This is a genomic window from Peribacillus sp. RS7, assembly GCF_041956845.1.
In the GTDB taxonomy this organism is placed as follows: domain Bacteria; phylum Bacillota; class Bacilli; order Bacillales; family DSM-1321; genus Peribacillus.
Genome location: NZ_CP168135.1, coordinates 4900750 through 5016092 on the forward strand (window position 1 = coordinate 4900750; position 115343 = coordinate 5016092).

Sequence of the window (115343 nt, forward strand, 5' to 3'; positions counted from 1 at the left end):
ACGTTTTGCTTGCCAATCTATAGTCAATGTTTCTGTGACCTGTACATCTTGACAAGCTTCAACACAACGGCCGCAAAGGATGCATTGGTCCGGATCATATCGATAGAATGGATTCGACCCATCCACTTCATACGGTTTTTGATCAAAAGGGACACTTTGATGATTTACCTTCATTTCCTTAACGGTATTGTGTATTTCACAAGTGCCATTATTATAATCGCAAACCGTACAATAAAGCTCATGGTTATACAATATCTTGTCCATTGCCATGACCTGTGCTTCTTTTACATCTGGTCCAACTGTATCAATTACATCCCCATCATCGATTTTGGTAGAACACGACCTTACAAGTTCTCCATTTACGCTCACTAGACATGTATCACATGTTTCGATAGGACCTAGGCTGGGATGGTAACAAATATTCGGGACTTCAATGGAGCTATCCATCAGCGTTTGTAAAATTGTTTGATTACCTTCCAGGGTGGCTTCAGCACCATTGATTTTTATATGTACTTTCTCTGGCAAAATATTCGCTCCCCTCAAAATAAACGATAAATTTCAATCGTTATTATTTCTACCCCGACAATTTTTTCACCAAACGTCCGGGAGTAAATTATGGAAGATTTCATTTGTCCAATAATTTCAACAGATAATGAACTAAAGTCGAAGTGAGACATAGTTGCTCACTTCGACTTTAGTTCATGCATTACAAGCTTATTTTCAATACAAGCGAACTTAAAGGGGGAACGGTTATCTGACTACCTTTGATTCTTGCTATTTCTTCCAGTCCTGCCCGCTGACCATCCACTAAAACGGACCAATCTCCTTCATGGGGAAGTGTAATGTTTATCGCGTCCCAATTTGCATTATGAATCACTGCAATTTTTGAATCCTTTGTTATAAGGGTGAATGCAACCGCATTTGGTGGAGCATCAATGAATTGTAAATGCTCCTCAATTTCTTCTGGCGTGCTTAATCTAAAAACAGAATGATTTTTCCTGAGCGAAATCAGCCCTTTCATATATTCCACTTCGTGATCTAACTCCGCTCTCCTTTTCCAATCCAATCGGTTAATCCAATCAGAAGATTGATAGCTATTTTCATCCCCATCCTTTGTTCGCATGAATTCTTGTCCAGCATGTATCATTGGTATTCCCTGTGATAACAGGACAATTGCGGAAGCTAGTTTATGCATCTGTTTTCGTTCTTGTTCTGTCGCATCTGGATTAGTGATGAGAAGCTTATCCCATAAAGTATAATTATCATGTGCTTCAACATAATTGATCACTTGATCTGGTTTTTGGTATGTGGCGATATGATCACCATATTTCAAGCCACCAGCGATTCCTTTTTTTATGATATCTTCCATACCTGGTTTGCCATTCACAAAACCTTTATCGTGTTCATTCATTACAAATCCTTTTAAACCATCTCGGATTGCATCATTAAAATGAGCGATTCCAGGCATTTTAAAAGCATTCTTTTGATTTGCTTTCAGCTCTTGGGCCAAGGGGGTATCCATATCCCATCCTTCGCCCAAAACAATGAGGGTCGGATCAATTTCTGCCAGTGTTTTTTTCACTTCATTCATCGTTTCCACATCATGGATCCCCATTAAATCGAAACGGAAACCATCAAGGTTAAATTCCTTCGCCCAATAGGTTACGGATTCAACAATGAATTTTCGCATCATTTTATTTTCAGATGCGGTATCATTTCCTACACCAGTTCCATTAGATAAGGTACCGTCGCCGTTATAGCGAAAAAAGTAGGTCGGAACGAGTTTATGGAAGTTTGAATCTTCCACTGAATAAACGTGATTGTATACAACATCCATGATTACTCGTAAACCGTGATCATGTAAGCCTTGAATCATTTCCTTTAACTCCCGAATCCTGACTTTTGGTTGATACGGATCAATGGAATAAGAGCCTTCGGGAGCGTTATAATTCTGTGGATCATAGCCCCAGTTATATTGTGGTTCATTCAATTTCATTTCATTAACTGTAGCAAAATCGAATATTGGAATAAACTGCACATGGGTTACACCCAGATCCTTAATATGATCAAGACCCGTCTTCGCTCCTTCTGGACCTTTTGTTCCCGTTTCAATTACTCCTAAGAATTTACCTTTATGATGGATTCCACTTTCAGGATGAATCGACAAATCCCGTGTATGCAATTCATAAATGATTATGTCCTCAGCCTTATCGAGAGGTGGTTTATCCCGTGTCCACTTTTCAGGGTTCGTGTCTGTTAAATCTACCACGACCCCTTTATTTCCATTTACCGTAACTGCACGAACATAGGGATCCACGGCTTCACTCCAAATTTCGCCAATTTTCACTTTGTATGTATAAATCAACCCATCCTGATCACCGGCCAGTTCAATGGTCCAGGTTCCCTTTTCCGAACGATCCATCTGAACCTCCATTCCATCTGAATCCTCGCAACGTTTATAAGTAACTAGCTTAGCTTCAGATGCAAGAGGTGCCCATAACCTGAATGCCGTTTTATCTTTAAGGTAGGAATTTCCTAAATCTTTTCCTTCATAGAAATACTGTGCATCCAATTCTGCCGGATTTACTGGATTAATACTCGGAATTGGCAGGGATTCGGCCTGGTTTTCCGTTTCTTTATCCTCCGGTTTGCGATTATTTGTATTTTCCTCTTCAAAATAAGAAAGTGAATCTTTAATAGGTCATTCCTCCATTGAAATTCCCATTTTATAACAGGATTTTTTTATATTTATAATCAAGGGTGAATCTTCCCTTATGCTATGATTCCACAGATATTACCCTTCAAAACATCTGATTATGTTGAAAATTCAGAAATCTATTATTGGATTTATTTAGTTTAAATAACCAAATGCAACATAATCATTCACGTTACTGACTGGACCTTTTTTGTCCTTTTGAATCCCCATACCTAAAAAAGAAAAAAATGCCTCCATAACAGTTTTACGGTCTTGGAGGCATTTCTAGTACTCTTTATGGTGTTTTAATAATTTTCACAGAAGTATCTTCAACTATTGCAGTGAAGTTTTTAACGTCAGGTTGCTCAAAGATAAAGTCAGTGATCCCGTCTTCGAGTTGTTCTTGAAGTACCCGGCGGAGCGGTCTCGCCCCGAAAGTTGGATGATACCCGAGTTCAATCAGTTTTTGTTTTGCTTCAGGAGTTACACTTAAAGTTAAACCATTTGCAGCAAGTGTTTCGTCAAGCTCTTCAATCATGATATCAACGATTTGCAGAAGATCTTCTTTCTTCAATGCCGAAAATTCAATGATGCTATCGAATCTGTTCAAGAATTCCGGTTTGAAGAAATTGCCCAATGATTGGAGGATTGAAGCCTCTTCTACAGCAGTACTTGTACCGAATCCCATTACTTTTTGTTTTTCTCCGACTCCAGCGTTACTCGTCATGATGATCACGGTATCTTTAAAAGCTACGGTCCGGCCTTGACTGTCCGTTAACCGGCCATCTTCCATGATTTGCAGGAACATATGCATTACATCTGGATGAGCTTTTTCTATTTCATCCAATAAGATAATACTGTAAGGTTTGCGGCGAACTTTTTCAGTCAATTGCCCTGCTTCCTCATGGCCTACGTATCCAGGCGGAGAACCGATTAATTTAGAAACACTATGTTTCTCCATGAATTCACTCATGTCAAGACGAATCATCGCTTCCTTGTCCCCGAACAATTCCTCAGCAAGAGTTTTCGCCAATTCGGTTTTACCGACACCTGTTGGACCTACGAAAAGGAAAGAACCGGTTGGACGGTTTTTGGATTTTAATCCGGCACGGCTCCTTCGGACGGCTTTAGAAACCTTTTTGACAGCCTCTTCCTGCCCGATGACTTTTTTCATTAGTTCGTCTTGTAGATGAACCATTCTTCCCTGCTCATCTTCTTGCAGCTTGCCTACAGGTATACCAGTCTTTTGTTCGATGATTTTTTGAATGTCCTCAACGGAAACGGTTGGCTTAATAGTATTTTCTCCAGCCTGCAAAGATTTTTCCAGTCTTTCTTCTTCATCACGAAGGACGGCAGCCTTTTCGTAGGCTTCTTCTTTTAAGGCCATTTCTTTTTCTTTATAGATTTGCGCCAAGCGCTCTTTCATATTTTCTACCTGGCCGTCTTCTATGGTCAAGTTCAATTTGGAACCCGCTTCATCCATCAAGTCTATTGCCTTGTCCGGCAAGAAACGATCTTGAATGTAACGGTTCGAGAGTTCAACAGCCGCTTTTAGCGCTTCTTCACTATATGTGACTCCATGATAGGATTCATAACTATCTTTTAAACCCTGTAAGATGACCAATGCCTCAGCTGTTGTCGGCTCATTAACCTGTACAGGCTGGAAGCGTCTTTCAAGAGCACCATCTTTTTCAATTTTCCTATATTCGGATAAAGTGGTGGCTCCGACAAGCTGAAGTTCGCCACGTGCAAGTGCTGGTTTCAAGATATTTCCTGCATCCATTGATCCTTCGGCTGAACCCGCCCCAACCAGTTGATGAATTTCATCGATGAATAAAATGACATTTTTTCTTTCCTGTAATTCACTGATCAATTGCTTCATTCGTTCTTCGAATTGACCTCTAATTCCAGTATTCGAAACAAGGGACGCGACATCAAGCATATATACCAGCTTATTACGTAATTTACCAGGCACTGAACCCTCAGCAATGGCTAAAGCCAGACCTTCAGCTATGGCTGTTTTACCGACTCCAGGTTCACCAATTAAAACTGGATTATTTTTATTGCGTCTATTAAGGACTTCGATGACACGTTTGATTTCTTCATCTCTTCCGATTACCGGATCAATAAGTCCTGCTTTAGCTACATCAGTCAGATTACGGCCATACTCTTCAAGCAAACCTTCACCCTCGTCTTGTTCGAAGGAATCCGGTTTAGGAACTTCATTATAATTAAATGGATTGAATGAGTTTAGGGATCCGTTATACGGGAATTTCCCTGAATCCATTCCCCCCATTGCTGCACCCAGTTTATTTCGCTCTTCTTTATAACAAGTGGAGCACAGTTTCACATCATGCTCCTGACCATTCATATTTAGATGAACTTGAATATTAGCTTGGTTTACATGGCATTTTTCACAAAACATGTAGTACTCCTCCTTTAAAAATATTAAACTCAATTAAATCTTTGACCTTCTTTGACTTTCTGACTTTATTATACATTGACCTTCTTTGACTTTCAATAATTTTGTCTGTGAATTTTTTTGGAAACAAATTATAAATTCCCTCCAATTAGTTTGCTAATCATATTAAACTATCCATTTATAGTCAAATAAAAAGATTCTATGCATCTAGCATTTTCAATTATTATTGATTACCCATTTCAGCACGCACATAACCAATAAACCACCACTCACTTACTCTTTTTGAAAGAAAAAACTTACGTTAAACAATCATCTGTCTCATCAATTCTTATTTTTTAAAACAAAAAAAGAGACTTCATTAAGTCTCTTAGTATTTTATATTAAGTTGATTTTCTTCTATTATATACGTTTGGCACCAATATACTTTGGCTTCCAATAACTATTATTTGTTTTGGCGTATGACACTCCTTTGGATGATGAAGAGTGTATGAATTCATTGTTCCCTATGTAAATAGCCACGTGTGTAGGTTTTTTCGCTTTGTTTGGCGCAAAAAACATTAAGTCACCTTTTTGTAAAGTCTTAACTTTCTTTCCTTTTTTATATATATCGGCAGCCGTCCTAGGTAAATTCTTACCAGCCTTTTGATATGAATATTTCACTAAGCCGGAGCAATCAAAACCTGAAGTAGAAATGCCACCCGTTTTATATTTTGTACCTAATTCACTTTTTGCCACTTTAATCGCTTTAGTATGATATGAAGCAGCTTCAACTTGTTCCCCTGTAAAAGATACGGTTCCAAGCATAATAGCCAATGACAATCCGACGACAATTTTCTTAAACAAATTATTTACCCCCTGATGTGATTTGCTAAACCTAATATACTAGAAAAGGCATATCATTCGCATCACAGGATCTTTACAATTATGTTACATTTAGTAGATATAGGAAGAATGACCATATAAAAGATAAAAATAAGTCGAAACAGGCATCCTTCATTCACCTTATTGTCAAAGCAATTTTACTTTTCCTCATAGAAAAAACAGTAGTAAGAAAACCACTGTCCAGTTTAACGACAAAAGGAGTTTCGGAATGCTCTCACCCCGAACCATGATTTAAATGAAAATTTTATTATCCTTCATGTTTTTTTACTTGATTATACGTATGGAACCCTCTCTAGATTGAAGAAATTTGCGACACTCCTGCCGAATAACTGGCTAGCCGAGACCCCACAGGCGCTTGCGGCGAGGAGGCTCGGCAGACAGTCGGCGGAAAGGGAGCGGATTTCTGAAATCAACTGAAACTTTATTTAAAAGAAAACAATGAAAGTAAACTGGTTCTTCTCCAATTTGTCTATAGTCTGAACAGCGGTAAGAAAGCCACTGTCAAAATTCTTTTGAGAAAAATGGAAGAAATAACTTTACCCCACGTTTATTAAAAGGTAAAAACTTCATATCTGCAATTAAATGACTTATGTATCCTAAAACACAAGTAGTTAAAATCCCATCAATCCCCATGAATTCTTCGAATTGAAAGGCAATGATGCCAAAGAAGACGATTCCGGCAATCGAATGGGTGTAACTTCTATGCGGTGTAAAGGATGCTAGGATAATATAGACGCCCAACAGCCATAACCAGTTTTCCTGCCAAGATAATCCCCCGCCTAATACAGCTAACCCAGTCAGGGTCAGCATATGCCTTTGTGTAATGAAAGATGAAATAATGATGATTCCGATTCCTGCCCCTACTCCAATCCACTTTTCAGTTTCAGAACCTTCCAAAACACAATAAAGGATCATTAAAACCCCAATCGTTTGTGCTAACGTTCGGATAAACTTATGTGAAAAGGTAATCCTATTACTTAACTTTCCATCAATATCCATATCGGGCATAAGGCCTGAAACGCCCCCAATCCCAACCAAGAATAAAGTGGTGGTTGGATCTGTTTGAAGTGTGTTAGCCGTCAAGAATCCAACCGATGCCCCTAATGCCATGTGTGCTGTACCGTTCACTGTCTCTCTCCTGTCCCTCTAAGAAGTAATCTCGCTCCTAAGAAACGAATGTTTGTTCGAATCCCTGCATTCTAACTATACAATATTTTTGAAGGAATTTCTTTAATTCTTTTAAAAAACCCTATTAATCATTATTACAGCACAAATAGAACCTAATGATTTTAGGTTCTTAGGACTCGATTGTTTTTGAAACAGTGATCTCCTCCGTAACGGGACATTGGATATTTAATATATAGACGGATGCTGGGTAAGCGTATTTAGCCTTTGATTGCTTAATTGTAAAGTAAATCTCAAAATAAGCGTGTAAAGATCTGTTCTCAAGATCTTTACGCGCTTTTATTGTACTACCTTTTTATATAACCTCTTTTAACTTTTCTCCAGCTTCACCTTACTCCACTTCGCTATGTTTAATATATAAATGTGAAAATTTGAATGACCGAGCACCTTTTGCCCTTACACCTAGTCCCACTTCTGCATACCATAATCATATAGTTTCATTAATTGTATTGTCTTCTAGAATAAGATGGTTAAACCCAAATAGACGAGATGACTTAAATGGGAATTTATCAAAGCTGATTAAGTTTGAAGTTATGTTGAATCAAAAATAGCTGTTAACAATTTTTGATTATGGAGGAATAATTAAATGTTACAAAAAATCCAAGTCAGGTTAGGTTTAAAAGAGGATTTACCAAAGCTAAATCTTGGTGAATTTGGCTACTGTTTGGACACAAAGGAGTTATACATTGGTTCGTCAGAAAAAGAAAAGAAATTAATTATTATCGTTAGTAGTCAAAACCCTTCTCCAAATGATACATCAAACGGCGAAAACATAAAGATCGATAAAAATAGTATTTTAATATTTGAAGATACTGATTTAAGAAAATTATTAGCCAAAATAGGGAACACCGGTACAACAAATGAATTGTTAACTGTATCAGGATTAATTAATATACTATCTGGGAAACACAATACTGGAAATTTGGACGAACTGTTAAATATAACAGAATTTAAAAATTCTAAGGAATCAAAGATCTTTGAAGATCACAAACTTGGGACTTATCACAATGCCAGTAAAGACTCAAACAATAAATCAGATGGCAAATCTTTTAAGGCCGGAGTTCCTTTACCTGGATTGGAAGATGTTGATGTTTCCACATCAACACCGTCAGAAGATAATTTTTTGAAGTTTCAAGATGCAAATTTGACGCCTGTTGTAGGTTCAATGATTAGCAACAATCAAGCAATTTACACAGTTGAGCTGCAAAGGTGGGGAATAACCCAAGGATCTTTTGGAAAACCTCCCTACACAGAAGAACAATGGCAAATCGCATACAATAACATACTAGGATTTAATAATGCACTTAAGTTTGCAAATGAAAATGGATTAACAAGAATTGTTGTTCCTTTTGGCACATATAGTTTCTGTTATACCAACCTTAGTGGCGCAGCTGAAATATACGCTATGGTAAACACTCCAATTAAATTATATAGTAACCAAACACTGGATTTAAACGGATCTATCTTTGAGGTGATGTATGACTCCATTAATAAAAACCCCTATGATAAGTCTCCATTATCTACCCCGGCATGGAAGTTAAGTGGGGAATTAATTCGGATCGATAATGTTTCAAATGTACAAGTGATAAACGGAACAATATTGGGTGATATCCCTAATAGGAGCTTTTCTGACGGGGGTAATGGTTTTAATTCAGAAAAAGGAATGGAGCAAACCTACGGCATAAAAATAGAGTCTGGTGCAAATTTCATAACTATTGAAAATATAGATGTCTCTATGTTTATGGGAGATGGAATAACGATAGGGTCCTATCCAACCAAAACAGGTAAATGGAATCTTAATCCATCAGACACAAAAGCCTATCCCGGATATGTTGATACTACAGGTAAAGTTGTTCAAACTCTCGCAGGAGCTTATCTAACTAATAAATTTCCGGTCATACAAGGGGAACATAAACAACTGCAAATGAGAACAAGTGGCGGATATACAAGAATACCCCTTATTGAAAACAAAACATTTGAATACATCTTTTATAATTCAAAAGATATGGTAATAGCTAGAAAGAAAGCAGTTTACCTACAAATTGTTACAGTACCTCTTGACACTTCTTATATAAGATTACAATTTATTAATGAAAAAACTGGTCTTCCTAGCATTCAAATTTCGTATTCTATAACAAAGCCTCAGGCACATCATGTTAAAATTTTTGGATGTACCATACACAATAATCATAGAGGCGGCATTAGTGGCGGAGCGGACTTTACCTATATATCCTATAATAAGATTTTCCACAACGGTATGGATTCAGGGTTGAACATCCCTCTGTTCCCTGATTCAACCAGGTACGCGATAAACTTTGAAGACAGCTACAGTAACTATGTAATAATAGAGAACAACCATATATTTTCAGGGTTTAATGGAATACTGATGGGTGTTTATCACGGCAGAATTGTAGGTAACATATTAAGTGAAATTGGTGGTGTTGTTGTTTACAATAACGCAAATATGATTATAGATAGTAATGTGTTTTATGAGAGTAGTGGGTTACAAATAACCAACTCTGTAGCTACTCAAGAAAGAAATGTTCTTTTCACTAATAATACAATCAACTCATCTGCTATGACAGTCATAGCAACAGGAGTTAAAACAAGGGTTAGACTTATTAATAATGTTATAAATATAGACTCATTGATTTCATCAGGTAACATAGAGTTAGTTGGAAATAACATAAAAAGCTACACAGGGTCCTCTTATACTGGATACTCGAATATAACGATTGATAATATAAAAAAATGTACGGGTAATACGTTTGAAGATTTCAATTATGGTTCACATTACAGGGTATCTGTGATGAAACCAAAAGATTCTACAAGTTATGTAAGCGATAATGTGTTTAAGTCCGTTTCTTTTAATTCAAACAATCTAGCTAATGATATTGAATTCCATAATTCTAAGTTTTATAATTGTTCAGTTACTAGCCAGATCGTAGATGCAACTCTTTCACACAGCATTTTATTCAATAATTGCCTTTTTCAAGATAGTAACGTAATATCAGGCGGTCAATATGTCAATAACACATCAATTGGAGGAATAACTGGAAAAACAATTTTCAACAACTGTAAAATAAACTTTACTTCAAACTATGCTAGTACTTATTTAATGGGAATTAGCGACAATGTAAAAATTACTAGTTATCCGGAAGGCATCATTCCTAGAAATTATGAATTAATCATCATTAACTCCGAGTTAATACACAAATCAACTACTGTTACTACTTTAATGAAATATTACAACTTAGATACCAACTTCGATATTAATAATTACAAAAAGGTTAAAATAGAAAACTCTAAAATACGAGTCTCGGACATTACAAAACTCAGGTTATTTTTAAGTACAAATCCTAACATCTATACGAACTCTGCAACAATTAAGAATACCACTTATGAAGGTTTTAATGGATTCCCTCCCCCAGCAAATGGAAGCTTGGAAATCTATAATCCACTATACGTATCCAGTAGTTCAGCAATACCCACATCAGGGTTATTTGTTGTAGGTCAAAAAGTAGAAAACACTAACCCGGTTGCTGGGGGATTTCTAGGTTGGGTTTGTATTATAGCTGGATATGCCAATGCAAACCCATGGACGGCTAATAAAGCATACAAGATTAACGCTTTTGTTCATTCAAATAACAAAGTCTATAAAGCTACAGTAGCAGGAACATCAGGAACTGTTGCACCTACGCATACAACAGGAAAATCTATAGACGGAGGAGTAACTTGGGAGTATGTAGGGGCCTTAGCTGAGTTTAAGACATATGGTGTAATTTCAAATTAAAAAACTATCACATTTCCCTTCTATTACGAGGCTTTTTGAAAGAATGTGTCCGACTTGGAATGAAAAATACAGGTAATAAAAAGAATTATGAATTCAAGAAGACCATTGTAGATCTTGATTACTCGAGTTTTTCAGAAGAGAGTATTTAGTATACCTTATCTGAAGTAACGATTTAAAGAATTCACCCCTATTATTGCTTAAAGGGAAGAATTTGTTTAGTTAGATCTTTGTTTGCAATTTGATACGACAAGTAAAAATGACTGACAATGGCTTCTTCTTGGAAATTTCTAATTTTCCTCTTTTTCGGTAAACAATGTAAGGTTTGTCTCTTCTGCTTAATTCAAAGTTTCGTTCTGTATAACGACTATTTTTAAACAAAAGGGTTTCGACTAAGTCTAATCATGTTCAACGCTTAATGAACAAAATGACTACATCATTCACTGAAGGATAAATACCGTCCTTATCCATCTAATTATTTTCCGTATTTTGACAGAAGGGTGATGTTGGTAGTTTTCAAATTGTAAACAACTTCAAATAATTCATCAAGTGTTGTATTTTCAGTAAACTAAATATTTTATAAATACTATTTGGATTGTTATATAAAATATTTTCATTATCAACGGTGAGCTTTAATAAATAACTCCTAAATTAATAATTTCCAAGACTTGATTAGTGCCCCTCTTACTCTTAGCCTCCATATAACCATCTACATTAATATTGTAAGGAGTGAACTCAATACAATGATCGTTTGAGTTCTGATCCTCGAAAATAGACATCACCAAGATAGATCTACATTTTGATTTTTAATACTGTCCAATACTGCTTTTAACGCTTCAACATTTCATTCGGTATGTACTTTAATGCCAGTCTAATTTTTAATCCAGGTTGATATGTTTCGGAAAATTTTTATTATTTTTATCTAGGTAACTTGATTCTTAAGCCTTAACCTAAACTTTTGATAAATACTTTTAGCTGGTACAATAAATAGATTTTTTTCGTATTTATTCATTGCAGTAAACCACATAGATAAAAAATATAGGATAGAAAATCCTAAAATTTTCACAAATAAAACTAACCATATATTTGTTAGAAGTACTTTATTAATAGTGGCCCCATAAATTATACTTAAAATAAGTGGGAAACTCATAAAAAGTATATTAATCCAAAACTTTGGTATATTTAATTTGATTTTTTTCCAATAATAATAATTTATTATTATTATATTTCCTAAAGTGAATGAGATTCCTGTGGCAATTGCACAACCGATAACTCCCCAAACTTGAACAAAGATGATACTAATAATCACATTTGAGATTGCAATAAAAATGTTAACTATTGATTTAAAACCTTGCATATTTTTGGCTTGAAGTATGACCCCTCCCATTCCCTGAATAAGAGAGACTATCATGGGTACCAAAATAACAAGAGCAACTATATATGATACCTGATACTCTTTTCCAACCCATAAATTTATAAACTCTTGCCCAAATACAATAAATCCACTTAAAGCAAAAGATATGATTATATATTGAACTCTACCTATTCTTATAAAAAGATTGGACAATTCATTATTAGAAGCTCCCTTAATTACCATTCCAGATACACGAGATAAAAAAACATTTGATATTGCTGAAGAAAAGCCTGAGAAGTAACCAGTAAAAGAAGCCCCAATAGCATAAACGGATACAGCTACTGTTCCGCTATATATCCCAAGAATTACTTGGTCGGTTGAAGTATATAGTTGACTGATGATTAAATTCAAAAAAATATAAGACGAAAAAACAATAATTTCTTTAAATAATTTGGAATCGAATTTCCCGAAAGATATTTTAATTTTCAGAGTTTTAAAACAATAATACATATTAAGTGCAATAAACAATAAATTTAACAATGTCGTTACAATTGCCATAGCTATGGAGCCATAACCCATTAATAGCAGGGGTAATATGAGGAGTGGGCTTATAATGGATGAAACGATCACAATTAGTTTTTGAAAGATAAACTTTTCATGAGCCAATACTATTACACTAAAAACACCTAGCCCAATTCCTGTAGAAATGTTAAATACCATTATGCTCATTAATAATTTAAGTTTGTGTATCTCTTCTATATTTAATGAGCTAGAAAAAAACAAATCTGTATTTAATATCAATAAAATCCCTAAAATTAAGGCTATTAAACCTAAAGTTAAATAAATTTTTAAAAACAAGCCATATAAATTAAAGCATCCTTCTTCATCATTTAATGCTTTATATTTAGCGGTATATCTAATTACTGCATTACCTAAACCAAAGTTTAAAATACCAACATATCCTGCTGCTGAACTAGCTAAACTATATAAGCCATATTCTGATTGACCAAGCAAATTTAACATTACTGGTGTATAAATTATTGAAATAATAATATTTATGAAGAGTGCAAAATAAGATAAACTTGCACCTGCCTTTAGCTGATTTATCATGGTATTACCTTCCATCCTAATAAAAAAATTTGAGTCTTTATTTTATAATTAAATTTTGATTATTTGCTCTATTTCATTTTTCGTATCAATAGATTCTGTAGCCAAATTATTAGTGAAATATTCACCTATAGTTAAATTGTTTATTAATTTAACTATAGCTTGATAGATTTCGTCTTCATCACATTTAACTATTAGACCTGTCACTCCATCTTTTATTTGTTCCTTTGCGCCGGTGAAATTTGTTGTAATGATTGGTTTATTTAAGCATCTTGCTTCAGCAAGTGTAATGCAATAACCTTCATGTCTAGATGGTTGGACGTAAATATCGCAATTTTTTATATATGGATAGGGATTTGGTTTGGAACCTAAAAGAATAAAATGATCCAATACGTTATTTTTTTGTATTTGCTTTTCATAGTTTACTCTTAAATTACCTTCTCCAACACAATACCACCTTACTTTAAAACCGTTTTGTATTAACTTAGTTAAAGACTTAATAGCTATATCTTGCCCTTTTTCTAGAGTAAGCCTTCCTACTGTTAAGATTTTTATCCCATCAAATTCGTCATTAAACCCTCTTCCGATTTCAGCTTGAGATTTAATCAAATCAGATGAAATAATATTTAAGAAAACCTCGATTTTTTCTTCTAAGAAAGGAAGTATATTTATTAAATGCCTTTTTCCTTCTTTAGATACAACAAAAATTTTATCGAATTTATTATAGAATTTATATGCGAAGAACCTATTAAAACCTATATGATTTATATCAAAATGAATCCATTGTATTTTTTTATTAGCTTTTATGTTATTTAACACATAATAGCTTATGAACTCCATAGGACCTGCATAGGCTACCGCTATATCATATTCCTTTTTTGCAATTGGGAAATCTTTTAAAATATATTTATAAAAAAGACTTCTTTCTTTGTTAACCTTCGATATAAAGTAAAAAATTATTATTATTAACGATTTAATGAAACGTCTCTTTTTAACAAAATCTAATGCAACTATATGAAGAGGTAAATTCAGTAAATTTTTAATATCTTTATATCCTTTTAAATATTCCACTTGAACTCCATCAGGAATAGAATTTATAAAATCACCATATTTCTCCAACATCAGGACAGTTACATCATAATTTTTCTTTGAAAGCTCTGAAATCATATTTAATAAAGCTTTTTCAGTTCCTCCTACATTCATATTAATTAACATAAATATTATCTTTGTTTTCATTGGATTTACTCCCTTTGTTATATGAGTGTTATCCTATTAATTTATAAATTTTTTCTATTTCTTCAATATTTCCTTTTTTTTCAGTCTTGAGATAATTTACAATACTTTCTTTTAAAGTTAAGTCTCTAATTAATGTTGCTATTCCTTCACAAACAGCTTCTGCGTTCATATCCACTACTAAACCATTTTTCTTGTTTACCATTTGATTGTAAACGGCGTCAAAACTTGTTGTAACTACTGGAATATTTAACATTCTTGCTTCTGCAATCGCTAACCCGAACCCTTCATGCCTAGAAGTTTGAACATATATATCAGAATCTTTAATGAAAGGATATGGATTTGCTTCAACTCCTAATAAGATAAAATCTTTAGTTAACCCAGCTCTTCTAATTTGTTCTTCAATTTTTTCTTTTAAAATACCTTTTCCTAGAGCATACCACCTGAAATTTATACCACTTTCTTTCAGCATTTTACATGCTGCTAGAGCAATATCATATCCCTTATTTTGATCAAGTCTTCCTATGGTAAGTATCCGGATTCCCTCAAAATTATCGTTATAACTTTTTCCAATACCGGCCATTTTTATTATTGAATCTGCATTATTAATATCATAAATAACTTCAGTTTTTGCTGTGTATTTATTAAATGTTTCAACGAATATTACTTTCGTCGATTCAGATACAGCGACTATTTTATCAAATTGGTCATAAAATCTTTGTTGAAAGTCCTTTTCAACTTCATCCAACCGATTACTGACATTTACCCATGCTAATTTTTTGTTTGCTTTTACTTTCTCTGCAACATAAAAGGTAGGAATACCTTGCGCATAACTTATTGCTATATCGTAGATAGTTGAATCTTCTTCAATAACTTTTGAAATGTTCTCCCAAAAAACCCTAGCCTTTTGAGAATGATTGTATTTCCTCAACCTGATTTTAAGCGAATATGTTAGTCTAGATATTAAAGAATTCAGATTGAATTTCCTAATTGAATTAATGCACGCTTCCTTAAAACTCATTTTAGAAAATTCGGTATATTCCAAGGGTTTTAAAATATTCACTTCTTTTGGAACCAATTCTTCTAATATATGACCATATGCAAAAAGTCTTAAATCTACTGAGTATTTCTCATAATCGAATGCGGACAACAATGAAATTAAACTCTTTTCAGCACCTGCACAATCTAATGAATCAATTACAAATAATACTCTTTTTTTTTCCATATTTTCACTCACTTTGATAAAAATTAGAATCGGGATTTAAGTAGCAATTTATGACTTGACAAGGGTGGTTAACTTTTCAAAATGACGTTCGGATTCGCTTGAAATAATACTTAAATCAATTGTTTTATCTATAACATTTGTTATGGTATTTTCATCATATTGTAAATGAAGTTCATCCATGCTTACTAAAAAATTTTCAAATTTAATATCTCGCAACATATTTTCTGTTTTTTGGCTGTATATTATAGGTACTAATCCAGTCTGAGATAATAAGCCTAGTATATTTGCATGAAACCGTGCAGCAATAAATAAATTAAAGGTACTTATTAATTTGAGAGCTTCTTCAATATTCCCCTCATAACTATAAACAGAAATGTTTTTTCTGAATTCTGAAGAAAGATTTGATTTTATTGTCTTAATTACTTTTAAATCACCTTCATGTTCACAAAAGGACATTAGAGTACATTCATATCCTTTTTCCATCAACATTTCTATCGATTTTACGGTACTATTTATATATTCATTATAATAATTCGATAATCCATGCTTATGCCTAACGTCAATTATTGAAAAACCCACTCTTTTTTTACTAATTTTACTTAAGAACGGTGTTAAATCCATTTGAAAAACAATATCTGGGGCATATCTAATATTAGGGAAACTCTTAAACAAATTATAGGAAAACAGATCTCTAAAACAAACGTCATCACATAGTTTAAAAAAAGCTATATAATCATTTAAAAATTTATCAGTATTATATGGTCCAAAATTTGAACCAATTACAAATACAGATTTTTGTTTTTGTTTAAATTCAAGGACCATTTCCATCCTGTCTTTATAAAGAGTATCGTGATATTCTTCTTCTCTAAATATTGATCCACCTATAAATATTAGTGCATCATACTCTTCTGCTAGTTTTTTATAGTTGTTTATATAATCTACAAGTTTCAAATGCTGTCCAATTTTGTTATATAAATTGTACTGTCTTCTTTTTATATTTGGATACTTATTAATAAATTTGTCGTAGTTTTTTCCAAGATAGTTAATTGTAAATTCTGTCTCAGGATATTTTTTAGCCAGTATGTCTAAAAATAAATCATCTCCTAAATTGAATTGTAAATAAATATCAACAAAGACTTTTTTCACTTGAACCTCCACCAATAAATTCATATTTAAAATATTTCATTTTATTCAATAATGCTCCATAAATAAAAAAACACATCAATAAATCTTTTTTCAGAAAGAAAATATAGGGCTTATATATAACTTTTTTAGTTGAAAATTGATATTTGCATTTTTTAATATAGGGAATATCTAAAACTTCTCTCAAAATAGGTACCTTTCTTTTTTCTCTTGACATTAGATAATCAGCTGTATTTAATACGGCATTTTGAATTCTTTCAGTTATTATTTTGTTTATTTTTTTTTTATCATAATTAACATAATTAAGTACTTTTTCAATATTCCCACAAACAGAGATGCTGTTTTCAAGGTGCTCTATTGAAATATTTGCACTTATGCTATTTTCATTCAGTCTATTATAATGATATAAATATTTTTTTATTGATTTAAATGACCTAGAGTGTGTTACATATTCCAAAGTAAATATAAGATCTTCAGACATATAAATGTTGTTATTAAACCTTAAGTTATTTTTACTTATTATTTCTTTTTTAAATATCTTGCTCCAAAGTACACCGCCGGTTCCTGCACAAATCATATCTAATAAATTATTAATTGGAATATTACCTTCCATATTAAAATCCGTGTGATCGATTATTCCATATTTAGAATAATCTTTATATCCACAACATACTAAGTCGACTTTAGAATTAATCATGGTATTTAATAAAAATTCAATATAATATTTATCAACGGTATCATCCGAATCAATAAAAACTAAATATTCACCTGTAGAATTTACTATCCCTTTATTACGAGCCTCAGAAGGTCCGCTGTTAATTTGTGACAAATAAAGAATTCGCTCATCTTTTTGTCTATACTCTTTAATAACATTCTCACTTTTATCGGTTGACCCATCGTTCACAATTACTACTTCTATATTCCTATAACTTTGTGAGAGAATACTTTCTAGACATTTTGATATATATTTTTCATTATTAAAAACAGGCACTATAACACTGACCTTTGGAATCATTACTACCTCCACTTAATAACTATCTTTATAAGTTGTATTGTAAAAAGTTTATTCTTTTTGATATAAGCCTCTAAGTTTAGCTATATTATCACCACCTATGATATGCGATAACATTTTTTTTATATGACTCTTGAATTGTACGTTTGCAGGAAGCCAACTTTTATAAAAATGATGCATTGCATATGTTTCATCAGTGAAGAATTTCCTACAATTAATATAGTCATAGGGTGAGAAATAGTTTTGTGGATAAAAGACTCCTATATTTTTAAGTTCTTGGTATTCTCCATTTCTTTTTAAACCTAGAAGTTCTATTAATTCGGTTACAATCGCAACATTTGTTAATTGGTCTAAACTCCCGTCTTCTTTTATGAAATTCTTTTTCTCGTATGAATCAAGAAATTTTTTTATTAGTTTATTTCCTTTTGCTGCACCTATTGTACTAGTGGCAATGTAATTTTCCTGTTCAAAGCCCCAAAATGATTCATGATGAAGCAAATCATCAAATGGTTTAAAGACTTCTACATCGGTATCCAAATAAATGCCACCAAAATGATATAAGGCATGCACACGTGCATAATCGCTGACAAAAGCATATTTCTCTGCAGTATATGCCTCCTGTACATACGCATTTATCTGAAGATTAAAGTTATCTTCATTCCATTCAATAATTTCATAATCTGAAAGATGTTTTCTCCAACTGTCCATGCATTTTTCTACAATATCTGGCTTATCTTTTCCACCGAACCAACAATAGTGGATTACTCTGGGAATCTCATTGTTTATATTCATGATTTACCCACCCTTATTTTGCCATTTTATAAAATCAATTAATGGTTGGTACTGTGGAATCTCTTCTTTTTTAATACCGTTCCTTTTCAGTTCCTGAACAAATTCAATCCATTCTTTTTCTAAATAGTTTGGTGCCACCTTTGTAGTGTCTTGTTTTAGAAGTGAAACAAGATCCACATTCAATACGTGTGCTATTTTTTCCATAATATGAAGTGAGGGATTGCGATTAAGATTGCGCTCTATGTTACTTAAATAAGATTTCGATATATTTGCCTGTTCAGCAAGTTCTGATAAGGTATATCCTCTTTTCTTTCTTAATTCTGCAATGTTTTTTCCAATCATTTGGTTACCTCTTCATTATTTTTTTCAATTTGCTTTCATCATGGCTGATCGCGACGATTAATAGTTTTTTTTATTGTATTAATGACTCTCATTTGTTCGTCATGAGTCATATTTGATCCGGATGGTAAACATATTCCTGAATAAAATAATTGTTCAGAAACATTTGTCTGTCTAGTATGAGGATAGTAACGACAGCCAGCAAATAGTGGCTGCAAATGGAGAGGTTTCCAGACATGCCTTGCTTCAATATTTTCATCTTCCAATGCATTAAGTAATTCGGTTGTAGAAATCCGAATTTCTTCGTCGTTTATTGTCAATGCAGTCAACCAGCGGTTTGAATGAGTATTTGCTAATTCAGGCATGAATTTAAAACCGGGCAGGGAAGCCAATTCCTGATGGTATAGATCGTATACAGCCCTTCTGGCACTTACTCTTTCTTCTAATACCTCTAATTGACCTCTTCCAATTCCTGCAAGTATATTACTCATTCGGTAGTTATAGCCCATCTCACTATGTTGATAATATGGAGCCGCATCTCTTGCTTGAGTGGCTAAAAATCTAGCTCGAACTATCGCTTGTGTATCATTTGAAATCACCATGCCCCCACCAGAGGTTGTTATGATTTTATTTCCATTGAATGAATAGATACCGAATTCCCCAAAAGTTCCACTTGCTTTTCCTTTATAAGTGGAACCTAATGACTCCGCTGCATCTTCGATGACTGGTACTTTATACTGATTACAAATCGATAAAAGCTCATCCATTTTTGCAGGTTGTCCATATAAATTCACAATGATAATGGCTTTAGGGAGCTTCCCAATTTTAACAGCTTCTTTAAACGCTGTTTCTAAAGCATGTGGTGACATATTCCAAGTTTCAGGTTCAGAATCAATGAAAACGGGTTCCGCTTCTAGATAAAGAATGGGGTTGGCCGTTGCTACGAATGTTAGACTTGAACAAAAGACCGAATCTCCTTTTTTCACATTTAATATAGAAAGAGCCAAATGAATCGCTGCAGTACCGGAACTGACTGCAACAGCTTCTTTGACTCCTGCATATACTGCTAATTCTTTTTCGAAAGCGTCGAGATTTGGTCCCAATGGAGCAATCCAATTTGTCTCAAAAGCTTCTTTAACATACTTCTCTTCATTACCGCTCATGTGGGGCGGTGATAGTAGAATTCGCTTTTTTGTTGTTACGTTTAACACTCTACACACCTTCTATACCTATTTTATTTTTCAAAATTGCAGGAGTTCCTACCGCTAGACTATTAGGTGGAATCTCATTTATTACCGTCGCTCCTGCACCAATAACCGTCCATGGGCCAATTTTCACATTGGGGATCAGTATTGCACCGGCACCAATATGAGCTCCTTCATCTACTTTTACAGAACCAGTTAATGTCGCATGAGGTGATATATGTACAAAATCACCTATTTCGCTATCATGTTCTATCACGGAGCCTGTATTGATGATTGAATGGCGGCCAATTTTAGCATCAGCATTAATGACTGTTAATGGCATGACTACTGTACCTACTCCTATCTTTGCACTGGGACTAATAATTGAAGAAGGATGAATCAGCGTTACATAAAAGGAATCGGGTATATTCAATTCATCAACAATTTTTTTACGATTATGGTTATTACCTATTGCAACAATGAATTTTATATCCATGAATCGTTCCATTAAATGGAATGCTGTTGAAAACGGTGCATAAAACAATTGATTTTTCACGATTGTTGTATCATATTTGTCGTCTAGATATCCAATTAATTCAAAACCATCGGCTATATCAATCATGTCTTTGATAACTTTACTATGACCTCCTTCTCCAATTAATACTATTTTCATCCCTGCCCCTCTCTTTCTTGATTATCTGATCCTCTAAAAGGTAGCATGGTTTCATTTGTCCCGGAATTTACTCCTTCAGATCTAACCACTTTTACTATCGTTAATAATAAGATTTTGACATCGAGAAAAAATGATTGATGATTTACATACCAGACATCCAATTTGAATTTTTCTTCCCATGAAATCGCATTTCTCCCATTTACTTGTGCCCAACCAGTTATGCCAGGACGAACATCATGACGTTTAGCCTGATCGTCGTTATATAATGGAAGGTATTCCATTAATAAAGGACGTGGCCCGACCAAACTAAGGTCCCCTTTAACAACATTAACGAGCTGTGGCAATTCATCTAGACTTAATTTTCTAAGTGCATTTCCAAATCTGGTTAATCTCAGATGATCAGGAAGAGGTCTACCATGTTCAGCGTTTTGATTATTCATTGAACGAAATTTATAAAGGGTAAAAGGCCTTCCATCTAAACCTGGCCTCGTTTGTTTAAAAAGTATAGGCGAACCAAGGTTATACTTGATTAAAATCCCTATAATCACCAGTACTGGGCTAATGATAACCAGTAAAATAAATGAAATTAATAAATCAAATATTCTTTTCATATCTTCACTTCCGGGATTTTTTATTTACCATTTATCATGACTATTTTTTGTTTGATTTCTTCTATTAGAATAGAAACATTCATATTTTCTGATTCATTACCCAATTTGTAGGCAAATAATAAAATATCTTTGAGGTTTTCTTTCTTTGTTTCTTTCCTCATCCTTTACACCATTTTTCTAATTATTTGGTATTAAAAAATCCTCGCTATATATTAAGCGAGGGTTTTCCGATTCTTCATTTATTTTAAATCCATCAGGATTCCTAGATTGCCACCGCCAAGAATCTTCACACATTTCAATAATGCCTTTTTTTGCTTTCCAATTTAATTCTTTTTCCGCTTTCTTGGGATCCGCATAACAAATGGCCGCATCTCCTGGCCTAGGATGTGTAATCTTAATAGGTATTTTTACTCCTGTTGCTGATTCAAAAGCTGACACTACTTCTAACACGCTGTATCCTTTTCCAGTTCCAAGATTATAAATTTTAACACCGGTGGATTTTAGAGTTTTATCTAGTGCAAGTACATGTCCAATTGCAAGATCAACTACATGGATATAGTCCCTTACACCTGTACCATCAATCGTTGGATAATCATTTCCGAAAATATTAAGTACATTTAATTGACCTACGGCTACCTTAGTGATGTATGGCATTAGGTTATTAGGTGTTCCGCTTGGATCTTCACCTATCATGCCGCTTTCATGTGCACCTATTGGATTGAAATATCTAAGGATCGTAATGCTCCATTCATTGTCTGAAATATATAAGTCCTGAAGCATTTCTTCTATCATTAATTTTGTTCTACCATATGGGTTTATAGCCTTTAAGGGGAACCCTTCTGATATTGGAACTGTATCCGGCAGTCCATATACAGTGGCAGATGAGCTAAATACCAGATTTTTCACACTATATTTTTGCATAAGTTCACAAATTATGATTGTAGTTGCGATATTGTTTTTATAATATTTCAGGGAATCTTGAACCGATTCACCCACCGCTTTTAGTCCGGCAAAGTGGATAACTGCTTCAATTTGATTTACTAAAAATACTTCTTCTAATGATTCCAAATCTAAAAGATCTAAGTAATAAATCTTGATGGATTTTCCGGTTATTCCACAAACGCGATTTAAGGATTCCGGATTACTGTTAGAAAAATTATCTACCACAATAATCTCATTACCATCATTCAAGAGTTCTACACATGTATGGCTGCCAATGAATCCTGCTCCGCCCGTTACTAATATTCCCAATTTAACTGTCCCTCCCTTTTTAAAAATTTAATCGTTAATTATTAATTAAACTATAGATTTTATTAATTTCATTTTCATTACCATAATCTCGAGAAAGTACATTATTTACCAATTTCTTTCTAAACTCATCATTATTAATCATTTTCCTAAGCCCATTTGCAATTCCCTCGTGGCCACGCTCTGTAATTAAAGCATCAAAACCATTATCGGCCTGACTTTTAGCTGTGGGGAAATTTGTTAATAAGACCGGTTTACCTAACACTTGTGCCTCACGGATGGTTACTGCTTTACCTTCATAACGTGAAGGTTGAACATAAATATCACAAGCGGCTATATATGGATATGGATTGGTTTTCTTCCCTAATAAAATAAATTGTCTTTCCACTCCTAATTTCATTATCAAGTTTCTTAATTCATTCTCTAGAGGCCCATAACCAACCACATACCATTCAATTTCAAATCCCTCGTCCACGAGTTGTTTACAAGCCCTTATTGCCTCATCTAAACCTTTTGCATACGTTAAACGGCCTACAGTTACTAAAATAGTTTTTCCTGGTTGTTTACTGATTTCTTTTTGAACCTCTACCTTTGCTTGGTCTCTAACAAAATCGGGAGATAAAATATTTTCAATTACTGTTATTTTTTCTTTGAAGTCAGGAAAAATATCTAAAAATGTTTGGGAACATTCCTCTGAAACCACCACGATATCATCCATTTTTGCCCACATTTTTTTCTCTATATTCTTATTCACATAAATATTTGAATAATCGGTATGAATCCATCCAATTTTCTTCTTTGCTTTTACCTTATCTCCTATAAAATGATGAGGCCAAAGAAAACCTATGGCCACATCGTAATCATTATTTAGATCTGGCAGATACCGATTCGTAAATTCCCACCCATACTGAATCGTTAAATACCCTGGTTCTTCTACCTTTTTTACTTTTCCATGAAAAAGTCCAGAATACTTTGCGATGAGCCTTGAAATAGCGATTGGATAATAACCATCTTTCACTATTTGATAAATTGACTTTCTGAAAGTGGAATAATGTGGTTCTTCAGGTAATAAATTTGGTCCGTTAGGTATAAAAGAGAAAAATTCACCCTCATGTTTAAATAATAATAAATCGACATCGTATTTAGAATAATCGAATTGATTTAACAAGCCTATCAAGCTTCTTTCTACCCCCCCTATTGCCAAATCAAAGGAAGTAATCAAAATCTTTTTCTTCATTTTTATAACCTCTTTTTCAAGATACTTCATACAAGTTTAACCGTTCAATGTTGCCCGAAATATGTTTAGTAATAGCACATCAACTACTAAGAACCTAAAAGCTATACTACTTTATCTCCCTCTATCAAAATAGCCCTTCTAAAACATCACTCTTATATAAAATATTCAAACTAATAACATTTTCGTAAAAATAAAAAACAAAAAATAAAACGAGTATTGAATAATATAAAAGCTTTTGATCTTTTTCACTAAATAATTCAATTAGCCATGAAATCAGAATTAGTTGATATAAATTAAAATAAATCGATATCCTTGCGAATATCCATTGTTGTGTCGAGATAATCATAAACACCAATCCCAATAAAGCCATATTCACTATATAATCACTTTTAGGAAATAATTTTCGTAGCTTATCTTTGCCCAGGTAGGCAATGAATAGTGGCGCTGCACTTACCGCCACTCTAATTACACTAGCCCCACCTTCATTAAAATTAGAATAGTCACTATACTGGGTATCTTGTAAAGCAGAAAATAAAAACGATGTAAATTGCCCGAAACCAAGGACGACAATGACCGAAAAAGATAACCAGGCAAGAGTTGATTTCGTCCATGCCTTTGTTCTAACTAAAAAATAAATGGGTAAAAGGATAAGAGCACTTTGGTGAAAAGTAGATGCAATTAGAACAATCAAAGAGTATTTAACAAAATTTCCGTTTAATAAATACTTGGTTGCTGTAAAAATAATTGCAGCTGCAAGTACTTGACGTATTCCATTCATTGATACTAAGTGCAACCCACCTGTAATATACACAAAGGTGCTTAGTTCAAAAAGCCGTGAATATTTATATAAAACCATGACAATTAATACATTTGTAACCATAGCTGTTGTAAAAATCAGTATCTGAGGGTCATTCGAGATTTTCTTTAATAGCATCTGCAAGATGCCGAAGCCCATATCCTTTTGAGATTTTATATACTCCCAAGAAAAGTCATTTTCGTTGTATATATTTATATAATTGAATGTATCTCCAATGTTTGTTCTTAGACCCGAAACACATACTAAACATACAACAGCTAAAAAAACCAAAATCTTATTTGGCTTAAAAACATACAAACCGGTCACCGGGATAAGTGAATATGTAGAAAAGTACCTACCTAAATATGAAAAAATAAATACGATGGCGAGATTGATCCAAAGTATGGTCATGTAACAATAATTCCCTTCAATTAACCTCAGTCCTAGTTTTTTTGATGATAAATACATATAAAAGGAAGCCTAATGGAAATGCTAAAACTGTGAGTGCTTTCTTAGGAGTTTCAATGAACAGTTTCGGATTTTTCATGAGAAGATTGCTAGATACATAATGTATTGCTTGCTTATATTTAAAAACTTTACCACCGAAGGGTAACTTCATAAGTTCCTTACGATAAAATGAAAAGCCCTTAGGGTTTTTGAGATATTGGTTATACATATTTAGAGAGGATCCATCAGGAAGATATTCAACATGACAAAGCACTTCATTCATCAGCAGCATTTCATATTGCTTATCCAGCATATAGTATTTATATGCCAGTCCTACATATTTCTCGTCTTGAAAGATGGGATATGGATATAGTTTGGTCAACTCAGTGCGATAAACCAACTTCTTGTCTCCGGTTACACCATATTTGTTGTAAAGATCAAACAATGTAGCACGATTTAGTTTTTCAGGAAACTTTGAACCAATGATTTGGTGTTCAATTGTTGCGTCTAATGCCGCTATTCCACTTACATTTTCGTTACCGTACTTTTTCCAATACGAAAGGATCCTTTCGACTGCCCCATCTGCCATATAGTCATCGGAATCAATACAAACATTCAATTCCGTCTCGATTAGTTTATAGGCTGTATTATGTGCACCATGCATTCCTTGATTTTCTTGCCAATGATATTTAATATCAATTTTCTTTTCCTGTTTCCACTGATTTACCAATTCTTTTGTATTATCCGTTGATCCATCATCAATTATTAACCATATAAAATCTTCATTATCTTGACGGACTAAACTGTGATAACATTTTTCGAGACAATAAGCCCTATTATAGGTTGGTGTAAACACTGTTAAAGTTTTCATTTGCTCACCCTGTCATTGATATATAGAAATTTTTAAGTTCATCGGCTGTTTCATTTATGGAGTATCCTTGTTTGGAAAGTGAATCCGGTTGTATACTTCTGTTCGTATTGCTAGAAGTTATTTTCATTAAATGGGAGGTCCATAGTGAACTATTGGTAATAGGCAGAAAGTGAATAAGATTGATACCCAAATCTACCTCTTTGGATATTTGGTCCGAGATTAAACACGGCAGACCTGCTGCCTGTGCTTCAATAAGGGAAACTGGCAATCCCTCATGTAAAGAAGGAAAGACAAAAACATCGAAGGCTTGAAGGATTCGGTTAATATCACTCCGTACCCCAAGAAATTTAACTTTGTTCTCTAACTTATGAGCTTTAACTTTTGTTAAGATTTCTGGTTTTAAAGGTCCTTCTCCCACTAAAATCAAATAGGAATTTTCCTTTTCTCTAATAAAATCGGCAAAGATATCAATCAAAAGGGAGTGGTTTTTTTGTTGAGCAAATCTTCCCACATGCCCTAAAACACATGCATCACTTTCGATATTCAATTCTTTTCTAACTTTACCTCTTGTTTCAGATGAGAAAGAAAATAATTTACATTCAATGCCGTTCTTTAAAATATTCACATTTTTTGTTTTATCTTTAAATAGCCATTGTGCTGCCTGTCTGGAACAAGCTAACAAATTTGTAGCATTGGACATGATCAATGTCCCTGCATACCATTTATAGATTCTAGAAGCTAGGCCTCCTTCACTTTGTGTATTATGACTATGTGAGATTCTTTTTGGGATTCCTGCTTTTTTAGCTGATTGAAGAACGAGTCCACTCATTTTATCCATATGGGCATGAACGACTTTGTAGGTAGCATTCTCCCTAAAGAATCCGTCTAGATGTTTTTTATAAGCAAAGTGACCGACATCGGAAATATAAGGAATTCTATGGATTTGACCACCAAGTTTTAGGATTTCATTATCGAATACGCCTTCTTTGGATGTAAGAAAATCAAATTGGATCTTCGAGCGGTCCATATTGCGATATAAGTTCATGATTAAGGTTTCCGCTCCGCCCCTATTCATATTGACGACAACATGCAGGATTCTTAGTGGATTCCCCATACTCTTTCCTCCGTATCTACCATGTATGTTCTATAAATTTCACTTTTTGCTTCCAGGATTTTTTTAGTGCTATATTTCCTTTCAATCATTTTATGGCTGCATTCACCGAGCGTTTTTCTCATAGCAACATTTCCGGCAAGTTTTATGACCTTTTCAGCCAATGACTTTTCATCATTTCCCTTTATTAACCACCCATTTTGACCATTGGAGACCAACTCCCTATGCCCCCTATTGTCATTAGCTATAATAGGCAGCCCACAAGCCATTGCTTCCATGATATTAACGGGAAGCCCTTCTCTCAAACTTGACGCTACAGCAAGATCGCTGATTTTTAATAATTCGTCTATATCTTTTCGAAATCCAAGAAAATCCACCTTGTTTCCAATTCCTAAAGAATCCGAAAGCTTCTTACATTCGTCTAATAAGGGTCCATCTCCAGCCAATAGTAACCTGGCGTTTTTAACTTCATCTTTAATTAAGGAAAAAGCCCGAAGTAATAGTTGCTGGTTTTTATTCTTATTGAACTCGGCTGCATAAAACATAATGAAATCATCATCACAATAGTCTTTTTCTATCCTTAGTTCAGTTTTCTTAATTATGGAGACAGGGTGATATTGATTTGTATCAACCCCAACACCATGGATATGGGTAATCTCCTGTGCCCTGAAGTTTCTTTGTATGGCAAGTTGAAAGTCTTCAGTATTGATCGTAATCAAACAATCTGTCATTCTCGCTAATGATTTTTCAATTGGATAGTAGACCAGCCAGTTTAGCAGAGGTGCACCTTTACAGAAATGGAAGCCGTGTGCCGTATAAAGCATTTTCGTATCGCGTGCTCTCGCCTTACGACCAGCAAGTCTGCCTAGCACTCCCCCCATTGGCGTATGACAATGAATGATTTGAAAATTGTTGTTATCGATGATGTACTTTAATTCTTTGTATGCCATTATGTTTTCTTTTTTAAATGGAGATCTCTGAATGGGAATAACGTGCTTTTTATCAACGAATGGGAGATTCAAATCACCATGCGCTGCTGTATGAACTTTATATCCTTGTTCTTTAAACCATTTAAAATATGGCAAGTGAAACGCTTCAAAATGATAATCCTTTGTTGCACAAAATAGGACTTTCTTCTCCATGATTCACTATCCTTCCGGTATCTAGGTCCGTGCTTTCATCTAATTCATTCTCTAATCAATAGTGTAGGAAAGTGAACAGCATATTTTCTTTCTTTTTCTCCCTTTGTTGTTTTAAACTAACAGCCGTTGCAATTAACTAGCTCTATTCATGTAGCCAGTATTACCGAATTTCTGAAATTCATAGTGAATCCATTTTAATTTGAAACGGGTACAAGAGAAGGGGGAGTGACACGTTCATTAGCCAGGTCTACAAGTTTTTTCCTTAGTGAATCTTTATCCATATCAGGATAATTGTTTATAATATCCTCAATTTCCTTTGAATATAATTTCCCTGTCTTACCTATGTAAATATTTGGATATATCTGTTTTTCATGAATTTCATCTTTATTCAGTAGTTCTTCAAATAGCTTTTCGCCTGGTCTTGTTCCCGTAAATTCTATTGATATATCATCTTCTGAATGACCGGAGAGCTTAATCAAGTTTTTAGCCAGATCAACAATCTTCACTGGATTGCCCATATCAAGTACAAAAATTTCGCCGCCTTGCGCTAACGCCCCCGCTTGAATGACAAGTCTTGAAGCTTCAGGGATAGTCATGAAATATCGAATCATATCAGGGTGTGTCACTGTGACTGGCCCGCCTTTTTCAATTTGCTTTGTGAATAGCGGGATGACACTTCCTCTACTCCCCAACACATTCCCAAAACGAACTGCTACAAACTTCGTTTTGCTCTCTCTATTTATTTGTTGAATCGTCATTTCCGCTAGTCTTTTTGTAGAACCCATTACACTGGTAGGATTGACTGCCTTATCACTGGATATCATCACAAAAGTCTTTACCCCGCTCCAACTTGCCGCATTGGCGGCATTCATCGTACCTATTAAATTATTTTTAACTGCTTCTTCAGGATTTCGTTCCATTAGTGGTACGTGTTTATGTGCTGCAGCATGATAAACGACATCTGGTTGATATTCTGCCATAACGGACAACATTTTTTTTTGATCTTGAAGATCAGCAATTTCTGTTAAAAACTCGATATTTTTGTTTTTATATGTTTCTTTTAACTCCATTTCTATCGTATAAATACTGTTCTCACCATGTCCGAGTAAAATTAACCTTGCTGGATTAAATTTAGTAATTTGGCGGCAAATCTCTGATCCAATCGAACCTCCCGCACCAGTGACTAAGATAACTTTTTCAGTTACATATTCTGAAATTACGTCAATATCTAATTCTACAGGTTCTCTTCCAAGAAGATCTTGAACCTGTACATCTCTAAATTTATTGACCGAAAGCTTTCCTGTTAATAAATCTTCTAACATTGGAAGGATTTGTGTCTTTGCATTTGTTTTCGCACATTCTTGAAATATTCGATTCAATTCTTGTTTATTCAACGAAGGAATGGCAATGATGATATGTTCGATATTCAATACTTCAACTTTTTTTGCAATTTTGCCCACTCCTCCAACTACAGGTATTCCCAAAATATCAAGATTCTGTTTTCGTGCGTTATCATCAATAAACGCTACTGGTAATAAATCAACATCATTATTTTTTAATAATTGCCGGGCAACCATCGTACCTGCTGATCCTGCCCCGATTATTAAGGTTCTTTTTTTATTTTCATATTTGATTAAGTATTGGTCTCTATACATTCTCCAGCAAAATCTTGATCCGCCTATCAACAGCATATGAAGCAGCCAAGTTACCGCTAATAAGCGATAATAAACATCATGAAAAAGGAGTGCCTGTACGATTGATGTAGTAAAAATGGATGCCGTTACTGTTTTGAATATAATGGCTAATTCACCAATGCTCGCATACTCCCACGCTTTTTTATAAAGATGAAAAGTAATGGCAAAAATATGATGGCTGAGGAGAATCGTAACAGAGCTGAGGACAATGGGAATGGTAAAAACATAAATACTGGCATCCACTAAAAATCGTCCCAAAAAAATGGCTGATAAGACAATACATGAATCTATTAATATAAAAAGTGATAGTCTTTGCTGATATGTCAATACTTTCCCCCCATATAGGATCAATTTATTTGTTACATTTAAGCGGAATTCAATGATAAAGTGCTAATGAATGCTGTCCTATTAAGACAGCATTCATTAGCACTTTAATAGAAATATAGGGCATTTAACCCTCCCTCACCCCACACTCTTGACGACTGGCGTCTAAGGTCTTTTCAACCCACAGCATGATCGAGTGCCTCCGTTTATAATGGCAAGGAGACATCACCAAATACTTTTATTACCGTTCGTAATAAAGAACGACATTCGAAAAATTTTTTTCTTTATAGGATTCTCTTCAGTAAATTGGTAAAACGGGTTTCTGGATTTTCGTTTAAAATGACTCCTACAATCTTTTCTTCAACAAATTGAAGGATTCTTTTTGTTGCTAAAGCCTTTTTCAACTCCGTTTTTCCATTATTGAAAACGAGTATGATACCATTGCAATAATTGGCTAAAATTTTCGTATCTGTAACTTCCAATATTGAAGGAGAGTCGATTAACACAATATCGTAATTCCTTTCGCACTGAACAAGGAATTCCTTCATGATTGGAACTCCCATGATTTCGCCTGGATTGAAAGGTATAGGACCACTGGTCAAAACATCTAAGTCACCCATTCCCGTTCTGTATACTGTATTATCAAGAGATGAGGCAGTATACTCAGATAAAATATTCGTCAACCCTGTTTTATTTGGAATCTTAAAAATTGAGTGAATCGTGGGGTTTCTTAGATTGGCATCTATTAGTAAAACCTTTTCTTTGTTTTGGGCCATTGAAACAGCAAGATTGGCAGCCGTGGTTGATTTACCTTCTCCGGATGTCGGGGAGGTTATCATAATGATATTCCTTTTCTTTGATACTGATGAGAACTTAATATTTGTTCGGATCGCCCTATACTGTTCGGAGATTAATGAATCTGGACTTGAATAAGCTACCAGGTTCCTTTTCTTTAGTGTATCTCCGAACTTTTGTTTACCAACCGCCATTCATTTCGCCTCACAATTCTGCTCTAGTTTCGTTCAAATGTTTAGCTTCTTTGATTTGTTGTATATTTCTTTTACTGACATTCGAATTCTTTTTATTCATTTTAGATACATGCCCTATAACTGGAAAACCAATGATATCTTCCACTTCTTGCTCACTACGAATAGTATAATCCAGTGAATTCAATAAAAATGTCAGCCCTATGCCCAAAAATAAACCTATTATTCCGCTCTTAATAATCGTTCCACTATTGTCTCCGTTAATGGGTACTAGGTCTACCTTTGCCGAGGACAAATTCCGTATGTTTTTAAAGTCCACTATATTAGGAGCTTCATTTTTAAATACTCTAGCCGTCGTATTGGCTATGTTGGCAGCCATATAAGGCTCAGATGCTGTGACACTGATACTGACAACTTCTGAATCCTCTACGCTAGTTACGTCTATTGCCCCAGCCAATGCTTCTGGAGACATCGATAATTCCATTTCATTGATAACTTTCTGTAAAACCGTTGTATCTTTTATTATGACTTGAAGGGTTTTCATTTTATCCTGATTGGCCTCTATGATAATTCTCGTAGACGCTTGGTATAGAGGGGTTGTGGTTAACGTTTTCAGATAACCTGCCAATATGAATAATAAAGTGACAATAATCACAATCCAGTAACGTCTACTAATGATTCCAATCAGTTCTTTTAAATTTATCTCTTTTGCAGGTTGATGATTTTCAAAGTTCCGTTTCGAGTAATTTGTCATTGAACCACCTTTTTCAATTTAACTTTTCTTTATTAAGAACAATGATAGCTTGACATAGTGTTAAATTACTATAATCAAGGACATTTTCTTCTGTGTTAAAATTCCTATGATTATATCCTTATTTTAGTTCTTTATAAAGAACGCGTCAACAGGTTATACCAATTTTTCGGGAATTTTTTCATGAATTAATCGATCATATAATATCCACTTCTCTCGTTAATAATTGCTTGAATAAACCTCTTTCTCTAGCCAGCGCATTATATTCACCTTTTTGTAATATCTTACCTTTTTCTAACACTAAGACTTGATCAGCATTCCTTATTGTGCTTAAACGGTGTGCTATGACAATGATGGTCATACTTCCTTGTAAATTTTCGATAGCTCTCTGAATTTTAGATTCGGTATCGTTATCAAGGGCGCTTGTAGCTTCATCCAAAACTAAAATGGATGGCCTTCTCAAAATAGCTCTTGCTAGAACTAGTCTTTGCCGTTCTCCTCCAGATAACCTAACCCCTCTGTCACCAATTACCGTATCCAGGTTTTGAGGCAATTTACGTACAAATTCATCAGCTGCTGAAAATTCCAGTGATTTCCATATCTTTTTGTCACTTGCATCGGGATCGACTATAAGCATGTTCTCTTTAATGCTTCCATTAAATAAAAATGGATCTTGGGAAACATAACTAATGGATTTCCTCAATCCGATTATTTCTTTTCTGGAGAGCTTTATTCCATCCACTAGAATTTGGCCCTGATCAGGAAGCAAGAGCCCCATGATTAAATCAATCAATGTGCTTTTACCTGCACCGGATGGACCAACAATGGCAGTCAACTTGTTAGCTGGTATAGCTATATTGATATTTTCCAGGGTAAAGTCTGTTTCAGTTTTGTTATAACGAAAAAAAAGATCCTGACATTCTAGTTTTTGTTCGATAACGATTGGCTTGATACTCTCAAGAATAAAAGCCTCATTGTGGCCTTTCGCTTCATCTTCAATTTTTAGAATGGATTTAAAAGCTGGAATAGTTGAAGATATATTTTCCAAATTACCTTGTATGGCTGTGAATCTGGGCCATAACCTTGAAAAAATAAGGAGAATGAGTAAAAGTTCTTCCTGTTGAGCAGCAAAAAGGGTAATCGATAAAAAAACGAATGCTGCTATCAATAGTGCAGACGATACTTTATAAGATAATTGGGAACTTGTGTTTAACTTAATGTATTCAATTTGTTCCTCGTTCATTTCTTTAGTTAAAGAACTAATCCAATTTACATGCGTTTTTTCTAAATGATAGCTTTTTATATCCTTTATCCCATTTAACTGATCGGTAACACTGGCTAAATAACTTAGAGCTAACTGAGAGGTCTTACTACCCAATGACTTAGCTTTTCTAATGAACCTTCTTGAAAATATGGCAAGAATCAAACCGGAAATCAATACAAATAAGGTTATTCTTGGGGCTAACCAAAATGCGACTCCAATTTGAAATAACGTAAAGATTGCTGAGGCTAATAATTGTAAAATTAGATTAATGCCCGCACTTACTCGTGCTAAATCGTTAGTCAACACGTTAATCAAATCCGATTTCCGGGACTTAATAAAGAACTCCCAGTTGGCATGTAATAATGACTTATATATTTCAATCCTTAAATGTCTAATATATGATTGTTGTATTCTTACATCACGTATTGATAGATTACGTTGTAGAACATTCTGGAAGATCACTAAAATAATATAAAAACCTAATATAATGGATAAGCTTATCATTTTAGGTAACTCGACCATCCAGGAGAGCATGGAAGGAAGATTATTTGATAAATCTATATCTATTACTCCACTGACACTAATCATCGGGACCAATAAAAGTATACCTATACTATCCATTAAGCTGACAATTACCATTCCAAGCATATTGATAAAGAGTATTTTCCCAGTGAAAGTGTACAACCTTTTGAAAAAGAATAACAGCTGTTTCATCTTATCCTCCTATGACATTTCTTGTATTCTCGTTTTTCTCCAAAACCATAAAAAAGGCCTCAAGGGAAAATACAAAAAATGGAACTTTCGAGGCAAAGGCAAGGTTATTGTATCCTCAAAATAAGGATGCAGAAAACTGAGAATGAATAACATTTTATTCTGAAATGACATAAGTGAAAATAGATGCTTTTTATGATAACTTGCAATCTCTTCAGATAGTGGTTCATCATGAAGGTTTATGAAACGTTGAATATAAAATAGAGCTTCTTGTGCCAATTGGTTGGAACGGCTGCCTGTTGTAAGTTGTTTCGCTTTTTTGTTTATCGGTGTATTTAAAAGTTGGGAAGCAAGGACTAATGTTTGACCAGCAACATGACTATATTGATATTTCTTAAGAAGGCTCATTATTTTGTCCCAATCCAAGTTTGTTTTGCAAAGGCGGTCGATATCCACTAACCAACGAAGGCGTGACCACCCATGACGTGCACCATGTGAAGTAAGAAATAAAAAAAGATCCTCATTCCCTAAACAATATATGGGATATGATGTTGGCAGTGAGCTAACCTTCTTTCTTTGCCATAATTCATTAAAAGTGGGCTCCTTGGCGGGACCTGGGTTTAAACGCCAATGAATTTCAAGTTTAATCTCTTTCTCTGCATGAAAATAGACAAAATGATGATGGCGCCATTTCCAATCATTTAATACAGTTTGTATATATTCATCTTTTACATATCCCATTTGGATTAAAAGGGACTCGACCTTATCAAGATCATCGATATTTACCAAAATATCAATATCACTTGATGTCCTTTGGGAGATATCTCCATATAAATCTGCTGCCAGTATGGGGCCTTTCAAAAATAGCGTCGAAATTTCATTTTCAAAAACCAGTCGGGAAATTTTTCCGATTTCACCACTTAGCTTTAACATTTTAAAGGTGTTTTTTTGATAATCGTAGAACATCGATTGAATAATGGTTGCAGGAATATATTTTGCGGATTTAAGTTTCGTATATATAAGTGGGTAAACCCGATGATGCCTGACTAGTTTCAAGAACAAATTCCAATCAAGGTTTGGTTCAACACTAATTGGAACCTGCTTGTTTTTTTCATTACCCAGACAATCCAATAAAAACTTTAATTCATTAGAGATGCTTGAAGAATCGAAATTGATTTTGCCATTCATTTAATTCCCTCTTTTAAGCTCTTTTTTTGTTTTAGCGAATTTCCCGACAACTATGAATTTACCCATTTCTTCTTTGCCCGTTACAAAATACGAACCACACCGTAACCAAGCATGAGCAATCAAATCACCTTTTTCATTTCTTGCCGTTCCTAAATAAAGTGTACTTTCCATCCCTCTTCTTTCTAGCATTTTCATACCCGCTATCGCTTTAACTAAGCATTGGCTCTCCCAGAATGTATAACTGCTCATGATATGTATGGCATCTGATATGTTCTTTAAAGTCTCTTTATCAAAATCCCTTATGGAATAAGTGGTTTCTTCCATGTAATTTCCTAGGAATCTTGCACTCTTTATAAATGGAATTAACTTATAAATACGGCCAATTGCTAAAAAAAATAAGGCTTCTATCAGTAAACTCTTCATACTCCAATTGAAAGATACGAAAGTGTTGATTTTTTTATAAAGATTCATCTTTTGCCCCTATATAAATTTAGATGATAATTGCTCAAGTTTCAGATAAAATAATTAACTCCTCATCATATAAATCGCTTAAAAAAGATAACACTTCTTCTTCGCATTCTTGGTGACTGACTTCATACTGTGACATCAACTTACCTATTAAATCACTAATTTTAATCGGTTCTTCCAATAAACTCCAAATTTCCCCACCAAGGACACCCAAATTATAATAATTCCCTTTTTCTATGCTTAGCATGACTGTTTCCCCATCCATATCACTAACTATATTCCCCGGATTTTGTGTAATTGTTTTATTTTTTGATAGTACTGATGCGTTAATCATTTATTTTCCCTCCTTTTATTATACTTAGTACCGTAGCAACAAGATCGTGGGCTGTGAATGTTGAGGTTGGACGACTTAATCGATATATTGGCACAGAATTAATACACTTTGCACAAATTTTGAAATGCCAATCCATCATATGCATCCTTTCAATAAGAGATCGTCTATAGGTATGCATGTGCAATACTTGAAATCGATGAAGATTTTCAATGGCTTGTAGGTCAATAGCTTCTATATCTGCCCCAGTTAACTCGAATATGCCTCCAAGGGGCAATGGTAGGTTATAAAAGTCTACCTGCACTGGTACCGAAAACTTTGTCATTCTATCGAATAAAGGTTGATAATCAGTCGAATTCATACCAAATGCATTTAAACTCTCCTGCCATAACTTTTGTTGAGGGTATGAGGGGATAACACATGGTTGGTTTTCCTCCATAAGAGATATAGCCACTACATCATCACTTAAAAGTTTGTACCCCTTATTTACGAAAGAGGAAGCTAAGGTGGATTTGCCAGCTCCTGATTCTCCAATAAAAGCATAAGCTTTTCCATCAATGGCTATTGCACTTCCATGAAGAGGCAACACCTTTCTTTGCATCAATAAAATCCCCAAACAGCTTCCTAAAATATAAAGCCGAACCTTATCTTCGTTGTAACTTTCACAAGATGAAAAAGTAATGGTTTTCCCTTCCTCTATAGAAAAAACAGCTAAACTTGGCACTTCAAACATAACGCGATTTCCTTCAACGACAAAACCTGTTCGATTTAAGGGATTTATTTTAGACCAATCAATTGATAAATCTTTCTTTGTAATCGTTAAGTCTACTACCCTTTCGTTATCTTTTGCTTTCTCTAATTCAGGAAGGGGAAGTTCACTTTCTACCATTAGCCCAAATGTGGTATACGTATATGTTTTTTCCGTGCCTAACATTCTCTTCACTCCAAACATATCATCACTGTTTTCATAAGAAACCCTTACACTTACAAGGTGTAAGGGCATAAATCATTTTAAATGAAACTTAGCTGAATTTTACCGGATCATCCGGATCTGGTTGAATCGCATCAGGAGTTCTCCTTCCTGGTCCAGCCATTGTTAAATTAACATTAAGTATTTCTAATTTTGGTTTTTTCCATTCTTTTTTCATCGTTTCACCTCCCTTCAAAAATGTTTCCTTATAAATCGTGACACTATTAAGGTTCGCATTAAAATTCTGAAATCATCATCAAAAACTTTTTCTGGAAGAGGGTTTTGTTCGACACTACTAAGTGCCTTCCTAACTTCCTCCATATTTAAAAATTCAGACATGACTTCATCTTTACTTAGACTCTGCATTTCTTCTATAAATGAACTCCATGATGATGCCATCCTATGAATTCCATCTGAACCTTGTATTCCGCGCGTTTTATTATTCAGCCTAACATTATCAGGCAGATAGCCCTTAGTGGCCCTTCTTATTAAGGAGCGATCCTGACCATTTAATACATATTGTGATTCTGGAACTGAATTACAAAATTGGATGATACGCAGATCGTTGGTTGGATCACGTTCAGCTATAGAATGTCTTAAGGATAGCTTGGTGGAAATATTCCCATTGATATTCCAATAGTACAATTGTTCAAATTGAGTTTTTTTCATAGTAAAAACATTTGTATTAATGGCACCTTTAACATCAATGTTATGTTCATCCAATTTGGTGAATACTTTCGTTCTTCTTGCGAATTCAGGGTTTATTAGCATCGGATATGGTTCTTCTGCTGATGATAATGATGGGAAGGCTTTTTTTCTTACCGCTGTCATAACTCTCGATTTGTTCACTCCATGATTTTCACTGAATGAATGTAATTCTTTGTAAAAGTGAATCATTTTAAACTGCTTTAATAAACTAGCTTGATAGTCTAAAGCATGTCCCCATGATATGGTCCAATTACCTCTTTGACCATTTAGTAGCACTCTGATATTTTCTTGTGCGGCTTTTTCATAAATTCCTTTTAACCAAAAACTATTTTCATAATATTTATAAGGCATTTCTAGCACTTCAAGCCAATCATCTATCTCGGATAACGGGCTTTTATCCTTAAAATCTAAATAGTTATCCTTGATATTTCCTACGTACTCTACAGTAGAAGAAATGAAAGGTCTCTCATTAGCAACTCTACTTTTAGGAGTCCAATCGACAAAATCCTCAACTGGTACATAGCTGTATGTATGTAATTGTTTTTTTTGCTCATCTAAAGCCTTGGCTGCAAAACTAACGACAGATCCTGAGTCCAGTCCCCCACTTAAATGTGAGCCAATATTGTAAGTGGTTCTTAATTTGGATCTCACTACCTTGTCAAAAACGTCCCGAAAAGCTTCCACATATTCTTCATTGGTCTTGAACTTTAGCTGCACTTCTTTTTTAATAAAGGAATACCTTGAAAAGGTTACCTCCCCATCAATAATGCTTATTGAATGTGAAGGTGGTATCTGTTTAATGTTCCGATAAACAGTTGAAGAAGGGTCTACTGATTCAACATTAATTGGAATAGCCAAAAACTCCGATAACCACTCCTCATTCAACCTTTTTTCTACATAAGGCAGTGTTAGCAGTGGCTCAATCGTCGTACAAAATGCTAATTTATCTTGATTTTTGAAGTAATAAAGAGTCCGACTGCCTGAAAAATCACGAGCTCCGAACAATTTACGTTGTTTTTGATCCCAAATCATAAACGCAAAGTCACCAACCAAATACTTTGGGGTTTCCTCTTCCCATTTATAATAGGCAAGAAGGATTAATTGACTATCCGTCATATACGGTCGATCAGAATTCTTAACCTGTAAACGATCAAATAATTCTTCTCGATTATCAATGATTGCATCGGCTGTAATCGCAAGTTGCCTGGCATAATCATAAAATGGCAGCGTTTCGTCTAGCGATTCAGGAGTTATCCACTGATTCTGGCACCCAAAAAAGATTCTTTCATCTGTCCATACTTGAATGCTGTCGGCCGGAAATTTATGTAATGATTTCATTAAAATCTCTCCATGATGGAGATTGATCGGTTCTTGGTTTAAATGTAAGAGGCCAGCGATTGCGCTCATTTTTTTCCTCCTGCCGGTTGAACATTCTTTATTATAAAATAATTCAATCAAATAATTTCGTTCTTAGAAAAGAATTTTATAAGCGATAATTAATCGAAATTCCCAATAATGTTCACTATAAAGAACATCCCTATGTATAAAGTACCACCTTCATTAATCTTCTGTCAATATACAACAAATGAATTTCACAAATATTTTAATTTCTTTATTATTTTACATTTATTTTAAATTTTGGAGGATTATTTTAATTAGTATATTGAATGCTTAACATGTTAATTGAATCTCATTACTCCTAAAACCGCAAAAATATTTTTCTGTAAATGGAGGTTTTTCATGAAATTTTATCCATAATATGAATATACTAATCTATAAGGGGAGTGATTCAGATAGCTTTTTTAAACGCCTTCAATAATTTTAAAAAAGGGAAAAAGTCCAAGAAAATAAAGAACATGGATTTTCGGGAACAGGACGTAAAGAAATCGTCTGAGCTCATTGGTAATAATGTAATTGTCCAAAATATAATTAACAATCACCTTTCAAAAAAAAATAACCACTTATAGGGTGGTTTTTTTAATTATCATGGGTAATCGTTTCAATCTTTTTCTATCTTCTCGCTTACTTCATAAATATAGTTATACTGTAAATAGTAATCGTATATGACATTTTGCAGGATCTTGAGTAGTGATTTATCGAATGTATCGAATTCAGTTTGATAACTATTTAAGACAGTGACAAATTTCCCGTCTGTGTTTTCAAAATAATGGAGAAGAAAATTCTTGTAATATTCACTATCACTATTGCTTTTATTCGAAATGCACGGATCTCCGGTTTCGATCGACTTATCAATCATGGCTTTGATGGATTTAGGCAGCTTAGCTTTCTTGAACTGGTTCAAGGTATAGATATCATAGGTAAAGGATAGTCCTAATTGATTGGAGTAAAAGTCCATGGCACATTCCAATGTATAGATTAAGGGTGTTTTAAAGTCTTTGCTGTTAGCAATTTCCTCTGATATCTCCAATTGATATTCCTCGGATGTTAAATATGCTGCAAATTTCATTTTCGAACTGCTGACGCTGAATACCTCATAAACGGCTGCGTCTTGTTTTTCAATTTCAATTTCGATATTAAAAAACTTAAAGTGCTTTAAACGGTAAAAAGCAATCGGTGCCAATAGGAAAAGCAGTATCCATACAAGGTATAGAAATAACGTGTTAAAGATGATTTGATAAAATTCTGATGTTACTATCGGTTCGATGATTAACGTTATCAATGTATGTTCAAAGCCTTGAGAAATAGGAGGATTTTGTGTAATTGTTGAATCAACGGCTTCCTCTGGCTTATTCCAAGTTTGGATACCTAATTGAGCCATCGCAACAAGGGTATAAATAAAAATTAAAATAGTTCCTATCACATAAAATTTTGGCATGAACCCTATAATTCTGTCGAAAACAGAAATCCGCTTATCTTTCTGCTCCTCTATAGCCAATGTGGTTGCTCCTTTTAAGATTGATAAATGCAGGAAAAGTCCTACAGGGACTCAGAAGTTCCTGGAGGCTTCCTATTTAATTTATATGTTTGAAATTATGTTAAAATACGTAAATATTGTTTATTGATTGACATATTCCAAAATACTTTCGACGTTTTCATTAACATAATAAATATTTCGTCATACAAAAAATGCCCATCCTCTTCAAAATTGAAAGGATGAGCTTAAAGTTTAAGTGATTTATTTAGGCTGGCTCTTTATCGCAAATTCCTCGACCTTCCTTAAAAACAACTCCATCGCTTTTGACGCTTCGAAATCTAACTTTCTCACGATTGAAAAAGGTCTTATAATGGGTTCATTTTTTAAATGAAAGGTTTTCAATTCATTGGATTTCAATTCTTTTTGTACAGTCAATCGGGATAACAAGGCAATGCCCAGCCCAGACATCACCGCTTCTTTCACTCCTTGGATACTGGTGAAAATAAAACTTTTCTTTATGTTCAGTTCCAGGCTGCTCAGAAGTTTATCCGAATATGCACGGGTTCCTGATCCTTGCTCCCTTAGTACCCATGTTTGGTTTTGGAGCAAGCTACCCTCGATAATATCCATCTGTGAAAGTGGATGAACAGGGGGGACGACGACAATCATCTCATCGTTCATGAATGGGCTGACATCTATATCTTTATAATCCGTTTCCCCCTCAATCAAACCTATATCAAGTTTATTCGAACGTATTCCTTGAATGACTTCATTAGAATTCGAGATGATGATTTGTATGTCCACCAGCGGATATTGAGCAGCATATTCCGCTAAAACTTTTGGAAGGTAGTATTCCCCGATCGTGAAACTTGCACCTATTTTCATCGTTCCGCTAACCACGTTATTAAAGTCATTTATTTCCCTTATTGCTGTCTCATAATGATTAAGCATTTGCTTTGCATGTCTATACAAAATTTTTCCCGGCTCTGTTATTTGAACTTGTTTGGGAGAACGGTAAATTAATTTCGTACCTAACTCATTTTCAAGATTCCTTATGTGAAGACTGACTCCTGGCTGCGACAGGTTCAGAATATCGCCTGCTCTAGAAAAGTTTTTCTGTTCGATTACGGTTACGAATACCTTTAAAGGATCCATGGTTACCTCCCTATATACTTATGCATTTTATTTTATCATAAGTATAAGTAATCATTGAAATAGCAAAAATATATTTCACTTATTTTTACTTAAGCTTTAAAGTAAAGGCATCAACACAGATGGAGTGATCACACTGGAACAAACAGAGGTTCAAACGAGAAAATTCGGATTTACAAAAGGAATAGCTTTGACTTTGCTAATTGCAATGGCAGCAAAATACTTAGCAGAGCTTCCATTCCTGCATATAATGGGACAGCTAGTCATTGCAATACTGATTGGTGTTGTTTGGAAATCGGTCATTGGCGTTCCTGCTTACGCTGTTGCAGGTACAAATTATTCAAGTAAAGTCCTTTTGAGAATGGGCATTATCCTATTGGGGATGCGCTTGAACTTGAAGGATATTTTTAATGCCGGCCCGAAAACATTTGCAGTTGGGGCCATTAGTCTTATATTTGCCATATTAGTAGTTTATGGGCTGACCCGTCTATTTAAAGTTGAGAAAAAACTAGGCATATTGACAGCTTGCGGAACAGGAATTTGTGGAGCTGCAGCCATCCTGGCAATTTCCACTCAAATTAAAGCAAAAGAAAAAGATACAGCAATCGCTGTAGCGACGGTTGCTGTTTTAGGTACAACCTTCACTTTCGGTTACACGATCCTTTACCCATTACTGGAGTTATCCGGGCCAGGATACGGTATATTTTCGGGTGCGACACTGCATGAAATTGCTCACGTCATCGCTGCGGCAGCACCAGGAGGAAATGAGGCAGTCGACTTGGCAGTCATGGTCAAATTGACTAGGGTTGCCCTACTCATTCCCGTTGCCATTTTAATTGGATTCATCATGAACTGGAAAGAGCGAGAAACAGACGGAAAGAAATTTTCCTGGAAGTCCGTTCAGGTACCATGGTTTATTTTTGGATTTTTATTAATGAGCGCCCTCTATTCAACTGGTGCAGTTCCCGAATCTATAGCTGATAAGCTTGTTATGCTTTCCTATATCCTCATGGCAATGTCAATGGCAGGACTAGGATTGAATATAGACCTCATAACTTTTAAAAAATATGGCGGTAAACCTTTTATTGCTGGAATGATCGGTTCTGTTTTATTAACGTGTCTCGGCTATGTATTGGTTCATGTTTTCCAGTTAAATTAACATTTCACTAAGAACAAGCATCCCTTAATCGGCATGCTTGTTCTTTACTGAGGGATGCGGGACATTGGCACCATAAAAAATTTCATCCATCTCCGTTTGTAGCCTTTCAATTATTTCCTCCCTTTCTTCTGTATTTAGCTTTTCCTCTGTATAACCGAATAAGTAATTATTGATATCGAATCTTTTTAGCTTACATTTTGTATGGAATATATTTTCCTGGTATACATTTACATCAATCATGTCATATAAACCCTTTACTTCTTCAGGAATATAGTTTTGAATGGAATTAATATCGTGATCAATGAACAATTTCCGGCCATCTTTATCTCTCGTAAATCCTCTAACACGGTAATCTATCGTGATAATGTCGGTATCGAAGGAATGTATGAGATAATTAAGGGCTTTAAGCGGAGATATTTCCCCACAAGTAGAGACATCGATATCGGCCCTGAATGTGCTAATGCCTTCATTTGGATGGAATTCAGGGTATGTATGTACGGTAATGTGGCTTTTATCAAGTTGCATGACCACATTATCAGGTAAAGGTCCTGGTGATTCCTCATAAGTCCCAGTGGGTACTTCAACGACAGGACCTTCTGAAACAAGAATGGTTACACTCGCGCCTTGAGGGACATAATCCTGTTTGGCTGTATTTAAAACGTGTGCTCCTATTAAATCAGAAACGTTATGCAAAATCTTCGAAAGCCTTTCTGCATTATATTGTTCATCGATATAATCCAGATATGCCTCTCTCTCTTCCCTGGTTTTTGTATAACAGACATCATACATATTAAAGCTTAAAGATTTCGTAAGATTATTAAAGCCATGAAGTTCAATACGTTGCTCTGGTGTAAGTTTCATGATTGATTCCCCTTTATTTTTTTACAACTACCCTTATAGTTACCCTTTTTCTGAAATAAAAAACTAAGCAGGCAAGGCTCAACTTCCATCTTCTAATAGGCAATAGTAATTTTCTGGTAAAGAAACCCAATAAAAAGAGCCATTGCATCAGCATTGGCTCTCAGACACAACTGATGAAAATGAGCCTATAGTTTTTTTATGGCTTGTACAATTTGAACGTTGATTTCCGCTCCAGGCACTCGCTTTCCGCGGGCGGTCCGGGAGCCTCCTCGGCTTGTGCCTGCGGGGTCTCCCCTAGACGCGCTTTTCCCGCAGGAGTCTCGCACCTTCCACTCCAATCAACTTTGTTATAAAATTTAGATTAAAAACATACCTGAGAGTTTAAGGTGTTACTTCGAATCAGTTGGTTTTGGAACATCACTTGAACCTATACAAGTCCTCGCACAAAAGAAGGATTATTTCGGGAAAAATGACTATTTTTACAATGACCACTTTGATTGTTACCTTTGCCCTTCGGACGAAATTTAAAAGTACTCAACAACTAAAGAAGGTTATCGTGAGTACAAATCGCCAAAACAAATTAGTGCAACATGCTTATCTTTATCACGATGTACAGAAAGCAAATATCATCAAAAGGGAGTGACACAGCGTCTGGCAAGCTTGTGTGGAAGAGGCAGATCATCTGCGTAATCATCAAGCTAAAACCTATATATGCGAAATGAAAGAAACGAAAGGGGTTCGGAATTTTTTATTCCGAACCCCTTTCGCCTAGAAACTAAGAGCCATTGCATCAACATTGGCTCTTTTATTGTCTTGACTTTGTTTTAGGCAGTATGAATTTTTTTCTTTTTAATCGGTGAAAGCAATCGTTCCAGCCATCCGAGTAAAAGATCTGACAGAATGGCCATCAATGCCGTCGGGATAGCTCCTGCAAGTATGATCGCGGTTCCATTTGAAGCATTCGTTCCCCTCACAATGATATCCCCCAGGCCACCTGCGCCCACGAATGTACCGACAGCAGTTACTCCTATTGCAACGACAAGTGCTGTACGTAAGCCAGCCATTATGACAGACATGGATAATGGCAGTTCAACCATTCTTAGTAACTGGAGCTTCGTCATCCCCATTGCCTTGCCAGATTCTAAATAAGCATGATCGATACTTGTAATTCCGACATATGTGTTCCTCAGGATTGGCAGTAAAGAGTATAGAAACAATGATAAGATTACCGTATTTGTTCCTAAGCCCATTACTAGCATTAGGAGAGCAAGCATAGCCAATGCTGGTGTGGTTTGTATGACATTCGTTATCGAAAATATCCAATTACTCAATTTCTTATGTTTCGCGATGAAAATGCCTATCGGGATGGCTACGATTGCAGCAAATAAAACTCCATAAGCGGACATTAAAAAGTGGCGATAAAACTCAGTAAGTACATACATCCAATTTTGGGAATAATAAGTTCCCAGCTGTTGCAAGGTTTCCATTGGTTTGCACCTCCCATTTATTCAAAATATTTATGTGCTTTAAGGAATTCAGTCGCTACGACCGATGGTTCTTTTAATTTCCCATCCACTTCATAGTTCAGTTCCTGCATGGTTTCAGTATTGATTTCGCCAATCAACTTGTTAAGTTCATCTTCAATCTCAGGATATTGTTCCAATAATTCTTCGGTAACGACCGGTGAACAGTCATACGGAGGGAAATATTGTTTATCATCTTCCAAAAGCTTCAAATCATTAACCTTAATCCGACCATCGGAAGAGTATGCAAGGACAATATCCATCTGACCGTTTTTGACTGCATCGTATACTAGGCCAATCTGCATCGGATAAGTTTCCCCAAATTCCAACCCATATGTATCGACGAACCCTTGATAGCCATCACCTTTTCTTTTCAGCCAAGCACTATCGACACCTAACCTTAAAATATCTGCATCCTTTTCCAGATCAGATATTTTCTTATATCCTTTTTCTTCTGCCAATTCATTTGAAATCGTAAAGGCATAGGTGTTATCGAATCCATAAGAATTAAAAAATTTGAATCCATATTGTTCTTTGAATTCCCTTTGTACAATTTCCATCGCCTTTTCTGGATCCTTTTCGATTTCCTGTCCCAGGACACTCGTTAAATCCGTCCCTGTATATCGAGTTGCGGCTATATCTATATCACCGCTCTCCATCGCTTTTTGCTGAACGAAATTCGAACCTAGATTTTTGACGATTTTCGTATCGAATTCCGTATTCCTTTCAAGGAGTTGAGCGATCATGTTCGCCAGGATTTCGGATTCGGTCATACTTTGGGCACCGATCTTTACAGTAGTTTCAGAAGATGAACCTAATCCTGGCAAAGAGCATCCGCTGATGATTAATGAACATACTATAAGGGCTATGAAAATTGAACTTCTCATTTTTTTATACATGGTATTCCTCCTCAAGCAACTTCCTTCATACCTTTTAATCCTTTTGGTACGACTTTTCGTTCAATGATCGAGAATACATAATCCACCAGGATAGCCATGATGATCACTGGAACTGCACCTGCGATGATATATTCTGTTTGGTATAAATTCAAACCGATAAATATGTAATCACCAAGACCTCCGCCTCCAATAAAGGAAGCCAAGGTTGCCCATCCAATTAGGTAGACGGAAGCCGTACGAATTCCAGCCATAATGACGGAAAGTGCAAGGGGGAATTCAACCAGACGAATCCTCTCCCAACTTGTCATTCCGATGCCCCGGCCGGATTCCAGCAGATTTTCATTTACGCCTTTAATGCCTGTGTATGTATTCCTGAGTATAGGTAAAACGGAATAGAAAAATAGCGCTATGATTGCAGGGGTTTTCCCAACACCGAGGAAAGGAATGAAAAAGGCAAGGACTGCTAAGCTCGGCAGTGTTTGCATAATGTTTGCAATTCCGATTATAATGGATGCGCTCCTTTTCATTCGGGTCAACATAATGCCTAGCGGTACGGCGATTATTATTCCAAGGAAAACAGCGATCATGGATATATATAAGTGCTCCCATGCCTTATAAATCAACTCTTGCCAGTTCGTCTGTAAAAAATCGAGCAATGTTTCCATCTCTTGCACCTCCTAAAACATTTCTGCCATTTCTGCCACTTGATTTTCTTCCTCTCCCCATAAACTGTCATAGACGATATCGACCAAGGTTGCCCTAGTAACTATTCCGACCAAAAGTTTATTCTGGTCAACTACCGGCACGTATTTGAATCCCCGTTTTAATATCTTCTGGACGGAATCACGGATTAAAGAATCCTGTTTCACTGAATAAACTTCAGTATTGATGACTTCACTGATAAATTTAGCTTTTTTTCGATATTCACTGATCGTTTCAATATCTACGTATCCTTTCAAAACATTTTGCTCATCGACCACAAGTAAAGAATCAACCCGTTTCTCGCGCATTATCGTAATAGCATCGGTAAGGGATTTTTCCTCTGTAATGGATATGGGATTACGACTCATGATTTGTTCAACCAACTCAACATTAGGTCTTGTTTGAAGCAAACGATCTTTACCGATGAATTCTTCCACAAACTCATTGGCTGGGTTTCTGAGGATTTCATCCGGTGTTCCAACTTGGACGATTTCACCAGCCTTTAAGATGACGATCCTGTCGGCTAGCTTAATGGCCTCATCCATATCATGGGTAACAAAAACGATTGTTTTATCAAGTGTGCGCTGCAGATTCTTAAATTCCTCCTGAAGGGCATCTCGGGTGATGGGATCCAGTGCGCCAAAAGGTTCATCCATTAAAATGAGCGGAGGATTGGAAGCAAGAGCTCTAAGTACGCCTATCCTTTGTTGCTGCCCTCCGCTCAATTCGTAGGGATACCTTTCCAGATACTCCGGTCCCATATCAACAAGCTGAAGCAATTCCAGTGCACGTTCTTTTTTCTTCTGATCATTCCATTTAAGAAGTTTTGGAACGAGGGTGATATTTTCAAGAATTGTCATATGGGGGAAAAGTCCGATTTGCTGGATAACGTACCCAATCTGCCTTCTTAGCTCGACTGGATCTTTATCCATTATATTTTCCCCATTAATAAGTATCTTGCCTTCAGATGGTTCAATAAGCCGGTTAATCATTTTCATAGTCGTTGTCTTACCACATCCACTCGGACCAATGAAGCAAATGAACTCCCCTTTTTTAATATCCAATGATATATTCTTTACAGCTTTCTTTCCTCCCTTATAGATTTTTGATACATTTTCGATTTTTAACACAACAAGCACCTCCATCTTTCGCATACAATTACAAATTTTACAAAAATATTAATTTTTCATATGCACAGTCTCTTTTACCCATAAGATAAATGGGATAAACCTTTTAATTAAAAAAACTAGTTCATTGTAATTATATTGAAGAAATGGAATAAAAAAACTACCTCATTTTAATTGAGGCAGTCAATAGATTTAAGTGATTAATAATGAATTAAAACCCGATATTTTCAGCAATCAGGGTTTTTATGTTTTCATCTGACCCTGTATAGAGTGTTGTCAAAGGAATGTCCCGATGACGCCTGGCAATTTTATCGTCGCCCATATTTCCGTATCGATCATGTAACTGCATGCATTTTTCGGATATTCGCTTGGACATCTCCGTGATCCAGTATTTAGCCATCGATACTTCAGTTATGATATTCTCGCCATTTATATGTTTACAGATCAAACCATCAACAAACGTTCTTCCCAACTGAATATCGGTCGTTATTTCAGCAATGGTAAACTGTGCCTTTTTAAATTCACTTATTTTCTTACCAAATACTTTTCGTCCTTTTATATAATTCACTGTTAAGTGGAGCATGTCTTTAGCTGCCATCAAAGACCCAATCGCACACATAAGTCTTTCCTGCTGCAGTTTTTGTATTATATATGAAAGGCCCCTCCCTTCCTCCCCAAGGAGGTTCCCAACTGGAACTGGAGCATCATCGAAAAATAGTTCGGATGTGTCTGAGCTATCCTGGCCTGCTTTTTCAAGCTTTCTGCCTCGGGTAAACCCTGGAGTATCTTTATCTACTAGCAACAAACTGATTCCATCATGGGAAGGAACAGGATCATGATCAGTTTTGCATGCTACTATCATGAAGTCGGCTTTAAAGCCATTTGTGATAAACGTTTTAGCTCCATTTACAATATAATACCCATCTTTCTTGATGGCAGTTGTTTGGATGTTCGCTAATTCTGAACCCATTCCTGTCTCTGCCAATGCAAAGGCGGTAATCATTTCTCCTGTAATGAACTTAGGTAAATATCTTTGTTTTTGATCCATTGTTCCGAATGAAGCAATATAAGGGGCTACAACATCAGAATGAATTGATATTCCTCTTAAGGCTGATCCAACCATTTCGAATTCTTCTGCCAATACAACTGAATATCCGAAATCTGCTCCTACCCCACCGAATTCCACATCAAGCCAAGGACATAAAAGTCCGTTATCCCCAACTTTTTTCCAAAAGGAGCGAGGGATCCCCCCCTCTTTTTCCCACTGATCATAAAAGGGGACAGCCTCCTTGTCGAGAAATTCACGAATTGACTGTTTAAATAATAAGTGTTTTTCCGTGAGGAAAGAACGTGAATCATTCATATTGATCGCCATCGTGCCAATCATGGGTTAACCTCCATTCGCTAATGATATAATCCACTACCATGATCAAGATAAATATGATAAATGTCTCGATGTAATCGCTTACACAAAATCACGAAACTGTTAAAATGGCCCACAATATTCATGTTCAACAAAAGATTTGAATTCCCTTTTCAAAATCTATTTTTTACCATTTTGAATTTATTTTTGATTATATTAATTGAAAAGAAATCCGATTTAAGAAAAAGATGGTTAATACTTAACTGCTTAAATATGGTTTAACCATATATTCTAGCGAGGTTATTTTTGAAATATTATATATCATTATTTTAAGATTTATTGAAATATCGAGTTCGTACAAAAGGAAATTTCATCACTAGATGGCACTTGGGGAAGCAAGTCTGGTTATCAAATGAAGGCGATCGTATAAAAGTGTTATAACTCCTTAATCCAATCGAAAGTTAAAGTAATGGATAGTTAAGTAAAATAGTAAAAAGACTTCCATACTGAAGGAAATCCTTTTTACCTGTAAATGATTAGAGTATGAGTACGGTTGTCTAAGTCCTATTTAAAATTGGCAAGCATTTGTTTAATGGCTTCCAGTATTGAATTTGTGGATTCCCTATTCAATCCAAGACTTGATCGTTACTAAAGCATGAATCACCAGGATTTATGTAACATCCGAAGGAATTAAAAGTTTATTTATTTTTATGTTATTTTTTTGTATTTCTCCTTTTCGCTGCTAAGCTTTGCGACATCCTCATCTTATCAATTGGACTTTTCACGCTCAAACTCTATTTCATTCATTACATGAATACTTTCCCCCATAGTTACATAATAAAATGATGTTTTAACAACCTTCATTAAAGATAAAGCACGTGTAAGCAGAATAAGAAACAGTTATATAACAACGTTCATGATATAATTATCATAGAAACCGTTTACAGAAATAAAACAAAATGATCAGTCAGAAAATTCATTCTTTTAGGAGTCGATGAAAGTTGACAGTGGACAATAAAATAAGTAAAGAACAAACTATTTTTAATCACATTGGAAATAAAATCAAAACGGAAGATAGAGAAATTAATATAATTACTAGATTAGAAGAACCTCTAATTGTGGTTTTAGAAAATGTTTTGAGTGACGAAGAATGTGACGAACTTATTAGATTGTCAAAAGACAAAATGCATCGTTCTAAAATTGGAGTTACACACGAATTAAATGAGATAAGAACAAGTAGTAGTATGTTTTTTCAAGATAATGAAAATGACATCATTTCCAAAATTGAAAAAAGAGTATCATCAATCATGAATATACCCATTGAACATGGGGATGGTATTCAAATTCTTAAATATACTCCTGGTCAAGAATATAAAGCTCACTTTGATTTTTTTACATCTACAAGTAAAGCCGCAAAAAATAATAGAATTAGCACAATCATCATGTACTTAAATGATGTGGAGCAAGGGGGGGAAACTTTTTTTCCTAAACTGAACTTTTCAGTGTCCCCACAAAAAGGCATGGCGGTGTATTTCGAATATTTCTATAACGATAAAAAACTAAACGAACTAACTTTACACGGTGGAGCGCCAGTTATAACCGGAGAAAAATGGGTTGCAACACAATGGATGAGAAGACAAAAATAGACTACAGATTTCCCACATGACTGTCCAAGCCAATCCTTTATATCTTTTATTAATGGATGAAGAATGAAGTGCGGGCAAAAAACTATTGGAATGAACAATTTTAATTTTTCTTAATGAACTAATGTACCTATTAGTTCATTAGGAATCTGCCTATTTAAAATGGGCACACGTTGAGTTCATAAAAAAAGAAAGATCAACAGCCAAGAAGACTTGTCCATTGAACCTCCAAAACTTCATCTCTTCTTTTATATGTTTATAAGGCAAAATATTTATAGCAATCCCACCGTTATCGTTATATGTACTGGTAAATTTTTGCGTCTATTTCAAGCATCAGCATGAATTGATGAATTCGTTTCATTCAAGTTCAAGTTCCTAGGCGTTCTGATCCCAATATTGAATATGTATTCCAACTATCAAGGGTTTTAAAATGCTCTTTTTCTAAAATTTTATTTAATTCCAAAATATTGGCTGGCGGAACTTCCCTGAGGCTCCTAAGCTGTGCAAATCCTAATTCTGATTAGCCTTTCTTTGCATTTACTTTCCCCAATTCAGCATGTTAGGGACTTAAACTCTAATGATCATTTTCCTCTGTTACTATTTCTAAAAATATCGTAATCAGTCTTAATGTAATGAAATACCTTTGCGTTACCATTATGGTCTGGATGAGTTATTTTTAACAACCCTTTATATCCTGCTAACACTTCTTTATTACTCGCCATTTTTGAAAGCCCTAATTTTTTAATATAATCATTTGTATGAGTAGTGGAGCCTAGATTGTATTTGTCCCTTAGGTTCTCTTTTACTTTTATCAATTCATTACGTAATTCAATATTTTCTTTTAATAAATCCTTTGTTTCTTTTTGTAATTCACTTTTCTCATTCTTTAGAATTACAACTTCCTTTTTAAACATATCCCTTTGCTGAATCAATATTTTTTTTGAAGTCTCATTAAGTTCTTCAATTCCTTCTATATGCTTTTCTTGAGCTTGTATTTTTAATTTTAACCGGTGTATGATTTCATCCTTATTTTGATCGATAGAATCATTTATAGCCAGCCTTGAGGCTGTGTCATCGATTATGTATCCAGATTTCCTCTTCCCGTTTCCCTCGTATTTAATTTTCCCTTCTCGCAGCCAACGTCTGACTGTTTGTATACTACTACTTTCTGTTACCCCTGCATCCTTTAACAAGTCGAATGCTTGATCTGTGTCATCCATTATGTATCCAGTTTTTCTATTCCCGTTTCCTCCCTCGTATTTAATTTTCCCTTCTCGCAGCCAACGTCTGACAGTTTGTATACTACTACTTTCTGTTACCCCTGCATCCTTTAACAGGTCGAAAGCTTGATCTGTGTTCACAATGTTCCCCCTTCCCCCATATTACGCCATGTAAAGTTACTGAGTGATATTAGCTTATTAATAGAAAAAAATGAATCTATTCAACATTGGTAAATAACAGGCTTTGGATGATGTGGCAGATTGGCGAGAAAATGATCAATATATATTTGAATTGATTTAAGTCAATTTTCATATAAAACGATCCATTATATAAATTTAGTTCATTCAAGACTTGCATTTTTTCGTTTTTAACGCCCAATTTTCAGCACTGCGTGTAATCTCCCCTAATGGCGATATGATATTTCATTTTTCATATGTTGTTACATCCTATTTGGCTAGTATGTATGCTAATGGTTTAAATGATAGCATAGCCATTTTCTATACAAAGAACAAACAGATAAAGAATAGATGACAGATATCACAAAAGGATAACGATAACGTATCAAAATCATGAAATGGCACTGGAATAATCAATGTAAGGGGTATTTTTTGAGCTAATAATATTCAAATCTTTTTCCGGGAGCCTACATCATGCATAAACGTGGTCTTATTCTTCTTTTGATACCTGATATGCTTAACGTGTGGGAGGATCTTTAGCTGCTCATGAAAAGCGATAAGGATCACAGCTAAATTCCATAAGAAGGACCTGAAGCAAAACGTGGATTTTACAACGTTAGGGATATTCCAATATTAAGAATCCCAATCTCTCAGTGATATAAATGAGAAATCGGGATTTTTTTGCGCCTTAAGTTGAAACTTGATTCACCAAAACAGCCGCTTTTGATTTTTTCCATGGGGCTATTTTTAACTAGAAAAAATTATTGCTTACCCTCTGTATAAATTTGGAAGGTTACACCGAATTTGTCCAATACAACCCCATAAGCAGGGCTAAAAAAAGCTTCCTGCAGCGGCATTTTCACTTCTCCATCTTGCGACAAGGTTTCAAAGATCTGTTTTGATTTTTCGATATCATCAATAGAAATACAAATCGTAACTTGGTCCCCAGTTTGACTGGTCTGACCTGGAAACGTATCTGAAAACATGAGGTCCGTTTCTCCAACCTTTAACATTGCGTGTGCCACAAGATCCCTTGCTTCTTCTGGTAGAGGAAATTCCGGGTTTTCAGGCATTTCTCCAAAAGTTTGATTAAAAAGGACTTTCGCATCAAGTGCTTTTTCGTAAAATTGAATCGCTTCCTTTGCATTTCCGTTCATCATTAAATAGGGAGACAGTCGCATGGTCATAATTATATAGCTCCTTTTGAACTTGTGGGCAATAACCACTATACCATTATTACCCATGACTGTATTTTATAATAGAGAACATGTGTTCGTCAACGAAAATCACTTGAATACTAACAATTTTTCAGGTGACAGACTGGTTTAAATAAAATATTAAATGATTATCCCACTAGCTTAAAGTGTTTGTTTTGTTCATGAACACATTGTTACAAAACACTGAACCATTCACCTTGGAATTTTCTTCGATTAAACAAAAACAAATACTTTTGCATTAAAATGAACAGTCTATCCAACTTGTTCAGTAAATTTTCCATTACAAAAATTGTTTTGCCTTTCATCATTTTCAAAAATAGAGTAGTTATGAAATAAGTTGGTCACTGCATATACTCCTTCTAGTTTTCAATAAGATTTATATTAAATCTACATATATAGTTTAATATGCATTATACCGGTTAACTCTGTTGCAGTTATCCCTACTAATATAATTATCAGTAAGAGGCATCACGAGCGAAAATAATCAAGAGAGTAGCCCACCTTATCTACCATTTACTGTTGCATTAAAAAAATCTATTTTTTGTTTGTTATTCATAAAAGCTATAGAAGCAGGAGAAATCACGGTCCTTATCAAGCCTAATGATCATGACACCCAATTACGTTTAAGATGGAATTTCTTGAATCTCTTTGCTGGACTAATAGAAAAATCCTTCAGTATTCCTCTTTTAGCCGTACTTAACTAAAAAAGGAACCTGAAGGATTGCATAGACCAATCAATTCTTTTTTCCTCCGCAGCCGATTCATCGTAAAATTCCCTGCCCGGTACATGGTAGATTTTCTCTCCTGCACTTTGCCATCCATACGCAGAGTACCAATAAAAAATGAAGCGAACAAAAAGTAGTCCCGAAATACACCATTTATGTAGTATATTTTGGGGCTACTTGACGTTTACTTAATTTTAGCGTTCATAGTTTACTTAAAAACTGAGTAGTAAGTCATATATTCCGGACTATCAGTTCATTTCATTCCCACTTTTTTTGAAAGTTTGTCTAGTCTTTAATCTTTTGTAGCTTAGAATCATACTAATTTGCCCCTGGTTGACCAATGGCTCTCAGACTAAATTTGTATCCCACTATTATATAAGTTACCCATCTTGTTTAAATTCTCACGTTCTAAAAAAGATGGAAAATAGCTATAGAATGTTGATATAAAAGTTTTAGAGGTAATTTATCTTGTGTTTGTTAGCACAAATTTAACTATATAACTGAAAAAAGTTCACGTTTTTCTTCTAAAAATAATTGAATGATGTCTTTAGTAACAAGCAAGAATTATAACCAATTTCACTTCCCTATTAACTATAACTTTAAATTATTTCATGTACAATTCCTAAACTCAAACCTTCGTCATTTGCAAACATGTACCATTCTTCATCTTCCTTTTCAGCATACAATTCTTCTGAAATGTTGGTATTTTCCACAACAAACTTCTTAATACGATTATCTAAACGATCATAGAAATTCATTGTATTTTTAGCCTTCTTAGAAGTTGATTGAACAGACATACTTCCATCATGAATAAGAATTATTGTATTGGGATATGCTTTTCTATAATGTCCGCTAATCAACAGTAACGCACCCATAGAAACACAAGATCCTACACCAATGGTTTCAACTTTCGTTTTACTTGATTTAATTGCATCAATGGCAGAAAAACCAGCCACTACATCTCCACCATTAGATGTTACATAAATTTGTATTGTCTTTCTTTTATCTATTGGAATATTTAACTCTTCATCTTCTCGATTCCATTCTTGAATCCAATAAACAATTTTATTGACAATGGTTGCATCCACATCATAATTATAATAAATCTTCCGTTCTTTCAGTCCAAGGTAAAACTGATACTCCTCAAGAGAATCAGGTAAATTTCCGATTAACTCCAAATATTCTTTATTGAATTCAACTTTTTTCATTATAAATCCTCCTTAATAATATGCTGAGTTATAGGAAGAAAAAGGGTAATTACACAATCATATCTATTTATTAATCTATTCAGCAAGTACCATCTTCGCAACAGCATTCATCATCATTTTAAAGCCATTATTTTTTAGAACATAGATAAGTGAAATAAGGAAACATAACAAAAAGAAATATGAGAGCAACCCCTTATTTTTTGGTAAGAAAATATTACATAAGTGAAATCTTTTTAAAAATCGGTAATTTTTTTTTATGCACCTTAACCAATGACAAAAAGAAATAAATGAAATCAAATAGATACATTGACATTAAAAGTAATATTTTTTATAAGCAGTACGCCATCTAGAGGCTGTTTTTTAATCCTGTCAGTACCAATGATTTCAATATCAAATCCATACTCTTCAAAAATAAGACGTAGTAGCTTTCCTTATTCAGCGATAAATATTCTTTTAAACTCATTAGTATATGTAATTGACTTTGAACTAACAGATTTCACATAAGGATTTATCGATAAGTTATTTATTATTTCTTTTCAGTAAAGTGTTTTATCCTCTTTTGAAAATTCACCAATTTTTTTTTTACTCATTATACAAAAAATAACCCCATAAGAAGTGAAACCAAAGCCGATCGGTTTGATGATTACTTCTGGACATAACGGGTTCTAACAGCATACTATGGAGCCCTTTGTACTGTAAGATAAATTAACCGTCACGTGCAGTCTTTGTGCAATGTATAAACATACAGAAAAAAGGCCCCGAACCCTTGTTATATCAAGGATTTGAGCCTTTGGCAGTTGATGACCTGTGTGGGATTCAAACCCACGACACCTTCCCTGTCAAGGTTAATTTAATATTGCCGTATTTCTCCTAGTACTATAAACCTTGTACTATAAGGCTTCTGTAGCACAACGTACTATTCTATAATATTATGGACGATATATTCCCCTTCCGACCAATGTCCTGTTTTGTTCTGCTAAAAAGCAGTGTCACCAGAAGGACCACAGAATAGGACAAGGTAGGTATTGGACAAATAAGAGAATGTAGAACCTTTTACAAAGGGAAAAACACAATAGCCCAATTTTGAAATTCCAAACCATTAAACCCTGACTCGATTTTCTTTAGCGTTATTTGCGTACAATAGTAGAAAATCAAAGGTTCTGGTGCATTTCAACAGAATATCGCTCCATCAAAAAAAAGGACCTAATCGATTAGGTCCTTTTTGACTTTAGTCTATTCGTTCTATTCGGTGAGCTACAAACTTGAAGCTGTGATAATGTTTATCCCTATTAACTTGCTATCGTTTCTGAATCTTGTCCTCTTTTAAGATTTGGTAACTTAGAGTCTATAGATAGGAATCGACTTCCATTTAATACTAGGTGAAGTGCAATTATCATAAGAATGAGGTCTAATTCGAAACCTGTACCTTCTCCATTCCCCATAAAACCTGATGGGAATTTCACATAAACAATTGCACCAGCCATAATGATTATAAGGAGGGCAGAAATTATTCTTGTTCCAAGACCTAAAATTAAAGCAATTCCTCCAACCAATTCAATTGTACCAACTACATAGGCCATAAACCCGGGAATGCCTATACTTTGAAACCATCCTGATGTGTTTTCCAATCCACCTTGGAATTTTGACAGACCATGCAACAAAAATGTAACTCCCAATATTACTCTTAATAAAAAGGTACCGATTTCCTGTTTATTCATGACACATCTCCTTTTATTTTATTTTACACTACAAAGTGTAGTTTAATGGTGTAAAAAAATCAAGTGAAAGTCATCAGACAATCACTATAGTCATTCCCAATAGTATAATCAAAACATATATAGAAACAAAAATCGTGGTAGTATCAGCCCTCAAAGGAATTGTTTTATGGGGATCGACTAATTGCTGAAGTCTATAATTAACCGATTCATTCGAGAAGTGGACAAGGACAGGAGAGGATTTATCAGAGCAACAATGTTTAATTAACTTCAACAAAGCAGCACTTATGCCTAATTCAGTCCCCATTTTATTAATCGCATATTCATCGGCTAATAATTCACTTATTATTTTGTAATTTTTATAACACCATTTTGTCAGTGGGATAAACCATAACGCATGTGAAATCAACTGTAAAATGAAGATTACCAGCGGATCGTATTTTTTTTGGTGAAAGGCCTCATGCTCTACTACCGCTTCTAGCTCATCAAAGTCCAATAATCGAATTAAACCAGTACTGATAACAATGAATGGTCGCCTGAAACCAAGTGTAAACGCAAGAGGTTGATCAGCATTCACAACTAAGACATCTTTGTTGACCCGTTTGAATGTTTCATTTATAGACCTTGTCTTTTCGACATTTTTGTAGATAAAAAGCTTTTGTTTAAACCTTCTGGATAAGAGATATTGCTCTGCAATTTTGAATAGGGTGCTCAATATACTATAGGCTATTACAATATTGAGCAGTGTGATGACCACAAAGTAGTATACTGAACCTTCCTTGAATAGACTAAAGCAAAATTTAAAAAAGTTGGCTTTAATATTTACTCCAAAAAAGATGTGTGCCAAAAAAGCTCCCATTTGGCTCCATACTAAACAGGCAAATAGTAGACTCAGGCTTATCACAAAATAAGACTTTTTCCTCCACATTATAATTTATCCTTTTTTAATGATTGAATTTTTTGTTCCAATTTTTCAATTAAACCTTGGTCAGCATCTTTCATGGCATCTAACATATGGCTAATTACAGCCCCGCCAAATTCATCCAGCAAATTCTCAGTAAGTTTCTTTGACTGCTCTTCTAAAAACTCCGCTTTAGACTGAACGGGGCGAAATAATGAAAGCCTTCCTTCAGACCGCTTTTCAAGAATGCCTTTTTCAACCAGTCGATTCATGACCGTCATTACCGTATTAAAGTTGATAGGTTTATCAAGCTCCAAGAACTGTTGAACCGCTTTAATACTCTGTTCATTTTCATTCCATAAATATTCCATGATATTAGCTTCCAAAGGGCCAAAGAAACGATTCAGTCCAACTTCATCATATTTAAAATTTTTAATATTCATTTTTTACCCTCCCACTACGAATTGTAGTGGAAATCCTTGTTAGAATCAAGTTTCAATCAGAAGATTAGATCAAGTATATCCAAAATTCCTACTGGGCCGGTACAACAGAAATTGTACCCCTTCGTAAGACTTTACCTGCCAACCTTTAACATTAGCTTCAATTGCTTTTCCAGCATCAATAGTTTCATTAAAACAGATCCCTTTTTCTTCTTAAACGGGCATGAATTCTCCATAAAAATTTGTTTTTATATTAAAAAAACGAGCCTTTTGGAGGCTCGTTTCACTAATTAATAATTACCTCTTTGTTGCAAATTTCTCTATTTCATCTGAATTATAAAAATGATATCCTCGTGCCGTCGTTTGGGCCGCAGCATACATTGCAGCAGCTACTTTGTTTGCTTCTATGGCACGATATGGACGTAATGGGCCCACAAAGAGAAATTTAGCAAAGGAACTTAGCATACCAGAAATCTTTTCACCTGCCCTAAATTCCTTTCGTTCACCAATAAGTAAGGATGGACGAAATATTTGGACAGAATTCAATTTTAGGTGTTGTAGTGTTCCTTCCACATCGCCCTTAACACGACTGTAGAAAAACTTTGATTTGGAATCGGCTCCCATGGCTGTTATGACGAGTAATTTTTCAACATCGGACGCTTTCGCCATTTTAGCTGCCTCGATTACATAATCATAATCGACTTTACGAAAAGCTTCCTTCGATTTAGCATTCTTGATCGTTGTACCTAAACAAATGAAAACATCGGTGACGTTGAACAAATCGGCATACTTGGATAAATTTTCAAAATCCACAACATGTCCTGTGCACTTGGGTTCCGGGAATTTCATTTCCCTTCTTGTCAGTAAGTGGATTTCCTTATAAATTTTGCTGTTGCTTATCTCTTTAACCAACTGGGTACCAACCACACCTGTAGCCCCTAAAATCAATGCCGTCTTATTAGTCATGATTTCCTTCTTTCCTTCATTAGTTACTGAATATCATCCAGACCCATTTTTTAACCTAAATAAACTAAGTTAAATGATTAACTTGATTGAAATCATCTATTATCCAGGAATCGACATCAAATCTAATCGTACTCAAACATGCATTGAACAAGCGCATTTCGTTGGAAACGATAGACTCGTTTGACATCAACCGTAAAATGAAATGAATGACAGCGCCATGTGCAACAAGTATAACTTTCTTCTCGGGATACTCCTTTTGAATTTCCTGGAGCCCATTCATCAGCCTGTATTGTAAAGAATCCTGATTTTCCTGACCCGGATATACTTTATCCTTGAATGCAGCTTCCCTTTCAGCCGCTGTCATTCCTTCAGCGACACCAAAATTCTTTTCAATGAATTCCATTTTTTCGATAACCGGGACTTCAATATTATGGGAAATGATATCAGCCGTTTCCCTTGCCCTTTTTAGAGGGCTTGAAATAATTACATCCCAATCCTCTTTTGACAAAAATTCACCACATTGCCGTGCCTGTAACTTTCCTAGTTCATTTAAAGGGATATCAGTCTGCCCCTGAAGTTTTCCTATTGCATTCCAATCTGTTTGACCATGCCGCACTAAACATATAGTAGTAATTGTCCTCAAACCCCTCTATGTAGATTGTTATTTTATCACTTCTTCTATGATGGAGTGTCCTTCACTCTGCTCGAGATCTGACCATTTCCACTTTTCATGCAAGCGTATCCTTCCATCAGGGAGTATTTCAGGGGTGGAAAGACAGCTACCTCCTCTAATTTCATCTTTTTCATTGACATGATTATACCTGAATTCCAGAGATCCATCCATATTGACAAGCCCAATTAAAGTACCCTTAACAATCTCTCCGCCCTGATAACTTGCTGAAAGAATTGAACCTTCTTGTGAATAGTGGAAGGATGTACTTCCTGATACTTCTCCATTTTCAGAATTGACTTTAGCTCTGAATATCCGTCCATCATAATTAATCATGATCATTCCCCCATATTGAATTAATAAGGATAATGATACCAAATTAATGAAAAAAAGAATATTTAAAATCTTATAAAAACATAATTCGTCCTCAATGTAAATGCCACAAAAAATACATAATATTTCCCATTGAATTCTTCTATTATTTTGTGGTTAGATTATGGAAGATGTTACATATGGTATGAACAATCCCAGAGGTGAAACATCTAAATTAACTTGAAGATATTGGTGAGGTGCTCATTTGAAAGAAATACTTCTGATTCTACTATTACAACTTATTTATGTTCCGATTTACACGCTGCGAACCATTTTCTTAGTAAAAAATATTACCATACTTGCCTCGATTCTGGGTATCGCAGAAATGTTAGTATACGTTTTTGGTTTATCCCTTGTATTTGGCGGTGACCAAAGCATACTCGCCATGGTTGTATATGCAGTCGGTTTTGGAATCGGAATAATTTTTGGTACGAAAATTGAGCAAAAACTCGCCATCGGTTTTATAAATGTAACCGTTAATACCCAAACCAAAAATGAATCCTTAGTTGATACATTGAGGAATAATGGATTTGGTGTCACTCTTTATACGGGCGAAGGCAGGGATAGCAACCGTTATCGAATGGAAATATTGACAAAACGCAACCGGGAACAAGAATTGATAGCAACCGTTGAAAAGTTTGAGCCTAAGGCTTTCATCATTTCATATGAACCACGTTATTTTAAAGGTGGATTTTTACTGGACCGGTTGAAAAATAAAGCAAGCTGAATATATGCAAAAGCCCATCTATAAAGAGGACTCAGACTGTAGACAATCTCGAAGAAAAGAGAGTATTATCTACAGTTTTTTCTTTATAATCGTTACTGTTGTTTTTAGAATTCCACTCCCTTTCCGCCGGCTGTCTCCCAAGCATCTTTGGTGTCTCGGCTAGCCACATATTCGGCAGGAGTCTCGCGAATTTCTTTAATCCAGTGAGGTTTCCATCCTATATTAAAACAGTAAAAAAATATAACCAAACCTTGTTTTAAAATCATGGTTATAATTCCCTCGAGTTGACCACTATGCTTTCGAAACGTAAATATTCAACGAGACCAAATTGAAATTATCGCGTTAGTCGAACTTGTGTCCCTGAACCACCTGGAGAAATGTATTCAGAAGTAGGGCACCCAAGTACTGATCCCTCGCTTTTAATAAAACTCTCATTTAACCTTTTGTCGACAAACAAAGCCCATCTATTAAAGATGGGCTTTTGCATTATTTGGTTTTTGATTTTTTAATCTTAACTGCCCTAGTAACCGGTTGTTTTTTAATCCACTTTACATATTTTTTTAATGCTTCATCATCTTTCAGCAAAACCACGTTATATAGCCGGATCGCCAGCTCTCGGTTTGAATACAATGCATGAATCTGTTTATGACATGATTTACAGAGATAGGCAATTGGTAAAAGGCTGCCTCCTAACTCTCTAGGAGTTAAATGATGGATGGTCAGTTGAATCTCACCCCTGTCACAAAGCTCACAAGTACCTTTCATCTCTTCACGCGACCGTTAAGGCTTTACGGATTTTCCTTCTTCAACAATATGAAACATCAAATGGGCAAGATGATGGATTGGCCCATACTCTTCTTTGTCATCATCTTCTTCTTCCACTTCCACTTCATCCATGCCTTGTAAATAAAGTGCCATGAACTCATAAAAATCATTTTTAGTAAAGGAGTAACAATCACTTGGATCCTGGTTATCTTCTTCATATTGTAAAACAAGATGAGATAAATCACCCTCATCATCTTCTGCATCAAAAAAAACGAAATAACCGATATTTGTATCCAGTTCAAATAATCTGCGAAAACCGCGTGATGTTGTTTTTTCAAACTCAGCCGCCGTCAATTTTTGCACTTGCATGCTGTCTACATTATCTTCTTGATGAAAGCCCACGATAAATGTGTTCATAGTCTACCTCCTGTTGAATATGGATAACCATTAGTATCCCCATTTACCCGGATTTATTCGATTTAGAGGGTAGTTTCCAAGACAACCGGGCAATGATCACTTCCCATTACATCGCAGTGAATGTTAGCCTCAATTAAAAAATCCGCCAGCCGTTTTGAAACAATAAAATAATCAATTCTCCAACCGATATTCCGCTCTCTTACTTTTGCCATATATGACCACCAAGTGTAGGCACCTTCCTGTTTAGGATAAAAATGGCGAAATGTATCGATAAACCCTGCACCGAGTAATTCAGTCATCTTTCCACGTTCTTCATTAGTGAATCCGGAATTCCCAATATTAGGTTTCGGGTTTTTTAAGTCGATTTCCTGATGTGCAACATTGAGGTCCCCACAGAAAATAACCGGCTTCACCAAATCAAGTTCTTTAAGATAATCAATCATCCCATCTTCCCACTCGAGACGGTAATCAAGCCTTGATAAATCCCTTTTGGCATTGGGTGTATATACATTCACCATATAGAAATTCTCGAATTCCAATGTTATGATTCTGCCTTCGGGCTCCTCGTCCATCTCCCCAACACCATATTTCACTGAAAGCGGTTTTTCCTTCGTGAATATGGCTGTACCTGAATATCCTTTTTTCAATGCATAATTCCAATATTGATGGTACCCTTCCAATTCAAGTGAAATTTGCCCTTCTTGAAGCTTAGTTTCTTGAAGGCAAAAAATATCTGCATCCACATCTTTAAAGTAATCTAAAAATCCTTTTTTAACACAAGCTCTAATTCCATTCACATTCCAGGAAACCAATTTCATATTCGCTTAAATTCTCCTTATGGCCAACTAATTTCATTACATTTCCACTATACTATTTATCTGCTTTTTTTCCCATTAGAGTATATTCGAAAACAATCTGGCAAATGATTCTTTTGAACGTTCCAGTAAGCCACGATTGTTATAACTAATTAGATCTAGTTTGTCACTATCGATCATATCCTCTTTATAATGAGTGACAAGATCATCAATGGAACAGCTGCCCATAAGAAAGACATTCACTTCGAAATTCAGATGAAAACTCCTCATATCCATGTTTGCCGTCCCTATGGAAGCCATATCACCATCTACGATTATAATTTTCTGATGTAAAAAACCCTTTTTATACGTGTATACCTCTACACCGAATTGTAGCAGCTCCCCGAAGTAGGATCGGCTGCCATATTGAGTTAAAAACCCATCATTTACTGCGGGTACCATAACCCTAACTTGTATCCCCTTAATGGCGGCATGTTTAATTGCTGCTTTAATCGCTTGATTAGGTACGAAGTATGGACTCGCTATCCAAATTGATTCAGTGGCGCTAGTGATAAGCGAATAGTAAAAATCACTCATGATTCCCTGTTGTGTATCAGGTCCGCTCGCAACTACCTGGACAGCTCCATCCCCTTGTTTAACATTATTTTTGAATACCGGACGTTTCTGCAATACATCTTCCCCACTTACATATTCCCAATCCAAAAGGAAAACAGTATGAAGCATATATACTGCTTCACCTTTTAGTACCATGTGTGTATCTCTCCAAAATCCAATGTTCTTATTTCGTCCTAAATATTCCTCCCCTACGTTTAAACCGCCTACAAAGCCAATTTCCCCATCAATGATGATGATTTTTCGATGATTCCTAAAATTAAACTTTTGATTAAAAAAACCATGTTTCAGAGGCGAAAATGGATATGCTTTTATCCCTGCATTTTTCATCCGTTTTACTTCATTATTTGAAAGGCTTAAACTACCGGCGGCATCAAAAATGAATAAAACTTCCACACCATCTTTTGCTTTTTCAATTAGGATATCTATTATTTCGGTCCCCAGCCTGTCTGAACGAAAAATATAATATTCAATATGGATGAATTTTTCAGCCTTTTTTAACTGTTTGATGATTTCTGTAAACGTTTCGTTCCCATTTTTCAATACTTCCGTTTGTGAAGATGTACTTATAGTGGTCTCAGAAGCATTTTTGGCAAAAGCTGCGAATGCTTGCTGATGATTATTCAAGAACGTTAAATCTGGCGATGATACATGAGTGACAAGACTCTTCCATTCTTCCCGATCTTTTTTCTTTTACTTCTAAACAAATACCCCTTTAAATAGAGCTGTCCTGAAAATAGATAAAACACATAACCAAATACAGGGAAAAACAAAAGCACGTACATCCATAAAAGGGTCTCGTGAGCAAATCTATTTTCCAGCATTAGTGAAAACATGGTAACAAACATGACAAAAATATATAATCCAATAAAAAATAGCTTCACGTTGAAGCTGACATGAGTGAACAGGATCATATAAACTGCAGCCATTAAAATAAATAAAAATACAATTTCCATTCTTCTTCTTCTCATCTTTTCATTCTCCTACACAGCAATATTTTATATATATCTAGACATATACCCATATTTGATGGTAAAAGAAACAAAACACTTACGAAGACTCTTTTCGCAAGTGTTTTGTGTAATTCTTATCCAATTATCACTTCTTGACAGGAGACAGGAATCAGAGATTCATATAGCTCCATATACTTTAAGGAAGATGATGTCCAACTGAAGTCTAACTTCATTGCGTTTTCGACCAGATTCCTCCATCTTTTCGGCTGGAATTTGTACAGCCCAACAGATTGTTCAATTGTATGAAGCATATCGTGAGCATTATAATTCGTAAAACTGAAGCCATTCCCCTCACCAGTAAATTGATTATACGGAATGACCGTATCACGAAGTCCGCCTGTCTCCCTCACTAACGGCAGAGTACCATAACGAAGGGCTAATAGTTGGCCAATACCACATGGTTCGAATTGGGAAGGCATCAGAAATAAATCAGAACCTGCATAAATGCGCCTAGCTAAACCCTCATCAAAAGATGTATTTACTGAAACCTGATTTGGATACTGGTCAGCTAAATGGCGAAATGAAGATTCATAATGCTCATCACCCGTACCTAAAAGGATGAATTGAATCCCTTGATTCATCATTTCATGAAATACATGGAGAATAAGATCAATTCCTTTTTGATCAACAAGTCTGGTCACCATTGATATAACAGGGATTCCATCATTAATCGGAAGATTCAGCGATTCCTGTAACTGACGTTTATTCTCCATCTTACCCTCATAGGAATCGAATGGAACAGGAAGATGTTCATCTTCCGCAGGATTATATTCCTCATAATCGACACCATTGACAATCCCTTTAAGGTCACCATTCCTTTTCCTTAAAAACCCATCCAGATTTTCCCCAAAATAGGGACTTTGAATTTCTTCCGCATAACTTGGGCTGACAGTTGTGACTATGTTAGAGAAAGCTAATCCAGCTTTCAAATAACTGACATTCCCATGGAATTCAAGACCATCGATATTAAAATATAACTCACTCAAATCCAGTAATTCTGCTAAAACAGCTTTAGGATAAACTCCTTGATAGCGTAAATTATGTATGGTAAATATCGTTTTAATATCCTGATAGAAAGGATGGTTATGATAATGAGCTTTCAGCAAAACACTGACAAGGCCAGTTTGCCAATCGTGACAGTGTATGACATCCGGCTTTTCTTCTAAATAGGGTAAAGCCTCTAATACTGCACGGGAAAAGAAGGCGAATCTTTCGCCATCATCAAAAAAACCATAACTCCCATGCCTTTTGAAATAATATTCATTATCCAGGAAATAATATGTAATTCCATCAGCAACAAGTTTTTCGATACCACAAAATTGCTGGCGCCAACCGACAGGAACTTCGATACTCGTCATATGTTTCAGTTCCTGTTTGAAGCGGTTTGGCAGATCCCCGTATTTAGGAAGGATGACACTTACATGGACACCCTGTTTTTTTAGCGCTTTCGGGAGCGCGCCTATAACGTCTCCGAGCCCTCCCGTTTTTATAAAGGGGGCGCATTCTGAAGCAGCAAATACAACGTTCATTGCCGCACCTCCTCTATTAAATTACTTCAGCTTTTTTTATTACAGTCGGCTGTTTTAAACCAATTACGGATTTTTCACTAGTAATTTTCACTTCTTTATCGGTAATGATATTTTCTACGATAGCGCCTTCTTCGATCACGCCTTTTTGCATGATGATGCTATTTTTTATAATCGCGCCCTTTTTAACCTTTACCCCACGGAAGAGAATACTGTTTTCGACAGTCCCTTCAATAACACAACCGTTGGCTATCAATGAATTGGTAACCTTTGAAGAACGTGAATATTTGGTCGGTGCCTCATGCTTGATTTTTGTATAAACATCCCAAGTATCTCCGAAGAAAGAACGGATGACCGAAGGGTTCAGGAAATTCATATTACTGGAATGGAAACTTTCAATGGAATGGATGAACGGCATATCTCCAGTAAAATTGTAGCCTTTGACGGTAAAACGATGAAGATTGGCTTTCACAGCATCTTTCAAAAAGTCATATTCTCCACTGGCAACACAGCTTTTGATCAAGTTCACCAATAGGGTTTTACTTATGATGAAGGTTTCTAGACAAACATGGTCACCAGGTCTAGGGATTGTGTAGAAGCTAATGTCAGTGATGTCTTCATCCGAATCTACTGAGCAGGTGTGATAGATTGGTTTTTCAATCAATTCCCCTTCATAATCCTTATATACGACCGTGATATCCGCTTTATGTTTTTTATGATAATCAAGCACTTCATTAAAATCCAATTTGCATACATGGCTTCCAGGAGAAATGATGACAGTATCTGCCTCTGCACGTTCGAAAAAGCTGAGGTGATCGTAGAATTGCTTCATATCGCCTGTTACCGTTTCATCCGGATGGATAGGGGGCAAGATGTATAATCCCCCTGAACGCCGATCCAAGTTCCATTCTTTACCTGATCCAAGATGATCCATAACCGAGAGATATTTTTCCTTTGGAAAAACGGCCACTTTCGATACATCCGCATTTATGAAGTTAGACATCGTAAAGTCAATCAAACGGTAGCGTCCACCAAATGGCACCGATGCTACATTACGGTGAGCAGTCAGATCTTTTAAATGTTGTTTTTCATTGATTAAGTTAATAATACCCAACACGTTTTCCATAGCATCTTCCCCTTTTTCCTAGTTCAGAGTGATCTTTTTTTTGTTTGGATTGATAATGGTCTGATTTTCGCCAATTAATGTAATATCGGATGTAACCGCTGAATTGCCAACTACGGCACCATCTTCTATTACGCAATTGCTGGCTATGATGCTTCTTTCTATATGAACGTTTTCACCAATAGTGACATTAGGCATGATGACTGAATCTTTTATGGTTGACCCATAGCCCACCTGAACATTATAGGATAAAACAGAATGTTCAATGTTCCCATGTATCAAGCACCCTTCATTGATAAGCGACTGACTGACCTCGGCATCTGACGATATATATTGCGGAGGGTGATTCGCATTGCGGGCAAAGATTTTCCATTGTTGATCATCCAACTGGAAATTTGGCGTTTCCTCCAATAAATCCATATGGGCCTGCCAAAGGCTTTCCACCGTTCCAACATCTTTCCAATAATCATTAAAACGATAGGCATATAGCTTTTTTCGGTCTTCAAGCATCTTTGGAATGATGTTGCTACCGAAATCATTAGAAGAATTTGCATCTTTTTCATCGTTTATTAAATACCGTCTTAGGGTCTTCCAGTTGAAAAGGTAAACGCCCATGGAAGCAAGATTACTCTTTGGATACTTTGGTTTTTCGTCGAATTGGGTGACTTTATCATCATCATTGGTATTCATGATTCCAAAACGGCTTGCTTCCTGCCATGGCACTTGAATGACGGCGATGGTTGCCTCTGCATTTTTTTTGACATGATAATCCAGCATCTTACTGTAATCCATCTTATAGATATGGTCACCTGAGAGAATCAGTACATGTTCCGGATCATAGTTATCAATGTATTGGATATTTTGATAAACAGCGTTTGCCGTCCCTTTATACCACTCACCGCCTTCTTTCCCTTGATAAGGGGGAAGAACGGATACTCCGCCAACATCCAGATCGAGATCCCAAGCTTTGCCATTACCAACATAATCATTTAGAATCAATGGCTGGTATTGGGTCAGTACCCCAACCGTATCAATACCAGAATGAGTGCAGTTACTTAATGGAAAATCGATGATTCTATATTTACCGCCAAAGGGAACAGCTGGTTTTGCCAAACCGATTGTCAATTCACCTAACCTTGAACCCTGGCCTCCTGCTAATAACATTGCTATCCATTTTTTCGCTCCCATTATTCGTTCACTCTCCCCCGTCTTTTTTTTGTTTGCTTCATATAAATTGAAATGCCTAATGGAGGTACAGTTATTTCCATGCTGAATGGTTGATTATGGTATGGTTCTTTTTTGACATTAATGGGTTCTTCATTGATCTGGCCAGATCCTCCAAAAGCTGTCGAATCACTGTTGAAGACCTCTATATATTTCCCATGGGATGGTACACCTATTTGATAATGAGCATGGGTCTGCGCAGAAAAATTACATACAACAATGCAATAATCGCCTTTACGTTTCCCTTTTCTCATAAAGGTAATGATACTCTGGGTACTATTGTTTGGATCTATCCATTCAAATCCCTCCTGGACATGATCTAGTCTCCATAGAGAGGAAGTTTCCCTGTAAAATTCCTGAAGGGTACGGAAGTAATATGCCAGCTTTTCGTGAGATTCATATTCCAAAAGCAGCCAATCCAATTGTTCTTCATCTTTCCATTCTATGAATTGGCCAAATTCACTGCCCATAAATAGAAGCTTCTTACCAGGATGCGCCATGAAATATCCAAGGAGTAAACGCAAATTTGCGAATTTCTGCCAATAGTCACCTGGCATCTTGTTCAATAAAGACTTCTTGCCATGAACTACTTCATCATGTGAAAAGGGCAAGACGAAATTTTCTGAAAAAGCATAGAAAAATGAAAATGTTAAGAGGCTATGGTGATTTGGCCTTTCTCCCGTTTCAAGTTTCATATAACGAAGGATATCATTCGTCCATCCCATATTCCATTTGTAGTTAAAACCCAGGCCGCCTATATCGGTAGGAGAAGTTATAAGTGGCCGGTCTGTTGCTTCTTCAGCCATCATTAATGCATTGGGATATTTCTTGAAAACCACTTCATTAAGTTTTTGCAAAAATTGTATGGCTTCTAGATTCTCCTCGCCGCCAAACTGGTTTTTTAGCTTGACCGGCAAGGGATTATCATGATTTAAATAAACCATTGACGATACCGCATCGACACGGACTCCATCAATATGGTAAACATCCATCCAAAACATTACATTTGATATGAGGAAACTGATTACTTCCGGTTTGGTAAAATCAAAATTGTACGTACCCCATAACGGTCGCTCTGCCCTAGCATGATCAATTGGTTCATAGAGAGGCGTACCGTCAAAACGGGAAAGCCCATGAGCGTCTTTACAAAAATGGGCGGGAACCCAGTCAAGGATTACCCCAATGCCCTTTTGGTGACAAAGGTTAATTAAATACTTAAAATCTTCCGGTGATCCGTAACGACTAGTTACTGAATAATAGCCCGTAACCTGGTATCCCCATGATTTATCATATGGGTGTTCCATTATGGCCATGATTTCAATATGTGTAAAACTATTATCAATCACATAATCAACTAATCTATCAGCCAATTCACGGTAAGAATAAAATTTGCCATTTTCTGTCTGTTTCCATGTTCCGGGGTGCACTTCATAAATGGACATGGGTTTATGATAAATATTTTCCTTTTTCCTATCGGCTATCCACTTCGAATCTTGCCATTCAAAATTATCAAGCCTTTTAATGACCGAGGCTGTTTTTGGTCTGACTTCCGAATAGAAGGCATATGGATCGGCTTTTAGGATACGTTTATTTCCAGGTGTATGTATTTCGTATTTATATATTTCCCCTTCTTGTAGCCCTGGTACGAACAACACCCAGATACCTGAACGCTCGATCCGCTTCATCACATGATCATTACCGTCCCAATTATTAAAATTACCGACTACTGAAACTTGCTTGGCATGGGGGGCCCAAACGGCGAAACGTACTCCTTCATTACCTAATGATGTTACAATGTGTGCCCCAAGCATTTTATAACTTTCATAAAGGGTGCCTTCATGAAACAAATATAAATCGAAATCGCTTGGATAATTCTCTTGTAGCTGGTCCATAATTGTACTCAATAAAACCCCTCCATCAGTATTAACTCGATAGTATTTTACCTATCCTTCCCCAGTTATTATATATATTCGGTGAAAATGACATTAATCCTTCAAATGGAGGTGAAGTTATTGTAATAAATGCCCGTTTTTTTGCAAATTAAAACATTTTTTTTGAAAAAATAACCATTTAATGTAAAAATATTATTATACCACTAAAAGCCCCCTCCATTTTATGGAAAGAGCTTTATGGTTTCTTGTATGAATGCTTCATGTTGCTTGTTCAGTTCGAACCATGTCAGTTTTCGTTAAGAATAAATAGGATAAAGAGACGGACCATGCCAGTGGAGTATTCCTATTTGGAATATCACTGCCTCCTATATATAGCTCAGGTACTTCCCAATTTTCCGGAATGATCATTTTCGTTTTATTTATATATTCCATTACTTTGTTCATCATGCCAAGTTCAAGATAGCATAGACCCAACCACGGAAGCCCGAAACACCATTCCGCTTCTTGACCGTCATTATAATAAAGGTCCCTTTCATATCGTATACAGCCTTTTGTTCGTTCAAGGCGCTCTGTGACATTTTTCAATATTTTAAGGGCTATTTCACGATCTACCAGTCGATAAGGATAAATTAAGGATAAAAGGGCTAAATCCGTCTCTTTTGTATAACTTTCCCTTGGAAGCAGGAAACGGAGGGTTTCTTCTCCCTTTTTAATCAGTTCCTCCTTAACGTTGACCAGCATCTTGACTGAATTCAAACCAGCAATACATGCACCGATGCTTGAAGCGTGAATTTCGATATTTTCTTCCCACATCCCGTTATCTTCCGACTGCCAATATTGCAGGCATTCCAAGTAATTGACCAACTTTTGAACGATTTGTAAATCACGTTGATTTCTTATCACCTTTTTCCCATGCCTGAATCCTTCACCGACACCCCATAAGAAGGAACCGATTGCATCATTTTGGGCATGCCCCCACTCATCGGGAAGTTCCTTAAGCTCAGTGGAATACCTTGCATGGATATGTTCAAAAAGAAACTGTGGTTTCTGTTCTGTATGAATATCTATCTTCCACTCATAGGATTGAAGTAAGTCGAATAAAGCATGATATGCTTTCTCGTAACGATTGGATGGATCATTTATAAAAGGCAATACTGTATAAACGACATCCCTTATCCAGACATAATTATAATCATCGGAAACGCTTGCAGTATATGCGCCATTTGGAAGCCGCATGCGATCAAGAACCTCTAGGGCACCATTTACATTCATCAATGAACACCTCCATAGTTATTTGCTTATTCCCATTGTTGACAGACTCCCATTTTCTAAACCTTGGTTCATACATTTTCTATTAGAAGCGCTTTCATTCCAGTTAACCAAAACGACATTTCAGAAGTTCATTCACCCTAGTTTATGTAATCACTGCCGGTTTTGATAATCAAGCTTTCAATGTTCATTAAAAAGCGTTATTTGCCTAACGGAAATGAACGAATTCAATAAGTTGCTGGTTATTCTTGTGAAATAAAAAACCAGTAATGGCAATCCATTACTGGTTATATCGGCCTATCACATAAAAGTTTAGTATTCATTAAAAGAAAAATCGTAATATCATCAAGGAAAGCACTCCAATCATTACCGTTCCCAATAGACTCCTCGTAAAAATGGCAACCAGGAAAGCTGGTAAAGCTGCGGCCAAATTCAATGCATTATCCCTAATTGAAAAGACCTGTTCCGATAACAGAAGTTCTTGAGCCAATAATGCCGCCATTACGGCCACTGGCACATGCTTTAACCAGTCGATGCCCCACTCAGGAATCTGCATTTTACTAAGCAGCATCAAGGGTACGACTCTAGGTATGAAAGTTACAATCGAAGTCCCTAAGATTACTATAAGGATATATCCGCTTATTTCCATCTGCCAATCACCATCCCTATTGTTGAAGCTACAATCGTTGCAACTATTACTCCAGTACTGCCAGGAAATAAGAAACTTACTGCAACAACGATTAATATGCTGCTAAAAGCGACTGCAAGATCTATAAAAAAGTCCTTTTTACTTACTATTTGCAAAACTAAAAGGCCGATGAACATCGCTGGCAGAGCGAAGTCCATCCCATATTTTTCGGGATTTGGAATCCATTGTCCAAAGAAACCGCCGGCCATATTTGCAATGAACCAATTAAAATAGGCTGCAAGATTCAGACCAAGCATCCATTTAAAATCGAGTTGTTTCTTTTTCTGTGCTGTTGTGACGGCCACTCCAAACGTTTCATCAGTTAACAAGGCCCCGGTTATCAGGTTTTGTTTAAAACTTTGATGTCTGAAATATGGAGCCAATGCCGCACTAAGTAATAAATGGCGACTGTTAACAAAAAAAATCGTAAAAATAATGGCCGATACTGGATGACTTGCAGCTATCATCCCTGCCGCTATGAATTGTCCAGACCCAGCATAGAGTAAAAGCGACATTAGTGCCACTTCCATCATACTTAATCCTGACGTTTTTTCGACGACCCCTGCAGCAAAACCGATACTTAGGTACCCTAATAATGTAGGAATACAATCCTTTACTCCTTGCCAAAAGCCTTCCCCATCAATGACTTCGGAAATGCCATCGCTTTTCCATTCAGCATGATCCTGACTCATATGAATTCCACCCTTGTTTAAATAAGTTCCTTCAATTAGATTCCAGCTTACCGAGCAGAATTGGTAACTCACTATATATTTCAATGATCTCTTCTATCCGCATTCTCACTAAACCGCTGGAAGAAGGGGCAACGAATTCCATGGTCCGATTCGATGAAGGATCTTCCTGAAGACCCCAAGAGACCTTTCGAATTTGACGATATTCCTGATAGACACCCTTGCCTACAAAACAGACAAGTTTAGGTTTATACTTTTCAATTTTCCTTTTTAATTGCTTCCTTCCCCTTATGTACTCGTCTTTTGTGATTTCGTCAGCACCTTTTGTAGGCCTGGAAACGATATTGGTGAAACCATAACCTAAATCCAGCAATGACGAGTCTTCAGTTGGGTGATATTTCCTTGGTGTCAGCCCGGACTCGTATAGGATTTTCCAAAAACGATTGTTTGGATTCGCATAATGATGGCCAGTCTCTCCTGACCGAATGCTTGGATTGAAACCGACGAACAATATATCCAGATTTTCCTTTAAATGATCAGAGATGCCTTCCATTTTAAAACTCCTTTTCAAATCTCTTATATAATTATTGAACAAAAAACAAAAAATATTTAACTACCTTTTCCGCCATTTTCACAAACTTATGTCCAAAAACTTAAAAACGCTTTAATTAGAATGAAGGATGATAGTTCCATAATATAGTGATAACCTGACAAATGGAAGATTGAAGAACTATTGCTCCGCTTGAATTTAGTATTCTTTTTTCCATAGAATGATAAATGCTTTAAAACAAGAAAAAACTACACTCATTTCTCTTTCTCGAATGAGTGTAGTTCAGGAATGAAATGACCATTAACCCAGCTTCCTTCATTCATTTCCTGAATAATGGAATGACTGATTAATCTAAAATACCCTAGCTTAGCAAACCAGTCGGGAAAGGACTGGATACGTGGTTTTTACCCGAGTTCAAAAGAAACAGCCACCTTATAGAAGACTGCTTATTCATATACCTTATTGTGCGCGATCCACTCGATCATAATTTTTTGATTAAGCGGGGTATTGATATCCAGATTAATTCAAAACTCTCAGTATGAATGAAGATAAGGATGGCCTTCTTTAAGATAGGGGGGTTTGATCCTTTGTCAGGAGAATAAAACTATATAGTTATTGGAGGCACAAGTCTCTCGATTTTAAAAAGGGTATACTTAATGGATATAGTAATTAACAAAGCTATGGATCCAGAAATTAAATGAGTCTATTAAATAGAATCAGGAACCATTAAAATTAAACGCAACCTGTGTTAACTTTAAGGCGAATCGCATCAATCAAATGACTTTTCTCGTAGGTATTTATGTACCTACGAGTTTTCATGTTAGGTATCAGACTATCTTTTTATTAAATCCGCTTCTTTCTAACCGGTTTTAGGAAACATTCTGCCGTTGTTCGATATGATCATGTTTTCTTGCTGTGGACATCTTATTGATGGTAAGAAGAATTCCTGAAAGCCAAATTACCACGATAGCTGTATAGATATATATATGGGCTTCAATCGGAATCCATGTAGCTAATAGGGTTCGTACATTGATTAAGATAATAAAACCCCCTACTAAAACACCCATTAATTGAGCAGGAAGCATCCTGACGAGCCAGGCTGCAATTGGTGCGGCAACCACTCCACCAATTATCAACGCCACCACCCAAAGCCAATTGACAGCTTCCCATCCAAGCGAGAGGATAAAACCAAGACTTCCGAAGAAAGCAATGGCAAATTCACTCGTATCTACAGTCCCTACGGCTTTTCTAGCAGTCATTCCTTTTTTTGACAATAAAACGGGCGTTGCAATCGGGCCCCAACCGCCTCCACCTGTTGCATCACAAAAGCCTGCAAAAAGGCCTAACGGAATGGATTGTTTTGCGGTTAATGGCTTAACGGTTTCAATTTCTTTTGACGGTTTGAAAATAAATAAAAAGCGGAATAAAACGTAAACACCAAGGCCAAATAAAAATATGGCAATGTATGGTTTAGCTAATTCGGCAGGCAGGTTGCTCAGGAAACATGCCCCTACAAATGCTCCAACCGAACCTGGGATGATCAAGCGATAGACCATATTTTTATCTACGTTCCCAAACTTTATATGTGAAGCTCCGGACACCGCTGTGGTCACTACTTCCGATAAATGAACGGATGCTGATGCTACTGCAGGGGCAATCCCGAATGTCAATAATAAGGAAGTTGAACTCACCCCATACCCCATGCCAAGCGAACCATCGATTAATTGGGCTAAAAACCCGATAAAGGCTAAAACGATTAACTTTTTCATGACCTTCCCCTTTCACTAAAATAGAACCTTGATAACATCAATCCGACGGTACAGTTCGCCTGTATAAATAGATCATTCAGGTTTCCATTAAGACACAAAGAGGCACCTAACCAATGGAATGACATGTTGGTTAGGTGCCTTCAGTTTTTCTGATCAGCCCAATGATATATTTTCTTCAGCTTCTACTGGCAAAAGCCTAGCTAAAAAACGAAATCTTTCTTTCAGGGAATATTTATAAATATCCTCTATTGAATCTTTCAATAACTTAGCTTTTTCCTCTTTTGAGAATGAACCATTTTTAATAATCATCCTTGCTTCAAAAAGGAATTCAAGATATTCTTCATATGATTCATCATATACTTCCCTTAAGTCATTGCGAATTTTTTTTGCGAGCGTTGGACTTGCTCCATTGGTGGAAACACTTATGGATAGCATGCCTCTATTCAATGTGGCTGGTATATGAAAATTACCCAGCTCATGATTACTAATTACGTTTACCAACTGACTTTGGGATGCATTCTCATACACTCGTTCATTAACTTCAGTGGAATTGGTTGCAACAATGATTAAAAACGCATCTTTATAATCAGTTTCTTCCACTTCTTTAAGTAAAACTTTAATCTTACCTTCCTTCTCCAACAGTTGAAAACCCGTGCATATCTCGGGGCTTACGACGGTCACTTCAGCACCAGCTTTCAATAAAGGGCCCGCTTTAAAGTAACCTATTTTACCACCGCCGATGATGACACACTTTCTGTTCTCGATATTAAGCGTAATTGGATACATAAGCTCCCTCCCCACTCACTTCATGAATTCGTTCCGATATTGCTTGTTCAATCTTTGGATGATAACCTAGATACCGGCAAAGTATGAATTTCTGCCTTCCAGTTTTTTGAATCTTTTTTAAACTATTTTCGATGGACTGCATTAAGAGACCGGTAAACAATAGGTAAGGAATGATAAATACTTGGTTTGATGGATATTCCTCTGCATATTCCAATGCTTCTCCAAAGCTTGGTGTGGCAGCTGTCAAATAGCACTCTTGCACACGGATTTTTGGAAACCTGTTCCTTAGCAAATCGGCCAATCGAGCTAAATCCCTTTTAACGTCGGGATCACTACTGCCCCTCCCAACCAATAAAACCAATGAATCCTCTGTAACCCTTACACTTGTTTCCTCCAACCGTTCCACTAAAATGTCAACCATTTTATCACTGACACCAATCGGCCTACCGTATTTCAAGTCTACGGCAGGGTACCGTTTTTTCATTTTGTTCAATATGACTGGAATATCATGTTTTGCATGTACGGCTGTTAGCAATAGAACAGGAATGGCGATTATTCTCGTCGCACCTTTTTGTACACACCGTTCGTAGGCGTCTTCTATCGTAGGAGTTTCCAACTCTAAGAAGCAATACTCCTGAATGGTATTGGGTTGTGCCGCCATACAAACTTTAATAAAATCAATGGCTTGGGCTGAGGCTTCTTTAACGCGGCTACCATGGCATATGTATAAAATGGCTTCCATTTAAAAGGCCTCATTTGCCAACAAATTTTCAGTTTGTTTTGCTTCAAACCATTTAATTTTCTCTCGCAAATTAACGACATCGCCCACGACTATCATGCAAGGGTTCGAAATCTGTTCGTTATTGGCGGTTTCCACTATATTAGCCAATGTACTGACAGCTGTCCTTTGCGTTTTTAATGTCCCCCAATGAATGAGGGCTACCGGAGTCTCGGGACTTTTTCCATGCTCCATAAGTTTCCCTTGAATATATGGCAAGTTTTTAACACCCATGTAAATAGCTAATGTATCGATGCCTTTTGCAAGTGATTCCCACTTGATATTATCTTCTTCATCCTTTTTCCGATGCCCGGTAACAATCGCAAAAGATGAAGCGTGGTCCCTATGTGTAACTGGAATTCCTGCATAAGCCGTAGCGGCAATACCAGCCGTAATTCCTGGTACAATTTCAAAGCTCACGCCACTTTTGGCAAGGGCTTCCGCTTCCTCCCCACCTCTTCCAAAGACGAATGGATCGCCGCCTTTCAAACGGGTGACGACTTTTCCCTTTTTTGCATATTTGACAAGGAATTTATTGATGGTTTCCTGCTGCAACAAATGATAATCCGGAAGTTTACCGCAATTAATCAACTCTACACCGTCTTTTGCATGATTCAATAGTTCTTTATTGACAAGTCGATCATATAAAATGACATCAGCTTCTTGAATGCATTTTAATCCTTTTAATGTAATTAAATCTGGATCTCCGGGACCGGCTCCTACTAGATATACTTTCCCCATTTTTGCAACCTGCCTTCCCTTAGAGAATTGTTTCGAATTTCGATAAAACGAAACCTGCTCCATTTTTAATTTTCCTTTTTTCGTATAATGAGATGTCATCCACTTCAGGCATTTTCAAATAATGCTTTTCCAGCTCGATATCAACAAGCTCAAATGCTTTTTCATCTGAATCGGCAACAATGATGACATGGATCGGTTCTTCCTTGATAGTGACTTCAAAACGGTATAGATTCATGGATTGCTTACCTTCCCCTATTAAACGGCAACTTCCGCTAAAATATCATCTAGCTTTATTTGTAACTCTGTTATTCCTACCCTTTCCACGAAATCAAGGAAGGTTTCGGATATAAGCTTTGTTTCTTTGAAAAATAGGATCAGTTCTTTCAGAACATGATAGAGCTGTTCAGCTTCCACTTTTCCTTTAAGTTTTTCATTGAACTTCCCGCCTTCATTCAACGTTCCTCCGACGTATATCTCAAAAGCCTCGACCATCTTTTTATCCTGGTTCTTCATTTTTATGCCTTGCAGCCCTATCTCGGCGATGGCTCTTTGACCGCAATTATTAGGACAACCTACCATATGCATCCTTACAGGTACATCGAGATCTATCTCCTTGTCCAGTGTTTCAGAAATGGTCCTCATTCTGTTTTTTGTTTCAACGAGTGCCAGGTTGCAATACTCGATGCCTGTACAAGAAACGGAATAACCAATGAATTTTTTTGGTTGATATGGAAATCTTTCAAAGATGGATTCCTGCTTTAATTCCTCAAGTTTTTCATCCGGAACATTTGGAATGATCAGGTTTTGTGAATTACAGTTGCGGATTTCACCATTTCCATATTTTTTCGCAAGTTCGGCAAACTCGATCACTTCGTCTGGATTTAGACGACCAACAGGTATATTGACCCCAACATAGTTCAGACCATCTTGCTTTTGTTTATGGATGCCGTAGAAATAACCTGCATTCCATCCCTTCACAGCACTTTCTCCCTTTTCAGGAAGCGGACCTGTGTATTCCAGCAATTTTTCCTTGAATCGTTCAGGACCCCAATCAGCGACAAGGAATTTCAATCGCGAGCGATGACGTTTTTCACGGTACCCAAAGTCACGGAATATCCTCGTGATGGCGGCCGCTACTTCGACTGTTTTTTCAGGTAAAATGAATAAGTCAAGTTCTTCTGCCAGCATCGGAACGGAGGATAGCCCACCGCCTACTTTTACGTGAAAACCAACTTCCGTTACTCCATCAATTACTTTAGTAGCCGGATTGAATGAAACACAGTTGATTTCAGCATTTGAAGCATTATGGATATTAGCACTTATGGACATTTTATATTTCCTAGGAAGGTTCGAATAGTCTTCGTTAAGGCGGAAATACTCAAATACATCATAAAGTACCTCGCGAGTATCAAAAAGTTCGTCAGAATCGACGCCTGCCAATGCATTACCGATGATATTACGTGTGATATCACCACAAGCACCGGCCGTAGTCATTCCAACCTTTTCCAAACGGTTTAAGATATCCGGGACTTGTTCGATGGTCAACCAGTGGAATTGAATGGCTTGACGGGTTGTAATGTCATATACATCCCTCCCGTAATCTTTAGCGATGTTAGCTAGAGTTATCTGTTGATCATAAGTCAGGATACCTCCGGGAATAACGACACGCATCATCCAGTAACCTGCTTCTTTTGGCCGTTGCAGGTATAGACCTGCCCACTTGAACATATCCCAATTCTCTTTAGGGATGGAATCAAAACCATTTGCAGCGTAATGTGGAATATCATCGAATATCTTCAATCCGTCTTTTTCCAATTTCCAGATTTCCGTTTTATTTTTAGCGATTAGTGGATTTTCCGACCAAAATTTCTCGTAAACCATTACTTTTCCTCCTTGATTAGATCGCTTTCTTTGCTGTCAAATAGGCGATTACCTGTTCAACGCACTCTTCAATGCTGTATTGGTCGGATTCTAAAATGATTTCCGGTTGTTCAGGTTCTTCGTATGGAGAGTCGATTCCGGTAAAATCTTTAATGATTCCTTTACGCGCCTTGTCATAAAGACCTTTTGGGTCACGCACTTCGCACTCTTCGATCGGACACTTTATGTATACTTCAATAAACTCCCCTTCATCGAGTAAATCACGTACAATCTGCCGATCTGCCCTGAAAGGTGATATGAAGGCGGTCAATACGAACTGCCCACTATCCACGAATAACTTGGAAACCTCACCGATTCGCCTAATATTCTCGGTCCGATCCTCTTCAGAAAAACCTAAATCTTTATTTAAACCGTGGCGGATATTATCACCATCCAAAACATAACTTCGAATATTCCGATTATATAACTCTTTAGCGACCGCATTCGCAATCGTTGATTTTCCTGAACCCGAGAGTCCTGTAAACCATAGAACTGTGCTTTCATGCCCGTTCTGCTTCCGGCGGAGCTCCTTGGTCAATGACGTTTCATGCCAAGTGACATTCGTACTTTTACTCATTTAATAATCCCCCTCTTCATGTGATCCTTCAATTTATGTCCTATCAGTTATAAACTTCATTCTTTTTAAGACCTTCGATCAACACCTCGATGACTTCTTTACGGCTAAAGGTAGCTGGAGGAATTTCTCCATTACGCAACATTTCCCTTACCTTCGTTCCAGACAGGATGACATGGTCTTCCTTGCCATGCGGACAAGTTTTAGCGGAAGCCATATTGCCACATTCTTTACAGTAAAAACTATGTTCAAAGAATAATAGCGTGATCCCTAACTCATCTGCGTTAAAATTCCCAAAGATTTTTTGAGCATCATATGTGCCATAATAATCACCCACACCCGCATGATCACGTCCGACGATAAAATGGGTGCAACCATAATTTTTACGGACCATCGCATGGAAAATCGCTTCTCTTGGTCCTGCATAACGCATGGCAGCAGGGAAAACTGCAAGTGAGACGCGATCCTTGGGATAATATTTTTCAAGCAACACTTTATAGCTTTCCATTCGGACATCTGCCGGAATGTCATCGGATTTAGTGGCACCTACAAGAGGATTTAAAAATAAGCCGTCGACAATCTCCAATGCTGTCTTTTGAATATATTCGTGTGCACGGTGAACAGGGTTCCTCGTTTGGAATCCGACAACCGTTTCCCAGCCTTTTTCAGCAAAAGCTTTCCTTGTCTCAACTGGGTCCAGATAATTTGCTTGAAATAGCGGACGCTCTATTCTCTTGACTAACTTTATTTCTCCGCCGACATATACATCCCCGCGGTTATATAAATTTTTAACACCAGGATGCTTCTCATCATCCGTTTGATATACTAATGTCGCTTCCAATTGTTTATCGGGAGTGAAAATATCGGAAACGGAGAGAACTCCGTATGTTTCACCTTCATGAGTCAGCTTTACCTCTTCACCTATAGTAAGAGTTTCTGCAACTTCAACGTTCAAAGGCAGCGTAATCGGGATGCTCCATACATGGCCGCTGCTAAGCCTCATATCCTTGACAACTGTCTCATAGTCACTTTTAGTAAAGAAACCTTTGATCGGGCTGTAGGCACCAGTGCCTATCAATTCAAGATCACTTAAAGCTATTTCGTCAATTTCAATTGACTTTGTTATTTTACTAAAATCATATTTTGGTTCCCAAAGATCGATTAGTGTTCCTCCGTGCGGTAAACTGATTGTCATGCTAATTTCCCCCTATGGTTTCTATTTATTTAAGCCTATAATTTCTATTTATTTAAGATAAATGCAATCCGCATTCCGTTTTTTGGGCTCCTTGCCAACGGCCTGAGCGTAAATCATCTGCATTGAAGGCAGGTGCCGTACATGTTTTACAACCAATGCTTGGATATCCATTATCATGCAGGATATTATATGGAAGTCCATTTTTGTGGGCATAACGCCAAACATCTTTCCATGTCCAATGTATGAGTGGACATATTTTTACTGACTTGAACTTATTATCCTTATTGATATACTCTGTCAGAGCCCTTGTTTCAGATTGCTCCCTCCGTAGTCCCGAAAGCCAGGCTGTTGCCGTTGAAAGCACATCTGTAAGCGGAGTGATTTTACGGATGTTACAGCACTTATTGGAATCGCTAAGCCATAATTCATCCCCATGTTCCGCTGCCTGTTCTTCAAGCGTCAATGCTGGTTTCTTCATTTCGATTGAAAGATTTGGATATCGCTTTTTCACTTGATCGATCAATTGGTAAGTTTCCTCAAAATGAACATCTGTATCAAGGAAAACTATTTTTGCCGAGGGATTGACCTTCGCCAATAAATCCGTAAGCACGATGCCTTCTATACCGAAACTACACGCATATATCAGTTTGTTTCCATAATGGTCATTCGCCCATTGCAGTACTTCCAAAGCACCTTTTGTCTCACTATCTTCAGGAAATACAGGTAAATCCCCGGTGTTGAAATTTTCATAGTTTATTAATGCAGCCAACTTTGTAGCCCCCTCTAAGAACTTGCTGTATGTCGCTGGTTAGAGTTACTTTTGATCAATGCCCGTTATAATCTTCCCCAGTTTAAATGACCCTAGGAAAAAGAGACGAATCTAACCAATACTCTCTTTATATCAGTTAAACCCGCCTCTAGTTTTTCTAGTCAGCAGATACCTTATTTAATTCTTAGTTTTTCATTTCTTTCCATTTGAATGATTTTACCATCTTGGACAATAAGTGTAATCGATCCATACTTCATTGAATTAAGCATTTCTTGAAGTCGTTCAAATATTTCTTCAAGCTGATTCTCTTTATCCAAACCTGTTCCTCCTTTAAGAAAATCCGCGAATATATTATTTCACCGCTGATTAAATGAATTTATTAAATTTATATAATTCCAAACAACCTTAAATTGTTATGGTTTCCCAAAGAATTTTGCGAAAAATAAAAATCTTTCCATGATGGAAAGATTTCAAGGTAAATATTCTTTACCTTATCTTCCAAAATGATCAACATTTTGTTGGAGGTAGCACCTTGCATCCATCATGCAGGTTGCTGGACTTCAAAGGGCCAATTCCCTCCGTCGCTCTGGATAAGTTTTATTATTTTAAATATTAACATATATTTAATCCTTGTCAATGGAGTTTTCTTATAAAATAACTTGGTTTAATATTATGGAGGAACTGTTATTTTTATACACACTATTCCATTCATGATTTTATGTTCATTTAAATATGAAAATAGACTCGTCTTTTTAGATAAAGTCTCCAAAAAATGAGTCTATTTTCATTATTAAGCTATTATTGATGCCTGTCATTCATTGAAAAAGTAATTACTTGAATTCCATTCCTTTTATTGAAGTCGATTACTTATTAATTTCTTAACTGAATCGCTTCTATAAATTCTTGAACCTGACTCTGAACGCGATCAACTAAATTCAAGTCATTGATCGGGTTTTCTGAATTCTGTTTATCTATTTCCTTATCCACAAAATATATGCCCTGCAACGGCTCGCCTTTTAATATTGAAATTAATGGTTTAAGCGCATAATCAATCGCCAATAAATGCCTGTTACTTCCGCCAATCATAATGGGCAGCACTGGCTTCCCCTTAAAAGCTCCTTCTGGCAGCAAATCAATCAAGGCTTTTAATACCCCTGTATAAGAAGCCTTATATACCGGTGAACCAATGATGATTCCTCTGGCTGCTTGTATTTTCTCCGAAAGCTTTAAGATATCTTCGCTATTATATTTCCCTTGGAATAAATCATCTGCTGAGAAATCCGTAATTGAGTAATAAGCTGTGGTAAATCCTTGGTTTTCGACTAATGATTGAATATGTTTTAGTGAAATGTCCGTTCTTGATGGAATCGCTGGACTTCCTGATAAAATTACGATATCGCTCATATAAATCCCCTCCCATATTACATGGTTTTAGAATAAAAATCCTCGTAATGAATTTGTTGCAGCATGCAGTTATCGTAATAGTCTGAAAAATATAAGTCAAATCTTACACTCCGGTTTATTAATTTCACAAGTAATGATTGCTTACCATTCAAAAAAACACGGTCATATTTGCGGCTTGATGCTCAGCCTTTTAATTTGACCGTTTCATTATGTATGATTTTGTTTTCCATGAATACCATATACCAAAAGTTGTGCAATGCTCTTAATTCGTTCAGAAGTAAAATATGGTTCCTTTTTCTGTTGATGAATCTCATAATGTGTAGATAATGCCAATGTGAAAGAAATGATCCCCACATTAAAAAGGATAATATCAGAAATATATTGTATCTCTCCGCTATCTATTCTCTTCTGTATTTCAATATGCTTGACATTCGGCTTGAAAATTTGATCAACATATTGCTTTGAAATATCTTGATCGAATTGTGTTTCCCGAAATAATATCGAAAACTGTTCTTTATTTTCAAGAACGTTTTTTATCATGGTGCAAACGTGATTTTCCACAAGATCATCAGTTGACAGATGGTTTGTCCCATCTTCAGCCTCCTCTTTTTCATTAGGAGTAATTGTAGCCAGAAGCAAATCTTTTTTGCTTTCAAAGTATTTGTAAATAGTAGCTTCGGAAACATTGCATGCAGAGGCAATTTCATTCGTTCTTGTCATGTCAAACCCTTTTGTCGCAAAAAGAGTCCGGGCTACATTTATGATTCGTTCTTTGGTTTGCTGCCCTTTTTTCAAAAATATCAACCTTCTTTTATAAAGATAAGACTGGTTTCACCAATCTATTTTACATGATATCCCGATGGTACCAATCGGTCAATATTACCTTCGATCTATTAGAAATCAATATTCCCATATATCGTATATAGAAAACATCGGCTAATTTGAACGATGTTTTCTTTTTCAGATAATCATTTAAAAGATGCATAGCCATCATCGACCATGACTACACTTCCATTGATTGCATCCGCTTCTTCCAAGGATAATAAATAGACAGCATTTGCAATGGCTTCTGGCTTAATTAATTTACCGCGCATTTGACTTGCATTCAATTTATCGATGATTCCCATATCTTTATAGCCTTGTATGATTGGAGTATCAACACCGCCTGGTGCAATGCCTACTACGCGTATTCCATAAGCACCCAATTCCAAAGCTGCTGTCTGTGTCATCATTCTAACAGCTCCTTTGGACGCCTGATAGGCAAAAGTCCCATGGGAAGCTAAGTAGCCAAACACAGAGGCGGTATTTATAATGACACCCATGATACCCAGTTCCTACATTTTCCTGCCTGCTGCCATGATGCCGAAGGCCACTCCGTGCTGGTTCACTCCAATCGTTTTGAAGTACCCGTCCATATCTTGATTGAGGATCATCCCTCCAGCACCAATGCCGGCATTATTAAACATGATATCGATCCTACCGTATGCTTCGACCGCTTTTTTGATTAACGCTTCAACATCTTCATGATTGGAAACATCCGTTTTAACAAAAATGCCCTCTCCACCATCCGCCGTTATCCGTTCAAAGTTTCCCGTCCCATTTCTTCATTAAAATCCGCAACAACGACCTTGTCCCCTTTGGCTGCGAATTTCAAGCATGTCGCTCGGCCAATTCCGCTTGCTCCTCCTGTAATAACTGCAACTCTTGCTGTCATATACATACCCCTTTCAAAGCTCATAACAAATAAGTGAGTAATTACTTACTTATTTGTTATATAAGTATAAAATAGTAATTTCAAGCAATATGTTATTTAATCATACCCTTTTAGCTTTTAGTGCATTAGAAAGAAAAGCTGTCCTAATAAAAGGACAGCTTCATTTGTTTAACAGGTTTTCAATTCGACTTTACTTATGGATGTCTTAACCATTTCAATGAAAAGTTGCATGAAACGATCATCCCCCGTTAATTCTGGATGAAACGCACTGACAAGGACATTTTCTTGTCTCGCAGCGACAACATTCTCTTCATAAACAGCCAATATCTCTACATCTTCTCCAATTCCATCCGCAAATGGAGCTCGGATGAAAACGGCCTTAAAAGGTTCTTCCATTCCTTTAATTGATAATTCAGCCTCGAAACTATCCCGTTGACGTCCAAATCCGTTCCTTTTCACGGAAATGTCCATTAGTTCAAGATAGGCCTTCTCATCACCAGTCAATTCGTTGGCCGCCAATACCATCCCCGCACAAGTACCGAAAATAGGTTTTTTATGTTCGAAGAAAGTTTTGATTGGTTCCTTGAATCCATAACGATCCATTAGCTTTCTCATCGTGGTGCTTTCTCCGCCTGGAATGATTAAGCCATCGATTTCTTGCAGCTGTTCCGGTTTTTTAACAAGTATTGCTTGTTCACCGGCAGCATTGATTTGGTTCAAGTGTTCTTCAACTGCACCCTGTAATCCCAAAACACCGATAGTTATCATATTACCATCCACGTTCCTGCATACGTTCTGCTGGAGCTAGTTTGGAAATATCGATTCCTTTCATTGCACTGCCCAACTCTTTTGACAACCGGCCTATCAATTCATAATCTGTGAAATATGTAGTCGCTTGAACGATTGCCGATGCGAATTTTTCTGGATTCTCCGATTTAAAAATACCGGACCCCACGAATACGCCATCTGCTCCCAATTCCATCATCAGTGCTGCATCTGCTGGAGTGGCAATTCCGCCAGCTGCAAAGTTAACTACAGGCAATTTACCCGTCCGTTTGATTTCTCTTAAAATTTCATAAGGGGCACCAATATTTTTTGCTTCCGTCATTAATTCATCATCACTCATGATGCTCACTTTACGAATTTGGGACTGTACCTTTCTCATATGACGCACAGCTTCCACGATATTACCTGTACCTGGTTCTCCTTTTGTACGAAGCATCGATGCTCCTTCTCCAATACGGCGTGAAGCTTCGCCTAAATCACGGCAGCCACAAACGAAAGGAACTGTGAAATCACTTTTTAATATATGATATTCTTCATCAGCAGGCGTCAGCACTTCACTTTCATCGATATAATCCACTCCCATGGATTCCAGGATCCTTGATTCAACAATATGGCCAATCCTTGCTTTAGCCATGACCGGGATGGATACTGCATTCATTACTTCCTCGACAATTCGCGGATCTGCCATTCTTGCTACCCCGCCAGCCGCACGGATGTCTGAAGGAACCCTCTCCAATGCCATGACAGCGACAGCACCTGATGCTTCAGCAATTTTTGCTTGTTCTGCATTTATGACGTCCATAATTACGCCACCCTTTTGCATTTGTGCCATTCCTCTTTTTACTGTGTCAGTTCCTAATAATTTTTCCATTTCTCTTCCCCCTAATATTTGCATTTTTTAGATTTGTTGTGTTTAGTATAAAAAATAGTTGACCGTATTGAAAGTGTCAGTTTTAATTAATTTAATGGGGTCAGTATAATTTTATCTAAAAGGCGGAAACAATATGAATATGCTAACTTGTGATTTAAATCGATTTAGTGAAGTACCTTTGTATGAACAATTATATTCACATATTAAAAAAGAAATCATTGATGGCCGTCTTCTTTATGGCACAAAACTGCCTTCCAAACGTAAATTGGCAGAGTTCCTTCAGATTAGTCAAAATACTGTCGAGACAGCATATGAACAATTAACTGCTGAAGGATACGTTGAAGTCATACCAAGAAAAGGGTACTATATTCAAACATTCGAGGATTTAGAGTATACGCAAACCGACCAAGTTTCCTTGGAACAAATTAATGATAATGAGGGGAATTTACTGTATCATTTTCATCCCAGCCAAATTGACACGGAAAACTTCCCATTTGAAAAATGGAGAAAATACACGAAAAATAAAATTGATGAATCGCATCAAGATCTTCTTTTACTGGGGGATTCTAGAGGGGAATATGAATTACGATGTGAAATTGCCCATTATTTGTATCATGCACGTGGGGTTCAATGTGTGCCTGAACAAATCATCATTGGTGCAGGAATGGAAATTTTATTGCAGCAGCTTGTACTTCTTTTCGATAAAAATGCCATTTATGGTGTTGAAGATCCTGGATATCATTTGATTCACCGGATTTTACGCAGCTACCCAAATGAAGTCCATCCACTGCAAATTGATGAAGAAGGCGTAAAGGTAAACCCAATTGAAGATTCAAAGATCGATGTAGTGTATGTAACTCCCTCACATCACTTCCCCTATGGGACGATCTTATCCGTTAACAGACGGACGCGATTGCTGAACTGGGCTCAAGGGGCAGCAAACCGCTATATTATCGAAGACGATTACGATAGTGAATTTCGTTATAGTGGAAAAACAATTCCTTCCTTACAAAGTATGGATGCTGGTGATAAGGTGATTTACTTAGGATCATTCTCCAAATCATTGATGCCATCAATTCGGATCAGTTATATGGTTCTACCCGCTTCGCTGTTACAAATGCATCAACAGAAATTATCTTTTTACCATTCAACCGTTTCACGGATTGATCAACATGTGTTGACACAGTTCATGAAGGAAGGGGATTTCGAAAAGCATTTAAATCGGATGAGGAAAGTTTACCGGCGCAAGTTGGATAAAGTGATCGAGCTGTTTAAACCACATCAACAAATAACCATCACTGGTGAGCGGTCAGGATTACATATCGTCCTCATCGTTAAGAACGGCATGGATGAACAGACACTTATTCAAAAGGCAAACGAAGACCATATTAAAATTTATGGATTATCCACATATTCGATCGAAAAAATTGACGAACATCCTCCTAAAATCATATTGGGCTTTGCAGGGATTCCTGAATCTGAATTGGAAAAAGCCATTCACCTTTTATTGAAATCATGGGGTTTATAAAGAAAAAAGAAGTTCACTGTCGTGAACTTCTTTTTTTTTAACTTTTAGATAAATATTGTTCCATCATATCCTTGGGTACCATGCTCCCGCCAGTCGCCCAGATGATATGTGTGGATTTGTTCATTTTATCCAGCAGTTTTTGGTCCCTAATATATTTCCTTCCTTCTGGACCTGAAAAAAGTTGTATGGGTCCGAATGCTCCTGCGAGGGCAGATGGTTCTAAATAATAACCTTCCGTCTCTGCCATCTCCCGGAGCAGTTCGAATAACCTTTTATCCTCTATGGTATAGCTGCCGCTTAACATGGTCGTCATCATACTGGAAACTAATGCTGAAGGTCTTCCGACAGCAAGTCCATCCGCTTCCGTCTTATTATCGATTCCAAATTCCTGCACCGAGACTTTGTCATGAAGTCCTGTCATCAATCCGAGCGTCATGCATGGTGAGTGTGTCGGTTCTGCAAAAAAACAATGAACATCATCTCCGAAGGCTAACTTGAGCCCATATGTGATACCGCCTGGTCCGCCGCCGACTCCACACGGTAAGTACACAAACAAAGGGTGATCTTCGTCAACTGGAATGGACATATCTTTCAGTTGTTTCTTCAGCCGCGTTGCAGCCGTCGCATATCCCAGCAGCAAATCCACCGAATTTTCATCATCAATAAAATGGCAATTTGGATCAAGTAATGCTTCCTTACGGCCTTCTTCTACAGCTTTACTATAATCATCATCATATTCTTTTACAATGACACCAAGACTTGTTAATTTATCCTTTTTCCACTGTTTGGCATCTGCCGACATATGGACTGTTACCTTAAACCCCAGCTTAGCGCTTATTATACCAATACTCATTCCTAAATTGCCGGTTGAACCGACTGCAATCGAATATTTTGAAAAAAGCTCTTTGTATTCATCACTCGCAAGTATTCCATAGTTATCAGCTAGTCTTAAACCACCATGCTTCATGGCAATTTCCTCGGCACGTTTCAACACCTCGTAAATACCTCCGCGTGCCTTGATAGATCCTGAAATAGGTAAATGACTGTCACATTTAAGCAAAAGTTTCCCAGCCATTTCAGTCTTATAGGATTCTTCCATTTTTTTTTGCATGGAAGGAATCTCAACTAGTGGTGATTCAATGATTCCCTCCATTGGTCCAGTTTCCGGAAAGGCATTAATCATATAATTTGCGAATCTATCCAATCTGTCCTCAGCCGTTTTAACCTGTTCAGCATGGACGATTGGGTTTTCTTGTTTGGCACCGTAATTTGGATTCATCCAGAAGACTTCATCCATGTTTATAAGATTTTTAAGCATTGGATCTTTCGTCTTCCACTCCATAATCGATAAACCTGCGATTTTATGCATCTCCACAGCAGTCCCTCCCAGTATATGTAGTATTCATCATCTACTATAACTCAACAAACTGCAATAAAGATTACAATTATCATTTTTTCAGGGAAATCAGCTTAGAATGTTAAATTCACTTTTAATTTCCCTCGCACACTATTAATAAACCAAATTTCCTCAGCGCTATTAAGGTCAGCCTTTGAAATGGGCTTTTCTTTGATTTCCTTCTTCCTGATTAACTCTTGACGAAAAGTTCCAGCAAGTAGTCCTGATTCCACAGGAGGCGTAAAGAGGTCTCCATTTATTTTCACCACTACATTTCCGTTCGTGAATTCCGTGATGTATCCTTCTTCATTCCAAAGTAAAACGTCATGGAAGTCAGGATTATTCATTTGAAAGCCTTCATATACATCACGATTAGTCGTCTTATGAAAAAGAAAGGGATTTCCGCTTGATATTGGAGTTTCAGCCAAGATAGCTGTTAATTCTGAATCAAGGAGCTTAATTGCTTGTCCGGAGACTTCAATTTCACCATATTCATTAAGTAGTACCCTTACCTTTTGCAACGTGCCTTTATTCAAATCCGCATACTTTTGGAGTTGATCTCTAAGTTTCAATTCAGAGAACCGATAATTAAAGTAATCAGCGGATTGTTTCATCCGATCGATATGATCATTCAACAAATAATATTCTCCATCGTTGAGCTTCATCGATTCCAATAGTTTGTATGCAGGACTTTCGACTGTCAATAATTTGGCCTTTAAAAAGGCTTCGTCATATTCTTCCGTTAACTCGGAATCCCAAGTGATTCCCCCGCCTACCCCATACTCGGCTTTACCTGTTTCCTTTTCGATCACGACCGTACGAATCGGCACATTAAAAACGGCTTCAGAATCAGGAGTGATAAACCCGATTGCACCGCAATAAACTTCACGTGGGGAATTTTCGATATCGGTGATGATTTCCATCGTTTTTATTTTAGGTGCCCCTGTTATCGATCCACATGGAAAAAGGGCCTTGAATATATCAATGATTGTTGTTCCGGGTTTCGTATCGGCTGTTATCGTCGATGTCATTTGCCAAACGGTCGGATATTTTTCAATTGCCTTAAGTTGTGGAACCTTGACACTTCCTGGTTCTGCAATCATTCCCAAATCATTTCTGAGTAGGTCCACAATCATGTAGTTTTCAGCTTGATTCTTTTCCGAGGCTGCTAACCAGTCTGCATTGAGTTGATCCATTTTCAGTGTCGTTCCCCGCTTTACCGTTCCTTTCATTGGTCGAGTAATCAGCTGACCATCTTCCCAACGGAAAAACAACTCAGGTGAAGCAGAGAGGATTCGATGTGTCCCCACATTCAAATATGCACTATAGTTCGAGCGTTGAGCTCTCTTCAAGCGATCAAAGAAAGCGAAGTCATCTCCTTCGAACTTGGATTGCAAACGCATCGTATAATTCACTTGGTACGTATTGCCTTTCTCAATTTCTGATTTTATTCTTTGAAACCCGGAATGATAGGTATTTGAATCCGTTTCTGATTGCCATTCAGCCAAATTAAAGGTCCCTGTCATTTTTCCAGGTAATTGTTCTTCCGGTTTATCAAAAATTCCGAACCATAATAATGGCATTTTGGCTCCATCTTTTACTTTAAAAGATTTTTCAAAAGCAGGTGCAGCTTCATAGGAAACATATCCCGCTGCGTAATGCCCCTGTTCGATCGCTTCCTGGACTTTTTGAAATTGAGGAAGGACATCCCCAATGGAATGGGCGGTGAACACTTTTTTCGGGTTCGTAAAATAGAGTGGCCTGCTGTCACCTTGTTTATCTGTGAAGTGAAATATTAAGGATAAAGGATCTTCTCGTTTCATTCTTTTCTCCTAACTTTGTTTATAAAGTCAATCGTTATGTATTTTTAAAAAAGCTTGCAGATACGTGATCTGCAAGCTCATTCAATGACACTTATTTCATTCCAGTCACTTCTGCAATGATTTCATAAGAACGAAGGCGTGCATTCTGATCATAAATGGCAGAGTTTATAATCATTTCATCCGCCTGGGTTTCATCTAAAAAGGTCTGCAACTGCTCTTTTACTTCTTCCGGATTTCCTATAATGGAGGCATTCAGTTGTTTCATGACAATGGCCTTTTCATATTCTGTCCAAATGCCTTCCATCGTATCAACTGGAGGAGCAAGTTGTCCTGGTGTATTACGGATCAAATTCAAGAATTGCTGTTGATAAGATGTAGCAATCCTTTGTGCTTCTTCCGAAGAATCTGCTGCAAAAACATTGACACCAACCATGACATAAGGTTTATCGAGAACGTCTGATGGTTGGAAATTATTGCGGTAACGAGCTAAAGCTGGTTGGGTATTTTCAGGGGAAAAATGGCTTGCAAATGAAAATGGCAATCCCAGCTGAGCTGATAATGCTGCACTGAAGCCACTTGAACCAAGCAGCCAAATCGGAATGTCCTGTCCTTCTCCAGGGATGGCACGAACACGATTATGTTTAGAATCCGCATCCAAATAGCTGCGGAGCTGTGCTAATTGTTCAGGAAAATCCTGACCGTTATTACGTACATCACCCCGGAGAGCCATGGCCGTATATTGGTCGCTTCCCGGAGCTCGCCCAAGTCCCAAATCTATTCTACCAGGATACATTGCTTCCAATGTTCCAAATTGTTCTGCGATAACAAGTGGTGCATGATTCGGCAGCATTATGCCACCAGAACCCACACGAATTCTTTCCGTCTTTCCTGCCACATAGCCTATAAGCACTGACGTTGCAGAGCTTGCGATCCCTGGCATGCTATGGTGTTCTGCAACCCAGAAACGGTTATAATTCCATTGCTCCACATGCTTTGCTAAATCTATTGTATTTTTAAAAGCTCCCGAAACTGTACCACCCTCAACAATAGAAGCTAGGTCCAGAACGGAAAAAGAAATGTCGCTAAGTTTTTTTGCATGTTGATCAGCATTCATATCTTCATCTTCTTTCTTTCAATTATGATAAATTGGACGCAAAGCCATCATATAGAAAATGCACACAAAATGCACACAAAATGCTCGAAGGGATTAACTGTTAAGAATTTCCCTGGCAATCAAACGAAACGAATTAAGCCTATCCTCCAACTTATGGGTGATGGTTATCAGCATGATTTCATCTGCTAGATATTTCTCTTGAATCTCCAAAAGACGATACTTCACTTGTGAAGGTGTACCAAAAATCAGTTTTTCATGCATGGTTTCCATCAGTGCTTTTTCTTTTTCAGTCCAAACATGATTCCTTACCTCTTCTATGCTTGGAACCTGCCTTCTTTCCCCTTGTCCACTTTGAATTTTCCATAGGGTGTTGCTAAGAGCGATTTCTTTTGCAAGTTCCTCGGTTTCCGCACATATGGCAGCAACCGTAACGATTGTTTTAGGAGCTTTAAGTAACCCTTTCGATAGGAAGTTATCACGGTATTGCTGAAAACTCTGCACTCCATCATTTTCACTCATAAATTCACCAAATGCGTATGCAGTACCATTCTCAGCGGCAAGTTTTGCGCTTTTCCCGCTTGTTCCCAATATCCATGGTTCAGGCGATACCTTTGGGATAGGAGCAGCAGAAACATTTGAATAGGGATGTTCTTTCGGAAATTCATCTCTAAGAAAATTCAACAGTTCCTTAACAAGTTCAGGCATTTTGTAAACATTCTGAAGAAAATTATCGGATAAGGCCATCGTAGCTTCCGCAGATCCACCAGGAGCACGTCCCAGTCCCATATCAATCCTGCCTGGAAAAAGGGTCGCAAGCATATTATAAGTCTCCGCTATCCGATATGGCTTATAATGCGGAAGCAGCACTGCCCCAGATCCAATTCGGATATTTTTGGTTTGCGCAGCAATATAGCTTATCAACACCTCTGGAACGGAACAGGCCAATCCCGGCAGATCATGATGTTCAGTAAACCAGATTCTGCTATAACCTAGCCTATCGCCTTCTTGAGCAAGTTGCAGTGAGGCCTGTAATGCTTCTTGTGCAGATTGTCCGGATGCAATTGGGGATTGATCTAATATACCCAGTTTCATTTTATCCCTCCCTTCTTGTCTTTCGTAACTTAATAGTAAATCATAACTATTAGAAAGTCGCATGAAAAGCTTGCTATGTTATTGTAGTTTGCAGTCTTTAGCGGAAATTATAAGGAGTTGAATCCAGATTCGGGATTATGGATGAATTATATATTCTGACGAGGTCTTTGTTTTAATATATTAATTTTAGTAGATGACTCAAGAGAATAACATATATTCTAGCGAGGTATTTTAAGGAATATACATTTTATAAAATAAAAAAAGCCCTATAAAAGGGCCTTTTCCGGAGCTATTCATTTTTTTTGAATTGAGATAGTAATTCATCAGCCACTATTTGCGAATCCAAACGAGCCGCTATAAATGGGGGCTGTATCCGATTATTGGACTCTACGGGCAAACCTAACCAGGTAACTCGTTTATCAAAGATGATAAACGAAAAGGAAACCGGTGAACAAATAAAATGATCAGAATCTATATCAGGGTTTCTTTTTACTGATATAATCGTCAATTTCACTGCTGGGTTTCGTTTCATTAAGTATAGCTTCCATTCTTCTGACAAACTGTTTAAATCCGGCACTGCCATAACCATCTCTTGTTTTGCCGACTCAATATCTTCCAGAAAATCACCCAATTTACGGGCATGCATCCATTGCAATTTTGGGTGCTGGTGTTTAACCCATTTTCCAATGTCTTTCTTTGACACAAACTGATCATTTTGAATTTGATGATCGACAAGCTGACGGAGTGTTTTGCTGCGATAAACGTGTTTGTTAACAAATGAAGTGTCACATACATGTACAAACTTCCCTTTCGTCCTTGTTATTGCCACGTTAATGAGCCTTTCACTTTCTCTCCCTGTCAATAACATTCCAGCCCTGTTTTGCGGATAACTATCAACTGTGTCAAAAATCATCATTTCACGTTCACTTCCCTGAAAACGGTGTACAGTTGCTGCGATGATATCAGCTGTTTGCCGTTCTTTGACATATAAGTCATCCAATAGTTTTTCCATCAAGTCTGCCTGAGCACGATATGGGGCGACATAACCAATTGACCTTGTCCCGCCCATATACGCTTCATGAATCAGTTGAAAAGATAAAAGCAATTGCCAAAGATTCATTCTCGAGTGGGAAGTGCGTTCAGTTATGCAATATTCCCCTGATAAGCTAGTATCGACTAGTGCGGCTGCCTTATTGGCAAACGGTTCCGCCAGCATTATGCTCTCCCTGCTAGTCGCAACACTTTCATGATCCCCAACAAAATTGTTATAGACGATACGATTAGTGAATGCAGAAATATCAGGATGCATGCGGCGCTGTTCTTTTAACAGGAATAAATGAGGATGAAGTTCTCCTTCTTCCACAGATTGAGCGACACCGGACCGATGGAAGATGTCTTCCTTCAGCCAAAGTTTCACGAGTGAATCACGAGCGGAAGCAATAGGCGGCAATTGTTTGAAATCACCACAAACGATAATATGTTTGGATATCGCTGCAGCAAATGCCACCTGTGGTACGTAAGCCATGCTCGCTTCGTCCAAAATGACCAGATCATATTCCTTTTGATAAATCGTTTCGTCATTTGCGGCTTTAGCCAAGGTCGTACCGATGATTTTTGCCTCTTTTACTAATTGAACCTCTTTTTGGCGGATTTTCTCCAAAACTTTGGCCAGTTTTTTTTCTATCTCGATTAATTGATCCGTATCCCTTTTACTGAAGGAGCCAGCCAAGTCATGTTTTAATAAACGTTTCTCTTCTCCAAGCTGTTCTTTTTCTTTAACCAATGTCGGTTCATGTTTACCTAATAATTGTCCCGTAACTATATCATCATGGATGGCTAGAGATTCACCGATTTGAGACCCATAGCGAAGCACATCGCCTTCTTTGAAACGATCTTTCTTTTTAATGAATGAAGAAATCTCAGCCATCAAAACATCTACAGCCTGGTTGCTATGAGACAAGACCAACACTTTTTTATCTTGTAAATAATGATTGGCTACTGTACGTGCAAGCGTATAGGTTTTTCCTGTTCCAGGGGGTCCCCAGACAAAAGTGACAGGATTGAACTTCGAACGGGCATATAGCTCTTTCACACTGCTTAGTTTTTCGTTAACAGGATGTTTTTGGGGCATGGATGGGTCCATCAGGCGCTTGATCCGAAGCCTTTTCTTTTTACTTCTCTTGATTTCATCCAAGCGGATAATCAATTGTTCTAGCAATTCCCATGGATCATGGAATAAAAAGGCTTCACCGATCATATCGCCTAACGAGCGGTCAAATACGATAATTATACTTTTCCCTTCCGATGAGAGGATCCTTCCATCCTGTTTAATTCCTCCCCATTCCAGTCGAACGAGGGAACCGACAGGAATTTTTATCGATGAACCTGTTTCAAAATAATAGCTGAAAGAACCATCACTTGTAAGCAGATGGCCGTTCGAAACCAGGTATTTTGTGCTGCCGTATTTTTTTAAATGCAGGATTTCAAGTTGTAGGGCCTGCTGCCATTCTTTTATATAATTAACTGTTGAATTCATTTTTCACTTTCCTCACAAAATATGCCATTGAAGTTTAAAGAAACTGGCCTAAAGCTCCGATGTAGAAAATATCTGTCCCTATGACCTTTTTCGCGCAGTATTCGTTTCTTTAACATATAAAATAAGGCCCAATCATAAGATTGGGCCTTTCCTACGCCAATATTTTAACTATAGCATTTTTTATAACATCATACCATGGGCTCTTTTGGAAGAAATGGTTTAGATTAGCCCTCTGATAACTCCGTGAATTCGTCAACCAGATCACTGAAAATCCTCATTGCATTTTCGATTGGATCAGGTTTAGTTAAATCTACGCCTGTTTTCTTAAGCAACTCCAATGGGAAATCGGAACTCCCGCTTTTCAAGAACGTCAAATAACTTTCAAGTGTTTTTTGGTCCCCGGAAATGATCTTATCTGCGATCGTAATAGCTGAAACGTAACCAGTTGCATATTTGTAGACGTAAAACGGACGATAGAAGTGTGGGATGCGTGACCACCCATACTTCACTTCTTCATCGAAAATTATTTCATCTCCATTATAAGCTCGGAATATCGATTCATAAGCTGTATTAAAAACCTCGGCATTTAGAGGTTCATCATTTTCAGCTTTTTCATGTACAATCTTTTCAAATTCCGCAAACATCACCTGTGTGAAGAACGTTCCTTTAAAACTATCTATGAAATGGTTAAGTAAGTGTTTTTTCTTTTGCACGTCTTTTGTTGTCTTAATCAAATGGCGGATCAGCAGGATTTCATTCACAGTGGATGCAACCTCAGCAACAAAAATAGAATATCCTGCACTTATTTGCGGTTGATATTTTGAGCTATAGTAAGAATGCATGCCATGTCCAGATTCATGGGCAAGTGTAAATACACTGTCTAAATCATCACGGTGATTTAATAAGATGAACGGATGAACACCATAAAGTCCTAAATTATAAGCGCCTGAACGTTTTCCAGGTGTTTCCCTGACATCGATATATCTTTTTTCCTTAAAGGTTTTCAGTGTTGTGATATATTCTTCGCCAAGAGGTTTTAGTGCTTCCACCATCAAAGCAAAACCATCATCATAAGAAATTTCCTCTTTAGCACCTTCCACCAATGGTACACTTAAATCATAAGCACGTAATTCTTCTACCCCCAGCAATTTTTTTCTTAGATGAATGTATTTATGCATGGGGCCGATATTTTGCTTAGTTGACATAATCAAATTATCATATACCTCTTTTGGAACTTGATCTCCAAATAAGGATTTTTCCAAGGCAGATGGATAATTTCTTAGTTTTGAAAGATTCACATTATTCTTGATTGCTGTGGAAAGTGTGGATGCGATTGTATTCTTCAATTGAACATATGGCTGATAATAGGCGAAATAGGCCTCTTTTCTTTTATCGCGATCATCGTCTTCAATCAATTTGGAATACATTCCTCGCGTTAGCTCTACCCTCTCGCCGTCTTCATTCGTAACTTCCCCAAATTTAATATCAGCATTGTTGATCATCCCGAACGTTTTTTGAGGTGCTGAAAAGGCTTCGCCTACTTGAGAAAGGACCTCTTCTTGTTCCTTCGCTAACACATGGGCTTTATAGCGATAGGAATCCAGGAGATCTTCTTCAAAATATTTTAAACCCTCTATCTCTTTTATGTACCCTTTTAATGTTTGTTCTTCCAGGCTCAAAAGGAACGGCATGAAAAATGCAGTTGCATTACTCATTTTCTGCCCTAACCGAGCTGCTCGATCCAGTAATGCTTGGGATGAGGTAACCCTTGTATCCAAATCGGCTTGCAGCATGGCATATACATACAGCTTGTTATAAATGTACCCAAGTTCCTCACTTAATCGTAAATACTCGAACAAATCTTGAGAAGATTGAATATGCCCATCATATGACTTTAATTTATCTGTCATCTTAAGTACTTCTTGATAATCTTTTTCCCATTTAGCCTGATCATCGTAAATATCCTTTAAGTTCCATGTTTCTTCCTCTTTGATTTCGTCACGTGATTTAAACGTTTGCATATTATCGGCACTTCCTTTCATGCTTATAGGCTTACCCTTTATTATAATCGACTTTCAGAAAAATCTGCATAGAAAAACCAGTATGTTAAAAATACATACTGGTTTTTCTTTTATCAATTAGAATTTTGCCGCAGTTTCAGCAACTTTCGCCAATCCTTCTGCAACGATATCCTGTGTACGATCTGGATATTGATTATGTCCCTCGATAACAACCGTTTCTGGGTTTGTTATGCCCCATAAGTTTAAATTCATCGTTACGTATCTCTCTGCCATTTCGCCAGCATCCATTCCAGGCAATGCATAATCCGATCCGCGAGCATTAAGCAAAGCCACTTTCTTACCTCCAGCCAAGCCTACAGGGCCTTCAGCTGTGTATTTGAAAGTTGTACCAGCTTGAGCAAGATAAGAAATATAAGTTACCAATGGCGCAGGAACAGTTGAGTTCCATAGCGGGAAGGCAAATACCACTTTGTCGGCAGCAAGGAATTGATTCAAGTATTGTTGCACGATTTCAGCAATCTCAACTTCTTCTTCAATCAATTCCATTCCTTGGCTGCGTTTATATAGTGCAGTAATTGCTGTATTTCCATAGTAAGGTAAGTTCAGTTTAAATAAATCCAATTCAGTTATTTCATCGTTACTATTTGCTTCCTTGTATGTGTTCAAAAACGTTTCATACATTTTCACGCTAATAGCTTGATCCGCTGGACGGTCATTTGATTTAACAAATAATACTTTAGACATTTCAATTCCCCCAAGAATTTAATTTTTGTATGTGTAAGAAAAAAGTACAGTTTCAAAATAAATGTTTAATCCATATATCTCGAATTAACTGCAATCACTACTTTCACATTATATGACTGAACATCCAATAAGGCAAGAAATATGTTTTTTATTTTCAAATGTACATTTCAGGAATTTGCTCCTGGATTTTTTATAACCACCAGCATTCCATTATGCCGCGAAGAAAAAAACCGAGAGCAATTTGCCCTCGGTTAAGTTAACTCTTTGTGATGGAATGGACACTTACCCTTTATCGGTTCTATATCATCGCCGATGAAAAATTGTTTCCATTCATTATGATTTACATCACCAAAGTGACTGATATCAGGATGTGTAGGAAGGTTATCCCACTTCTCCACTCGTTCACGAACCTTTTCACGTGACATGATCCCGCCTTTTTCCGTTCCTTCCAACCCTTCAAAGATCATCCGGGGTTGGAATCCAAGAACAAGGCTATTTCCTAAATCGCGGGTTTTACGCTGTTTATAAGCAGGAGCATTACCAAAGACAAAGATTGGTTCCCCTGCAAAATGATAGTCCCATAAATAATGCTCAGGATCTTTCGGCTTTTCAATTGGCCAAGGTTTTTTATCCGCTTTATGGAGGTATTGCAAGATATCCCAAAACCTTTTACGGTACATTTCAATATCTCCTTCTATCGATTCAGGCTCCATAAAGACAAACAGGCCATGCCTGGTATATGGTGGTTCCTGAAATAAATCAAGAAAACTTTCCACTGCTTTAGGGAGATTGGACCAATCTTCCTGTGTGATATAAGCATAACGAAGTTCCCCTTTATTTTCAGCTTTCATCCCGAAATAACAAGGAAATGTTTTGTCTGTCACTGTATTATGGAATGTTTGATATTCTTTAATTAGCCATTTCGGCACTCGATCGGGATTTGTCATATCTTCTTTCGTTAATAAACTTGAATTAGCAGTCAGCATCATTGTTCTCCTTAAATCGTGATAATATATGATACCCGAATTTATATAAACTAAAACTTCATCGAACTGGCAAATCACCGTAATCAGGTACATCATATCTAAATAATTCTTCATTTAAGATTTTATAAGTTCCCCGTTCCAGGGTGATTCCAATTTCCTTTAATAAAAACGTCATTATGGTATTCAGCCAAAAACAATCGTTCAGCATGATAATCATTTTCTTTCCATTAGGATAACCTAAGAAAAAAATAGGAGTGATGCTTAAATGGCAAGAAGAAGAAAAGTTCTCGTACCCGAAGCGCGAAAAGGACTCGATGATTTAAAAGCCAAAGTTGCTGGTACAAAGAATCCTGAAGAGGCAAAGTTTGAAGTAGCCAAAGAAATTGGCGTACCGCTGAAAAAAGACTATAACGGTGAGCTCACTTCCAAGCAAAATGGGAAAATTGGCGGAAAGTTAGGAGGAGGCATGGTCAAGGAACTTATAAAGATGGCCCAGGAAAACTTAGGAAAAAGGCATTAAGTAGGTGCCTCTCCGATCCAAGTTGTTATCGTTTTTTTCATTAAGATCCACATCATTGAAGCGATCATTACCTACTGCTAAAGAACATACATTTTGGGACTTAACAAAAAAGCCAACCTTTTGGCTGGCTTTTTTTGAAATTAATAAATGCGCACGGTTGAAACTCTTGAAACCACTGACATGATTAATTCCGACGACATCGGATAATTAGTGGCAGCTGGATCCTTCATTACTGCAGTAAGTATTCCCTCCATGTCTGAATCGCTAATTCCATAGTCACTGAAGTCAAGGGGCAATCCAAGATCAGATAGGAAAACGCGGATCTTCTCTACCACTTTCGCTAAGATTCCTTTTGGATCTTCATCGTGTATTTTGACTTTAAAGGCTTCGGCTATCAAATGGGCCTTTGGAAGATATAACTCCGGAATAGACTCCATGACAACCGGTAATAACACGGCATTGGCTAATCCATGCGGAATACGGAATAACGCTCCAAATGCGTGCGCAAAGTTATGAACCGGAATCGCATTCAGTGCACTACAAAATGCAGTGATTCCCATCATGCTCCCATGCAACATTTCCATTCTGGCCTCAATATTGGCTCCGTCCTTTACAGCCCTCGGTAAATTTTTTTCAATAACTCGTATGGCCTGAAATGCATAAGCATCAGTTATTGATGTCGCTGCAGGTGAGACGATCGCTTCAATTGCATGTGTCAATGCATCGGCCCCAGTAAACGCCGTTATTTCAGGAGGCAGTCCGATAGTTAACTCGGGATCTAAAATGGCTACATCCGAACTTAAGAAAACATTGTATATATTCATTTTGACTTTTATATGTTCATTATAAATGACTGCGATCGGGGATACTTCAGAACCGGTTCCTGCTGTTGTGGCTACTGAAATATGTGGAATATTAATAGGTTGGGCTTTTGGAAACCCCTCATATAGATAACCACTTGGAATCGCATCATTTATATCCGTAATTCCTTGAAATAATCCATATTTCAATGCTTTTGCGGTATCAATGACACTTCCACCACCAATGGCTAGTATGGCATCGGCATTCACTTTGCGTGCATATTTCAATGCTTCGTTTACACATTCACTCGCTGCGTCTTGTGTAACACCAAGAAACTGCCCTACTATTTCAGCTTTGGTGCCTAATATCGGCAGCTCAAAACTCTCGACCACTTTTTTAACGACACCAGCCTTTTCCAAACCCACATCACTCACTAGTAGAATCCTTTTGGCCCCAAGACCATTGAATAGATCCGGAATGATTGAACGAGCATTCGGGCCGCTATAAATCGAAGACCTTAGCCAAAAATTGGATTGAGTGTTTACCTTCATAAAGTTTCACCTCAGTCAAATTAGTCTATATTAACGATTAAGAATTGTTCATTTCCAGCTTTCAAGTGCCTGATGTCATCCATAAGGTGAAATCCTTTTTCAACATCCAACATTCAGAAATGTGGTAAGCTTGTATCCGATTCACAAAACCCCATATTCCTTTTCGTTACTTTGATAGATTTCTTCAACTCCCTTTCCTTTTGCCCTTCCCAAAATCTCCATACGCACTGATAATTGTTTCATGGTAAATTCTAGAACAGCTTGTTTATCATTACCAAATGGATTACCTAACAGATCATAACCCTCCGTATTTAACTTGAAGGCCAGTGGTGAAAGTTCCTCCATCCTCTTTTCAACTTGGTTATAGATATGTGGATGTTCACTGATGATTCTCTGCAGAAGGAAAGTTCCATAAGCAATATGGCGTGATTCATCTTTCTTCAATAGACCAACGCCTTTTAATAAACCAGGCATCATTTTACTAGCTTCGAGAGTCTCATAAAACCCGAAATATCCAGTTTCTGCAAGAACTCCCTCGGTAAACATGTTATATACAGTGGCTGCTTCCGCCAATGCTTCAGGGGATTGATCGGATAAAAGTTTCCCCATCGCTTCAGGCAATATCTCATAAAAAATGGATTTATAAGTGTCTGAGTGATATACCGTCAAATCACCCGTTTCACCAATTTGATCTAATGTATAACGGAAAAACTCCATATGCTTCGCTTCCTCGAACAAGAATGTCGTTAAGTACATTTCTTCTTCGATCCTACCCTCTTTTGCTATCGTCATGATGAGCGGAAGCAAATCCAAAGTCACGGCTTCTTCTCCGCCCTGAAAAAGGGAAATAATCCGTAATAACACTTCCCTTTCTATATCATTAAATGACTTCCAATCTTCTTTATCCTGGCTGAAATCAATGTCACGTGGATTCCATATACCAAATTTCTTTGCCTTTTGATAAAGTTTAAATGGTAGGGTATCTTCTCTAAAACTCCGGCTGGTGGTCGTTAAATTCTTTCTTTTCATGTTAATGCCTCCTTGATTTTATGAACTGTAAACTTTTGAATTCCTATAGAATGTTTTAATTTGTAAGGATTTTCATTATATTGTAAGATATTAGTAGTATGTATCCTAGCACTGAAAATGTAGGGAGGAAAAAAGTCGAATGCTTGAGGAAACCCTGATGAATCATGTAAAAAAGATTTCCGATCAAAAAGATATGGAAAATAAATCACAAATGATCGTAAAGGGCTGTGTGGATTTTTTTTCATTTCAACGGGCATCTTTATTCAGTTACTCATGTTTAACAGGAATGGGTGAAGGAATATGCGCATGTACAAGAGAAGATATTTTTTCATTACATAATGTTAAAGAAAATATTCATGATATATACCCTATCCACCAAGCGGTCATACATAACAAACCCATATACTTAACCATCCAACATGCGAAATCTTCCATCCCTGCAAAATACGTTAAAAGATTTTCCATCTCTTCATTGGCAATCATTCCGATAATCTTGAATGACATGGTTATCGGTTTCGTTTTGGTTGACCATTCATGCCAACAAGCCTGTTACCAAGAATGATTTAATGAAGCTTTCCCATTATTTGAAACTGGCTGTCAGTTCACCATTGGAATCCGCTCCTCCCACTTACCTGCTAAGTAAACGTGAAGTGGAGGTCCTTCAACATTTAGCCAATGGCTTAGGACTAAAGCAAATGGCACCAAAAATGAACGTTAGTGAATTTACCGTCAGAGATCATATTTCTTCTGCAATCAGGAAATTAGGAGTGAGTCACCGGACTGAGGCCGTCGCGGTTGCCATAAGAAACAAAATGATTATATAAAAACAAAAAAACCTTCATAGAAGGTTTTTTTGTTTTTATATCTGAGTCACTTTTTCTTCAACTTTAGTGGTCCAGTTTAACTCGTCTGCAACTTTACCTGTTTGGACACCCGTCAGTGTATCATAAAGCTTTCTAGATAGTTCGCCAGTTTCCCCGGTTTGAACGATCATTTCTTCACCATTCCACAAAAATTCACCAATGGGTGAGATCACCGCTGCTGTACCCGTTCCAAAGGCCTCTTCCAAGTGACCTGATTTATATGCTTCATGGACTTCCTCCATGGAAATGCGTCTTTCCGAAACGGGAAGATTCCAATGTTTCAGCAATTCTATAATGGAATCACGAGTAATACCCGGAAGGATACTTCCATTTAAGGCAGGTGTGATAATTTCACCATTAATTTTGAAGAAAACATTCATGCTTCCAACTTCTTCAATATACTTTTTCTCTACTCCGTCCAACCAAAGGACTTGGGCATAACCCAGCTTTTCTGATACTTCTTGTGCTTTTAGGCTCGATGCATAATTACCGCCCGTTTTAGCTTCTCCAGTACCACCATTGACTGCACGTGTGAAAGCTGACTCCACTGCTATTTTAACCGGATGAATGCCTTCTTTATAATACGAACCTACAGGTGACATGATGATGATGAACTGATATTTCTCTGATGGAGAAACTCCAAGATAAGGCTCAGTAGCTATAATGAATGGCCTGATATATAAGGAGGTCCCTTCTGCCTGAGGAACCCAATCCTTATCAACGCTAATTAAAGTTTTTAAGGCCTTCAACGCAAAATCAACGTCGACATCCGGTATGCACAATCGGCTATTTGAACTATTCAAGCGTTGAAAGTTCTTTTCCGGACGGAATAGTATAATTTCATCTTCTGGTGTTGCATATGCTTTTAATCCCTCAAATACAGATTGACCATAGTGAAAAATCATAGCTGACGGCTCTAATGCGAGCGGTTGATAAGGAACAATTCTTGGATCATGCCACCCTTGCCCTTGTGTGTAATCCATTATAAACATATGATCGGTAAACTGCTTACCGAACTCAAGCTGGTCCGCTTGTGGTTTTTCTTTCTTTGTTGTACTAAGCGTGATTTGCATGTCATGTTCCTTCATTACCAAAACCCCTTGTTGAATAAATTTACAAGATTTCACTTCCATAAAATCTATCTTTAATTAGTTTACTCCTATCAGGAATCATAGTTCAACCCTTTAAGACGAAATTTTCGGAATTTTTTTAAAATAAATGACTTTTTTTTATTTCCATACTATTATTCCTGAAAAAAGAACCTATTATTAGTCAAATTTCTCAAAAATATCAATTCCGAATTTTTCTGTAAGGTTTCTTGATATCCTTAATATTAGGTTATTTTAACAAATTATCTACAATAGTGCCAATGAGAATTATTGAAGATTTTCCATCATGGAACCAAATGCAAGCAAATCAAATGAATTATTTCCACTTCTTTAACCAAGAAGATGGCTAAATGTGCAGCCGATTACTAATCGCAGCCGCCTGGACGCAATATATGTATTTTAACAAAGCTCAACTAAAGAAATGAAACACTTTTATACTATTACATAAAATTTAGCGTTATTCCCAAATTTAATATAATACAGTTTATAAAGGTGAAATTTTCACAAAATTCAATTTAGCAGTTTACGACAAATTAATATTCTTATATACTTATCCCACAAGATAGATAAAATGCATGCAAATTAAAATATTATAGATAAAACGCATGTAACTTTCTTATTTTAGATGAAAAGGGGTAACAACATGACAAAAAACAGGTGGTTAATCGCTTTATCCGCTATCGCCATTCACCTCTCCATTGGTGGTGCATACGCATATAGCGTGTACAAAAAACCATTAGTTGAGACTATGGGGTGGTCAGAAACCGAAGTAACGTTAGCATTCACAATAATGATGGCGCTTGCAGGAACTTCTGCTGCTTTCTTTGGTAAATTCGTAGAAAAAAATGGTCCAAGGAAGTCAGCTATGGTCGCTGCTGTATTATTCGGATTAGGACAAGCTGGTTCCGGTTTGGCAGTAATGGTCGATTCACTTCCGCTTTACCTATTGACATATGGGGTTTTAAGTGGACTTGGTATGGGGATCGGGTACATTTCACCAGTATCCACTTTAGTCAAATGGTTCCCTGATCGCAGGGGATTGGCAACAGGAATGGCAGTATTAGGTTTCGGTGCCGGAGCCCTCATTACAGCCCCAGTAGCTGCAAGCCTTATGGAATCCGTTGGCATTTATACTACATATTATCTTTTAGGCGCAGGCTATTTCATACTGATGTTCTTGGGGGCATCCTATATTGCACCTCCAAAGGCCAACTGGCTACCTGAAGGAATGAAGAAAGATATTGAGTCCGGTAAGAAAGAACTGAAGAAAGACCTAAGGCAGTTAACGGCAAAAGAAGCGGTTAAAACTAAACACTTCTGGATGTTATGGTCCATGAAATTGATAAATACAAGTGCAGGAATCATGATGATTTCGGTAGCTTCACCCATGGCTCAAGACGTTGTTGGGCTGTCTGTAGCCGGTGCAGCAACATTAGTCGGCATTATGGGAATCTTTAATGGCGGAGGAAGACTGGGCTGGGCAGCAGCATCAGATTATATTGGACGTCCAAATGTTTTCGTCATTTTCTTCATCATTCAAATCGGAGCGTTCCTTTTACTTCCAACGACTACAAATACTCTATTGTTCCAAGGACTCATCTTGCTGGTCGTTAGTTGTTATGGAGGCGGATTTTCAAACCTCCCTGCATTTGCCGGGGATTTATTTGGAACTAAGGAAATTGGGGCCATCCATGGTTATCTTTTAACTACATGGTCACTAGGAGGAGTTTGCGGGCCAATGCTGGTTACTGCAATAAGGGAAAGTACGAACAGTTACATCCCGGTGTTCTACGTTTTTGCTGTATTAATTGCGATAGCATTCGTCATCTCCATCTGGTTGCGTTTGGATATTAAAAAAATGCAAAAAGAACAGAAACAAGGATTAACGAATACTTTAAGTAAAATATCCTGATATTAAAATAGCTTTGTTCTTAAACACCTGCAAAAAGGCATCATCAAGTAAACCTCCATTACCGGAGTATACTTTGATGATGCCTTTTTCCTTTTTATTTGAACATGCTCCCAAGCCCCCATAAGCCTTCTGGATAAGAACCCCGCCATTCATTACTTGGCTCCCTCCACTATCATCCCTTTAACCTCGAAGTGCCCAACAAAAACATGGGTAATTTCCATTGAACAATATCAATCAAGGATCATGTTTGCGATCACTAAGGTTAGATCTATTTTTGAAGTTTATATATTCGGACATCTACTGGGATTGACTGAATCTGATATCTTATTGATAGCCTATTTGAAAGTGGTTGCACTATCTTTGCTGGTTAAGTTAATTGAAGTGATATTTCATCAACTGTGATTATGCAGTTGGCGGTGTAACCCTTGTAGTCGGGCTTTATTATGGGGATTATGCACGAAAGGACAGGAAAACGGCAGATTGATCCATACATCATTTTTTTACAAGTCCTTCATTATCGAATGAAGGTCTCATTCTCTCGCCTATATGGGGTCTGAATGGTCTCATCCCGAATCCCGTTTACGATTTTATCTAGGGGATTATTACCCGAATTTTAAAACCAGACTTGGTTTTGCTCCATGATTTTTTATTGTTTTATATAAGATGAAACTCTCAGGGGCTAGATTGAAGAAATTTGCGACACTCCAGCCGAATAACTGGCTAGCCGAGACACCAAAGACGCTTGCGGCGAGGAGGATTGGCAGACAGTCGGCGGAAAGGGAGCGGATTTCTGAAAATAACGGGAACGTTTTTTAATGGATAACAACTTCGTTTGATTGCTGCTATTTAGCTATGGGAATTTCAACAGCAGAAGAAATTCGATTACCAGCTTACTGAACAAGTTATATTGTTTAACATTCAGCCAAACAAGGGAATTAAGAAAGAGATGGATTTAGGGGGGATTGTCTTGTGGATCAATAAACCGTTTTTCAAATATGCATGTGCGATAATTTTGATCATTTTAATTATATTTTTACTAGGTAAGATTGATTATGTTCTGCTCACGCTGCAAAAAATCATTGCAGCTATGTTTTTCCCTATTATAGTGGCTGGGCTTTTATACTATTTATTACGGCCCGTCGTTAACTTTTTAACTGAATTTATCCCTAGGACAGTTAGCATTTTCATCGTCTTTTTGATTATTTTTTGTACAATCGGGATGGGAAGTTACTTTGGAAGTCCTGTAATCGTGGACCAATTTCAAAAATTATCAGAAAACCTCCCCGGCAAAGTCAAGGAATTCTCTAAGGAATCTGAATACATGATTGAAAAAAATGATTTTGGCATGGTTAATATGGAAGACCTGAAAGAAAAAGCGGTAACACATTTGAAAGATTACTCAGAGAAACTCTTGGTGAATGTCAATTCTATTTTCTCCACGATCACTAGTGTATTAACAGTGTTGGTCATTACACCATTCATTTTATTTTATTTCTTGAAGGATGGAGATAAACTAAGGCCTTTTCTTTTAAAATATATTCCGAACGACGTTGAATCAGAGGGGAACACGATTTTAAAAGGCGTCGATAAAGCCCTTTCAACTTATATTATCGGTCAATTCATCGTATCAATCGTCATCGGGACTTTGATGTATATTGGCTACCTGATTATCGGTCTCGATTATGCACTCGTATTAGCCTTACTCGCCATGATTTTTACAGTTGTACCATTTATTGGTCCATTAATAAGCATCATTCCTGCACTCTTCATTGCCTTACAGCAAGACATTGGGTTGGCAGTGAAAGTACTCATTGTCCTTACCGTCGTTCAACAAGTCGAGGGGCACTTGGTTACACCGAATATTATGGGAAAACGGCTTAACATTCACCCATTGACCATTATCTTATTGCTGCTAGCTGCAGGCTCAATATACGGTTTCATTGGCATTTTAATAGCTATTCCTACTTATTCCGTAGTAAAAACGATTATAGGAAACTTTAGAAAGTTTTATAAATTACGGAATAGGATTACATAACTAGGAATAGTTGACTTATGGGGTCTTTTTTTTAAAAAAATAAAGATAATTCTATCAAGTTTCAGACTGTAGACAAACTCGAAGAAAAGCGAGTTTGCCTGCAGTTTTTTTATTTAATGTGCGTTCCAGTTGTTTTTAGAAATCCGCTCCCTTTCCGCCGACTGTCTGCCAAGCCTCCTCGCCGCAAGCTTCTTTGGTATCTCGCTAGCCAGTTATTCGGCTGGAGTGTCGCAAATTTCTTCAATCTAGCCCCTGAGGGTTTCATCCCATATAAAACAATAGGAAAAATCGTGAATGGGATTGAGACCATTCCGAACCCCGTTTTGTCGACAAACTGAACGTTTATAGTTCTATCAACGTTTGTTTAGTACTTTTTTAACCCACCGTTTGAAAAACGCTTTGACACTTTTCTTTTTTATAACTTGATTGGCATGATTTTGCTTCTCAATATAAATCTCTTCTTTGTTTATTGCATTTTTTTCTGCTAGTACTAGACCCAAATCGGAGTCATGATCTTTGTTTAGGACAATTTTGTAAGGAATATTATGACTCATTGCCAATTTAATATATTTCCCTAGATATTGATAGTCCATCTGACCATTTAAAAACAAATTTGAATGGGGATGCCGCTTCATCTTTTGCACAATCTCCGGATATACATTCAGTTCAAAGACTTGGCTTTTTTTTAAGACGATGACGACGCGCTCCCTTAATGTGCCCAGAAACTCCTTTCGTTCACCAGGCTTGATTTCTTTTGGACCATAGATTCCTTGTTCTAGATAGTCCTCCACTTTTAGGCGTGACAATTCTTTCCCACCTCCGCTTTCACTTCAATAATTGTATGTAATATGGCCATAAATAGTGCCCATCATTCTTTGGAATGCATAAAAGTAAAAAGTGATTTGGGTTAACTTTCCCTTTTTTAGTTTACGCTTCGGTTAAAAAATTGTCACTCTAGATTCGCTTCTTGCATAGGATAGTATATGCGTGAATTTAGGTTTTTTAAATGAGGGACGGGGAAGAAAATGAAAAAATTAATTGTATTTGTATTGATATTCGCCTTTTGTTTTGTTGGGTTCAGTACTACTTCGGGTGCAGCAGGGAGACAACTGATTATCATCAATAAAGCCAATAATCAACTGGCCTACTATGAAAATGATAAATTGGTGAAGGTGTTCATCGTAGCGACAGGAAAGAAACCCGCCTATACTCCTGAAGGAAAGTTCAAGGTAGTGACAAAGATAGTGAATCGTCCCTATTATAAAGGCAACATTAGAGGCGGAGATCCCAGGAATCCTCTAGGTAAACGATGGATGGGGATAAATGCACGGAATACACCAGGAAATACGTACGCAATACACGGCAATAATGATTCTAAAACCATTGGGAAATATATAAGTGCCGGTTGTATTCGCATGTATAACGATGATGTACAATGGCTGTACGATAAGGTGAGGATGAACACTGTAGTCTTAATTGCCAGTTCGAATAAATCTTTTGCTTCCATAGCAGCTAAGAATGGATATAAGGTGATCGGATCTGAGAGCTTACCTGTAAATACTACCAACTCTATCCTGAAGAATGGAAGTAATGGGCCCCAAGTAATTGAACTACAAAAAAGATTAACTAAACTTGGATACAGCACTAAAGGAATAGATGGTGCATTTGGAAAAAATACCGAAATGGCCGTAAAGAAATTTCAAAAGTCTAAAAAACTTACTTCTGATGGGATCGTAGGACCAAAAACGAAAAAAGCGCTGGGACTTAAATAATCATCATTACTGATATCCACTGATTAGTGGATATCTTTTTTTATGTTTAAACTGTAACACTCCATACATTAATACCCATACCGGCTGTAATTTTCCACCATCACTTTTGCCTTTATGTTATAATTTATATATAAACAGCTAATCATAATCGCACTGTCACTACATATAAGGAGGTATATAAAAATGTACGATGAACTTCTCATAATGACTATTAAATCAATTTTTGTTATCGGCACAATCGCAATGTTTGTGATTTTAGGATTCGTAAAAGGGCGCAAGTTTTAATTTTTTCCAATTCCTTAACATATCCTCATTGCCTGATTACTCGTATGATGTTCATACCGGTAATCAGGTTAATTTCACTCAGAAAAAAAGCATATCCTCAAAGGGCATGCTTACTTACCATTCCAGAAATCCGTTTTATCTAAAAGTTGGTCAATGTCAAATGTATCAAGATGGAATGGAACTGATTCTTCTGCAATCGCTTCAGTGGCTAACAATAATTGGTCGATATCAATAATGGCCAAAACAGTCCTCTCCCTTTTTTAATGGTTTTACCCTCACTTTTAATACATCAAACAATTCGTTCAAAAGATATTTTATTAGAGGGTACCTTTTAATTTACATTTGACATTTATTTAAGGGGAAGTGAATCATTTTTTTCCGATCCTTCAGGTGAAAGTGTATGTATCAATTTAACCAGCTTATAAAATGTCCCGCTACAGATGGTTACCTCAGGCAGATTATGAAAAATTGATTTTTTATTAATATGATAATTGTCTTTCTCAGGTGAATACACAATAATTTTCTTATTTAACGATAAAGCATATCCAAGTTCATAGAGATTACCTTTACCTGCAGTTAGGAAGATCAGCATAAAATCAGCTTCCTCAATCCCCTTTTTTTCATATTCTCCAATACCGTCCGTAATTTGGTTAGTCTCATCATCCGCAATTAAATTCCCGCCATTCACACATGTAAATCCTTTTGAAGTTAATTTCTTTATCAATGACCTTACTTGCTTCAAATTTTTTTCATCTGATGCTATATAATATTTCACACATCCACCTCCAAAATATATAACTATTGATACTTTTTACCTACGTTACCTATACTATACATATTCGTTATAAAGAACGCAATATCCTTTTCCAAAAATAAATAAAAATTTAAGGACAAAGTCTCGGTCCCATACATTTAAGCAAAACAAAAGCCATCATTCCTTTTCCAGGCAATGATGGCTTTTGTTAAAAAAATGATATGACGGGGTATTCTAGCATTAATACAATTATTAATGTCGCCTTCCCTTACTCAAAAAAACATATACTTATGTAAAAATATTAATGTTTTTGAGTTACTCTTATAAATCTGACTTTAAGGGTAACAAAATGTTGATTAATCTTTAAGAAATCAAAAATAAAAACCTTGTCCCCTACCCGGCAAGGTTTTTTTATTTTTCATATGTGATATTTTCTATTTCAATCCTGAAGGGTGCAGCCTCACATATATTAATTCCCCTATCTAGATTTACCTTTTCCATTTCACTCGCATCCGGTATTGTTTTTTTATCGAGAATAAAATGTTCGACCATGGATTCCAACAGTTCTTGAGCACAAGCTAAGGCATCTACCCGATTCCTACCGCTAACGGAAGAAATAATTCCTTCTCGCCTAAAATCCGGGAAACAAACTTGAACGGAAAAAGAGTCGATAATCAACGGGTGTTTTTCATAATAGAATACAGCTGGATACTCAAAGATTTGAATGGTCAAAATATCATCCCTTCATACAATTTTTAGGATTTTAAGTTAATTATAACATGAAATTCCATTAAAAATAGGTTTATTTACATTTCTTTGTTTGTCAAGCTTATTTTTACATTCAATAAGTTGTTATGTCCGTACTTACTACAAAATAAGAAAACACCAGGAAAATCAAAATCACCATAACATTCAAGATTATTCCAATAATGCTGCACACTTTACCAGCTGTCACCAATCCATTACCGGTTTCACCAGTAAGTTTCATTTCTTGTTTACTCTTCGCTGCAAATATTAAACCTAGTATACCTAATACGATGCCGATGAATGGAATAAGCAGGGATAATACCCCCATGATTAATGATACAATCGCTTTGCTATTGCTTTGTTTAATTTCAGACATATTTTCCACCTTCTCTCTTTCCCTTATATATACGGTCATTAAAAGGAAAAGATTCATTATTTGTTACTATTCCATGCTCTCCTGCCGGTGAATTTCAAACACTTGGTCCAATCCATTCATGTAAAAAACGACTCATTTAGAGTCGTTTCAGATAGTAGACAAACTCGAAAAATTGAGTTTGTCTGCAGTTAAAAAAAGTTTTCAGAAATCCGTTCCCTTTCCGCCGACTGTCTGCCAAGCCTCTCTCATGTGGGGTTTCGGCCAGCCAGTTATTCGGCAGGAGTGACGAAAACTTCGTTTCATCACATATAAATGAATAAATAATCATGAAGTATAACCAAATCTTGTTTTGAAATCATGGTAATCATTCCCACGGTAAAATCGTGACAGCTATTCGGGATGAGACCATTCCGAACCCTATGTTGTCTACAAACCGAGACCGGCAAATCCTATTGTCTGTATTCAGTTTTTTAGGGTTATTCGCATTCAATTTAAAAGAAAAACAATTTTAAAATTGGAACGGAAGGGGCGAGAATCCTGCGGGAAAAGCCGTTTAGGGATTAACCCCGCAGGCGCAAGCTGAGGAGGCTCCCTGACCGCCCGCGGAAAGCGAGTGCCTTAAGTTCCAATCAAGGTCCAAATTGCACAAGCCATAAAAAAATTGCAGTCAAACTGAAACGACTCATTTCTGAGTCGTTTTTTTTAGGTTCGTTTCAATTCAAGCCTCTGGGCTACCAAAGACAGACTATAGTTTACAATGAAATACATGAGCGCCACCAGGATCAAAATAGGTATTAAATACTTTTGACTTTGCCCATATATAATTTGACCATGATGAGTTAGCTCCGGTAACGAGATGACAACCGCTAATGAAGTATCCTTTAATAATGATATGAATTGGCTGACAATAGGAGGAACCATGCGGCGGAGCGCTTGGGGCAAAATAATATGTATCAATGCCTGTGTATAACTCAAGCCTGATGAACGAGCGGCTTCCATTTGCCCTTTATCTACAGATTTTAGCCCACTTCGAATTACTTCAGATAGCATGGCCGACTCGAAAATTGTCAATGCAACGATGGCCGCTGGAATGATTTCCAGTTTAATGCGTACCTCAGGTAAAGCAAAATACGTAAAAAATATAATTAATAACAACGGTAAATTACGTACCGTTTCTACAATCATGGCTAATATTTGAGATAGCACCGGTACCTTTGCGTAACGGATTATGCCCACAAGCCCGCCAATGATGAAACTTAGAATAATGGATATAAAAGCTACCTGGAGCGTTACCCAAAATCCTTCTAATAAAAACTTAAGATTATCCGGTGTATAGGCACCTGCAAAATCCATATCTTATACCTCCCTCAATTACTCTTTGCCAGACGTTTTTCCAAATAACCAACGCCAAGACTTAAAGGAATGGTAAGAATTAAGTAAAACGCTGCAACGAAAATGTATACATCAAACACGACAAATGTACTTGAAGAAATCAAATCCCCATGGTACATGAGATCCAGTCCTGCAACGACGGCTAAAATGGAAGAATTCTTAACTAGATTGATAAATTGGTTTCCTAGAGGAGGAATGACTATTTTAACTGCCTGTGGCAATATGACGAGCCTCATTGCCTGCCCATATGTCAGTCCTGAAGAACGGGCAGCTTCCATTTGACCCTTTGGCACGGAAAGAATGCCTGCCCGAATTGCCTCAGCTATGAAAGATGAAGTGTAAATGGTCAGGGCTAATGTTCCTGCGTATAGTCCACTTAGTTTAAGGCCCAGAAAGAAGAAAAAGGTAATAATCAATAAAGGTATGTTCCGAATGAACTCAACATAGGCGGTTCCAAGCCAGTTTAGAGGCTTTATCGGGGCAATCCGCATGATAGCAACAAGCACACCCAGGAGCAAACTCGCTACCAAT

Annotated in this window: 104 protein-coding genes, 3 pseudogenes and 1 riboswitch (2 of these 108 only partly in view); of the genes and pseudogenes, 12 read left to right on the plus strand and 95 right to left on the minus strand. The window is 36.7% G+C overall.

Going from position 1 to position 115343, the window contains the following annotated elements:
- From fdhF to ACDZ29_RS24385, 5 genes and pseudogenes are all read right to left on the minus strand, one after another.
- Positions 1-525: the 5' end (the start) of a formate dehydrogenase subunit alpha gene (fdhF, locus tag ACDZ29_RS24365; RefSeq protein WP_375088956.1), read on the minus strand. 2439 nt of this gene lie to the left of the window's left edge; the window shows 525 of its 2964 coding nt (coding positions 1-525); the start codon lies at positions 523-525; its stop codon lies off the left edge, out of view.
- Between the two features lie 181 nt (positions 526-706).
- A pseudogene (gene pulA / locus ACDZ29_RS24370) lies at positions 707-2587 on the minus strand (type I pullulanase); the annotation flags it as partial.
- A 403-nt stretch (positions 2588-2990) separates the two neighbouring features.
- A complete protein-coding gene (locus tag ACDZ29_RS24375) occupies positions 2991-5120 on the minus strand; it encodes an ATP-dependent Clp protease ATP-binding subunit (protein ID WP_375088957.1) in 2130 nt (709 codons plus the stop codon).
- A 396-nt stretch (positions 5121-5516) separates the two neighbouring features.
- On the minus strand, positions 5517-5960 hold the full coding sequence (locus ACDZ29_RS24380) for a C40 family peptidase (protein ID WP_370015141.1): 444 nt from the start codon (positions 5958-5960) through the stop codon (positions 5517-5519).
- Positions 5961-6500: 540 nt separating this feature from the next.
- Positions 6501-7127 (minus strand): metal-dependent hydrolase, encoded by a 627-nt coding sequence (locus ACDZ29_RS24385; RefSeq protein WP_375088958.1) that lies wholly within the window; start codon positions 7125-7127, stop codon positions 6501-6503.
- Positions 7128-7770: 643 nt separating this feature from the next.
- On the opposite strand from ACDZ29_RS24385, the gene ACDZ29_RS24390 reads away from it, so the two are divergent.
- The gene (locus ACDZ29_RS24390; RefSeq protein WP_375088959.1) at positions 7771-10977 is read left to right on the plus strand and encodes a hypothetical protein; all 3207 of its coding nucleotides are present in this window, start codon (positions 7771-7773) and stop codon (positions 10975-10977) included.
- Between the two features lie 919 nt (positions 10978-11896).
- Here the strand turns inward: ACDZ29_RS24390 and ACDZ29_RS24395 are convergent.
- The 29 genes from ACDZ29_RS24395 to ACDZ29_RS24535 all read right to left on the minus strand — a co-directional run bounded on the left by ACDZ29_RS24395 (position 11897) and on the right by ACDZ29_RS24535 (position 41924).
- On the minus strand, positions 11897-13438 hold the full coding sequence (locus tag ACDZ29_RS24395) for an oligosaccharide flippase family protein (protein WP_375088960.1): 1542 nt from the start codon (positions 13436-13438) through the stop codon (positions 11897-11899).
- A gap of 48 nt (positions 13439-13486) precedes the next feature.
- Positions 13487-14671: a glycosyltransferase gene (locus tag ACDZ29_RS24400; protein ID WP_375088961.1), complete on the minus strand. Its 1185-nt coding sequence runs from the start codon at positions 14669-14671 to the stop codon at positions 13487-13489.
- A gap of 28 nt (positions 14672-14699) precedes the next feature.
- Positions 14700-15893 (minus strand): glycosyltransferase, encoded by a 1194-nt coding sequence (locus ACDZ29_RS24405; protein ID WP_375088962.1) that lies wholly within the window; start codon positions 15891-15893, stop codon positions 14700-14702.
- Positions 15894-15941: 48 nt separating this feature from the next.
- Complete coding sequence (locus tag ACDZ29_RS24410) at positions 15942-17039, minus strand: polysaccharide pyruvyl transferase family protein (RefSeq protein WP_375088963.1); 1098 nt, start codon at positions 17037-17039, stop codon at positions 15942-15944.
- Entirely contained in the window at positions 17020-18051 is a 1032-nt protein-coding gene (locus ACDZ29_RS24415; RefSeq protein WP_375088964.1) for a glycosyltransferase family 2 protein, read from the minus strand. The genes ACDZ29_RS24410 and ACDZ29_RS24415 overlap by 20 nt, the downstream gene beginning before the upstream one ends.
- A gap of 48 nt (positions 18052-18099) precedes the next feature.
- Positions 18100-18840, minus strand: coding sequence for a glycosyltransferase family 32 protein (locus ACDZ29_RS24420; RefSeq protein ID WP_375088965.1), 741 nt, complete (start codon positions 18838-18840; stop codon positions 18100-18102).
- A 3-nt stretch (positions 18841-18843) separates the two neighbouring features.
- Positions 18844-19182 carry a helix-turn-helix domain-containing protein gene (locus ACDZ29_RS24425; protein WP_375088966.1) on the minus strand — a complete coding sequence of 113 codons (339 nt, stop codon included), beginning with the start codon at positions 19180-19182 and terminating at the stop codon, positions 18844-18846.
- A gap of 38 nt (positions 19183-19220) precedes the next feature.
- Positions 19221-20390 carry an aminotransferase class I/II-fold pyridoxal phosphate-dependent enzyme gene (locus ACDZ29_RS24430; protein WP_375088967.1) on the minus strand — a complete coding sequence of 390 codons (1170 nt, stop codon included), beginning with the start codon at positions 20388-20390 and terminating at the stop codon, positions 19221-19223.
- Between the two features lies 1 nt (position 20391).
- Entirely contained in the window at positions 20392-21036 is a 645-nt protein-coding gene (locus ACDZ29_RS24435; protein WP_375088968.1) for an acetyltransferase, read from the minus strand.
- Positions 21033-21647: a sugar transferase gene (locus ACDZ29_RS24440; RefSeq protein ID WP_375088969.1), complete on the minus strand. Its 615-nt coding sequence runs from the start codon at positions 21645-21647 to the stop codon at positions 21033-21035. Before ACDZ29_RS24440 ends, ACDZ29_RS24435 begins: the two co-directional genes overlap by 4 nt.
- Before the next feature lie 20 nt (positions 21648-21667).
- Positions 21668-21808 (minus strand): hypothetical protein, encoded by a 141-nt coding sequence (locus ACDZ29_RS24445; protein WP_375088970.1) that lies wholly within the window; start codon positions 21806-21808, stop codon positions 21668-21670.
- 16 nt (positions 21809-21824) lie between these two features.
- Entirely contained in the window at positions 21825-22898 is a 1074-nt protein-coding gene (gene galE, locus ACDZ29_RS24450; RefSeq protein WP_375088971.1) for a UDP-glucose 4-epimerase GalE, read from the minus strand.
- 34 nt (positions 22899-22932) lie between these two features.
- Positions 22933-24132 (minus strand): glycosyltransferase, encoded by a 1200-nt coding sequence (locus tag ACDZ29_RS24455; protein WP_375088972.1) that lies wholly within the window; start codon positions 24130-24132, stop codon positions 22933-22935.
- A 124-nt stretch (positions 24133-24256) separates the two neighbouring features.
- Positions 24257-25339: an EpsG family protein gene (locus ACDZ29_RS24460; protein WP_370015160.1), complete on the minus strand. Its 1083-nt coding sequence runs from the start codon at positions 25337-25339 to the stop codon at positions 24257-24259.
- Positions 25340-25355: 16 nt separating this feature from the next.
- Positions 25356-26246 (minus strand): glycosyltransferase family 2 protein, encoded by an 891-nt coding sequence (locus ACDZ29_RS24465; protein ID WP_375088973.1) that lies wholly within the window; start codon positions 26244-26246, stop codon positions 25356-25358.
- A 4-nt stretch (positions 26247-26250) separates the two neighbouring features.
- Complete coding sequence (locus ACDZ29_RS24470) at positions 26251-27360, minus strand: glycosyltransferase family 1 protein (protein ID WP_375088974.1); 1110 nt, start codon at positions 27358-27360, stop codon at positions 26251-26253.
- A complete protein-coding gene (locus ACDZ29_RS24475; protein ID WP_375088975.1) occupies positions 27345-28499 on the minus strand; it encodes a glycosyltransferase family 4 protein in 1155 nt (384 codons plus the stop codon). The genes ACDZ29_RS24470 and ACDZ29_RS24475 overlap by 16 nt, the downstream gene beginning before the upstream one ends.
- Positions 28500-28693: 194 nt before the next feature.
- Positions 28694-30520 carry a polysaccharide biosynthesis protein gene (locus tag ACDZ29_RS24480; RefSeq protein WP_370015165.1) on the minus strand — a complete coding sequence of 609 codons (1827 nt, stop codon included), beginning with the start codon at positions 30518-30520 and terminating at the stop codon, positions 28694-28696.
- 281 nt (positions 30521-30801) lie between these two features.
- On the minus strand, positions 30802-31506 hold the full coding sequence (locus tag ACDZ29_RS24485) for a CpsD/CapB family tyrosine-protein kinase (protein WP_375088976.1): 705 nt from the start codon (positions 31504-31506) through the stop codon (positions 30802-30804).
- A 10-nt stretch (positions 31507-31516) separates the two neighbouring features.
- Positions 31517-32257 (minus strand): YveK family protein, encoded by a 741-nt coding sequence (locus tag ACDZ29_RS24490; RefSeq protein WP_289335196.1) that lies wholly within the window; start codon positions 32255-32257, stop codon positions 31517-31519.
- Between the two features lie 193 nt (positions 32258-32450).
- Positions 32451-34232: an ABC transporter ATP-binding protein gene (locus ACDZ29_RS24495; protein ID WP_375088977.1), complete on the minus strand. Its 1782-nt coding sequence runs from the start codon at positions 34230-34232 to the stop codon at positions 32451-32453.
- A gap of 9 nt (positions 34233-34241) precedes the next feature.
- On the minus strand, positions 34242-35417 hold the full coding sequence (locus ACDZ29_RS24500) for a nucleotidyltransferase family protein (RefSeq protein ID WP_375088978.1): 1176 nt from the start codon (positions 35415-35417) through the stop codon (positions 34242-34244).
- Positions 35418-35888: a lasso peptide biosynthesis B2 protein gene (locus ACDZ29_RS24505; protein ID WP_370015171.1), complete on the minus strand. Its 471-nt coding sequence runs from the start codon at positions 35886-35888 to the stop codon at positions 35418-35420. It abuts the gene before it with no gap.
- Between the two features lie 34 nt (positions 35889-35922).
- On the minus strand, positions 35923-36219 hold the full coding sequence (locus ACDZ29_RS24510; protein ID WP_370015172.1) for a lasso peptide biosynthesis PqqD family chaperone: 297 nt from the start codon (positions 36217-36219) through the stop codon (positions 35923-35925).
- Entirely contained in the window at positions 36212-37150 is a 939-nt protein-coding gene (locus tag ACDZ29_RS24515) for an aldolase (RefSeq protein WP_375088979.1), read from the minus strand. The genes ACDZ29_RS24510 and ACDZ29_RS24515 overlap by 8 nt, the downstream gene beginning before the upstream one ends.
- Positions 37151-37238: 88 nt before the next feature.
- Positions 37239-37364, minus strand: a complete 126-nt coding sequence (locus tag ACDZ29_RS24520) for a paeninodin family lasso peptide (RefSeq protein WP_370015175.1) — start codon at positions 37362-37364, stop codon at positions 37239-37241.
- Positions 37365-37378: 14 nt separating this feature from the next.
- Complete coding sequence (locus tag ACDZ29_RS24525) at positions 37379-39301, minus strand: asparagine synthase-related protein (RefSeq protein WP_375088980.1); 1923 nt, start codon at positions 39299-39301, stop codon at positions 37379-37381.
- A 592-nt stretch (positions 39302-39893) separates the two neighbouring features.
- A complete protein-coding gene (locus ACDZ29_RS24530; protein WP_289325172.1) occupies positions 39894-40790 on the minus strand; it encodes a hypothetical protein in 897 nt (298 codons plus the stop codon).
- A 240-nt stretch (positions 40791-41030) separates the two neighbouring features.
- Entirely contained in the window at positions 41031-41924 is an 894-nt protein-coding gene (locus ACDZ29_RS24535; RefSeq protein WP_375088981.1) for a selenium metabolism-associated LysR family transcriptional regulator, read from the minus strand.
- Between the two features lie 133 nt (positions 41925-42057).
- Between ACDZ29_RS24535 and ACDZ29_RS24540 the strand changes: the two genes are divergently transcribed.
- Entirely contained in the window at positions 42058-43080 is a 1023-nt protein-coding gene (locus ACDZ29_RS24540; RefSeq protein WP_375091214.1) for a YeiH family protein, read from the plus strand.
- Between the two features lie 24 nt (positions 43081-43104).
- On the opposite strand, the gene speD is transcribed toward ACDZ29_RS24540, so the two are convergent.
- The 6 genes from speD to ACDZ29_RS24570 all read right to left on the minus strand — a co-directional run bounded on the left by speD (position 43105) and on the right by ACDZ29_RS24570 (position 49579).
- A complete protein-coding gene (gene speD / locus ACDZ29_RS24545; RefSeq protein ID WP_289325174.1) occupies positions 43105-43941 on the minus strand; it encodes an adenosylmethionine decarboxylase in 837 nt (278 codons plus the stop codon).
- An 824-nt stretch (positions 43942-44765) separates the two neighbouring features.
- Positions 44766-45428 carry an ABC transporter permease gene (locus ACDZ29_RS24550; RefSeq protein ID WP_375088982.1) on the minus strand — a complete coding sequence of 221 codons (663 nt, stop codon included), beginning with the start codon at positions 45426-45428 and terminating at the stop codon, positions 44766-44768.
- Positions 45429-45445: 17 nt separating this feature from the next.
- The gene (locus ACDZ29_RS24555) at positions 45446-46363 is read right to left on the minus strand and encodes an osmoprotectant ABC transporter substrate-binding protein (protein ID WP_375088983.1); all 918 of its coding nucleotides are present in this window, start codon (positions 46361-46363) and stop codon (positions 45446-45448) included.
- Between the two features lie 11 nt (positions 46364-46374).
- Positions 46375-47028, minus strand: coding sequence for an ABC transporter permease (locus tag ACDZ29_RS24560; RefSeq protein ID WP_289325176.1), 654 nt, complete (start codon positions 47026-47028; stop codon positions 46375-46377).
- 12 nt (positions 47029-47040) lie between these two features.
- Positions 47041-48195 (minus strand): betaine/proline/choline family ABC transporter ATP-binding protein, encoded by a 1155-nt coding sequence (locus tag ACDZ29_RS24565; RefSeq protein ID WP_375088984.1) that lies wholly within the window; start codon positions 48193-48195, stop codon positions 47041-47043.
- 208 nt (positions 48196-48403) lie between these two features.
- A complete protein-coding gene (locus tag ACDZ29_RS24570) occupies positions 48404-49579 on the minus strand; it encodes an acyl-CoA dehydrogenase family protein (protein WP_375088985.1) in 1176 nt (391 codons plus the stop codon).
- 977 nt (positions 49580-50556) lie between these two features.
- On the opposite strand from ACDZ29_RS24570, the gene ACDZ29_RS24575 reads away from it, so the two are divergent.
- Positions 50557-51201 carry a 2OG-Fe(II) oxygenase gene (locus tag ACDZ29_RS24575; RefSeq protein ID WP_375088986.1) on the plus strand — a complete coding sequence of 215 codons (645 nt, stop codon included), beginning with the start codon at positions 50557-50559 and terminating at the stop codon, positions 51199-51201.
- Between the two features lie 578 nt (positions 51202-51779).
- Here the strand turns inward: ACDZ29_RS24575 and ACDZ29_RS24580 are convergent.
- The 9 genes from ACDZ29_RS24580 to ACDZ29_RS24620 all read right to left on the minus strand — a co-directional run bounded on the left by ACDZ29_RS24580 (position 51780) and on the right by ACDZ29_RS24620 (position 60773).
- Positions 51780-52418: a hypothetical protein gene (locus ACDZ29_RS24580; RefSeq protein WP_289325180.1), complete on the minus strand. Its 639-nt coding sequence runs from the start codon at positions 52416-52418 to the stop codon at positions 51780-51782.
- A 938-nt stretch (positions 52419-53356) separates the two neighbouring features.
- A complete protein-coding gene (locus ACDZ29_RS24585) occupies positions 53357-53782 on the minus strand; it encodes a VOC family protein (protein WP_375088987.1) in 426 nt (141 codons plus the stop codon).
- 1354 nt (positions 53783-55136) lie between these two features.
- Entirely contained in the window at positions 55137-55745 is a 609-nt protein-coding gene (locus ACDZ29_RS24590) for a ClpP family protease (protein ID WP_375088988.1), read from the minus strand.
- A 1289-nt stretch (positions 55746-57034) separates the two neighbouring features.
- Positions 57035-57463, minus strand: a complete 429-nt coding sequence (locus tag ACDZ29_RS24595) for a DoxX family protein (RefSeq protein ID WP_289316300.1) — start codon at positions 57461-57463, stop codon at positions 57035-57037.
- Positions 57464-57536: 73 nt separating this feature from the next.
- The gene (locus tag ACDZ29_RS24600; protein ID WP_375088989.1) at positions 57537-58388 is read right to left on the minus strand and encodes a M56 family metallopeptidase; all 852 of its coding nucleotides are present in this window, start codon (positions 58386-58388) and stop codon (positions 57537-57539) included.
- A complete protein-coding gene (locus ACDZ29_RS24605) occupies positions 58388-58804 on the minus strand; it encodes a BlaI/MecI/CopY family transcriptional regulator (protein WP_289325185.1) in 417 nt (138 codons plus the stop codon). The genes ACDZ29_RS24600 and ACDZ29_RS24605 overlap by 1 nt, the downstream gene beginning before the upstream one ends.
- 294 nt (positions 58805-59098) lie before the next feature.
- Positions 59099-59767, minus strand: coding sequence for an NAD(P)H-binding protein (locus ACDZ29_RS24610; RefSeq protein ID WP_375088990.1), 669 nt, complete (start codon positions 59765-59767; stop codon positions 59099-59101).
- Between the two features lie 64 nt (positions 59768-59831).
- Positions 59832-60401 (minus strand): histidine phosphatase family protein, encoded by a 570-nt coding sequence (locus ACDZ29_RS24615; protein WP_375091215.1) that lies wholly within the window; start codon positions 60399-60401, stop codon positions 59832-59834.
- A gap of 27 nt (positions 60402-60428) precedes the next feature.
- Complete coding sequence (locus ACDZ29_RS24620; RefSeq protein WP_375088991.1) at positions 60429-60773, minus strand: n-acetylglutamate synthase; 345 nt, start codon at positions 60771-60773, stop codon at positions 60429-60431.
- Between the two features lie 241 nt (positions 60774-61014).
- Here ACDZ29_RS24620 and ACDZ29_RS24625 point away from each other — a divergent pair, with 241 nt between their 5' ends.
- Positions 61015-61536 (plus strand): DUF2179 domain-containing protein, encoded by a 522-nt coding sequence (locus ACDZ29_RS24625; protein WP_289325188.1) that lies wholly within the window; start codon positions 61015-61017, stop codon positions 61534-61536.
- Between the two features lie 486 nt (positions 61537-62022).
- Here the strand turns inward: ACDZ29_RS24625 and ACDZ29_RS24630 are convergent, their stop codons facing one another.
- The 27 genes and pseudogenes from ACDZ29_RS24630 to pdxS form a co-directional block, all read right to left on the minus strand.
- Positions 62023-62301: an HNH endonuclease gene (locus ACDZ29_RS24630; protein ID WP_289325189.1), complete on the minus strand. Its 279-nt coding sequence runs from the start codon at positions 62299-62301 to the stop codon at positions 62023-62025.
- A 15-nt stretch (positions 62302-62316) separates the two neighbouring features.
- The gene (locus tag ACDZ29_RS24635) at positions 62317-62718 is read right to left on the minus strand and encodes a cytosolic protein (protein ID WP_289325190.1); all 402 of its coding nucleotides are present in this window, start codon (positions 62716-62718) and stop codon (positions 62317-62319) included.
- 62 nt (positions 62719-62780) lie between these two features.
- A complete protein-coding gene (locus tag ACDZ29_RS24640) occupies positions 62781-63536 on the minus strand; it encodes an exodeoxyribonuclease III (RefSeq protein WP_375088992.1) in 756 nt (251 codons plus the stop codon).
- A 75-nt stretch (positions 63537-63611) separates the two neighbouring features.
- Positions 63612-65116, minus strand: a pseudogene (cls, locus tag ACDZ29_RS24645) (cardiolipin synthase).
- Between the two features lie 116 nt (positions 65117-65232).
- Entirely contained in the window at positions 65233-66687 is a 1455-nt protein-coding gene (gene glgA, locus ACDZ29_RS24650) for a glycogen synthase GlgA (protein WP_289325193.1), read from the minus strand.
- Between the two features lie 16 nt (positions 66688-66703).
- Complete coding sequence (gene glgD / locus ACDZ29_RS24655; RefSeq protein ID WP_289325194.1) at positions 66704-67810, minus strand: glucose-1-phosphate adenylyltransferase subunit GlgD; 1107 nt, start codon at positions 67808-67810, stop codon at positions 66704-66706.
- An 18-nt stretch (positions 67811-67828) separates the two neighbouring features.
- Positions 67829-68995 (minus strand): glucose-1-phosphate adenylyltransferase, encoded by a 1167-nt coding sequence (locus ACDZ29_RS24660; protein WP_289325195.1) that lies wholly within the window; start codon positions 68993-68995, stop codon positions 67829-67831.
- A complete protein-coding gene (gene glgB / locus ACDZ29_RS24665) occupies positions 68995-70923 on the minus strand; it encodes a 1,4-alpha-glucan branching protein GlgB (protein WP_289327321.1) in 1929 nt (642 codons plus the stop codon). Before glgB ends, ACDZ29_RS24660 begins: the two co-directional genes overlap by 1 nt.
- A gap of 258 nt (positions 70924-71181) precedes the next feature.
- Positions 71182-72195, minus strand: a complete 1014-nt coding sequence (locus tag ACDZ29_RS24670; RefSeq protein ID WP_289325196.1) for a glycoside hydrolase family 15 protein — start codon at positions 72193-72195, stop codon at positions 71182-71184.
- A gap of 319 nt (positions 72196-72514) precedes the next feature.
- Entirely contained in the window at positions 72515-72841 is a 327-nt protein-coding gene (locus ACDZ29_RS24675; RefSeq protein ID WP_289316286.1) for an AzlD domain-containing protein, read from the minus strand.
- Positions 72832-73578, minus strand: coding sequence for an AzlC family ABC transporter permease (locus tag ACDZ29_RS24680; protein ID WP_375091216.1), 747 nt, complete (start codon positions 73576-73578; stop codon positions 72832-72834). The genes ACDZ29_RS24675 and ACDZ29_RS24680 overlap by 10 nt, the downstream gene beginning before the upstream one ends.
- A gap of 25 nt (positions 73579-73603) precedes the next feature.
- Positions 73604-74122: a mismatch-specific DNA-glycosylase gene (locus tag ACDZ29_RS24685; RefSeq protein WP_289325198.1), complete on the minus strand. Its 519-nt coding sequence runs from the start codon at positions 74120-74122 to the stop codon at positions 73604-73606.
- An 866-nt stretch (positions 74123-74988) separates the two neighbouring features.
- On the minus strand, positions 74989-75888 hold the full coding sequence (locus ACDZ29_RS24690; RefSeq protein ID WP_375088993.1) for a sulfite exporter TauE/SafE family protein: 900 nt from the start codon (positions 75886-75888) through the stop codon (positions 74989-74991).
- Positions 75889-76041: 153 nt separating this feature from the next.
- Positions 76042-76674 carry an NAD(P)-binding protein gene (locus tag ACDZ29_RS24695; RefSeq protein WP_289325200.1) on the minus strand — a complete coding sequence of 211 codons (633 nt, stop codon included), beginning with the start codon at positions 76672-76674 and terminating at the stop codon, positions 76042-76044.
- A complete protein-coding gene (locus tag ACDZ29_RS24700) occupies positions 76655-77416 on the minus strand; it encodes a sirohydrochlorin chelatase (protein ID WP_375088994.1) in 762 nt (253 codons plus the stop codon). The genes ACDZ29_RS24695 and ACDZ29_RS24700 overlap by 20 nt, the downstream gene beginning before the upstream one ends.
- The gene (gene cobA / locus ACDZ29_RS24705) at positions 77417-78193 is read right to left on the minus strand and encodes a uroporphyrinogen-III C-methyltransferase (protein WP_289325202.1); all 777 of its coding nucleotides are present in this window, start codon (positions 78191-78193) and stop codon (positions 77417-77419) included.
- A gap of 19 nt (positions 78194-78212) precedes the next feature.
- Positions 78213-78428: a DUF3906 family protein gene (locus ACDZ29_RS24710; RefSeq protein WP_289325203.1), complete on the minus strand. Its 216-nt coding sequence runs from the start codon at positions 78426-78428 to the stop codon at positions 78213-78215.
- A 20-nt stretch (positions 78429-78448) separates the two neighbouring features.
- The gene (locus ACDZ29_RS24715) at positions 78449-80074 is read right to left on the minus strand and encodes a nitrite/sulfite reductase (RefSeq protein WP_375088995.1); all 1626 of its coding nucleotides are present in this window, start codon (positions 80072-80074) and stop codon (positions 78449-78451) included.
- 16 nt (positions 80075-80090) lie between these two features.
- A complete protein-coding gene (gene cysC / locus ACDZ29_RS24720; protein WP_289316278.1) occupies positions 80091-80690 on the minus strand; it encodes an adenylyl-sulfate kinase in 600 nt (199 codons plus the stop codon).
- Between the two features lie 43 nt (positions 80691-80733).
- On the minus strand, positions 80734-81882 hold the full coding sequence (gene sat, locus ACDZ29_RS24725) for a sulfate adenylyltransferase (protein WP_375088996.1): 1149 nt from the start codon (positions 81880-81882) through the stop codon (positions 80734-80736).
- A gap of 52 nt (positions 81883-81934) precedes the next feature.
- On the minus strand, positions 81935-82639 hold the full coding sequence (locus ACDZ29_RS24730) for a phosphoadenylyl-sulfate reductase (RefSeq protein WP_370017047.1): 705 nt from the start codon (positions 82637-82639) through the stop codon (positions 81935-81937).
- A gap of 185 nt (positions 82640-82824) precedes the next feature.
- Entirely contained in the window at positions 82825-82968 is a 144-nt protein-coding gene (locus ACDZ29_RS24735) for a YezD family protein (RefSeq protein WP_072273036.1), read from the minus strand.
- Between the two features lie 171 nt (positions 82969-83139).
- A riboswitch (SAM riboswitch) is annotated at positions 83140-83248 on the minus strand.
- A gap of 273 nt (positions 83249-83521) precedes the next feature.
- Positions 83522-84055, minus strand: a complete 534-nt coding sequence (gene ssuE / locus ACDZ29_RS24740) for an NADPH-dependent FMN reductase (RefSeq protein ID WP_289335157.1) — start codon at positions 84053-84055, stop codon at positions 83522-83524.
- A gap of 207 nt (positions 84056-84262) precedes the next feature.
- The gene (locus ACDZ29_RS24745) at positions 84263-84850 is read right to left on the minus strand and encodes a TetR/AcrR family transcriptional regulator (RefSeq protein ID WP_375088997.1); all 588 of its coding nucleotides are present in this window, start codon (positions 84848-84850) and stop codon (positions 84263-84265) included.
- A gap of 173 nt (positions 84851-85023) precedes the next feature.
- Positions 85024-85769, minus strand: a pseudogene (locus tag ACDZ29_RS24750) (SDR family NAD(P)-dependent oxidoreductase).
- A 168-nt stretch (positions 85770-85937) separates the two neighbouring features.
- Entirely contained in the window at positions 85938-86537 is a 600-nt protein-coding gene (gene pdxT, locus ACDZ29_RS24755; RefSeq protein WP_289316273.1) for a pyridoxal 5'-phosphate synthase glutaminase subunit PdxT, read from the minus strand.
- Position 86538: 1 nt separating this feature from the next.
- Complete coding sequence (gene pdxS, locus ACDZ29_RS24760) at positions 86539-87426, minus strand: pyridoxal 5'-phosphate synthase lyase subunit PdxS (RefSeq protein WP_061463387.1); 888 nt, start codon at positions 87424-87426, stop codon at positions 86539-86541.
- 133 nt (positions 87427-87559) lie between these two features.
- Here pdxS and ACDZ29_RS24765 point away from each other — a divergent pair, with 133 nt between their 5' ends.
- Complete coding sequence (locus ACDZ29_RS24765; protein WP_375088998.1) at positions 87560-88954, plus strand: PLP-dependent aminotransferase family protein; 1395 nt, start codon at positions 87560-87562, stop codon at positions 88952-88954.
- A 37-nt stretch (positions 88955-88991) separates the two neighbouring features.
- On the opposite strand, the gene ACDZ29_RS24770 is transcribed toward ACDZ29_RS24765, so the two are convergent.
- The 8 genes from ACDZ29_RS24770 to ACDZ29_RS24805 all read right to left on the minus strand — a co-directional run bounded on the left by ACDZ29_RS24770 (position 88992) and on the right by ACDZ29_RS24805 (position 100666).
- Positions 88992-90323, minus strand: coding sequence for a D-serine ammonia-lyase (locus tag ACDZ29_RS24770; RefSeq protein WP_375091217.1), 1332 nt, complete (start codon positions 90321-90323; stop codon positions 88992-88994).
- A 101-nt stretch (positions 90324-90424) separates the two neighbouring features.
- Positions 90425-92173 (minus strand): aminodeoxychorismate synthase component I, encoded by a 1749-nt coding sequence (gene pabB / locus ACDZ29_RS24775; protein WP_375088999.1) that lies wholly within the window; start codon positions 92171-92173, stop codon positions 90425-90427.
- Between the two features lie 91 nt (positions 92174-92264).
- Positions 92265-93287, minus strand: coding sequence for an LLM class flavin-dependent oxidoreductase (locus ACDZ29_RS24780; protein WP_375089000.1), 1023 nt, complete (start codon positions 93285-93287; stop codon positions 92265-92267).
- 93 nt (positions 93288-93380) lie between these two features.
- Entirely contained in the window at positions 93381-94379 is a 999-nt protein-coding gene (locus ACDZ29_RS24785) for an LLM class flavin-dependent oxidoreductase (RefSeq protein WP_375089001.1), read from the minus strand.
- Between the two features lie 289 nt (positions 94380-94668).
- Positions 94669-96915, minus strand: coding sequence for an AAA domain-containing protein (locus tag ACDZ29_RS24790; RefSeq protein ID WP_375089002.1), 2247 nt, complete (start codon positions 96913-96915; stop codon positions 94669-94671).
- A gap of 224 nt (positions 96916-97139) precedes the next feature.
- Positions 97140-98936 (minus strand): oligoendopeptidase F, encoded by a 1797-nt coding sequence (pepF, locus tag ACDZ29_RS24795; RefSeq protein WP_289325214.1) that lies wholly within the window; start codon positions 98934-98936, stop codon positions 97140-97142.
- A gap of 117 nt (positions 98937-99053) precedes the next feature.
- A complete protein-coding gene (locus tag ACDZ29_RS24800; protein WP_375089003.1) occupies positions 99054-99680 on the minus strand; it encodes an FMN-dependent NADH-azoreductase in 627 nt (208 codons plus the stop codon).
- Positions 99681-99931: 251 nt separating this feature from the next.
- Positions 99932-100666, minus strand: a complete 735-nt coding sequence (locus ACDZ29_RS24805) for a YqcI/YcgG family protein (protein WP_289335150.1) — start codon at positions 100664-100666, stop codon at positions 99932-99934.
- 265 nt (positions 100667-100931) lie between these two features.
- On the opposite strand from ACDZ29_RS24805, the gene ACDZ29_RS24810 reads away from it, so the two are divergent.
- Positions 100932-101186, plus strand: coding sequence for an alpha/beta-type small acid-soluble spore protein (locus ACDZ29_RS24810; RefSeq protein WP_289325218.1), 255 nt, complete (start codon positions 100932-100934; stop codon positions 101184-101186).
- A gap of 140 nt (positions 101187-101326) precedes the next feature.
- On the opposite strand, the gene ACDZ29_RS24815 is transcribed toward ACDZ29_RS24810, so the two are convergent.
- Positions 101327-102538: an iron-containing alcohol dehydrogenase gene (locus ACDZ29_RS24815; protein ID WP_375089004.1), complete on the minus strand. Its 1212-nt coding sequence runs from the start codon at positions 102536-102538 to the stop codon at positions 101327-101329.
- Between the two features lie 141 nt (positions 102539-102679).
- Complete coding sequence (locus ACDZ29_RS24820; protein WP_370015212.1) at positions 102680-103567, minus strand: R2-like ligand-binding oxidase; 888 nt, start codon at positions 103565-103567, stop codon at positions 102680-102682.
- A gap of 139 nt (positions 103568-103706) precedes the next feature.
- Between ACDZ29_RS24820 and ACDZ29_RS24825 the strand changes: the two genes are divergently transcribed.
- Together ACDZ29_RS24825 and ACDZ29_RS24830 are read left to right on the plus strand one after the other, a co-directional pair.
- A complete protein-coding gene (locus ACDZ29_RS24825; RefSeq protein ID WP_375089005.1) occupies positions 103707-104129 on the plus strand; it encodes a hypothetical protein in 423 nt (140 codons plus the stop codon).
- Positions 104092-104391 carry a response regulator transcription factor gene (locus ACDZ29_RS24830; RefSeq protein WP_375089006.1) on the plus strand — a complete coding sequence of 100 codons (300 nt, stop codon included), beginning with the start codon at positions 104092-104094 and terminating at the stop codon, positions 104389-104391. The genes ACDZ29_RS24825 and ACDZ29_RS24830 overlap by 38 nt, the downstream gene beginning before the upstream one ends.
- A gap of 35 nt (positions 104392-104426) precedes the next feature.
- Here the strand turns inward: ACDZ29_RS24830 and ACDZ29_RS24835 are convergent, their stop codons facing one another.
- Positions 104427-105518 carry a branched-chain amino acid aminotransferase gene (locus tag ACDZ29_RS24835; RefSeq protein WP_289316259.1) on the minus strand — a complete coding sequence of 364 codons (1092 nt, stop codon included), beginning with the start codon at positions 105516-105518 and terminating at the stop codon, positions 104427-104429.
- A 664-nt stretch (positions 105519-106182) separates the two neighbouring features.
- Between ACDZ29_RS24835 and ACDZ29_RS24840 the strand changes: the two genes are divergently transcribed.
- Positions 106183-107451 (plus strand): OFA family MFS transporter, encoded by a 1269-nt coding sequence (locus tag ACDZ29_RS24840; protein WP_289325222.1) that lies wholly within the window; start codon positions 106183-106185, stop codon positions 107449-107451.
- Here the strand turns inward: ACDZ29_RS24840 and ACDZ29_RS24845 are convergent.
- Entirely contained in the window at positions 107434-107604 is a 171-nt protein-coding gene (locus ACDZ29_RS24845; RefSeq protein ID WP_370015214.1) for a hypothetical protein, read from the minus strand. The two genes, ACDZ29_RS24840 and ACDZ29_RS24845, sit on opposite strands and share 18 nt — an antisense overlap.
- 3 nt (positions 107605-107607) lie before the next feature.
- Between ACDZ29_RS24845 and ACDZ29_RS24850 the strand changes: the two genes are divergently transcribed.
- Both ACDZ29_RS24850 and ACDZ29_RS24855 read left to right on the plus strand, forming a co-directional pair.
- Positions 107608-107853, plus strand: coding sequence for a hypothetical protein (locus tag ACDZ29_RS24850; protein WP_375089007.1), 246 nt, complete (start codon positions 107608-107610; stop codon positions 107851-107853).
- Between the two features lie 565 nt (positions 107854-108418).
- The gene (locus ACDZ29_RS24855; protein ID WP_375089008.1) at positions 108419-109486 is read left to right on the plus strand and encodes an AI-2E family transporter; all 1068 of its coding nucleotides are present in this window, start codon (positions 108419-108421) and stop codon (positions 109484-109486) included.
- 353 nt (positions 109487-109839) lie between these two features.
- Here the strand turns inward: ACDZ29_RS24855 and ACDZ29_RS24860 are convergent, their stop codons facing one another.
- Positions 109840-110292 carry a YueI family protein gene (locus ACDZ29_RS24860; RefSeq protein ID WP_375089009.1) on the minus strand — a complete coding sequence of 151 codons (453 nt, stop codon included), beginning with the start codon at positions 110290-110292 and terminating at the stop codon, positions 109840-109842.
- A gap of 219 nt (positions 110293-110511) precedes the next feature.
- On the opposite strand from ACDZ29_RS24860, the gene ACDZ29_RS24865 reads away from it, so the two are divergent.
- Positions 110512-111258: a L,D-transpeptidase family protein gene (locus ACDZ29_RS24865; protein ID WP_375089010.1), complete on the plus strand. Its 747-nt coding sequence runs from the start codon at positions 110512-110514 to the stop codon at positions 111256-111258.
- A gap of 395 nt (positions 111259-111653) precedes the next feature.
- On the opposite strand, the gene ACDZ29_RS24870 is transcribed toward ACDZ29_RS24865, so the two are convergent.
- From ACDZ29_RS24870 to ACDZ29_RS24895, 6 genes are all read right to left on the minus strand, one after another.
- Complete coding sequence (locus ACDZ29_RS24870) at positions 111654-111785, minus strand: hypothetical protein (protein WP_289325228.1); 132 nt, start codon at positions 111783-111785, stop codon at positions 111654-111656.
- Between the two features lie 107 nt (positions 111786-111892).
- Positions 111893-112318 (minus strand): nucleoside 2-deoxyribosyltransferase, encoded by a 426-nt coding sequence (locus ACDZ29_RS24875; protein ID WP_375089011.1) that lies wholly within the window; start codon positions 112316-112318, stop codon positions 111893-111895.
- A 390-nt stretch (positions 112319-112708) separates the two neighbouring features.
- Positions 112709-113029 carry a type II toxin-antitoxin system HicB family antitoxin gene (locus ACDZ29_RS24880; RefSeq protein ID WP_289316251.1) on the minus strand — a complete coding sequence of 107 codons (321 nt, stop codon included), beginning with the start codon at positions 113027-113029 and terminating at the stop codon, positions 112709-112711.
- A 109-nt stretch (positions 113030-113138) separates the two neighbouring features.
- Positions 113139-113420 carry a DUF4190 domain-containing protein gene (locus ACDZ29_RS24885; RefSeq protein ID WP_375089012.1) on the minus strand — a complete coding sequence of 94 codons (282 nt, stop codon included), beginning with the start codon at positions 113418-113420 and terminating at the stop codon, positions 113139-113141.
- Between the two features lie 702 nt (positions 113421-114122).
- Positions 114123-114773 (minus strand): amino acid ABC transporter permease, encoded by a 651-nt coding sequence (locus tag ACDZ29_RS24890; protein WP_289335142.1) that lies wholly within the window; start codon positions 114771-114773, stop codon positions 114123-114125.
- Positions 114774-114787: 14 nt separating this feature from the next.
- Positions 114788-115343, minus strand: the 3' portion of a protein-coding gene (locus ACDZ29_RS24895) for an amino acid ABC transporter permease (RefSeq protein WP_370015221.1). 83 nt of this gene lie beyond the right edge of the window; 556 of the gene's 639 nt are visible here — the last part of the coding sequence; its start codon lies off the right edge, out of view; the stop codon is at positions 114788-114790.

Coding starts and splice junctions, on each gene's coding strand:
- ACDZ29_RS24375 (WP_375088957.1), bottom strand. CDS start 5,120: ATGTTTTGTGAAAAATGCCATGTAAACCAAGCTAATATTCAAGTTCAT.
- ACDZ29_RS24390 (WP_375088959.1), top strand. CDS start 7,771: ATGTTACAAAAAATCCAAGTCAGGTTAGGTTTAAAAGAGGATTTACCA.
- ACDZ29_RS24395 (WP_375088960.1), bottom strand. CDS start 13,438: ATGATAAATCAGCTAAAGGCAGGTGCAAGTTTATCTTATTTTGCACTC.
- ACDZ29_RS24400 (WP_375088961.1), bottom strand. CDS start 14,671: ATGAAAACAAAGATAATATTTATGTTAATTAATATGAATGTAGGAGGA.
- ACDZ29_RS24405 (WP_375088962.1), bottom strand. CDS start 15,893: ATGGAAAAAAAAAGAGTATTATTTGTAATTGATTCATTAGATTGTGCA.
- ACDZ29_RS24415 (WP_375088964.1), bottom strand. CDS start 18,051: ATGATTCCAAAGGTCAGTGTTATAGTGCCTGTTTTTAATAATGAAAAA.
- ACDZ29_RS24420 (WP_375088965.1), bottom strand. CDS start 18,840: ATGAATATAAACAATGAGATTCCCAGAGTAATCCACTATTGTTGGTTC.
- ACDZ29_RS24425 (WP_375088966.1), bottom strand. CDS start 19,182: ATGATTGGAAAAAACATTGCAGAATTAAGAAAGAAAAGAGGATATACC.
- ACDZ29_RS24435 (WP_375088968.1), bottom strand. CDS start 21,036: ATGAAAATAGTATTAATTGGAGAAGGAGGTCATAGTAAAGTTATCAAA.
- ACDZ29_RS24440 (WP_375088969.1), bottom strand. CDS start 21,647: ATGAAAAGAATATTTGATTTATTAATTTCATTTATTTTACTGGTTATC.
- ACDZ29_RS24445 (WP_375088970.1), bottom strand. CDS start 21,808: ATGAGGAAAGAAACAAAGAAAGAAAACCTCAAAGATATTTTATTATTT.
- ACDZ29_RS24455 (WP_375088972.1), bottom strand. CDS start 24,132: ATGAAGAAAAAGATTTTGATTACTTCCTTTGATTTGGCAATAGGGGGG.
- ACDZ29_RS24460 (WP_370015160.1), bottom strand. CDS start 25,339: ATGACCATACTTTGGATCAATCTCGCCATCGTATTTATTTTTTCATAT.
- ACDZ29_RS24465 (WP_375088973.1), bottom strand. CDS start 26,246: ATGAAAACTTTAACAGTGTTTACACCAACCTATAATAGGGCTTATTGT.
- ACDZ29_RS24470 (WP_375088974.1), bottom strand. CDS start 27,360: ATGGGGAATCCACTAAGAATCCTGCATGTTGTCGTCAATATGAATAGG.
- ACDZ29_RS24475 (WP_375088975.1), bottom strand. CDS start 28,499: ATGGAGAAGAAAGTCCTATTTTGTGCAACAAAGGATTATCATTTTGAA.
- ACDZ29_RS24485 (WP_375088976.1), bottom strand. CDS start 31,506: ATGGCGGTTGGTAAACAAAAGTTCGGAGATACACTAAAGAAAAGGAAC.
- ACDZ29_RS24490 (WP_289335196.1), bottom strand. CDS start 32,257: ATGACAAATTACTCGAAACGGAACTTTGAAAATCATCAACCTGCAAAA.
- ACDZ29_RS24495 (WP_375088977.1), bottom strand. CDS start 34,232: ATGAAACAGCTGTTATTCTTTTTCAAAAGGTTGTACACTTTCACTGGG.
- ACDZ29_RS24500 (WP_375088978.1), bottom strand. CDS start 35,417: ATGAATGGCAAAATCAATTTCGATTCTTCAAGCATCTCTAATGAATTA.
- ACDZ29_RS24505 (WP_370015171.1), bottom strand. CDS start 35,888: ATGAATCTTTATAAAAAAATCAACACTTTCGTATCTTTCAATTGGAGT.
- ACDZ29_RS24510 (WP_370015172.1), bottom strand. CDS start 36,219: ATGATTAACGCATCAGTACTATCAAAAAATAAAACAATTACACAAAAT.
- ACDZ29_RS24515 (WP_375088979.1), bottom strand. CDS start 37,150: ATGTTAGGCACGGAAAAAACATATACGTATACCACATTTGGGCTAATG.
- ACDZ29_RS24520 (WP_370015175.1), bottom strand. CDS start 37,364: ATGAAAAAAGAATGGAAAAAACCAAAATTAGAAATACTTAATGTTAAT.
- ACDZ29_RS24525 (WP_375088980.1), bottom strand. CDS start 39,301: ATGAGCGCAATCGCTGGCCTCTTACATTTAAACCAAGAACCGATCAAT.
- ACDZ29_RS24535 (WP_375088981.1), bottom strand. CDS start 41,924: ATGGATCCTTTAAAGGTATTCGTAACCGTAATCGAACAGAAAAACTTT.
- speD (WP_289325174.1), bottom strand. CDS start 43,941: ATGAAACTTACACCAGAGCAACGTATTGAACTTCATGGCTTTAATAAT.
- ACDZ29_RS24550 (WP_375088982.1), bottom strand. CDS start 45,428: ATGGAAACCTTGCAACAGCTGGGAACTTATTATTCCCAAAATTGGATG.
- ACDZ29_RS24555 (WP_375088983.1), bottom strand. CDS start 46,363: ATGTATAAAAAAATGAGAAGTTCAATTTTCATAGCCCTTATAGTATGT.
- ACDZ29_RS24560 (WP_289325176.1), bottom strand. CDS start 47,028: ATGGAAACATTGCTCGATTTTTTACAGACGAACTGGCAAGAGTTGATT.
- ACDZ29_RS24570 (WP_375088985.1), bottom strand. CDS start 49,579: ATGATTGGCACGATGGCGATCAATATGAATGATTCACGTTCTTTCCTC.
- ACDZ29_RS24580 (WP_289325180.1), bottom strand. CDS start 52,418: ATGGATGACACAGATCAAGCATTCGACTTGTTAAAGGATGCAGGGGTA.
- ACDZ29_RS24585 (WP_375088987.1), bottom strand. CDS start 53,782: ATGACCATGCGACTGTCTCCCTATTTAATGATGAACGGAAATGCAAAG.
- ACDZ29_RS24590 (WP_375088988.1), bottom strand. CDS start 55,745: ATGAAAAAAGTTGAATTCAATAAAGAATATTTGGAGTTAATCGGAAAT.
- ACDZ29_RS24595 (WP_289316300.1), bottom strand. CDS start 57,463: ATGAATAAACAGGAAATCGGTACCTTTTTATTAAGAGTAATATTGGGA.
- ACDZ29_RS24600 (WP_375088989.1), bottom strand. CDS start 58,388: ATGTGGAGGAAAAAGTCTTATTTTGTGATAAGCCTGAGTCTACTATTT.
- ACDZ29_RS24605 (WP_289325185.1), bottom strand. CDS start 58,804: ATGAATATTAAAAATTTTAAATATGATGAAGTTGGACTGAATCGTTTC.
- ACDZ29_RS24610 (WP_375088990.1), bottom strand. CDS start 59,767: ATGACTAATAAGACGGCATTGATTTTAGGGGCTACAGGTGTGGTTGGT.
- ACDZ29_RS24620 (WP_375088991.1), bottom strand. CDS start 60,773: ATGATTAATTATGATGGACGGATATTCAGAGCTAAAGTCAATTCTGAA.
- ACDZ29_RS24630 (WP_289325189.1), bottom strand. CDS start 62,301: ATGAAAGGTACTTGTGAGCTTTGTGACAGGGGTGAGATTCAACTGACC.
- ACDZ29_RS24635 (WP_289325190.1), bottom strand. CDS start 62,718: ATGAACACATTTATCGTGGGCTTTCATCAAGAAGATAATGTAGACAGC.
- ACDZ29_RS24640 (WP_375088992.1), bottom strand. CDS start 63,536: ATGAAATTGGTTTCCTGGAATGTGAATGGAATTAGAGCTTGTGTTAAA.
- glgA (WP_289325193.1), bottom strand. CDS start 66,687: ATGAACGTTGTATTTGCTGCTTCAGAATGCGCCCCCTTTATAAAAACG.
- glgD (WP_289325194.1), bottom strand. CDS start 67,810: ATGGAAAACGTGTTGGGTATTATTAACTTAATCAATGAAAAACAACAT.
- ACDZ29_RS24660 (WP_289325195.1), bottom strand. CDS start 68,995: ATGGGAGCGAAAAAATGGATAGCAATGTTATTAGCAGGAGGCCAGGGT.
- glgB (WP_289327321.1), bottom strand. CDS start 70,923: ATGGACCAGCTACAAGAGAATTATCCAAGCGATTTCGATTTATATTTG.
- ACDZ29_RS24670 (WP_289325196.1), bottom strand. CDS start 72,195: ATGAATGTAAATGGTGCCCTAGAGGTTCTTGATCGCATGCGGCTTCCA.
- ACDZ29_RS24675 (WP_289316286.1), bottom strand. CDS start 72,841: ATGGAAATAAGCGGATATATCCTTATAGTAATCTTAGGGACTTCGATT.
- ACDZ29_RS24685 (WP_289325198.1), bottom strand. CDS start 74,122: ATGGAAGGCATCTCTGATCATTTAAAGGAAAATCTGGATATATTGTTC.
- ACDZ29_RS24690 (WP_375088993.1), bottom strand. CDS start 75,888: ATGAAAAAGTTAATCGTTTTAGCCTTTATCGGGTTTTTAGCCCAATTA.
- ACDZ29_RS24695 (WP_289325200.1), bottom strand. CDS start 76,674: ATGTATCCAATTACGCTTAATATCGAGAACAGAAAGTGTGTCATCATC.
- ACDZ29_RS24700 (WP_375088994.1), bottom strand. CDS start 77,416: ATGGAAGCCATTTTATACATATGCCATGGTAGCCGCGTTAAAGAAGCC.
- cobA (WP_289325202.1), bottom strand. CDS start 78,193: ATGGGGAAAGTATATCTAGTAGGAGCCGGTCCCGGAGATCCAGATTTA.
- ACDZ29_RS24710 (WP_289325203.1), bottom strand. CDS start 78,428: ATGAATCTATACCGTTTTGAAGTCACTATCAAGGAAGAACCGATCCAT.
- ACDZ29_RS24715 (WP_375088995.1), bottom strand. CDS start 80,074: ATGGTTTACGAGAAATTTTGGTCGGAAAATCCACTAATCGCTAAAAAT.
- cysC (WP_289316278.1), bottom strand. CDS start 80,690: ATGAGTAAAAGTACGAATGTCACTTGGCATGAAACGTCATTGACCAAG.
- sat (WP_375088996.1), bottom strand. CDS start 81,882: ATGACAATCAGTTTACCGCACGGAGGAACACTAATCGATCTTTGGGAA.
- ssuE (WP_289335157.1), bottom strand. CDS start 84,055: ATGAGCGATATCGTAATTTTATCAGGAAGTCCAGCGATTCCATCAAGA.
- pdxT (WP_289316273.1), bottom strand. CDS start 86,537: ATGATAACTATCGGTGTTTTGGGATTACAGGGTGCAGTTGAAGAACAC.
- pdxS (WP_061463387.1), bottom strand. CDS start 87,426: ATGGAAAAATTATTAGGAACTGACACAGTAAAAAGAGGAATGGCACAA.
- ACDZ29_RS24765 (WP_375088998.1), top strand. CDS start 87,560: ATGAATATGCTAACTTGTGATTTAAATCGATTTAGTGAAGTACCTTTG.
- ACDZ29_RS24770 (WP_375091217.1), bottom strand. CDS start 90,323: ATGCATAAAATCGCAGGTTTATCGATTATGGAGTGGAAGACGAAAGAT.
- pabB (WP_375088999.1), bottom strand. CDS start 92,173: ATGAAACGAGAAGATCCTTTATCCTTAATATTTCACTTCACAGATAAA.
- ACDZ29_RS24780 (WP_375089000.1), bottom strand. CDS start 93,287: ATGAATGCTGATCAACATGCAAAAAAACTTAGCGACATTTCTTTTTCC.
- ACDZ29_RS24785 (WP_375089001.1), bottom strand. CDS start 94,379: ATGAAACTGGGTATATTAGATCAATCCCCAATTGCATCCGGACAATCT.
- ACDZ29_RS24790 (WP_375089002.1), bottom strand. CDS start 96,915: ATGAATTCAACAGTTAATTATATAAAAGAATGGCAGCAGGCCCTACAA.
- pepF (WP_289325214.1), bottom strand. CDS start 98,936: ATGCAAACGTTTAAATCACGTGACGAAATCAAAGAGGAAGAAACATGG.
- ACDZ29_RS24800 (WP_375089003.1), bottom strand. CDS start 99,680: ATGTCTAAAGTATTATTTGTTAAATCAAATGACCGTCCAGCGGATCAA.
- ACDZ29_RS24805 (WP_289335150.1), bottom strand. CDS start 100,666: ATGCTGACTGCTAATTCAAGTTTATTAACGAAAGAAGATATGACAAAT.
- ACDZ29_RS24810 (WP_289325218.1), top strand. CDS start 100,932: ATGGCAAGAAGAAGAAAAGTTCTCGTACCCGAAGCGCGAAAAGGACTC.
- ACDZ29_RS24815 (WP_375089004.1), bottom strand. CDS start 102,538: ATGAAGGTAAACACTCAATCCAATTTTTGGCTAAGGTCTTCGATTTAT.
- ACDZ29_RS24820 (WP_370015212.1), bottom strand. CDS start 103,567: ATGAAAAGAAAGAATTTAACGACCACCAGCCGGAGTTTTAGAGAAGAT.
- ACDZ29_RS24825 (WP_375089005.1), top strand. CDS start 103,707: ATGCTTGAGGAAACCCTGATGAATCATGTAAAAAAGATTTCCGATCAA.
- ACDZ29_RS24835 (WP_289316259.1), bottom strand. CDS start 105,518: ATGAAGGAACATGACATGCAAATCACGCTTAGTACAACAAAGAAAGAA.
- ACDZ29_RS24840 (WP_289325222.1), top strand. CDS start 106,183: ATGACAAAAAACAGGTGGTTAATCGCTTTATCCGCTATCGCCATTCAC.
- ACDZ29_RS24845 (WP_370015214.1), bottom strand. CDS start 107,604: ATGAATGGCGGGGTTCTTATCCAGAAGGCTTATGGGGGCTTGGGAGCA.
- ACDZ29_RS24865 (WP_375089010.1), top strand. CDS start 110,512: ATGAAAAAATTAATTGTATTTGTATTGATATTCGCCTTTTGTTTTGTT.
- ACDZ29_RS24885 (WP_375089012.1), bottom strand. CDS start 113,420: ATGTCTGAAATTAAACAAAGCAATAGCAAAGCGATTGTATCATTAATC.
- ACDZ29_RS24890 (WP_289335142.1), bottom strand. CDS start 114,773: ATGGATTTTGCAGGTGCCTATACACCGGATAATCTTAAGTTTTTATTA.